Consider the following 114,436-nt stretch of genomic DNA (forward strand, 5'->3'; position numbering starts at 1 on the left):
ATTTCAAGATAGTGCCCCTGCTCTTGGCAAAAATCGCATAGACTCTTTGCGCTTTCAAAAGCATCGCTAAATTGATAGACTCTTACCCCCGGTAGTTTTGGAATAATGACAAAAAGCTCTTCCATCTACTCCTCCATCCATATAATTGAAGCAAATCTGCCAGTACGCCTCTCCCTACGATAGGAGTAGTAGCGATGATCGCAGCAGGTACAAATGTTTAAATCTTCAATAGATGATACCCCTTTTTTATGGAGCTGCTCATAAATCATAGCTTTAATATCAAGAAATCTGTCTTTTTTAATAAAACGAGAAGGTGTCTTTTGCAATATCTCCTCCCCTACTTCATAGCAGCAGCTATGAATTCCAGGACTTATAATGGCTCTTATCTCTTGTGCACCAAGCTGATACATTATTTCGATTGCATTTATTACTATCCCCTGCTGGGCTCCGGCACGTCCAGCGTGAACTGCTCCTATAATGAAATTAATCGGATCATAGAGGAGCACACCAAAGCAGTCTGCACTCATAATGGCTAAAGCAAGATTTGATTTTGTAGTGATAAAACCATCACACTGGGGGGGATTGTTATACTTATCAAGAATAATGACTTTATTGCTGTGGATTTGGTCTGCAAACTGAGCTTTTTTAATACCGGCTTTTTGAAACAAAATTTTACGGTTTTGTATTACATCTTCTGGGTCATCTCCAGTATGCAAAGCGATATTGAGCTCACTATAGGGAGGCTTACTTACACCTCCAAAGCGATCACTTATGAAGTACTTTATCAGCATACAAAAAGACCTTTGCTTGTGGGAGATAGCGATTTTCAAAATTATAATATATTGGTTTTAGCGCAAATGCTGTCCATCCGTCTTTGGCTTGAAGAGAAATTTGTTCTTTTACATCTATAAGACCAGAAACTTTGATGCGCAGATAGAGAGGCTTTGTGAGAGAGGGAGCTACAATAACAAACCCATTTTGAAAAAGGCGCCAGTATATGCCATCTCTTTGCTGCATTTTTTCCAAAGGTTTACCAAGATCTATAAAGTAGAGAGGATCCTTTTCCAACTCATGATTAAAGGGAACCTCAGTATAGCTATAAAATCCTCCAAGTTTTGCAAGAGCGTAGTTGTAGTAGATAATATCGCGAGGTTTTTTAGCTACAAGTAGATCCCCTTTTGCTTCAAAAATCGGAGCTGCATAGTTTAAATAGATCATCTGTTTAAAATGGTACTTTTTCTTCAGTTGAGAAAATGTCTTAAAATAATCAAAAACCTCATCCAAAGGGACAAATATGGTGGTAGGAATAAGACTCAAAGTGTCCTCAATATTTGCCATGGCTGATGTATTGTCAACTTGCGTCATATAGCTTTCACACATATCATAATCTACTGATTCTAAGAGATTTTCATTACGGTAAGCTTGGTTGGTGATGATAAGCAAGCCAGCATTACGGAGTTTTTGAAAAAATCTTTGCAAGCACTTTGCATAAGATCCATGCGGATGTTTTTTCTTGAATCGCTCTTGATACTTAGCAAACGCCTTCTCATGTAAAAACTCCTCATTTGCCCAGTCAAAAAAGTACCCTACTATGCCTAGTTTGTGCTTTTGTGCAAGAAGATAAGAAAAACGCTTTTGCACCAGATCTTCATTGCACATGTCGTAAAAGTATGCTCCCTCTTTGTTTGGTTTATTGTAAAGAAGGGTTTGAGGATGCTTTTTTACCCAAGTGATAAGAGGATTTATCTCATCTTTGTAAAATCCTGCACTCCATTCATATGCAACAATTTTATTAAAGTCATGCAAGTCCTTTCCTAAAAGATCGGCAATTCCTCCCAGCTCTACAATCTCAAAGGGCTCTACAAAAGCAAGATCCCTATCCCATATACGTGCAGTAGCATAGAGAGGAGTAGCAGAGGGTAGAGATGAAGATTGTAGCTGCTTTGGCCTATAGCTTACTGGAGTTGCAGGCTCGAAATCTGCGCCAAACAGTATCCATGCTATGAGAAGTATGAAATATTTCATAATTTTTTAGAATCAGCAATAATTGTAACAGGTCCATCATTGATGATACCAACCTCCATCATAGCACCAAACTCTCCCTTTTGTACAGGCACCTTCTTCGCAAGCTCTTTACAAAACAGCTCATAAAGCTTCTTGGCTCTTTTAGGCTCCATTGCCGCACTAAAATCGGGACGATTGCCTCGTTTGATATTGCCAGCGAGTGTAAATTGGCTCACTACTAATATTTCACCCTCAACTTGCAAAATATTTTTGTCAAATCGCATATTCTCATCAGGGAAAATACGAAGATTACATATCTTCTTTACAAGCTTTTGGATATCTTCTGGAGTGTCATCTTGCATTACTCCAAGCAAAATATTGTATCCTTTCCCGATGCGAGCAATCTCTTTGTCCTCAATTTTAACCCATGAAACTGTTACTCGCTGAATGAGTGCAATCATTATATCCCCTTTGCTATAATGGTAAAGAAGTAATTTAAAATTATGGTAAAATATATTAAATAATAATTAAAATAATATATTATTCAGGAGATTGCAGATGGTGTTTAGTGATCGATTTGAAGCAGGAGAACTACTAGCAAAAGAGTTGCAAGAGTATAGAGAAGATCCTAATACAGTAGTTATAGCCTTGCCAAGAGGAGGTGTGCCAGTTGCATATGTGATTGCAAAGCAGTTGGATCTGCCTCTTGATATCTTTTTTGTTAAAAAGATCCCCTCTCCTTACAATCCTGAAGCAGCTATTGGGGCTATTAGCGAAAATGGAGAGGAGTTTGTCAATGAAAGAGCAGTCATTATGCTCAATGTGGCACGTCACTATATAGATGAGCAAGAGGCACAGATCTTAGAGAAAATTCGCCAAAAAAGAGCGCTCTACAATAAGCCGCGTATCGATATCAAAGGCAAAAGGGTTATTTTGGTTGATGATGGGGTTGCTACGGGTGCTAGTATGTACTTAGCAGCCAAAGCGCTCAAAAACGAAGGGGCAAAGGAGGTTGTCATAGCCGTCCCTGTTGCGCCACCAGATAGCATAGCTTTGCTCAAAGAGGCTGCTGATAAGGTTATAGTGCTCGATGCTCCGGCAGATTTTATGGCAGTAGGGCAGTTTTATAGAGATTTTCATCAGCTCAGTGATGATGAAGTGATGGAACTACTGAGCGAATTCTAAATGCCTCGCGCTATAAGGCTTAATAGCCCGACATATTCATGGAATGCTGCATAGGATGCATCAAAATAGTCCATTTTTGGAAAAAGTGCTGAGAGTTCAAGTGCGGGTTTTGTTCTAAAATCTGTTTTTACAGGTGTTATTCTAAAACCAAAATGGGTAAAGAGACGGTAAGCTCTTGGCATGTGGACTGCAGAGGTAACAAGATAGATCTCTTTTTTTGGAAGAATCTTTGCGCAAAAAGCAGCGTTTTGATAGGTATCAAGGCTTCTATCTTCATAAAGAACAGGAAGGGTAAGATCTAAACTTTTTTGTAAAAAGGCTATCTCTTTTTTTGCATATTTTGCTTCATATCCAGTATAGACTAAAGTAGCGTTATGCTCCTTTGCAATAGCCAATCCCATTATAAGGCGCTCTGTGGCATGGGCATTGAGGGGGAGCGCTCCTTTGTCATATCCTCCTCCAAGGACTACTACATAGTGTGGATTAACTGCTTTCTTTGGCAGGTGCATATTTTCTAAAGGCTCCAAAAGTAGATGTGCACCAATTTGTGTTGAGAGAAACCAAAAGAGTAGTGCCAAAAGAAACATCACTCTTTTGAGATAGCCAAAAGAGGCTAAAAGAAGAGCCCAAATAAAGAGGGCTGGCGGCATGAGGGTATATGTAAAAAGTTTAGAAAGAGCGTAGATCAAACGAGTTTTACTCCCTTTTGCCCTTTTTGCAGCTCTCCAATAATATAACCGTCACTTTGTGCCAAGACATTTTCTACATTTTTAGGAGCAACCACCAAAATCATTCCTACACCCATATTAAAGGTTTTATACATCTCGCTCTCTTCTACATACTGCGCAATAAAATCAAAAATGGGCAGTGTCTTGATCTTTTCTTTTTCTACTACTGCTTGGAGATCTTGTGGTAAAACGCGAGGGAGGTTTTCTACTATACCGCCACCTGTGATATGTGCAAGAGCTTTGATAGAGTTTTTGAGTTTTTTATATGTTTTGACATAGATGCGAGTAGGGCGAAGGAGCACATTTTTAAGCTTTTCACCTTCAAACTCATCTTCTAAACTCATTCCAAGCTTTTCAAAAAAGAGTTTGCGCACGAGACTATAGCCGTTGGAATGGATTCCAGAAGAGGGGAGGGCGATGAGCGCATCTCCAGCATGAAGAGGAGGCCTATTTTCAAGCTCTTTACGCTCTGCAATCCCTACGGCAAAGCCAGCAAGATCAAAATCACCCTCGCGATACATTCCAGGCATCTCTGCAGTCTCACCACCGATGAGTGCACACTCACTCTCTTTGCACCCTTGTGCAATCCCTTTTATCACCTCTTTTGCTTCTTCTACCTCAAGTTTTGCGGTAGCGTAGTAGTCAAGAAAAAAGAGAGGCTCTGCAAAACTACATATGAGATCATTGACGCACATAGCTACTAAATCAATGCCTACAGTATCAAACTTTTTTGCCTCAATTGCAAGCTTGAGTTTCGTACCTACGCCATCAGTTGCTCCAAAGAGCACAGGCTCACTATATCCTTTTGGAAGAGCGAAGCCCCCAGCAAAACCTCCGATATTGCCAAGAACATTTTCATTAAATGTCTCTTTGACAAACGGCTTTATCTCTTCAACCAGCTTTGCTCCAGCATCTATATCGACTCCACTCTCTTTATAGCTGATACTCATTTTTCATCCCAGTTACACTTGCCAAAGATCTTATTGAAAAACCAAAGACTTGGACAAAAATTTGTAAAAGCAAAAATGAGTAGCATAATAATGATAAATGTCTGCAGCACAACCGCAATTTGAAACATAGTTTGGTCACTTCGTCCCATTGCAAAAAGATACATTGTAAATCCAAGCATTATAGCCATTAAAATTCTTTGCGCTTTGTCACCACACATCACACCCTCCTCATTTTTTTGTTTAATTATAGCATTTATGGTTAAATTGATAAATTTTTGCTAAAATCAGACAAATTTTATCTTAAATGGAGTGAAGATGTGGTTTGAAGAGATACATAATGACTTTTTCAAGCAGGGCGTCAAAGTAAAAGAGAAACTCTTTGAAACAAAGAGCAGATATCAACATATAGAAGTATATGAGAGTGATGAGTTTGGAAAGATTTTAGTTATTGATGGACACGGAATGTTGTGTGATAAAGATGAATTTATCTACCATGAGATGATGGTGCATGTGCCAGCTTGCACCCATAAAGATCCCAAAAGAGCGCTTGTTATTGGTGGAGGAGATGGTGGGGTAGCAAAAGAGCTTCTGCGCCATCCACAAATGCAAGTAGATTTAGTTGAGATTGATGAAGAAGTAGTCAATGTGAGTAAGAAGTATTTTCCACAAATAGGAGATTGGGATAATCCTCGCCTCAATCTCATCATAGGTGATGGCATTGAGTATGTAAAAAATGTAGCGGCTGGTACATATGATCTAGTACTCATTGACTCAACCGATCCAGAAGGTCCTGCAGAGGGACTCTTTAACCGCAACTTCTATGCCCATGTTTTTAAGATTCTCAAAGATGATGGTTTAGTTGTAGCTCAAGGTGAGAGCTGGTGGATCGATATGCCGCTTCACAAAGAGATTATGGGCGTTATTGGGGAGTTTTTCAAAATTGTTATGCCTTACCGGTTTGAGATGTATATGTATCCAGGATGTAATTGGAATTTTATTTTGGGAAGCAAACACTACCATCCAACAGCAGATATGATTTTACAAAGAGCAGATCTGCTTGATGGATTACGCTACTACAATGCGGATATCCATAAAGCAAGCTTTGTCCTTCCAAACTATGTCAAAAAAGAGCTAGGAGAACTCTATAAGTGGTAACTCCTTTTGCTCATGCTATTGCGCTTACTGGTGGGATTGCAACAGGGAAAAGCACTGTTTGTAATCTCTTGAAACTCTATGGATTTCATATCATTGATGCTGATGCAGTTGCGCATGAACTTCTTGATGAGAATAGCGACAATATTGCAAAGCTTTTTGGTAATCAATATGTAAAAGATGGCAAGGTATTACGTAAGGAGCTAGGCAAACTCATCTTTGGTAACAAAGAGGAGCGTCTTAAACTTGAAAAGCTCCTCCATCCTCAAATAAAAAAACGTATAGAAAAACTTGCCCAAAAAGAGGAGAAATTTAAAGTCCCTTACTTTATTGATATTCCTCTCTTTTTTGAAAAGAGAAACTATCCTATCAAAAAGGTAGTTGTAGTTTATGCGCCAAAAGAGTTGCAGGTAGAGAGGCTATGCAAAAGAGAGAGACTAAGCTTAGAAGAAGCAAGACAACGGATAAAATTGCAAATCGATATTGAAGAAAAGCGAAAAATGGCCGATTATATTATAGATAATTCTCAAGATCTCAAACATCTGCAAAAAGAGGTGGAAAGATTTATAGAGCAAATAAAGGTTGAGTATGCAATTGGTTAAGTATAGTGCCAGTGGAAACGATTTTATTCTCTACCATGCATTTACCAAGCGAGATCGCAGCCAGATTGCACGAGAGCTTTGCAATCGCCATGAAGGTATTGGAGCCGACGGCCTCATAGTTCTCTTGCCTCATGATGAGTATGATTTTGTATGGGATTTTTATAACGCTGATGGAAGCGTGGCCGCTATGTGTGGTAATGGTAGCCGTGCTGCTGCACACTATGCATATAGCTTTGGACTCGCTGGAAAAAAGATGCGTTTTTTGACACTTGCTGGTGCGATAGAAGCAAGTGTAGAGGATGATATTGTAGAGAGCCAACTTACCCCATATACGATCTTGCAAAGAGATATTGAGGAGTTTGGAAGAGAGTGGTGGCTCATCGATACTGGAGTACCGCACTTAGTGACTATTGTGGATGATTTGAAACATTTTGATAAAGATATTGCAAGAAAATTGAGAGAAAAATACAATGCTAACGTAAATTATGCTATAATCCACAGCCCAAAAAAAATAGGGGTACGTACATATGAGCGGGGTGTTGAAGATGAGACACTCGCATGTGGTACCGGTATGGCAGCTTGCTATGTAAAAGCGCAAGAAGAGGGGAGAGTTGATAAGAGTGTCAATCTTTATCCAAAAAGCGGCGAAGAGCTCGCCATTCGCCAAGAAGATAAAAACCTCTTCTTTAAAGGGAGAGTGAAAAAAATTTTTGAAACCTTTAAGGAGGGAATTGTTTGAGAAGAGTTTTAAGTCTATTGGTAATGTTGACGCTGTTTGTTTATGCAGCAGATGGATTACCAAACTGGTATTACTCTATTAAGGATGTGAAATTACAAAAACAGAAATTTTTCGAGATATTGCGTCCATTGGTAGAAAGAGAGAATAAAAAGATTTTGCAACAAAGAGCATTTGTGAAGAGATTTTTCCAAGAGTACAGAAAAAATCCTCTTGTGGATGATGTATTGCTGCAAAAACTAGCTCGTTTGGCAAAAAAGTACCGTATAAAAGAGCTCTATAATGAGCAGGAGTATCTCAAAAAGATTGATACTATTCCAGTATCTTTAGTGCTTGCGCAAGCAGCTCTTGAGAGCGGATGGGGTAAGAGTAGATTTGCCAAAGAGGCCAACAATCTTTTTGGAGAGTGGACATATGGCAAACATGGCCTTGTACCAAAACAGAGAACTCCAGGGAAAAAACATAAAATTCGTATTTTTAAAACTGTAGAAGACTCCATAGCTTCCTATATGCTCAATCTCAACCGTCATGCTGCTTATAAAGAGTTTCGTATGGCACGCTATCTTGCAAAAAAAGAGGGCAAAAAGTTTGATGGACTACAAGCTGCCATGACTATGCAGCGCTACAGTGAGCTTGGAAGACGCTACAATCATCTTGTAACCACTATCATCAAAAAGAATCGTCTTCATGAATTTGAGGGGTAAAATTTTTTATCCTTCTTCTTCAATTATAATAATTAATTAAGAAAAACTACTTTTTTGCTAAAGTATGAGAGTGCGAAGATGGGTTATAGCCCAGCTTCTTGTATTTTTTGCGCTTGGTAGTGGGCAATGAGAGGCTCTATGATTTGATCAAGATCGCCACTTTGCATAATCTCTTCTAGCTTGTAAAGTGTAAGACCTATGCGGTGATCTGTAATGCGGTTTTGAGGATAGTTGTAGGTACGAATTCTCTCACTTCTATCGCCGCTTCCAACTTGCTCTTTTCTATCTTTTGCAAGAGTCTCTTGCTGCTCACGCATCATCTTTTCATAGACACGCGCTTTAAGCACCTTGAGAGCCTTCTCTTTATTTTTGTGTTGGCTCTTTTCATCTTGCATTGCTACAACGATTCCTGTAGGAATATGGGTGATGCGTACAGCACTGTCTGTCGTATTGACTGATTGACCTCCACATCCACTTGAGCGGTATACATCGATTTTGAGATCGTTTGGGTTGATCTCTACATCCACATCATCCACTTCTGGCATAATTGCTACAGTAACAGCTGAGGTATGGATACGCCCTTGCGATTCAGTTTCTGGTACACGTTGTACGCGGTGCGTTCCTGCTTCATATTTGAGACGGCTGTAGACACCTTCTCCTTTGATTTTGGCAATAATCTCTTTATATCCCCCCGTATCGCTCTCACTTGAGCTTACAATCTCTACTTTCCAGCCTTTCTTTTCAGCATAGCGTACGTAGGCTTTAAAAAGATCAGCAGCAAAGAGTGCAGCCTCTTCTCCACCAGTACCAGCGCGGATTTCGAGATAGATATCTTTTTCATCATTAGGATCTTTAGGAATGAGGAGTACTTTTATTTCTTCTTCTAGCTGCTCTTTTTTTGGCTCAAGCTCTTTGAGCTCCTCTTTTGCAAGCTCTCCTAGCTCTTCATCTTCTATAAGTGCTTTGTTTTCCTCTATAGCTTCAAGAGTTTGAAAATATTCTTTGGCTTTTTCTACAATAGGCTCTATATCTGCTTGCTCTTTTGAGAGCATGGTCATTTTTTTTATATCTTGCGTTATTTCTGGAGAGCTGAGAAGCTTATTTATCTCGTTGTAGCGTTCAATGAAGGGTTGGAGTTTCTCTTTTAACATATCTGCCTTGCAGGGCTGCTTATGCAGCCTCGCTCATTGAATTTACTAATTTATGAAGTTTTGATACTTTTCGTGCTGCATTGTTTTTCTTAATGATGCCTTTGCTGACATACTCGTGGATTCTTTTATTTGCAACTTTTAAAGCCTCAACAGCCTTCTCTTTATCACCTGCTTCTACTGCCTCTTTTACCGATTTAATAATATTTTTCATTCTTGTGCGGTAAAATCTGTTTCTCTCTGTTCTCTTTTTTGTTTGGCGTACTCTTTTAAGAGCGGATTTATGATTTGCCATTTCCTTTAATCCTTTTTAAATTAATTTTAGGCTAAAATACTACCCAAAAAAAGTTTAAAATAACTTTAAATTAATAAACTTTTAAGTTTAGAGGAAGAGAAAAATGCAACTTTTTGGAACGGATGGAGTACGTGGTAAAGCTGGTGAAAAGCTGACAGCAATGTTAAGTATGCGCCTTGCAATGGCAGCAGGGATCTACTTTCGCAAAAATAGCAAAACAAATAAAATTCTTGTAGGAAAAGATACAAGACGTAGCGGTTATATGATAGAAAATGCGCTTGTAAGCGGATTAACAGCTGTTGGATATAACGTGATTCAAATAGGTCCTATGCCTACACCTGCAATTGCCTTTTTAACTGCAGATATGCGCTGTGATGCGGGAATTATGATAAGTGCCAGCCACAATCCCTACTATGATAATGGTATTAAGTTTTTTAACCATAATGGTGATAAGCTCCAGGAGTGTGACGAAGAGGCGATTGAGCAGATCTATTTTAATGAGGAGATTATTGAAGAGAATCAAAAGACAGATCAAGATATTGGAGCCTCTAAAAGGATAGATGATGTTATTGGGCGCTATATTGTGCATCTGAAAAACTCTTTTCCAAAAGATCTCACACTCAATAATCTTCGCATCGTTATTGATACTGCTAATGGTGCTGCTTATAAAGTGGCTCCTACTGTGTTTAGCGAGCTGGGTGCTGAAGTAATTGTCATCAATGATAAACCAAACGGCTTTAATATCAATTACAAATGTGGAGCAATGCATCCAGAGGAGTTAGCAGCAAATGTCAAAAAATATCGTGCAGATGTGGGATTTGCACTCGATGGGGATGCGGATAGGCTTGTAGTAGTTGATGAAAAGGGTGAGATTGTAGATGGAGATCATCTACTGGGTGCTCTTGCTACTTTTTTGGATTCTCAAGAAAAATTGCAAAAGCGTACAATGGTAGCAACTGTTATGAGTAACAAAGGGCTTGAGGATTATCTGCAAAGTTGTGATATTTCACTTGTACGCTGCAGTGTAGGGGACAAGTATGTATTAGATGAGATGAAAAAGCGAGGACTCAATTTTGGTGGAGAGCAGAGTGGCCATGTGGTTTTTGGAGATTATGCGAAAACAGGCGATGGAATAGCTACTGCACTGCAAATTACTGCTTTGATGCTCAAAAGCAACAAAAAAGCAAGTGAAATTTTACGCCCCTTTACGCTCTATCCAAGTAGGCTCGAAAATATCTCTATTAAGCGTAAAATACCTCTTGAAGAGATTGAAGGATATGAAAAGCTTCAAGAAGAGCTGAAGCAAAAAGGGTTGCGTCCTCTCATTCGCTACTCTGGTACAGAAAATAAATTGCGCATTCTTCTTGAAGGAAAAGATCGTAAACTTCTTGACAAAGCGATGGAGGAGCTTATCGCATTTTTTCAGCAAGAGCTTGCCTGATGCGTTTCATGTTTGCTTTCATATTAATGGTTGTAGGTGTTTTTTTTATCGATAGAGCTATTAAAGATCTCTTCTTGCAAGGCTTTTATTGGGAGAGCAGATGTATTACGCTAGGTTATGTGCTCAATAAGGGCGTGGCTTTTAGTATGTTTGCCTTTTTGGGCACATCTCTCAAGTGGATTTTGTTAGTTTTGGTGATTGGGGCATTTATTTATGTGTGGCGCGAGAGGATGCTGCAGTCTCATCCTCTGCTTTTTGGTATACTCTTTGGCGCTGCATTGGGCAATCTCTACGATAGATTTGTCTATGGCGGTGTTATTGATTATGTGTACTGGCACTGCTGGTTCGATTTTGCAATATTTAACTTCGCAGATGTTATGATCGATGTTGCAGTGGGGCTGCTTGTTTATTTACATTTTCGTAAAAAATAGGTAAAATAACGCTTGCGGTCGCGTAGCTCAGGGGTAGAGCACTACGTTGACATCGTAGTGGTCAGAGGTTCGAATCCTCTCGCGACCACCATAATTTGGTATATTTGTGTGTTAGTTTTAGCGCATTGATATACCAAATTGCTTAAAGGAATTGATTGGAGCCAATCGCTATAAAAGTTAATGACGAAGTAGTAGATCTACAAACTGCAAAAGATAAAAATATCGATATCGAATCCGCTGAAAAAATCTATCCCGAAAACTCTCCAGAAGCTTTAGAAGTACTTCGCCACTCAACTGCACACTTAATGGCACAAGCTATTAAAGAACTCTATCCCGATGCGAAGTTTTTTGTAGGACCAGTAGTAGATGAGGGGTTTTACTACGACTTTCGCACTTCTCAAAAGATTAGCGAAGAGGATCTTCCAAAGATTGAACAGAAGATGCAAGAGATTGCTAAACGCAAGCTCGATATTACGCGCTATGAGATCCCAAAATCTGAAGCGATTGAGAAGTTTAAAGCTGACGATCTCAAGCAAGAAGTACTCAAGTCTATTCCGAGTGATGTAGTCTCAATCTATAAGCAAGGAGACTTTGAGGATCTCTGTCGTGGGCCTCATGTGCCAAATACCAAATATCTCAAACACTTCAAGCTTACTCGGGTAGCTGGAGCGTATCTGGGTGGAGATGAGACAAAAGAGATGCTTACACGCATCTATGGAGTGGCTTTTGCAGATAAGAAATCTCTCAAAGATTATTTAACGATGATTGAAGAGGCTAAGAAGCGCGATCATAGAAAGCTTGGAAGTGAATTAGAGCTTTTTATGTTCAGTGAGGAGGTGGGTGCTGGTCTTCCACTTTGGCTTCCAAAGGGTGCGAGGCTAAGAAGTAAGCTCGAATCACTTCTGTTTGCTGCTCATAGAAAAAGAGGATATGAGCCAGTGCGTGGCCCAGAGATCTTAAAGAGTGAACTATGGAAAAAGAGTGGTCACTACCAAAACTACAAAGAAAATATGTATTTTACAGAGATCTGTGATGATGAGACAAAAAAAGAAACCTGCGTAGAGTATGGCATCAAGCCAATGAACTGCGTTGGCCACATTATGATCTATAAATCAAAAAAGAGAAGTTATAGAGAGCTTCCACTCAAATTTTTTGAATATGGCGTTGTGCACAGGCACGAAAAGAGTGGAGTACTCCATGGTCTCTTTCGCGTAAGAGAATTTACCCAAGATGATGCGCACATCTTTTGTAAACCGGAGCAGATTAAAGATATCGTTCTTGAGGTATTAGGTTTTGTGGATGAAATAATGAAAAGTTTTGACTTCTCTTATGAAATGGAGATATCCACTAAGCCTAAAAAAGCAATAGGTGACGATGCAATTTGGGAGATTGCTACAAATGCGCTCAAAGAGGCTCTTGATGAAAATGGTCATAAATATGGTATAGATGAAGGTGGTGGTGCATTTTATGGGCCAAAAATCGATATAAAAATTACCGATGCTATTGGACGAAAATGGCAGTGTGGAACAATTCAGGTAGATTTTAATTTGCCTGAGCGATTCGAGCTTGAATTTACTGATAGTGATAATAGTGCGAAGCGCCCCGTAATGATTCATAGAGCGATTTTGGGATCTTTTGAGCGTTTTATTGGTATTTTGATAGAGCACTATGCGGGAGAGTTTCCGTTTTTCATTGCTCCAACGCAAGTAATCTTTGTTCCAATTGCAGATCCCCATAGGGCATATGCGCAAGAGTTGCAGCAAAAACTACTATCAATGGGAATTGATAGTGAAATTTATGATTCTAAAGATAGTCTTAACAAGCGTATTCGCAACGCAGAAAAACAGAAAGTTCCTATGGTTGTGGTACTAGGAGATAAAGAAGTGGAGCAAAAAAGTGTTGCTGTAAGGGACAGAAGAGAAAAAATTCAGTATAATTTATCAGAAGAAGATTTTATTCTTAAAGTAAAGGAGAAATTAAGTGAGGTACGCTTTTGAGTAAGAAAAAAGATGAAGTGCTCTTGAATGAGCAGATACGAGCACGTGAAGTTCGCTGCATAGGAGATGACGGTACACAGTATGGAATTATAAGCCGCGATGAAGCTCTCGCATTGGCTGAAGAGAAAGGCCTTGATCTTGTGCTCATAGCCCCTAATGCCAATCCTCCAGTTTGTAAAATAATGGACTATGGCAAGTTTAAATACCAGCAAGAGAAGAAAAAGAAAGAGGCTAAAAAGAAGCAGACGAAGATAGAAGTAAAAGAGATCAAACTCTCAGTCAAAATTGCACAAAACGATATAGACTACAAAGTCAAACATGCGCGAGAGTTTCTTGAAAAAGGGAAACATGTAAAGTTCCGTGTATTTTTGCGAGGACGTGAAATGGCAAACCCAGAGGCTGGTATAGAAGTGCTCAATAAGATTATTCCTCTCATAGAAGATATTGGCGTTGTAGAAAAAAAGCCTCACCAGGAGGGACGCTATATCAATATGCTTGTTGTTCCAAAAAAAGAGGAGAAGAAAAAGTAAATACTGCTTTGTCGGCATCGAGCCTCTCGATTGCCGATACTCTAACTACTCTTTTGTCTTAAACTCCCATTCAGCCCTTTTTGCTATAATACTTGCCTTAAATTCTACAAAGGGAGTAGCCATGCCAAAGATGAAGACGCATAGAGGGGCTGCAAAACGGTTCAAAAAAACCAAAAACAAAATTAAAAGAGGAAGCGCTTTTAGAAGCCATATCCTTACAAAAAAGAGCCCCAAAACAAAAAGACACCTCAGAGCTCCACACTATGTAAGCAAAGTGGATGAGCCAAGAGTACGAGAGTTAATATCTACATATTAAGATAGTAACTCCACCCATATCGGGTCAAGTCCGCAAAAGCGGCACCTAAAAAAATCTAAAAGGTAAAGGGAGAAAACAATGAGAGTAAAAACAGGTGTTGTTAGAAGAAGAAGACACAAAAAGATTTTAAAGCTTGCAAAGGGTTTCTATAGCGGTAGAAGAAAACATTTTAGAAAAGCAAAAGAGCAGCTTGAGAGAAGTCTTGTCTATGCATATCGTGATAGAAAGCAGAAAAAAAGAGATTTTAGAAAACTTTGGATCACAAGAATCAATGCAGCATGCAGACTCAATGATATAAGTTATTCACGATTTATTCATGGTCTCAAGCAGGCAAATATTGAGCTTGATAGGAAGATCTTGGCAGATATGGCTATGAATGAACCAGAAGCTTTTGCAAAAGTTGTAGAAAAAGCAAAGGCTGCCCTCTCTTAAATATACACTAGGAGCGAAAGCTCCAGTGTTTGTTACTCTTTTTTATAGTTCTCTTCAGTATGAACAAGATCTACTTTCCTACTATTTTCATAAATTGCAAAATCTCTCATAAAAGAGGTATTGAATTTTTTGGCACTTAAAATACCCAGAGGACTTGATTGTTTTTGGCCAGTAGCTGTACACTCTTGGAGCTCGTTATAGTACCAAGCAGGGCAGGTAGTGCGCAAAAAGTTTTCATCACAAGGTCCATCTGTTCCCCACTCTTCCATTATATTTTCAATCTCGTTAGGATTATTGTTATGCAATGTAAGAGGCACTATTTTGCGATAGTATTCATAGCAATTAAATGCTTTGTTGTCATAACTTCCAACAATATGGACACTTCCAGATTTATAGTTGTATGTAGCAGTGCCTTGAAGATGGTGCCTATCATATTGCATATCGTAATTTTCTGTTCTTATAATATTGTCAACAGCAAGAGTTTGAACAGCTAAAGACCATGGATTGAGTGCATTTAATTTGCAATTATATTTCACGTTTCCCTGGTACCAAGAGGATCGCACCATTGATACTTGACTGCCTTGATAGCTTTTTTCAATTCTCTCTTCACATGTATGTTTTTGCTCAGCACTACTGCTTTGTTGTGATTCTGTGGTATTGAAATGCACTTGCATTGAGGTATCTATTGAAGCAGAGAGGTTTGGTAAAGGATCTGGATTACCGTCACCATTAATATCGAGATAATCAAAATCGTGATTTGACTTTGCTCCCATAAGTTTATACACTTTACTATTGACAATGTATACCCATGAAAATGCACTAGCATGTTTTTGTCCATAGAGTTCATAATCTTTAGGAAAATCTATTTTGACAAAGTATCCTGAAGGGTTGTTGAGATTAAGATCTTTGGGTATTGTAGTTAGTAACAACCACCCAAAGGTGTCTTGATCGGTTGGTGCTTTTCCCATAAGACGATAAGGAGTTTTTTGCGCATTATTGGCAATATAAAGCCAATCGCTGCGATCGATTTTTCCATCTTTTTCAAAATCGTACTGATAAAATGTGCCATTTACAGGCACACTTTTACTCTTTAAATAATCGATAAGAGAGCCCAGATAATCAGCGCTTGGAGCGTCCATGGCAAAAGAGAGTGTAACGCTTATTACAAACAAAGAGATTTTTTTCATCTGTTTACCTCTTTTTTGCCAAAATTATAGCGCAAACTACATATTTTGCTCTTTACACTTTTGGGCAGCTGCATAGATACGTTTTAAAAAGGCTTCCATCCCTTGTAGTCTTGTAGGACTTAAAATTTTATCAAATCCTAGGGCATAGAGTTTTTGGGGATCAAAAGAGAGAATCTCATCAGGAGAGCGGTCGTTAAAGATTTTGAGCATCAATGGGATCATCCCTTTTGCTAATTCACTGCTTCCTTCTACGGTGAAATGCAATTTACCATCTTTACACTCTTCAATCATCCACGCATCACTTGCACAACCGTGAATCTTTGTTTCATCATTTTTGAGTTCTGGCGGGAGATGCATTTCATTTTGCTCACCCATCTCCAAAATATACTCAATAATAGCGTTGGGATCGCCAAGAAGCTCGAAATCCTCTTTAATCTGGTTGATTGTCTCTTCCATTGTCATTTTGTATCCTTTTTAAGATTTTCCTTAATATAACTTAAATAAGATAAAATTACTCTTAATTTATTTAGGGTATAATTTTGTAAAAAAGGAGCATATATGCCACATCATAAACATCATGAAAAGCTTGAACGTCTCAAAGATGCTATTAAAAAAAGTGAGAATCTAAGCGAAGAAGAGAAATCAAATGCACTCAAGCATATTGAAGAGTGGTATATTGAGGATCAAGCTGACCAGTATGTGTGGAGTAAGCTTAAAGAGAAACTCCTTGAAATCAGTGCAAAGATAGAGCCTATTTTGGCTGAACTTGGCTTTTTGTAGGAGTATGCAAGAGTCGAAGAAGCTCTTGCTCTAACCTTTTTTGCGAACCTATTGCAATCTCTTTGCCTTCTAGATTATTTTTTACTACCGCATAGTTTTTCTGTTTCTCTATTTTTATAATGTTTGCTTCTACTATCTGCAGCTTACCATTTTTGACAAGCAAATAGTTTTTATTGCCATATGTTATAAGCGCATCCAAAGGTATGATATATGCAGACTTTTTCTTGTATAGGAGTTTTACAGGTACATGTTTTTGCCTTATAGGTGTTTTTATAATAGGAGTCGCAAGGAGAATGAAGTTTTTTTCTTCTTTTACTTTATGAAGTGGATAGCTATGGTTGTTATAGATGAGTTTTTGGGGTAAAGCATTTTTTGGTACCTTTACTACTAAGTAGTTTGATGCAAAGAGAGCAATTTTTGTTTTTGTATCACCATTTTGTATAGTATTGCGATCTTTTTTATGTGCAAAACTATCTACAGATGGCGTCACACTTATTTTTTGGGGCTTTATAAATTGCAACTCCTCTTTTTTAGCAAGCTTGATGGCTCCGAAGATAACAGCAATGCCAATAATCAAAATTGTGAGATATTTTGCAATTTTGTTCATAACTCAATTATAATATATTTATGAAAATATATCTTTTAAGTGGAGCAGGCCTCAGTGCTCCAAGTGGTATTCCAACATACAGAGATGATGGGCTATGGGATGAGGTAGCGATTGAGGAGGTAGCTACGCATGATGCATGGCTTCGCAACCCACAAAAAGTTATCGCATTTTTTGATAAAAAACGTCAAGAGCTAGCTTATTGTAAGCCAAATGCTGCCCATTTCTACTTTACAAAACTTCAAAACTGTGTGCATTTGACACAAAATGTTGATGACTTATGTGAAAGAGCAGGGCAGGAGCCTGTGCATTTGCATGGTAAGCTCACAGAGGTGCGGTGTGATAAATGTAAAAGTATTTGGGACATTGGATATACTCCGCAACCTCACCTTTGCCACTTTTGTGGCAGCAAAAGCGTACGGCCAAATGTTATACTATTTGGTGAAGTTGCACCAAACTATAGGTATCTCTATACAACAAAAGCGGATGTTTTCATCGCTGTAGGTACAAGTGGAGCAGTTATTGATATAGCTGACATTGCACAACAGTTTCCAGTATCAATTCTTATAGATCCAAAGCGTCGTAAACGCACAACAATGTTTGGAGAGTTTGATATGTATATAGATGAATACTTTAGCTATTTTATTCAAGAAGATATAGTAACTGCAATTGATACATTGGATATTTTATTAAAGGAGATTGATGGAGGCACTCAAACAGCAACAAAATGAAATTAATGAGTTTTTTATCTATATGGAGTTGAGCAAACTCCAAAGAGATCCCCACAATAAAAAGATTCTCCAAGAGATTGCATTGCAAGAGAAAGAGCATTATACATTTTGGAAAAACATCACAGGAAAAGATCTCAAACCGCAAAAGTTTGTAGTGCTTTGGTATGTTTTTTTAGCTAGACTTTTTGGACTCAGTTTTGCTTTAAAGTTGATGGAGAGAGGAGAGGAGAGAGCACAAGCATTCTATAGACGCCTCATTATGAAATATCCTGAAGCAAAAAAGATATTTGATGAAGAGAATATGCATGAAGCTAAACTCCTCTCGCTCCTTAATGATAGTAAATTACGTTATGCTGGTGCAGTAGTTTTAGGGATGAACGATGCGCTCGTAGAGCTAACTGGAACGCTTACAGGTATTGCGTTAGCTTTTAATAATGCTCAATATGTTGGTATAACTGGAATAATAATGGGAGTTGCAGCATCTCTTTCTATGGCTGGTAGTGCCTATTTGGAAGCGAGAGAAAATCAAGATAGTGGAATAGAGCCTCCAAAATATGCCCTCTACACGGGATTTGCATATATTCTTACAACAGTTTTTCTCGTAACGCCTTTTTTCTTTGTAGCAAAGGCAAAAGTAGGGCTTGCATTTATGTTTTTGTCTGCAGCTCTTGCGATAATTATCTATAATTTCTACATTGCAGTTGCAAAAGATGAGGATTTTAGTAAGCGATTACGAGAGATGTTTGTTATTACATTTGGTGTAGCGCTCATATCATTTGTAATTGGATATGTTGTCAATAGATATTTCGGGATAGAGATTTGATAGAGCATATTATTCAACTCCTTGTAAATTTTGCTGATAGTTTAGGATATGTCGGAGTCTATTTTTATATGTTGCTTGTAGGAACTTTTATTCCTGTTCCAAGTGAGATAGTTCTCATTCCTACAGGATATCTTGCTTCCATTGGTAAAAAGAGTTTTTTTCTGCTGCTTTTTAGTGGAGCATTGGGATCTCTTAGTGGCGCGCTCATAAACTACTTTTTGGCTAAATGGCTTGTGAAGAAGCATCGACAAAAAGCACTTTTTCAAAAAGTGATCAAATTTTTTGCGCGCCATGGAAAAATATCGGTTTTTTTAGCGCCTTTAACTCCGGGACTTGGGCAATACATTTCGATCCCAGCAGGAATTTCTCAAATGCCTTTGCGTTACTTTATCCCTTTTACATTGAGTGCCAACATTATTTGGGTAGGTTTTATGCTTCTTGTGGGCTATATTTTTGGAGAGGGAAGTAGAGCAAAGAGTGCTGCAACTCTTGGATCGCTTTTCTTGTTGGGATTTGTTATTATTGTAGCTACCATTTACGTATGGAGAGAGGTGAAAAAAGAGGATCTTCCCGCATATAGGTAATGGTGTAAGAAAAAATTGAGAAGAGCTATCTACATTTTTTTATCCCCAACGGATAGGCAAAAAGGAACTTTTCAATACAACAACTTGAGTATCAATTATTTGTGAAACATCTCATCAAACATAGATTCTTTACCCATATTTTGAGTGTTGGAATCATCTTCTTTTGGGGTAGATATTTTTTTAAGTATTGCACCTTTTCTTGCTTTTCCTTCAACTACTTTTGCATAGGAGATTTTTGGAAGTACTTTTGTGATTTTCACTGTTCCAATTTTTTTCTCTTCTCTTCCAAGTGACTCTTTTGTATAGGGATCGTATAGTCTTGTACCAAGTTTATATACTTCATATTTTTCCCCCGTATGTATAAAATTTCCACCCATGTTGACCACTACTCTATCTCTACTAACGCTTACTATTTTAGGGGGATAGATATTAAAAATGATCTGCTCGACTAAAACCTGGGCAATTTTATCTCCTGCTTTTACTACGATACTTTCTGCTCTTCTTGCAGGAGGAAGTTCAAACTCAATGTCAATAGTATCAGACCATTTAATCTGTTGGGTTGGGATATTTAATATCCTATATGCTATGGTAGCGTAGGCTTCATTTTTTGAACTACTTTCTCCTGTATAGTAGTTGTTTTCTATATTTTTATTTACCCCAAAATCCAATATCTGGCCAATGACAAAATAGTCAGCTCCAAGTCTTTTACCAAGTCTTGCAAGCTCAACTGGATCGCTATCCCCACTTGTAAGTAACTCTTTTTCTACTTGGTAATATTTGCTATTTTGTCTATCAAGCACTGTAAATTTTCTTGTTTGTGTGATCTTATTGACAATAGATTGTGTGATGCGATCAGACAATGCTTTACCGTTGATTGAAACACCATAGAGGGTGTAATTTTTTTTGTATTCAAAAGGAAGCACTGCTAAGGAGCGGCGATTGCGAGGATTGAGTCCAGGGGATCTATATTTTGCAAAGTAGGCTTTGACTTTTGCTTTATACTCTTTAGGAGAGATTTTTTTAACGTAAATGATTTTATAGCTATTGATAAATCCTCCAGTTGCACTAAAAATGCTATTGGATGTCCTATCAGTAACTTTAATTGATGCCTTATACGAATCATTGACAAATATGTGAGCTTCATGAATTTTTCGCTGCAATCTTTTTTGTGCTGAAATTGCTATTCCTTTGACTTGTCCAACTGCATTAATCAAAGCATTTTTAACAGCTTCATCATATGTAGTGCCGTAGCCCTGGGCTACGATAGAGATAGTTTTTATACCTGCAAGAAGAGAAAGTGAAAAAAGAATTATTAGTAGTATCTTTTTCATTTATAGCCTTTAGAAATCATTTATATCATTTACAATTTGGCTTTCTCCAAATCCACTTTTACCACTTTTGTTTGTTGTATGTTTACTTGTTTGTTTGTACCCTTTTTTAAATTGATTAATTTTTTGTAGAGTCGCATATCTCCAGACTCTCACAGCACCTACCAATTTTTGTCCTGTTGGAAGAGTATATCTCCATGTTTTTACTGTACTGACTCCTTGTAAATTCATGGATGCATGAGCTTGAGCTTGTTTATTTGTAATGTCGATTATATTTTTAATTGTTTTTTCAATCGTATCGCTGTCTGGTTTAAGTTCTCGTTCTACATATTTTCTAATCTCTTCACCTGTTTGTCTTGATGTTTTTGTACTTAGATAACCATTTACTAGCATTGCAATTTGTGCATCAGCATTTGATATTGCACCCTCTTTTGCATTTTGTTTGAGTCTAACATTGATATAGTGATCTTTATTTGGAATATAGCTTTGTATTCCGTAAGAAATTATTGCTGGAGTTCCATCGATATCATATACAAGACGTGTACCTAGTGTTTTTGATAGATCTTGTGGAGAGTCTGGAATTAAAGATCGTATATCTCTCCCTTTGCCTTTAATGAGAGATTTTCTATGGTATTTAATATCTTTTGCAATCTGTTTAGTTTTAGGGCTGACGACAGCGATAACACCTACTACATAATTACCATTTTTATCTGATGCCCATGCTGATTGAATGGTAAAAATACCAGAAACATCGCCGCTTGCTTTGGTAATTACATTTTTTATAAATTTATCTTTGAAGAGATCTTTTTTCTGTTTTGGAGACATGTGTTGCAATTCTTTAGGATCTACTCCAAGTCCAATGAGCTTTTTATCGAGAGTTTTATCAATTACATCTAGATTTTTATCCAAAATTGTTAGAATTTTCCCCCAAAAGCCTCTTGTGTAATTGTTTGGTAACTCAATTTTCGCTGCATTTGTCGAAGAGTCCGAAAAAAAATGTCTTATCTCATCAACTGTTTCTCTACCATACATATCTTTTGCATACTGTTCCATAATAGCAAAGAAAGCTTTATCATATGCATTGACTAAAGCATTTCCAAACTGGGGATCTGTTGCAGGAATTGATACTGCTTCTTGTGCATAATAGAAAAATTTTCCATTTACTTCCCCAAAAGAAGGAATTCCTACTTTTTGTAAAAATGCATCAGCCCAGTCGTCTATTTTCTCTGAGGCTGTTGGAACTATAGGTTGAGATAAGCTGTTTTGCTCTTGTATATCTTGCTGATTGATACTATTTTGTGATGCATTGGCTGAAGATATTGATACAAGAAGTGAACTAGTTATTAAAGAATGTAATAGAATTTTATATATTTTCAAGGTATTCCCCTTTCTTACCATGGTGCAGATTTAGAGCTGCCAGCTTTACTAATAACCTCTTCACCTTCCCAAAAAGCCAAGCCACTTGTTACATCTGTAAGACTCATTTGTATATAGTAATCAACTCTTTGTTCTCCATTTGCTAACTTTGAAACCCGCTGAATGATTTTTCCAGACAGACTCAAGTCTGGAGCAACAACTGTTCCTTTTTTTGCAATTGTTTTTTGATTAAACTCTTTGTTTTTTCTAAGCTTTCTTAGCTCCAATGTCGCTCTATCTTCCGGACCTCCAGCTCTAAGAGCAGTTGTTACGATAAATTTGCCACTATTAAGAAGCGCTATACGTATTTTTTTGACTATCTGGTCAATATCGAGGCGCTGTGTGGTATCATTTGTAAAATCACTAATCATCATAATAAGAGGTTTTCCCTCTTTTTTCATTTTTGTCTCATACATTTTGTTGAGGTAGGGAGAGCGTAGCATAGAATCTACAAGTTTCAGTGAAGCTCTTTCAATATCTTCATAATCAAGACCGAGAGTTGTCGGTGTAGATGTGCCTAATTTTTCTTTATCAATATAGTGGGGTTGACTACTTACTGCACATCCAGAAACAAATATGCTTGCTATTATAAGAGATATATAAATGGTTTTTCTTTTCATCATCTGCTCCTTTACTGTTTTACTCTTATATAAAATTTGAAAGACTCGACTTGAGGGCTATGAGCAATTCCTTGAATTGTTTTATACTCCATAGCATTGAGTGTAAGAGGCAGCCAAGGCGTTGCATCAACTTCAAATCCGGTATCATCAAACCATCTAAATCGATACTCTAGCTCATATTGCTCCTGTTTATGGTTTTTGATATCAACAGAGACATGCAAAAGGTCATTAGTATACTTGGAGTTATAGCTGACAATAGAGACTTTATAATCTAATGGAATATTGTTGATAATATACTCGTTGCTTATACTTTTTAAAACGTTGCTTGCACTTTTGTGTGCAGGGTATGTAGAGGGGGCACATCCGGTTGAAAGAATGAGCACTGCAATAATACTCCATATTTTCAAAGTCTTTATGTTCACTTTTTCTCCTTTTTTATGATGTGTAAATCACCATTTATAGATTTTATTAATGTAAAATGTTCATCTTCTGGTTTTATAATCACATCTCCTGTTCCTTTTAAAATTAAGGTTTCAATCTTTTCTATTTCCAAAAACAGATCACCACTGTAGTTAATAGTAGCTTTTTGAACATCTTGCAATTTGATTTGAGCATCTCCAATTATATCTAAAGAAATGGTATTAACTGCATTTTTAAACTCAATGTCTGCATCACCTTGAACTGTAAGATTGAGTGTATCGATTTTTTTATCAATTTTTAAAAATGTATCACCAATAAGAAAAATGGTATGAATATTGTGAATATATAAATCTATTGGCGCACCATAAGCAATCTCTTTTGAGTCTTTCAACTCCAAAGTTTTCTTTGCTATTTTGAGTTCGTTTTTTAGTATTTGAGGAAATATAATTTTGCACTCTTTGTCTCTATTTTGTATATGAAGAGTCATTCCATCTATCTTGAATACTCCTTTGTCAAAACTGCATTGAATATTTTTTGCGATCCTTTTTTTTAAGTCTTGTTTATGAGGAGCCGATACTTTTTTCCCGTTAATAATGATTCCTGTATTGCCATGCACAACGCTACCAGGAGATATTATTGTCTTGTTTGAGATGATATTGCTATCAGCAAAGAGGAGTGTATTTCCGATGAATAACAAAAAAATTGCAAGTAAATTTATCTTTTTTGTACAAAGATACATTTTTCAAAACTTCCTTTCATACATTTTTTCCCATTGGGCCAAATAGCTGAAGATAAATCGCTTTTTATAAATCTGCAATTATGTAATGTTGCTTGTACAAAACTGGTTCCTGGTAACTTTGAATAGATAAAGTCTATAAAATGTAATTTTGCATTATTGAAATAGGAAAACTTTATTTCACTTTTTATAAATTTGCTAAATTTTATGAGAGTCAATCTAAAGTCACTATTGTAAATGGTGCAGTTTTTAAAAACTACTTTGTTGAATTTACTATTGCGAAAATTGGTTGCATTAAAATTACAATGAATAAACTCTACATTTTCAAATTTGTAATTTTTAAAATCCTTTTTATTAAATACCTGATCACGGAATATTTTGTTAGAGATAGTTCTTGTACCTAAGAGCTGTTTTTTGAATTGATCTATTTTATTATTAATAGGATTCGTTTCAAAAACATACCCAAAGAGAGACGACGATATGAGAAAAAAGAGTATAAAAGTATTTGTAAACATCGTTATAACTGTTTAAATGTTATGGTTGTGCTGTAAAAACAGTTGTCATTACATGGAACAGGTAAAACCTTGTTAATAATATATTTTCTTTTAATGTGGGCCTTTTTGAAATATCTGTTAATAAGTTTTGCATGCTCAATAGCTTCAACTTCATTGCCTTTGCTAATAATGACGATTTTGCAAGATGGCTCCTCTTTAATCTCTTTTTTTATGAGTTTTATAGCATTGTCCAATTTGGTTTTTTCGACAATATAACTTGTGCCATAATTGTCAAAATTTTTGTTTTTTAATGCTATAGGATAAATTGTAATATCTTCTATATCATCGTAATAGAGTTTTTTTGCTATTTTCTTTTTATGTTTAGCATGAGTGATACTAGGAGATTTTTGTTGTAGTGTAATATGTTCAGCACAGACAAAATAGATGTAATCTTCAAGCTGCACTGGAGTATTTCTTGTAAAACCACAAAGATATTCTCTCTCTCCTTTTACTAAAAGTGTGGCAAGGAGTTTATGGAGATCTGTTTTTGGAAGTCTCTTTTCTTTCTGTGTAGTTGAGAGTAAAAATTTATCTAGATATGCAGTTCTTATGCTATTGTTATTATCAATATCGAAAAAGCCCAGCTTATAATTGCTATCTACTACAGGAATAAAATTGTAAAAAGGGTAGAGATAAGCAATATCTTTGATGTTGCCTATATAGAAAAAGGCATCGGCTTTGCTTCGTTTTAAATATTTTATAGCTTCATTCTTCTTGATATTAAAAATTTCTGGCGTTAGGGTATATTTTTCTTGGAGATTGAGGAAGGTATAAAAATCTCCACTCCCTTCACTATCAACTATCACTCTTCTATTGGAGAGGTCTTTGAGATTTTTTATTTCACTATTTTTTGGAGTAATTATAAGTATAGCTGCTCTGTAAAGAGGAAAGATAATTTTTAATCTTTCTTTAAGCGCAAAATCTTCTCTTATTAGATCTTTGATAATATCTTCTTGGACAACTGCTAATGAAGTAGAGGGATTTTTTAGAAGAGAGCGTAAACTCTGAATATCGCCTTTTGTCTCTTCGATAGTGAAATATGTATTGAGAATGCTGTTACTAATGACATTATAATCAGATGTACCTTGGTAACTCGTAGCGATTTTATCTGCAAAAAGAATAGCTGATAATAGCAATATATAAAGGAGTATTCTCATGCTTTACTCCAAAATTGATTTTAAAAGTTTTTTTCGTTTATACTCTATTTTTCTTTTTACCTGTGTATTTGGTAAATTGATCAAGAGTTTTACAAAAAGCTCCGGTGTGATTGTATCATCTGGCGGGTATATGCCATACTCTTTTTTAAATCTAATTATGTAGTTGTAAAAATTGTTTTCATTCATATCTGGATAAAATTTTCCTAGTAAATAGTAGACGTATATAGCCTTTTTTTCCGGTGGAAGTGAACGAAATTTTCTTTTATAATTGTTGATTACCTGATATTCTGGCATTGCTCCTGGAATTGCCAACCAATATGGAAGGAGTCGTAGTTTTCCTAATAACTCTACGCTGCTTGCTTCTGCTAAAAGTCGGAGGGATTCATGCACACCATTTTGTACACTTGCGCTTCCTGTTAGAGCATAACCACTTCCGGCTATATTGAAGCCTACTTCATTTGAGTCGGTAAGTCGTTTTATAATAACTTTGTTTTTTGCGAAAGCAAAAGGTACATACTCTAGTGTATTTAAATTTATAGCTCGTAAATCGACCCCCAGTTTAATTTCTTGGTATCCATAATCAGCTTGTTTGCTTATGTCCGTTTCCCCTTGTCCTTTTCCAAAGTAGAGTCCAAGATTGTAATTTGCATTTTCGCTTTTGATTGCATCAAACTCACTAATTTCACCTTCAATAACAAAAGCTTCTGCTCCTTTTGGGATAAAGTCTGGATTGGAGACAACATGCACTTTGTATCCCATATTCATAAAAGAACTTTTGAGCATACCGGCAATATCCTCGGGAACTTTTCCTATTCCTGTTGTTTTATTCGTTATAGGCTGAATATAGATGTAGATATCTGGATCTTCTATCTCATAGAGCATGTCGCCTATTGTCTGCAGGGAGACACTATATTTAGTTTCATTAGTTGTTACCTCTTGCTTCGGCTTTTCAAGTTTTGGAATTCTTTTTTTAGCAGCTGCAATTCCACAGCCACTTAGTAACATTACTGTTAAACCCAGACTGAGATACCATGCTAGTTTTTTCACTGTTTACTCTCCAATTTTGCTATTTTTTATTTGAACACTATTTATAATTTTTGATGGAAGTTTTTTTGATTTAATTTCAACACCGCTATTTAATTTCTCATTTGTATGAACATTTTTAATATCGACAATATTAACAACTTTTCTCACTTTTGCTTTTTTATCAATAACAACACCAATGTTTTTTTCCTTATTGTCATGTAAAGATGTAGAAGTGATATTTTTGATTTCAGTATAGTTATAGACTTCTCTCACTCTCTTTTTATCTTTTACTTCTACTCCTGCTTTTTGTAGATCACTTCTTTTTCTAATAATTTTAAATTTATATTTTTTAGGATTCCTCTTTGCTCTTTGCTTTATCATATTTCTATAATAGAGCTTATTGATTTTTTTATCTTTTCCAAAATTTTCAAATTCATCGTTAAAGTTTTTGCCATATTGAACTTGGGGATGGGAAGATGCTTCTGCTCCCATTTGTTTTATAATTTCTGAAGGTTTATTGTTTGTGTTATAAGATGTAGGATTTTGTTGTGAAATTGTTGCTTCACTAAAAGCAAAACAAAAAAAGGAAAAACCTGATATTATTAAAAGATTGAGTTTTTTCATTTTTTCCTTTCTTCATAGAGGTGGAAGAATCCACCTTCTATTTTAGTCTCCTAATTTGACTCCTGCATTCCCACGATTTTTTGAGTTGATTAATGTTGTATCATTTTTTATTGTGGAATTTTTTATATTTACATTTCTTCCTTTTGCTGAGATGCCGGCATTCCCACGATTTTCTGAATTAATCATCAATGTTTTATTTAAAAGTTTTGATTTTGTTATACCAACATTTCCACCCTTAGCTGAGATACCTGCATTCCCACCATAATTTTGAGAATTGACCATTGTAGTTTTATTTTTAATTGTGGAATTTTTTATCTTAATATTTCTTCCTTTTACAGAAATACCCGCATTTCCAGTGTTTGTTGAGTGAGTCATTTTTGTTTTATTTAATAGTTTTGATTTGTTCGTTATTTTTACATTTCCTCTCCCTTTCACTTCAATGCCTGCATTTCCTTTATTTGTCGATCCACTTCTCAATGTAGTTTCATTTTTGATTGTGGAATCTTTTATCTTAACATTTCTTCCTTTTACTGAAATACCTGCATTTCCGGTGTTTATTGATCTGTCTCTTATTATTGTTTTATTTTTTATTGTAGAGTCTTGTATCTTGACATTTTTCCCTTTTACTTCAATACCTGCATTTCCACTATTTTTTGAATTAAGAATTTCAGTTTTATTCAAAATTTTAGAGTCTTTTACCTCAACTTTATTGCTTAAAGCCAATAGCGAAGATGTAATTAAACTTACACTTACTATTCCAACAACTAACTTTTTCATCTTTCTATCCTTTTGTTTTATTGGCACTTCATAAATATTATAGAACATTTTATGTTAATTAAAGATTAAATGAATAAAATTTTATAAGGGATGTAATATTTCTGAAATAAATATTATTTTTTTATAGAAAGTTCTAAGATGAAATATAAATGCTATTTGCTTTTAATGATACTGTTATCAACACACCTCTATGCTTTCAGTGATAATATAGATGTGAATATTAATAGTGATCAAAATACCTCTATTTTTTATAGAGTAAGATATGACAATGAAAATAGTATATTGCAGTATGTAAAAAGTCACCTTTTTGTTTTAGATAAATATGATATCAATAGAAAAAATCTTTTGCACTATGCAGTTTTATATAAAAAATATAGATTATTGAGATTTTTAATCGATCAAAAAAAGAGTATCGCAATACAAGATGGAGCGGGCAATACACCTCTACATTTTGCAGTTATGAATAGAGATACTTATGCGATAAAACTTTTAATGCTTTCTCCATCTTTTGCGATAGCATTAAAATTAAAAAATGGAGACAATCTCACGCCCTTAGAAATTGCTGCGAAAAGGAACGATAAAAATATTGTGGATCTCTTACGATCATTTGGTACAGAAAATAATCAAGAGTGGATAGATTATGATAGTTTTAATGAGGATTTTGAAAAACAGAAGCAAAAACATAAAAAATTTTTTGAAAAGCTTCGAGAGAAGATCAAAAAAAAACATAATTCTCATATAGAGAGTTCACATGTTATAAAGGGCAGTAAAAATACAGGAAATATTGATATTCATTTAGGAGAGAGAAAGTAATTTCTCTCAAAAAGCTTGATAAGATACTATTGGTTCGCTCGATTTAGAAGGAATTGTGACAAATACAATATAATTTTTTGCACTATTTGTAAAAATTGAAGCAATGTGTTTTTTATCTGGAGTAAAAATATCAAGTTTTTCAGGAGTGTAGAGTCTTGCTACTTGAAACTCTTTTGGTAGTCGTTCCCACATTCTTGTATCTGCTTTATTCATGATGCCTTGATAAGCTGCACCTACTAGCCCGCCGAAGAAACCATATTTATCATGAAGCTGTTTTTGAATGACAGTTTGAACAATTGTTCTTGTTAGTGCCCGTGTCATGATAACAGGAAAGCGTTTTTTAAATTCTAGTTTGATAACTCTATCCATTGTTGCTATTTCTTTTGTCTTTTTTGTCCCATGGGGTGTTGTGACTTCAAGATATCTATATGCTTTTGGTCTCATCTTTAATGTTGGCAGAGCAATACCTGTATACAGTACCTTTTTTGATACTAGAAAAACAGGGACATCGATTTTCCACTCCTCTTTTTTTGGAGCAAGTCCGTTCAAAAAGATAACCCATGTATAATGTTTAGCTCTTTGCGTCAAAGAACCTTTCATTTTATCAGCTAATTCAAAATCTGCTTTGACATAGTCAGCACCTGCGTCTAGACCTTTTATCATTCCATAACACTCTTTTAGAAGGTCTGTAGCTTTGTCATAGTCTCCAATACTAAGGAAGTATATACCTGCAAGATAGCTGGTGAATGGATTGGTAAAATCTCTATAAGGTTTAAAGGCAAAAAGATTGGAGTATTTTTTTTCAATTGGACTAGTTGTTTCCTTTTTGATTTTAACATTTTGAAGCTTTTTCTTTTGTTCTTGCTGGAGTTTTTCTTTCTCTTTTCCGATCTCTTTGGCAAAAAACTCTTTTGCTCTATCTTCTCTTACTAAAGCTCTATTAAACTCTATTCTGGCATTTTGAAAATCTCTCATATTAATAAAATTGATAGCTTTATAGGTATTAACCATGATTTTTTCATAAATCTTTGGACGATAATCCATAAAGGTATCATTTGTGAGAGCTGCTCCTACACTACTTAGTACTTTTGAAGCTAAGATCTCTTCATCATATTTTTTTATTAAATCCTCTGCTTTATCGAAGTAAAAAACACTATCTTTGTACTCTTTAACATAATATCCTACTGTGCCAGCTTCATAATCCCAAAGAAGATCATCTGTTTTATTTTCATCGAGATATTTATCAAAAAGCTTTTTATATTCTAATTGAGTTGTAACGTGCTTTGTCTCTTGCATATGGGCAGAAGATTTTCCAAGATTTTTTACACTAGGAGCACATCCTGTAAAAAGGATTAAGATTATAATAGTAGGGAGCAAAACTGCTTTTTTATGAAACATGCAATTCCTTTTGAGTGCTATTATTGAAGGCTTGTTATCTTAAATTATAGTATACAAAAATAATATTATACTAACTTAAAAAATTTATACAGTTGTTTAATAGCAAAGCAGAAAGTGATAAATTTTGTAGCATCCATATCATTTCTTAGCACTGAATAAAATTTGAGCCTGTAAAATGTGTAACGAAAAACATTGAAGTGTTAATAAATAAATTATAATTTAATTTATTCATTATATAAATATAAATAAGTATGGAAAGTTAAAAAGGAGTATTATCAAAAGCAATGTTAAAAGATCTTTGGCAAAAAAGGATGAGAAGGGATAAATAGCTATATTTACAATCTATTCGCTCAAGCAAAGGTGTTCTACCACTTAAATGATGCTAAGACCTTTTTTATCTTTTTAGATGCTTTCTTTGTAAAATGTAATAAAATGTAAAACTTATAATGATAAGCCCATATATCATTGCAATATCAAAAAGCGTTTTTGGCTCATTTTCAAAAAGATAATAAATCATGAGACTTACTGTAATACTCATCAGAGCAATGGAAAGCAAAATGATTATTAAAGAAGAGTTTGTTTGTCTATAGAGCTTTGCATTCGCGATTGCTACAGCCAGAGAAACTAGTAAAAAAGTCATACTTGAAAATGCAATGATGCTATCCAAACTCCCATAGAGCACAAAGAGTGTAGCTAAAACGTACATAGACAAAAGAGCATGGGATGGAATTGTTTTAGCATTTTTATATGAGAGAATTGAGGGGAAGATCCCATCTTTTGCGATATCTGCCATCATACGACTAGCTCCAAAAAGTGTACCATTGATAGCACTGCTGGTTGCCAGCATCGCTGCAATGGAAGCCAGGACAAATCCCCATTCGCCAAGAATTGGTTTAAGTGCTTCAGCTATCGCGTACTCTTTTGCAGCTTTTATCTCCTGTGGTGTTAAGATTCCAATAACGGCAATAGCTAAAACCACATAGATGAGAGTGACAATAGTGATAGAAAGATAGATAGAAAGTGGTGTATTGCGATCGGGATTTTCGGTCTCAGCCACAGAATTGGTAATAAGCTGAAAACCTTCAAATGCCACAAAAACCAAAGCTGCACTCAAAAGGACTCCACTAAAGCTTTTATCAAATAAGGGTTGGAAATGGGAAGGATTGAGATAAAAAAGGCCAATTATTCCCATTGTCATCATAATGGCCACTTTAAAAAAGACGATAACATCTTCGCTCTCTCCCATCTCTTTGATACCTAAAAGATTGATCCACAAAAAAAGCGTCAAGATTCCAAAAGCAAGAAGTGAGCGTACAAGATAGTTGTCAGCATATCCAAGCATTGCAGCTCCATATGATCCGAAAGTATAAGCATAAAGTGCTAGTGTACCAATATATCCTACTATCACACTCCAACCTGTAATTGCTGCAATAGCTAGAGTTTTCGGAAAAGCGTATTTCAAATAGATGTAGCTTGCACCGTCAACTTTGTACGCAAGTGCCAATTTTGCATAGTTGTATCCTGCAAAAAGAGCGATGATACCTCCAATTACAAAGACTAAAACTGTTGCATGCCCTGCAATCTCATCGGCAACACCCATAACTGAAAAGATTCCGCCACCGATCATGCTCCCTATGCCGATGGCTACAAGCTCCTTGAGACCAAGCTTATCTCTCATCTTCTATAAGCCTTTCAAAAATCTGTGTCAGCTCCTCTGCACTCACAAGCCCTTCAGCCAAGATTTTGCCTTGCCACTCTAACGTTGGATCTTTTGCCACACCCTTTTCGATCGATTTTCTAGCATCCTTTTCATAGTGAATCTTTAATCGAAGCGGCAGATGTTTGACAGAGCAAACGAGCCTTTTGGCAAGTTTGAGCCGCTCCGTATCACTTCCATGGATTGTTACATCAAACAAAGGCCACTCTTTGTGCTCTGCATGAAGCATTTCCCCTTCTTTAAGGGGATAGCAATATTCTAAACTCATTTCATTCCTTGCTTTTGATATAGAGTGTCAACTTCATAGCTTCTGCCAACAGATCGATTGCCTCAATAACATAGAGTTTATTTACAACATCTCTTACTTTGATACAAAGAAAAAAGACATTCTCTTTAAAACTTATATATTTAACAATATCATAGCCTTCTTCCGGTTCACTCTCTAAAAACTCCAATGCTTCTATTGCCCATCCATAATTTTGGCTTAATAGCTTATATATATTGAGCTGGACAGTCTTTATCGTTAATGCTTTATCATTGGTAATACTTCTTGTATAAACAATATCGGTCATTGCCCGCATTGTAGCAAGAGAGCTTGTCAAAGAAAGATATGCTGTGACATTGATGTTATTGAGTGGCTTGATAATAGTGTTTTTCAGTGCCTGTAAATTCTTCTCATTTGGCTCATTGGAAAACTGTGTACAAAATCTTTTGATAGTTGATAGATGAAAACCAGCTTCTTCTAAAACATCTTTATACTCTTTGAGTTCTTCCAAACTCTTTTCAAAAAGCTCTTTTGCTTTTTTGTCTACTTTCAACTCTTCAAAAGAGCTTTTGCATCGAATATAGGCCATATGAAGGCTATTAACTGCAATAAAAAGATCATTTGCCCTGTAAGGAGACTCTGCTAACGTTTTTTGCGAAAAGTATTCTTCTTTCATGATCTCTTCTGATACTTTTAAATACTTGATTATGAGCTTGAGATAGGGCAAGATAGTAGGCTCTTTTTGTGAAAGCTCTAAAATGAGTTCACTCAGTATATGATAACCGTAAGAGAGCAAAATCGGATCGAGTCTGATGTGATAATGTGCAATGGCCACTTTTGCAATTTTGTTATAAAGCTCCTCATCAAAAGGTTTAGAGAGTAACTGAGCAACAAATTTGATCTGTTTTCTTTTGAGCTCGGGGATTCTCTCAACCGGAATGAATTTCGTAAATTCCTCTTTTTGCAAGAGCTTTTCGTAAAATTTGTCCATTATCTCATTCACATAAGGCTCTATCTTTTGTAACGCCTCTTTTCGCTTCTTTAGATCATCATCTTGCAGTTGGTATATCTCTTTAATAAGTTCAATTTTTGCATTCATCACAGCACCTCTTCTAGTGTTTTGTACATCTGAACAATTTTCTCATCGCTATTTCTTAAAAATTTAGCAAGAAGCAACGTTGCATTTTTCAAAACCTTTACACCAATTTCTGGATTTTTTTGACAAAAGGCAAAAAAATCCTTTTGAGAAACTTCCAAAATCACTGAATCTTTTTTAGCCTCTACAGTCGTTAAACTGTTACTTCTATCCACAAGGCAGGTCAGTGAAAAAAAGACACTGCTGTCACTGATCGTTGCAACCTCCATCTCTCCATCACTGGAGTGCTTTTTTACCAAAAGCTCGCCACTTTCTAACAAAAACCCTTTTTTTAAATGCTCACCTTCTTTTTTGATCGCCTGCCCTTTTGAAATCTCTTTTTTTGTAAAAATGGACAAAAAGCTTTGTTCCTCCTCTTCATTCAAACCTTCAAACAGCGGATTTTTCATGTTTTCTCTCCATTACGATTAATGCTGCAAACTCAGGAATAACAAGATTATCGTCAGGATTGATAACCACTTCCATCTCGACCTGATTTTTTTTGATTTTTGTGAGAAGCTTTTTATATTTTTCCACATCCCCTCCAAACTGCAGCTTTTTTAAGACAATTTTTTTCAGTTCACTCTCTGTTATATAGTTTTTTACGATGCCTATGAGTATCTCCCCTTTTTGCAAGCTATCCTCAAAAGCCTCTTTATAAGAGACTCCCTCATAGGAGTGTTTCGTTTGGATATGGATATTTTGTGTTCTAAGTAGCTTTCTGATAACCTTGGACATCCCAGGCTCTGTGACAGATTTTGAGAGTAAAAAGCGGTTATACTCTTCGCTCATAATAATTTCGTTGCATTTGCTTTTTATGAGATAGTTTTCATACTTTGGATCGATGATTTCTGCTGTAATATAGACATGTGGATTTAAGGAGCGAATCAAAATGACCGTCTCAAGCACCCTTGCATCGGCAAACTCATCATGCATATTGAGTATCATAACTTTATCGGCTCTTTCGATATGCGCCTCTTTCAAAACCGCTTCATCGTTGTATTCCCCTTGCGCCCATTTGAGATGATGCTCTTCAAGAAGATTTTTTAGTTCTGGTACAAGTTCAGGATAAACGATTACGATATTCTCCCCATAATGGGCTTTAAAACTTTGTAAAACCTCTATGCGAGGCGTTTTAAACCCGCAGATCACAAGGTGCTTGTTCAGTGAATCCAACATCTCATATTCCTTTTTTGAAGAGATTGTCAGGGCTACAAGTTTGCTCGTCATTGTCGCTGTAAATGCAGCAACTGCAATGACACCACCTACAATAATGATAATCGCTACAATTTTTCCAGCTGTACTATGGGGCACCACATCACCATATCCAACGGTAGTCGCCGTAACAATAGACCACCATAAACCATCAAAAAAATTTTTATAGGTTTGAGGCTCAAGCAACTCCATCAAAAAAGATGCAATAAATAAAAAGATGGTATAAAGAAGGATATAGAGCGTCGACAAATTAAGTTCTATTTTTAATCTTCTCAAAACCATCCTTTCAATAGCCACTTTAATAAACTATAACAAAGAAGATCTTTTGAATAGATAATTTTTAAGGCAATACTACAAGCTCCTTTGTATCATTTCTACGGTATTCTGGCTGCAGTGTCACATGGAAAATATGATATTTTTCTTTTAAAACTTTTTCTATTTTTTCCATCTTTTTCATCACCTCTTTTAGTTTAAGATCACTGCTAAAATCCACATGTGCCTCAAAAAAGAGATCATGGTCATTGAGTCTCCAGATGTGAATATGATGGATATTTTCGATTCCAGCTATTTGTGAAACGTCTTCGGCAATCTTTTGCAAATCTATCTCTTTGGGGGCAAACTGCATTAAGATAAAGACAGACTCTTTGATAATATCAAAAGAAGCCCAAATAAGATAAAAAGCTATGAAAATAGAGATAACTGGATCGATCCAGTAGATGTGCCACCACTGCATGAGTAACCCACCCACAACAACAGCCACTGAAGTAGCCACATCTGTTAAAAGATGCAAATAGGCTGCTTTTATGTTCATATTCTCATGGGCATCCTCTTTGACAAGAAAAACACTTAGACTATTTAAAACGATACTCAAACCCCCAAGCCATATAACCCACATGGAATCGATAGCTTCTGGGTGCAAAAATTTCCGCACCGCCTCAATAATCAAAAAAATGGCTATTGCCATCAATAAAGAGGCATTAAAAAGCGCTGCTATAATTTCAGCCCGTTTATAACCAAACGTTTTTGAGCTATCAGCCTCTCTTGCTGCCAAACGATTGGCTATCCATGCAACTACAAGGGAGAGCACATCGCTGAAGTTATGCATCGCATCGCTTAAAAGCGCCAAAGAACCAGAAAGAAATCCGCCAATGATTTGCGACAAAGTGATGATAATATTTAAAATGATCGTAATAAAAAGATTTTTACCACTTACTTCGTGATGGTGGTGCCCCATTTGCTTCCTTTGTGATTGCACTTTTTTGCTCGTATCACTTGAATCTCTTTAACTCTTTTTTCTAAATCGCTAAGCATCTCATATTGAGCCGAATCGGTATGCCCCAGTTTTTCCATCTGCTTTTTTCTCTCTTCAATCGTCTCAAGCCACTCATCGATCACCTCATCAGGAACGGTGCAATCCGTCGCCTCGTCCTTTTCATGCTCGACGATCCAGTCAGCAATTTTTTTCAATATATGTAACATACTCTATCCTTAAAAAGTGATATGCAGCAGTTTTGCTATCATCTTGGCTGCTACAATCAAAAGCAAAACACCAATAAGCTTTTTGACCTGTCCTGCTGTTAAATTATAGTGCATGATTCTATCACCTAAATACCCTCCCATAATCGCTGCAACGGTTACATCGGCTAAAAGGAGCCAATCCATCTTGACAAAACTAAGATATGTAGCAAAGGCGCCAAGAGTGGAAAAAGGAATCACAAAACTGATGGCATAGGCTGCTTTTTTTGCATCAAATCCCAGCAATATAAGCAGCGGCATGATAAGCGATCCACCGCCAACGCCTATCATCCCTGAAACAATCCCGACACTTCCTCCAATCACATAGAGTATCCACGCTTTATCATAAACTACTTTTGTTTCTCTATGACTAAAGAGCAATAAAAAAGCGCTGACAATCAAAAAGGCTACCAGCATCCATTCGATGATATCTTTTGGAACATATTGAGACAACCATGCCCCAATTGGAGTAGCGATCATAATGGATATCACCAAAGGAAGGGCGAATTTTATATCCAAAACACCTCGAAAAAAGTTCATGATTGAAGCTGTAATGGTAGAAGCTGAGTTGATAAAGAGCCCTATCGCCTTGGCAAGATTGAAAGGAAGTCCCATCATTGTAAAGGTTGGCACCAGTGCAATGGCAGAGCCCACGCCACCCATGGCAAAGAGGGTGGAAAGAGCAAAAGTAAGTAAAAAATATAGACCATAATGGATAAGCTCTGGGCTCATAATTTATCCATTTACCAAAACTGTCGTTTTATAAAAAGGCTCTATCGGTCCTTCTACGATATATGGCAATATTGAAAGCACATGATGGCAAAATTTTAGAGAATTTTTATAGTCATACATACCCTCCCCTATCCCAGGGAAAAGTTTGAGATTGGCTAGGTAATTGTGCCCCATCGTAGAATCCCCTACCATGTTTTTGAGTGAAAGTGACAAAAAGCCTCTTTTAACTTCTGCCATTGCAGAAGCCAAAGTCCGTCCACCCACCGCCAAAGCCGCATTTTTCATAAAATCTCGTCGTTTCATTGTTTTCCTTCTAACATTTGGTGCTTATGCATCTCATACAAGAGATCATGCATATCAAAATAGCCTATCATTGCTTCAAAGATCATCCGTCAGAAAAGCTCGGCACATAAAAAGAACCCCACAAACATCAAAATTGTCACAAACTTGCCTCTTTTGGAAAGCGAAGCATAGAGTGTGTGAAGTATATCGTTTAATGTTTTAGCAATTGAGATATTTTGGACAATCCAATGCCTTGCAATCCAAAGTACAAATGGCATAACAATTGCACCAATATAGTAAATGACTATCAATACATATTGAGTAATAAAGTGATTAAAAGATAAAACATCATACATCTTGTATACTTTCTATTATCTCTTTTGCTTTGTCACCTCTTAAAAATTCGACCACTTTGAGCAGTCCGTCCGTAAGATATCGTGCATTAAAGCCTTTGAGTGTAAGATAGAGCCTTGCAATTTCGGCTCTGTCATAGTGGGGACACATAGTCACAATTGTTTTGCTACTATCTAGCTCATTGAGTCTGTCTGGCAGCTCATTGAGTGGAATATGCAATCCAAATCCTACATGCCATGCCTCATACTCCTCCCTAAATCTGATATCAACAACTTGTGCTTCGTCTTTTTGTAAAAGCTCAAACATCTCTTCAAGCCCGATTTTCATAGCCTTTCGCTCATCATAATCAAAACTTTTCAGATATTCATCAAAATCCACTGCTTTCTCCTACTAATAAATTTTGTAACAAAGTCAAACAGACATATCTTGAAACACTGTTTGTTATATGATGCATTGCATCCATAAACTCTTGCCACTCTCTTCTTACTTAAAATACAGTATAAGCTTAGCCACAACACCGATTAAAAAGATCCATACAATATTTATTTTCCAGTATCGTACTGCCAAAAAAGCCCCAACCGCCCATATATAGGTTGCAGGATTTATGAGAGCAACTTTGCCCAGGCTTAATAGAACAAAAACAAGCATACCTGTAAACGCAGCCAATATCCCTTTTAAAGCACTACGAATCAGAGCCAACTTTTTGATCTTCTCATACACTTCACTCATAACAAGAGTATAAAAAAAAGAGGGATAAAACATGCCAACGGTAGCCAAAACGCTTCCCAAAACCCCACTGACTTTATAACCGATGAAAGTGGCGGTAATGAGGAAGGGTCCTGGCGTAATCTGACCAAAAGCTATTGCGTCTGCAAACTCTTTCAATGTCAGCCAGTGATGCGAAACTACCACTTCTTGCTGCAGTAGCGGCATTATGGTCATTCCGTTGCCAAAAGCCACTGCTCCCACTTTGAACATAGAAAAGAGCAGCTCTCCAGACTCGGTATGCCATATATATCCTGCTGCAAAAAGCAGTACAAAAATGGAACCTGCAAGAAAAATAGCTACCATACGCCACTGCCATTTGCCAGGAAATACCACTTCATACTCTTTTATGTTTTCATAATCCTTTTGAGAAGTTTTTAAAGAAAAAAAGAATAGTCCAAGTACTGCGGCAACTATGATAATCCAAAAGGCATTCATACCATACAGCATCAATATAAGCGCGATACCGGCTATCAGTGCAGTTTTGCCTCCATCAATATATCGGCTGGAAAAATCGATCGTTACTTGTAAAACAATCCCTACTACCATCGCCTCTATGGCAATAAAGATGGGATGAACCCATTCGATATGACCATATCGAAAATAGAGCCACGATAAGAGCAACATCAATAGATAAGATGGCAAAATAAAAAGAAAAGTAGCTAAAACAGCGCCAAAAAATCCTTTAATTCGATAGGCTGAATAGGTAGCCAGATTGACAAAAATGGGTCCAGGATAGAGCTGCACCATAGCCAGCCCCTCATCTATCTCTTCTTGACTCAGCCATCCTTTTCTTACGATAAGGTCTTTTAACTGCTGCAGCATCGCCATACTGTATGCAGTCAAACCCAAAAGAAAATATGCCCAACAAAGCTGCCAAAGGGTCGGAGTCTCTTTTTGGTTTACTGTTTTATCACTCATTTTCTATTCTTTCAACAATCATCCCTTGCAATAGGGCTCCTATGATTATGTATATATTCAACACTATTGTAAATGTTAGTCCAAAATAGTGCACCATCAATGGAAGCAGTGGCAGTTTCACAGCTCTTGCATAAAAAAAGAGGGCTATTAAAGAATCCCTTAGCCCTTTTTTCTTTAAATCATCTATCAAAGGATACCATGCATACATGGGACCGTGACTTAAAATCCCGGCAAACAGTGCTATGGTCCATGCTTTTATCCCGCCTTCACGGCTTAGATGTTTTGCCAATGTTTTCGGGTCGATAAAAAAGTTGATAAGGGCATTGATTAAAACGACAACGGCTAAAATAGGTGCGATTTTGATCAAAAGATGAAAAAACTCCTGCAAAGCCAAAATAGCTTTTTGAGGGAAAAAGAGAAAAAGCAACATATAGCTTGCAACGACGATGAGCAAAAACCATTTTCCCCTCATCCCAAAAGCTCCAGCGTCCAAACGGTAGCGATGGTAATCAAGAAGGTAAAAATAAAAGCCAAAATGTTTCTAAGAAGCATAAATCGAATGCCAAGTACGCTTGCTTCCAGTGGCAGCTGCACAATTCCAAGCGTAACCCATGCCAAAAGAAACGCCGTCACTCCATACATCGACACGCCACTTTCTAAAAGTTCCCCACCTAATATATAACTTATAATTGCCTGCCCAACGGCAATGGCTCCGGCAAAAAGACCAATGAAGGTATCATAAAATGGATTTTTAGTAAACAAAGATGCAAGCAGATCGGGAGTGATGAAAACTTTGAAAATGCCGACAACTCCGATAACCCCTAATAGCATCGGTAATATCTTGAAAAAACTTTTTAAAGATTGAGAGAGTGCTCTTTTCATCTATATCTCTGTATGTATTTTACTCTCGTCCACTCCATTTTTCATAAGCACTTTTTTAAACGTATCCAATGCTCCAAAAGGTCCTGCTATATAGTAATCCCTATCGGTATCAAAAATCTCTTCTAAAAAAGCCTCCAGTGCTCTTTTTTTGAAAAATTGTCCATGTTTTGGCAGTTTAAATGCAACATCATACTCTTTCGCCACCAAAATGGGTTTGAAATTTTTATATGTTTGGGCAAGCTCGTTAATCTCATCCAAATAGTAGAAATCTTTTGATCGGCTCACTCCCCAAAACAGTTTGATATCTCTATCTTGATCTTTTAAGAGTACTTCTCGTATCATTCCGATAAGCGGTGCAAGCCCTACACCAAGAGCCACGAAATAGAGTCTGTTTTGCGAATCACACAAACTTTCCGTACGGCCCTTTTGCAATGAGGGATTCCTCTCTTTTCAAGTCATTATAGGCATATTCGCTAAATCTTCCTCCTGGAACCCTTTTGACATGAAACTCGACATATCCGTCAGAGAAAGGAACATTTGCAACAGAATAGCTCCTTCCAAGCCAATTCTTACCCGGAATTTCAAGCTCCATATAACGCCCGGCTCGTATATTTTGCACATTTTCAAGATCACATCTTAAAATTGTCACATCACCTCTGATCTCTTTATCAACAATTTTTGCTTGCTCTTTTGGTGCTGGTTTTGCATCTTTGTATTCCAAAATATCTCTTCGAGTAAATAGATCATCTTCAACTGCGTGATGCTCATCGACTCTTTTTTCAAGATCTAAAACGACATCAAATGGCGGAAAAGATATGGCATCTACCGGGCAAGTATTATGGCAGGTGGTACATCCTACAAGACAGTTCAACGGATCATAGACAATCGATTTTTCGTTTTCAAAATCATATCTATACACAAGCCTGTTGCATCCTGTCACACATGTTGCACACCCTATACATCTCTCATGATCGACAGTGGGATGCCAATCTATCTCTTCTCTTGGTATTCCATGCCACGGTTTTAAAAATCTTGGATCTGGCATCTTTGACTCCTTTGTTTGTTTTCATATCTTCTCTTTTCAAAAAAGATCCTCAAATTTGTAATTTAAAAACAAAATGATTCCAATACCGCCTACAATACTTACAAGAGCACTCAACAGATCGTTATTTGGAAAAAGATACTTATCCATAAGCATCCAGCTTCCTCTCCAAAATGCCACTACACCAAAAGCTGCAGCTAATGCTGCTATACCTCTGAAGTGGAGATTAGTGTTTTTTCCTTTTTCATCATTTTGTTGACATATTCTTTTTTTCGATCGCATGCATAACCTTCTAAGCTATTATTTCAAAAGTTCTATAATCTCTTTTTTGGAAAGCACTCCGATATGACGATAGACCTCTTTTTTCTTTTCGTACAAAATCTGTGTTGGAATGAGCATAATTTGTAACTTTTTTGCTGCCTCTCGATTTTGTTCGATATTTAAAAAAAATATTTGAAAATCTGGATGCTCTTACTTAATGGTATAAAGCAGTTTTCCCATTTTTTGACAACTCAAGCAGTGGTCTGATCCAACTTCAACCAAAACCCGTTTTCCAGAAGCAATCGCTTTTTGAATTTCATTAAAAGGCGTAGATGGAAGCATTTTTGCATCTGCAAAAAGCGATAATGTAAAAAGAAGCACAAACAGTAGCTGTTTCATTATTACCCTTTCATAATTGCTGAAAACCTCTATAAAAAAAATAGCATCCAAACCCAATCAAAACAAGAGCAAAACTTTTATTCAAAAGAGTAGAGAGCTTTGCTACTGTTTTGTTTGAGACAACTCTTTGTGCAAATCCCACTGAAACTCCTGCAATTAAAAGCAGCAGTGAATGTCCAAGAGCAAAACTAAAAACAAGCATATATGCATACATATAGTGGCTGTTTGCTGCTAAAGTGATAATTGCTACCAAAGGAGCCGATGCGCAAGGGGTGCTTATGAGTCCAAAAACAATACCTATCAAAAAACCTCCAAAAAGGCGGAATCCAACAAGCTTTTCGATTATTTTGTTTTTTTCAATCTCACCAAAAAGACCCCATGCATACAGCCCAATCAATATGCTCACTCCTCCTGCAATACAATATGCCCACATAGGAGCGATTGAAAAAAAATAGCCAAATTTGGCAACCAAAAAGGCTAAAATGGAAAAACTAACAACCACTCCCAAAGCAAAAAAGAGAGAAAAAAGATAGGTAAAGAGGATCTTTTTACGACCTGATAAATCTTTATTAAGCGCTAAAACGGTTCCAACCAGCAAAGGGACGGAAATGAGTGAGCATGGAGCTGCTGCGGTAAGGCTTCCCGCAGCAAACGCTCCGAAAAATGCCAAAAAAGAGTGCGATGCCAAAAGGCTATCCAGCCAATGAGGCATCTTTACTCTTGTAGATTTTTTAGTGCCGCTTCAGCCACTCCTACCACACTGCTTGCGGCTGCATGGCGCACTATACGAATGACTGAAAGAATCTCTTCATTGCTTGCTCCCATCTTTTTGGCAGCTTTTGTATTGAGTTCCACACACTCTTCATTGCCCAAAGCCAAAGCTGCAGCTAAAAACACTAATGTGCTTGTTTTTGGATCAAGAGCGTTTTTCTCACTTTGCATACTAAGCTTTGAGCTAATTGCTTGCTCTACAATCAAACTTGGATCAACTTCGCTTGCTATTTCAATCGATTTTGGAAGAGATCCGAATCGATCTTTCATCATATTCATCACTTGCTCTGGTGTTGGTGTTTGCATCTTTTCTCCTTATTCAGTAATTTTTTCTATCGGATTAGTTTTTTTATTTCTAGGATCTGTGATATAGGCATACATTGGTACATAAATAAGTGTCAAAAGCGTTCCTACCAAAAGCCCGCCGATTGCCACATCTGCCAAAGGACTGAGTCGCTCTAACCCCACCGCTTGCTCTAAAGCGATTGGAATCATCCCGGCAATCGTTCCAAACGCTGTCATCATAACAGGGCGAAATCGCACCTTAACACTCTCAATCGCCGCTTCAAATGGGCTTTTTCCCTCTTTTTCATACTCTTTGTAAAAGTCAATTAAAAGGACTGCATTTTTAATGATAATTCCAAATAGAAGGAGTAGCCCTACCATACTCGGCATACAGCTTGGTTTATGGAAAATGAGCATTCCCCAAGCTGCTCCAATCATAGAAAGCGGCAACACCAAAATCATAATGATCGCAAGCCGAACCGATTCATAAATGGCTACAAGAGTCATAATAAGAATAATCACCCCAATGGCGATCGCTTTTATCATTCGCTTGAAGCTGTCATGGAGCTGAGCGATATCTCCTTCTTGCGTTACGACAAAGCCGGTTGTATCAACTTTTTGCAACGCTTTATTGGCATCATCTGTAATGTGTGTAACCGGTCTTTTTGCTCTGTATCCATTCACATCAATGCTATAGAGCAGTTTATCTCTTTCAATTTTTGCCGGAGTCAATTGATACGAAATTTTTGCAAATTCGTTTAAAGGAATTTCGCCAAATTTTGTTTTGATTGGCAAAAGCTTGAGGTTTTGGATATTTTCATTGAATTTGCCTTTGAGATACATCCTCACAAACTGCGTATTCATCGTAGCCATATCGGCTGCAAGTGAGACAATTTGACCCTTGATTGGTATTTGCATAGCAATCTGATATGGTGTGACACCATAAGAAAGTGCTTTGTTTTTGTCGATATTGATGACCACTTCTTGAAAATCTTTATCCCAGCTTTGACTAATGGAAGTGAGCCCTTTGACATTTCGTATCGCATCAATGACCTCTTTTGCCTTATCAGGGAGTTTCTCATAATCAGCGGCTTTGATACGAATATCAAGAGGCGCTTTAATGGTTGAAAGGGCAGTCGCTCCAAAATCAAAGACATCGTTTTTCTTCACACCCGGAAGCTGGGCGATTTTATCTCGAATAATGCTTTCAAGTTCCCAAATCGTTTTTTTCCTATGGAATCGATCCACTGCATTAATCGTAATCGTTGCTTCACTAGGCAAATTTCCGCTTCCAAGACTCAATACCCCGGACTCGCTCCCAAAGGCAACGGAGCTTGATTTTACCCAAGGCTGTTTATGAAGCCATACCAAAAATTTGTGCAGTTTTTTCTCAGCACTATCGACAGTCTCATTGGCACTAAAAGCAACTTGCGCTTTAATAATCCCCGTATCCATTGGAGGCATCACATCTTTTCCAATCAAAGGCATAACATTTTTGAGGCTCAAGACAAATGTAAGCATAACAGCAGCTGTGAGCATCATTCGCCTCAGTGCCCACCACTTTCCATTGGAAAACTTCAAAACACTCACATAGGGACCAATCAGTCGTCCTATAGTATATTTATAGACATCCTCAAACCATCGCTCAACCTTTGTTTTGCCTGTTCCATTTTTGTAAAGCACCGCTGAAAAGCGTGGGATAAAAGTAATGGATAAAAAGTAGCTCACAAGCAGTGCAATAATAAGCGTTGAAATAAGGGGTCTAAAGATATGCTCTGGAAAGTCTCCTACGAACATCAATGGAAAAATAATTGCAATCGTACCTGCGGTTCCAGCAAAGACCGGTCCTAAAACCTCTTTGGTACCATTGATGATTGCGGTTTGCATATCTTCATTGAGTTCCAGGTGTCTTTCGATATTTTCCAGCACAACAACAGCATCGTCAACCAGCATCCCGAGAGCCAAAATAATAGCGGTATAGATTACGATATTGAGCTCTCCTCCACCCAGCCAAATAATTGCAATCGTTCCAAAAAAGACAAGCGGAATCGAAATACCGGCAGCCAAAATCGCTCGAAAATTTCCAAGAAAGAAAAGCAGCACCAAAAGGGTATAGACAATTGCATCTCTTAGGGCTTCAAGCATATTTTCATTGGCTGTTTCAATGAGTGTTCGTTGCGTATCGGCAATCTCAAAATCGATATTTGGATAGAGTTTTTTGAGTTTTTCAATCTCTGCTCTTGCAGCATCACTTACATCCAACACACTTCCGCCTGGCGCTCGCTGAATAGACAGAGCAATCGCATTTTTACCGTTTCCAAGATAACCACTTGTTCGTTTTTTATAGCTCCAAGATACCTTTGCAATATCGCTTAGTTTGACATTTGGCAAGATATGAAGATTTTTGAGCTTTTCAATATTGTCTTTTTCACCATAATAGGTAATGGTATAAAAGCTCTCTTTGCTTTTGGTAAATCCTATTGGAATATCTTTATTGAGAGCGAACAACGCTTTTGCCAATGTGTCAAAATCGACTCCATACTTTTTGGCTTTAAATGGATCGACTTCGATATTGATGGCACTTTGATACCCTCCAAAAACCTCAACATTTCCAATATGAGGATTGGCTAAAAGGTATGGCTTGATATGCGACTCGGCGATTTTTCGAATCTCAGCTAAGCTGATATTGCCATTTTTAGGACTCAGTGCCACAACTTCGACAGGAAGCGTAAAATCCCCTACTGTATAGATAGAAGGATTGGCGTTTTTGGGAAGTTTCCCTCTAGCAATGGATAAAGCGTTTGCCACATCCACAGCTGCAGCTTCAAGTCCCTTTTCATACTCAAACTCAGCCTTTACAATGGAAAAGTTTGCCACATTCACACTGCTGACATCGCGAACCAGACTGATTCGGCTAATCTCTTCTTCTATTGGCTTGCTTACTGTGTTTGCTGCAACCTCGGCCGTTGCTCCAGGCACTGATGTAATGACCACGACTTGAGGTCTGTTGGCATCTGGGAAAAGATTTTTTGGAAGTGCTTTCAATCCAATAATCCCCATCGCAAAAAAGCCAACAATTAAACTAAAGAGCAGATAGGGCCGTTTATAAAAATATTCAAACATACGCTATCCTTTTATCTCTTTAAGCTTTATTCCACTTAAGAGTTTAAGCATGATATCCGGTTTTGCAACAACGATTTTTTTGCCATTAAGACTCTCTTTTACAACGACACCTTGGTTGGCATTTTCTATGATATGTACCTCTTTTGCCTCCGCGCTATTGCCCTTTACAACCAGAACATAGCTTTTCCCATTGCGATTTAAGATTGCATCATGCGGTAAAAGCTCTGCATCACCCTGAAAAGTTACTACTTCGATATTGACTCGCTCTCCTGCAATCAAACTGCTGTCTTCAACATCTACTCTATATTCAGCCAAAGAGTGGAATGTTGATTGTAACGGCGTAACCGGATAGACCTTTTTATTGTAAACAACACCAAAAACAGGCATATCTTTTGGCAGTCTCACTGTCAAATAACTATCTGTGTTGGTATTGATTGCAATAATTGGCTTCCCTGGCATCGCCATATCACCTTCATTCACAAATCGTTTTGCAACAACACCGTCAACGCTTGAGCGTAAAGTTGTATAGGTAAGCTCATTTTGAATCTCTTTAATACTCTCTTTTAAAGAAGCCAATTTCGCTCTTAGACTTGCAAGTTGTGCTTTTGTAGCGCTAATTTGATTTTGCTCTTTTTCATACTGCTCAATAGAAGCACCCTTAACAGCTAAAAGCTTTTTGGTTCTTGCATGAATCTTTTTGAGATTGCTTAAAACCACTTTTGTAGAAGCAATGCTTTGCGCTACAGCCTCTTTTTGCGCTTTGAGACTTGTCAGTTTTGATTGCAAAGGAGTATCATCAAGCCTGGCAACAATATCCCCTTTTTTAACCTTTACTCCAACTTTTGCTAACGCAATAATTCGGCCTGGATATTTTGAAGCTATCTTCATGTTTGCATCATTTTGTACTACCGCTATCGCATCAGCTGTTAGAGTCACATGCTTCGTTTTTGGCTGCAGTGTATGTACCAATACCGCATACTCTTTTGCAATAGGAATCGCAGATTCTAGGGCTTTTCTCTTTTTTACAAGCTTTACAGCACCTATAATGAGTAACACTACAATCAGTAAGAAGATAAGGAGTTTAATCCACTTTTTCATTTGACAATCCTTTCTAGATCATTTCCGTAAAGTACGGCAAGTTTTCCAACAATCTGCCATTTTTTTGCTTTGAGCGAAGCTAGATTTGCTTCAGCATCTAATAGCGCCTCTTCATATCTTAAGTACTCCTCTTGGGTAAGTCTTCCCACATCATATGCCGTTTTTGCATAGCGCAAAAGCTCTTCTTGATGGCGGACTTTTTTTTGTGCAAGTTTTTGTGCTCTTTCATTGAAAGTAAGCTGTTTTTGGAGTGATTTTGCTTGGGCCTGAAGCTCAAGTTTTGTTTTGGCTTTTTGTTTTTGCTCCTTTAAAAGAGCAGATTTTGCAATTTCGATTTGCGTAAGATTCGCTTTTGAAAGCGGTATAATAAGCTTGAGTGCTAAACTTGCATAATCGGTATCGATACTTTTATCAAACATCACATCATCTTGAGCATAATCTTTCGTATAACTTCCTTGCAAAATCAGCTTTGGAACAAACTCATCTTTGCTAGCTTCTACATCTTTTCTTTGTGCTTTGATCTTTTGATCAAAAAGCTTCAATACAAAAAGTTCATTTTTTTCAATTGCATTTTTTTGCACTACAGGCTCAATCTGTGATACTGCAACTCCGGTAAGGCTTTCAATTGCTTCTTTTGCTTTGGCTTCATTTGCTTTGACATTTTCCAAAGCAATGTCTAAACTATCAAGTACAGACTCGATCTTGTCCAAAGCAATTGGAGCAGCTCTGCCACTTTCAACCTTTATTTTCACATCTTCATAGGTTTTAAGAAGCGATGCTTTTCTGGCTTTGAGCGCTCTTTTGAGATCTTTCAAATAGTTTAGATTTGCATAACTTGCAAGCAGAATCGCTTCGTTTTTATAAATATCTAAATCTTTTTTGAGTTTTGCAGCCTCTATCAAAAAATCGAGCTTTTTTTGGAGTGTAAAAAGCTTTTTAACAAACAGGGGCATTGAAAACGTCCCACCAATTCGCTGGATATTTTTGGCAAAGGGAAGAGGCTTTTTTTTGGCTATGTGCCTGCTGGCTTCCGGAGGAGGAACGGGTCTTAGGTTTGTATCACGGTTGTAGTATTCATAACTGGCAAAGAGGTTGAACTCCGGATAGAGACTATCCTTTATTTTTTGTTTTTGCAGTCTTGCAATATCTATGGCGATCCTGTCCACTTCAGTAACAGGCTTCGTTTTTAGAGCTTTAAAAAGCTCTTGCAGCTGGGATGCCTGCAGAGTGACAAATGCAGCTACCGATAAGATAAACATTTTTTTCATGGAACTTTCCTTACTAGTTTTATCATTTTTCTAGCTAACAGTTTTGCAAAATCCTCTATATTTGGTTCAGGCATTACCTCATACCCTTCTACAAAACTCGCCACACGCTTACGAAGTTCTTTGGTCGTTTGATGCATAATGAGTGAGCTCACGATCATCATCTGCACCACCATGGGATTTTCTATCGCAAACTCCTCTTTTTCGATTCCTTCATTGAGAATCGATGTCAGTAAATTGAGAGTTTTTGAAAGATATCGTGCAGCAGTATCACTCATATGCTTCCCGTTATCAGCGAATTCATGAGCCAAAATCGCTGCAAAACAGGGGTTTTGTTGCAAAAACTCTCCAAAACCTTCAATATATTGCACTAATTTTTCTACCGGTTTTTTTGCTACAACTTTATCATTCAAATGACTCAAAAGCCTATCAAATCGAAAAAGTAGTACCGCCTCATAGAGTTCATCTTTGTTGGTGAAATGGTAATAGATTGCTGGCTTTGTAATACCAGCCTCTTTGGCGATTTTATCCAAAGAGATTCCTGTATAGCCATAGGTAGCAAAATGCTTTGCAGCAATTGTAAGAATCTCCTCTTTTTTGCTCATTTATTGTCCTTACTGATTGTTAAGTAAATAGTAACAAAATATAACTTAATCGAATCTTACTTTTTCTTTTTTTTGTATAAAACCTGTTGAAAAAAACAGTTTTTATTAAGGAAAGAAAACAGAAAAATCTCTGATAAAGAACAAGTTGCTTTATATCAATGCAACATAATAAGAGGATAGGATATACTTTTTAAAAAAAGGAGATATATGCAATTTACGCAGCAAAAGCTCTCTAGACGTGACTACTTTTTTTCCCAGCCCCATCAGCCTTTTTTTGTTTTAGGAATAGTAAATGCAATTATTTTTATGGGACTTTTTGTCCTTGCATATAGAGGTGTCTTTGATATTGATGCTAAGTTTTTTCATAGTTACTCCATGATTTTTTTAGTATTTACCAATTTCTTTTATGGGTTTTTATATACCACTTTTCCGCGATTTTCTGGAACTATGCCAATAGATGCAAGAATTTATTTAACTGTTTTTCTCCTGCAGTTAATAGCAACTCTCAGTTTTTTGGTATCAATATGGCTTCCTTTTGCCCTCTTTGCAGCAGCTCTTTTTGTCGCAGCTGGATTTGCTCTTACTTTACGTACATTTTATAGGATTTATAAATCCTGCCAGCTTCCTAAAAAGGATCAATATTGGATAATTGTAGCTTTGGGTGTAGGAGCTATAAGTGATATTCTCTTTTTGCTTTCACAAATATCGTGTCGTTGTAATACCCAAGTTTTTTTCGATACTGCAGTCAATTTTGGTGTCTATCTTTATATGATATTTTTAGCTTTTGTGGTAGCTCTGCGTATGGTGCCGTTTTTTAGCCATGTTATGGATTGGAAAAGGAATAGATTTTTGCATTTAGAGATTTTTGTGCTCTTTTTGCTCCATTCGTTCTTGCATGGTCTCTATCCTGCTGGAGTTTTTGTAGTAGATCTTCTCGCTGGTCTTTTGATAGCATGGGAACTCAAAAAGATTGCCCTTCCTTTTCCAAACAAAGAGCCTCTACTTTGGATTTTGCATATAGCCTTTTTTTGGCTAGCTGGTGGGTTAATACTTGGTTCACTGATAGAGGCGTATGAGCGTTTTTCGGGAGTCTACAGTTTTGCACTCCCTTTGCATCTTTTGCTCTTAGGATTTTTGACTACTATCCTTATAGGATTTGGTACACGGGTGACATTGGGACATAGTGGTAATATGCTGCGAGTAGATAGGGTGACAGTATGGATCTTCTATTTTACGCAAATTGTTGTGTTAGGAAGAGTTCTATTTAGCCTTTTTGCCGCACAAGGAAAAGTTTTTCCATTTTTTGATATAAGTGCTGCACTTTTTTTAGTACTTTTTATTTGGTGGTTGGGGAAATATTTTAAGATTTTAGCTTTTGGAGAGAAACTTGGTACAATGAAGTAGAGGAGTACTTCATGGGAGCACTTGAAAATCTAGAACATTATACATATGAAGATTATAAGCTGTGGGAAGGTGATTGGGAGCTGATTGATGGAGTGGCCTATACGATGGCTCCATCTCCAGTAAAGCGTCATCAGAGTTTGAGTGTAAAAATTTCTACGCAATTGGAAGAGTGGTTTGAAGATTGTGGTGAGTGTGAAGTATTGGTAGAAGAAGATTATAAGATTGCTGAAGATACAGTTGTACGTCCAGATATTGCAGTAGTATGTGATGATGAGAATGAAAATTACATAGCAAAAGCTCCACTCATAATTGTAGAGATAATCTCTCCCAAAACTGCAAGACGTGATGAGGTAGTAAAATTTTCTCTCTATGAAAAAGAGGGAGTAAAATACTATGTACTTATATATATGGATGATTTGCGTGCAAAAATATTTAAGCATAATGGCGAGCGATTTATTAAAGAGGGTGACTTTTCCCATGAAACTTATGAGTTTACTGAGAGCAAATGTCCTGCAAAAATAGATTTTGAAAGGGTTTTTAGAAAGTATAGAAAAAATAAGTAATGCAAACTGTAACTTTTGTCAATCAAAAAATAGTTCCTTGTAAAATAGTATGTATTGGAAGAAACTATGTAGAGCATATAAAAGAGTTCAATAATGAAATCCCCGATGAACCGGTCTATTTAATCAAGCCAAACTCTTCAATTGGAGATAAGCTTATAGCAAGAGATGGGATTCATTATGAAGCAGAGATTTGCTTTTTGATACAAAACAGACAAATAGCTGGCGTTGGATTTGGATTTGATTTGACTTTAAGAAATATCCAATCAAAACTAAAAGCAAAAGGTCTTCCTTGGGAGAGGGCAAAAGCTTTTAAAAATTCTGCTCTTTTTAGTAAATTTGTAGCGATTAAAGATTGGCATGGAATGGAAGTAGTACTGCATAAAAATGGTGAACTTGTTCAAAAGGGCGGGGTAGAACTCATGATTTATAAACCAGATTTTTTGGTAAAAGATATTGATACTATTTTTGGTCTTGATGATGGTGATATCATTATGAGTGGTACTCCAAAAGGTGTAGGAAGCGTAGAAAGAGGAGATATTTTTGTAGGGGAGATTCGCCAAAGGGATAGACAGCTAGTTGAAGTTATTTTTAAAGCAGATGCTTAAGATATAAATCCACCTCTTTAATATTTTCTTCAATATCGCAGATGTATTTGAGAGCAGTGTTCATAGATGGAGCTATCTCTTCTAGGGTCTTATTAGTATTTTCAACCAGATTTTGTACCTGCTGAAAAATAATAGTAAATTTTATATCTTCAAGCTTAGATGCTTCTATCAAACCATTTATTTGAATATAGTGAAGCTCTTTAATAAGGCGCTCTATTTTGTTGATAAAAAGAAGAGTCTCTTCAATATGATTTTTAAGAATGTTAGACTCCTTTGTCACTTCCATAGTTGAAGATTGCAAAACTTTTACAAAATCTTCCAATTTGTCTATGCACTCACCTTCATTGCAACTGTCATATTCAATGGTCTCTTTGAGGTAGTATAGAATCGCAAATATCTCGATATTGAGTGAAAGAAGATGTAAAATGGTGTTTTGGATTAGGCCATAGAGCTTTTGTGTGTTTTTGCGCAAGACAACAATATGTTTGCCTATACGTTCAGCATCTTTCTTGATCTCATTGGAAACTACAGCAAAAGATGCACCGATTGAACCTATTTTATGGCTTTCTACTGATGAGTTGAGGGCAATAAGAGAGAGTTCATCAGTGATTTCAAAAATATCACGAAACTTTTTTTCTAGTTCATTTCCCAAATCAATAAAAAAATAGAGTCTATTTTTCAAAGCACTATAAATATGCTCTATAACTTTTGCCATTTCGTAAATATGTTTGAGGCGAGGAATATCAGCAAGTTTATCTGGATCGATTGAGAGTTGAAAATAGTGCTCTTTAGAACGAAACTCTTCTAAAAGAGCAGTGATCATGAACTCTTCATAACTAGTAAAGCCTAAATCTTTAATCTTTTGTAAAAGAACCTTTTTTGAGATCTCCATACCCTCTTGTTGTTCAATGGTTTGAAGTTCATGGTAGAGCTCTCGTGCTATTGGAAAAAATTTGGTGGTAGGTTTGATACGTACAGAGAGATAGCCACTTTTTTTACCATGTTCTATAATTGGAAAAACGATTGCAAAAACCCAATAGTAGCTACCATCTTTTGCCATATTTTTTACATATCCTGCAAAAGGTTTGTTATGTTTTATGAAGTCCCAGAGATAATAAAATACAGCCCGGGGTATATCGGGATGGCGAATTATATTGTGAGGTTTTCCTCTAAGTTCTTTGGGTGAGTATTTTGCAATATTGTAAAATACTCTATTTCCGTAAATGATTTTACCGTGAGCATCGGTTTTAGAAAAAAAGACATCTTCAATATTAAATGGTGATTCAATATTTTTAGGTGAGGGACGCATCTTTTTCCTTCTTTATTTACATATAGTATCGAATTCTTTCCAAAAAAATTGCATAATTTTTAAATAATTTTTGAATCGACTGCAACTAATTTCACCCTTTTTCACAGCCTCTTTCACTGCACATCCAGGCTCATTAGTATGGGTGCAGTCAGGAAATTTACAGTGGTAGCACAAAAACTCTCTAAAGTAGCGGTGTACTTCTCTTTTGTCCATAAAGTATGTAGCTTCTACTTTACTAAATCCAGGAGTATCTGCAATAAAGGAGTTATGATTAAATGGATAGAGTGTTACAGCAGTTGTCGTGTGGCGCCCTCGTCCCAGCTTATGGTTGACCTCGCCTGTTTTAAGATCTATTTCAAGAAGTTTAGAGAGAAGTGTCGATTTTCCAGCACCACTTGGGCCGGCTACAATAGTGATATCATCTTGAATATATTTTTTTATCTTTTGTATCCCATCCTCTTGCATAGCACTAAGAGCAACTACTTCATAGCCAATGTTTTGGTAGAGATCTATCCATGTTTCAAGCTCGCTCTTATCTTCCAAAAGATCTATTTTATTGAAAATGATGATAGGCTCAATCTTTTTATATTCATAAACTGCTAAAAAATTATCTAAAAGATAGCTATCAAAATCGGGGCTCCTCATAGCCATTACTATAAGAACATTATCTACATTGGCGACAGGGGGACGAACTAAGAGATTTTTGCGAGGTTCAATCTTTTCGATAACAAATTGATCACCCATAATTTCGCCTTCAACAAAGTCTCCTGCATAGAGTTTTTGTTTTTTAATTTTTTTTCGCAATATGGAAGGATAGGTTTTAAGAGAATCGAGAAGTGTAACCCTGCTCGCAGCGGCGCTGCGATAGGTTATAAGAGCCTTAGCACTCATCTTTTAAAATAGCCCCATGGGCTGCATTTGTAACAAGAGATCTATATTGGCGTAACCAGCGTCCCGGAACATCTTTAACTTTTGGTTTGAAGTTTTTACGGCGCTCTTCAAGCTCTTCATCACTGAGTTTGACTTCAAGTGTATAGGTATCTACGTTGATATAGATCTCATCTCCATCTTGCAAGAGTCCTATAACGCCTCCTTCTGCAGCTTCTGGACTTACATGTCCAATACTAGCTCCTCTTGTAGCTCCACTAAAGCGTCCATCAGTGATGAGAGCAACTTTATCACCAAGATTCATACCGGCTATAAGACTTGTGGGAGCTAGCATCTCTTGCATACCAGGCCCTCCTTTAGGACCTTCATAGCGAATTACTACTACATGTCCAGGTTTGACTTTACCTCCAATAATACCATCAATAGCCTCTTGCTGACTATCAAAGCAAATAGCTTTCCCAGTAAACTCTCGCATATTAGGATCTATGCCTGCTGTTTTAACTACTGCTCCTTCCTGCGCAAGATTTCCAAAAAGAATTGCAAGACCTCCCACTTCGCTGTAAGGGTTTTCAACAGGGTGAATAATAGAGGTATCAAGAACTTTAGCATCTTTGATTCTATCAGCTACAGTGCCTCCTTCAATAACGGGATTATCGAGGTAGAGTACTGTATCGCTGCGTTTGCTTGCTTCCTTCATCACTGCGCTCACGCCACCAGCTTTGTGAATATCTTCCATATGGACTGTCTGCAAGCTCGGGGAGATCTTAGCAATGTGAGCAACATGCTTGCTAATTTCATTGAGTTTTGCGAGATCAAAATCGACTCCCGCCTCTTTGGCAATTGCCATCATGTGTAGCACAGTATTCGTACTGCCACCCATGGCCATATCGACAACAAAAGCGTTGTGTACAGCCTTTTCATTAATGATATTGCGGATGCGATACTGCTCTGTTAGTTTCTTATCTTTTGCTATTTCGCAGATGCATCTTGCAGCTTGACGCAAAAGCTCTTCTCGCTCAGGTGTGAGAGCAAGGATGGTACCGTTTCCTTTAAGAGCAATTCCCATCGCTTCCATGAGTGTATTCATTGAGTTTGCTGTAAACATTCCTGAGCAACTTCCTCCACTTGGACACGCTTCACACTCGATCTCATAAAGCTGTTCTTCGCTCATCTCTCCTTGTGCTACTTTGCCTACCGCTTCAAATGCGGTTGCCAGATCTATTGGGGTGCCATCGCTGAGGTGTCCTGCTTGCATAGGACCGCCACTTACAAAAATAGTAGGGACATTGACCCTCAAAGCCCCCATTATCATCCCAGGAGTAATCTTGTCACAATTTGGAATTGCAATCATCGCATCAAGCTTATGGGCATTCATAACTGTTTCAATAGAGTTAGCGATAATTTCACGACTAGGAAGAGAGTAGAGCATGCCATCATGCCCCATGGCAATCCCATCATCTACACCGATAGTATTAAACTCAAAAGGAACACATCCATTCTTGCGGATCTCATCTTTAATAATCTGAGCATATTTATTGAGAAAAAAGTGGCCTGGAATTATTTCTATAAAGGAGTTGGCAACACCGATAAAGGGTTTGTCAAAATCTTCATCTTTGAGACCAACAGCACGTAAAAGACTTCTGTGTGGAGCACGTTGATACCCCTTTTTTATCTCATCACTTCGCATAACTTCTCCTAACTTTTTGTTTTGATAATTATACTACACCCCCACATATTTACAAAGAGCACTTTTTTAGCTATAATTTCATTCCAACATTTGCGGGAGTAGCTCAGAGGCTAGAGCACCTCCTTGCCAAGGAGGGGGTCGCGGGTTCGAATCCCGTCTCCCGCTCCATAAACTCTCATGGATATAGCAAATCACGCCCTACATCCATTGTGAAGACCAATAGATGTTGTGGAGAGATTTATGCTGCCCGGGTGGCGGAATTGGTAGACGCAAGGGACTTAAAATCCCTCGGAGGTTTTCTCCGTGCCGGTTCAAGTCCGGCCTCGGGCACCATAATAGAAAATTAAATTTTTTTTGTGTATAATTTCTTCTGCAATTTTTGGCGCCATAGCCAAGTGGCTAAGGCAGGAGCCTGCAAAGCTCTGATCCCCGGTTCGAATCCGGGTGGCGCCTCCACTTATTGCTGCCTCTGGGGAGGTGGCGGAGCTGGTTGAACGCACCGGTCTTGAAAACCGGCGTAGGTGATGAGCCTACCGTGGGTTCGAATCCCACCCTCCCCGCCATGAATTAAAATCACGAGCTTACCATAAATTGATGGGGAGATGGCCGAGTGGTTGAAGGCGCACGCCTGGAACGCGTGTAGGGGTTAACAGCCCCTCGAGGGTTCGAATCCCTCTCTCTCCGCCATAGATTTATGGTATAATACCTCTTCCAAGCGGAGCGCTGAGAGTAGTCTGCTACTTTGAACGCTCCGCTCAGACCCGTGCGACGGACAGTTGCGGCAAAGCTTCAGGGCGGGAACGCAGCAGAGCACCGCAGCTGTCCGGGCGCCGCGGGTATCTGGGTGGGGTCTTTTGGTATAATGCTTCCTAAAAAGGAAGCAGCTATGCAACGTAGAGACTTTCTCAAAGCTACATTGACACTCCCTCTTGCATTTCCATTATTTGCAAAAGAAGATGAAAAGCTTCGCTTTCTTCACATTACCGATTCTCACATGGATCTGAGTATGCCTCATACTGTTAAGGCGATGGAGCATCTGGCTGATGTTGTTAATACCCGCTTTTCTCATATAGATTTTGTTCTCTTTGGTGGAGATAATTTTAATAATACGGCTCCTAGTGATAAAGATGCAAAAATATTTAAAGCTTTTCTAGAAAAGATGAAAGTACCATGCTACTGTGTAAGAGGCAATAAGGAATCCTCTCCAAAAGGTGATAATAGTATTGATGCTGGTGAATTTGCAAGACTCTTTTTTGATCAAAAAGGGATGAGAGTCTCTGGCAGGGACTGGATGGTGGAGCATAAAGGATATCTGATTTTAGGGCTTGATAGTACAATTGAGCATAGCGGAGCTGGTATCTATACAAAAGAGACGATTACTTTTGCTAAAAAGGCTTTAAGCAAAGGTAAGCCTACCATTATATTAAATCATCATCCATATCTTAACTATTGGCATGGAACTGATCCAAAAGATATTCATAAATACGTTTTGCAAAATACAAAAGAGGTGCAAGAGCAGCTTTTTAGATATCCGAATCTCATTTTGACTCTTTCAGGGCATAAACATATAGATAATGTGAGTCGCATAGGTCACGTGACAGCAATTGCTTCACGTGCTTTCAAAGCTGCTCAGATCCTCTACCAAAACCCAATGCGTTATATCGAGATTGGTAGAGGAGGCATAAAAGAAAAACTAATTACAACTTAAAAACTCCTCTATGTTTTTGATAATAGAAGCAAAGAGTCTCTGCCTTGCTTCTATACTTGTCCAGGCGATATGGGGTGTGATGAGGAGTCGATCTTTATTTTCTATTTGCAGTAGAGGCGAATCTTTTGAGAGCGGCTCTTTTTGGGTTACATCGAGTCCCACATAGATCTCTTTTTGATCAATTATATCGGCGAGTGCTTTTTCATTGATAATACCACCTCTACCGAGATTGAGTAAAATGACTCTGTTTTTGAGTTTTTGTAGCTGCTCTTTTTGGATGAGATTTTTTGTCTTTTCATTCAAAGGAGTATGGATAGAGATAATATCGCTTGTAGCTAGAAGCGTATCGAGATCGAGATGTGTGTATGGGTTATTGAGATTTTGCCCGCTTGTTGAGTGATAGACCACCTCGCATCTAAAACTTTGTGCTACTTCGGCTACTCTTTTACCAATTGCTCCCATCCCAATAATTCCCCATCGCTTATTGAAAATTTCAAGAAAGGGCTTATTCAGGCAAGTAAAAATCCCAGATTGACTCCATTTACCACTTTTTACATACTCATCATAATAGGGTAGATGCTCTATTAAGTAGAAGGCCATAGCAAATGTGTGCTGTACAACACTCTCAGTTGAGTAGCCAACTACGTTTTTAACTGCTATGCCTTTTTGTCTGGCGAAACCAAGATCTACGTTGTTCATTCCTGTAGCAGCGATGCAGATGAGTTGTAGATTTTTCGCAATATTGATAGCTTCTTTATCGATAACTACTTTATTGGTAATGATAATATTGGCATCTTTGATTCTTTGTAGTTTCTCTTGGTCTGAGGTCGTAGGATATACTGCGACTTCGCCAAAGCGATTGAGCAAAGAAAAGTCAACCTCTCCAAGTGTTTTAGCATCTAAAACCACGATTTTCATCTACTCTCCCATCAATGTAACATAGATTTTTCTATTACCTGCAAAGTCACGATGCTCACCAAGGTAGATCCCCTGCCAGGTTCCTAGGACAAAGCGTCCAGTATTGATAGGAATAACGAGGAAGTTACCATAGAGGCTGCTTTTGATGTGTGCAGGCATATCTTCACTTCCCTCTAATGTATGAGTGTAGTAGGGTTCATTTTCTGGTACGAGTTTTTGAGTAAATGCAAAAAAATCGTTGCGAACGTTTGGATCGGCGTTTTCATTAATAGTAAGGCTTGCACTTGTGTGCATTAAAAATAGATGCGCAATACCAGCATGATAATCGGAAAGTTCGGGCAAGTGCTCTAGTACCTCATGTGTAATGAGATGAAAGCCTCTTGGGCGGGCTTTGAGGGTAATGAGTTTTTGTATTATTTTCATGCATCACTCACTTTCTCGATAAGTTCTTTTGCTTTTTGTAAGGCATTATTACTTGTATTATCCATTGTAAGTACTACAGCCATGCGGCGCCCTTGGTGAGACTCTGGCTTACCAAATATGCGCAAAAAACTCTTCTCATTAAAAAGGCTCTCATCTACTTCAAACACTGGAGCAAAGCTCTCATTTTTGGCTTTGTATGCTGCACTTGCTCCTGGAGTGTAAAAATGAAAATTTAGAGGAAGTCCCAGGACTGCACGTACATGCAAAGCAAACTCGCTTTGGCTTTGTGTAATCATTGTTACCATTCCTGTATCGTGTGGGCGAGGGGAGACTTCACTAAAGAAGACCTCATCTCCTTGAATAAAGAGCTCCACTCCAAAAATTCCTCTACCACCCAATCCATCAGTTATTTTTTTAGCTATGTTTTGTGCTTTTTGGAGCGCAACTTCACTCATCTCCATAGGTTGCCAGCTAAAGATATAATCCCCATCTTTTTGAATATGGCCAATAGGTGGGCAAAAAACAGTGCCAGTTTCGTTTCTTGCTGTAAGTAGTGTGATTTCATAATCAAAGTGAATAAACTCCTCTATAATGAGCTCACTCGCATCCCCTCGTGCCTCTTTGGCAATCTCCCACGATTTTGCAAGATCGGCTTCGCTTCTAGCGATGCTTTGTCCATGTCCTGAAGAGCTCATGACAGGTTTGATGACGCATGGAAAGCCAAGTTCTTTTGCTGCAGCTTCGAGCTCTTCAAAACTTTTAACAAACCGATATGCGCTGGTTTTTAGCCCAAGCTCTTCAGCTGCAAATTTACGGATATTTTTGCGATTCATAGTTTTATTCACAGCTTCAGCATTTGGAATAACTCTAAAGCCCAGTTTTTCAGCTTCAAAGAGAGCATCGATATTGATAGCTTCGATTTCTGGGAGGATATATGTTGGTTTTTCCCGTAAAATTACTTCTAAAACTTGCGCTTTGTCTTTCATATCGATAATGTAACTGCGATGAGCTACCTGGTGTGCTGGAGCATCTGCATAGCGATCTACTGCTACCACTTCAATGCCTAGCCGCTGCGCTTCGATAGCAACCTCTTTGCCAAGCTCACCACTGCCAAGAAGCAAGAATTTTATGGAGTTGTGTTTAAGGGGGGTTGTGAGTTGCATAAGACTCCTTTTTTTGACAAATTATAACTTTTTTTACATTATGTTGAGATAGGGGGATTTGTATTTGTAGATAGTTTTTGTTTTTTCTATCTTCTAAAAGGTCTTGTAACGATATTTTGAGGGGAAAAGAGGTTATAATTTTTGCATTGTCAAAAAAAATTACTACCCATCCTTTTTGTATAAAAAGAACTTTATCTTTTATAGATGGATTTTTTCCTTTAAGATAGTAAATAGTATCAGGACTGCAAATGGTTTGCAAAGTCTTTTGAAAATAGTCTTTGCGATTTTTGATATCTTTGTGCTTGAGGCGCTTTTTGAGATGTTTGAAGTAATCTTTTTGGCTAATCCAGAGGCGTACAAAGCTATTTTGATTAATTTTGCTGAGGTTTTGCACAATCTTCTTATCAAGAAGTGTAAAATGGCGAAAAATTTGAACGTAGTTTTTTACTTCCATTTTTTTGCTTTGAGGAGTCTTACATATCCACCAAAAGAGAAACTCTCTTCAAAATCACCAAATCCAAAAGATTCTAGCATCTTTTTCGTATCACGCTCTATAAAGTCTTGGGCTAGGGGACACTCTACTTTTTGAATTGGAAAACGCACATACCAAGGGGCTTTGTCCACATCAAAATTGGCATAATCGAGTATAGCAAAAGTCCCATGAGGTTTGAGAGCATTGTAGGCGTTTTGTATGATGATATCTCTTTTGTCTTGGATAAATCCATGGAGTACAAAAGAGATAAAGACGACATCAAACTCCTCTTTGAATGGTAAAGGGGAGTCTATGCGAAGATTTTCGAGCTTAATATTTTGATAAGCATTGCAGTTACGCAAAAACTGCTCTTGCATCTCCTTGCCAATTTCAAGTCCTACTATCTCTCCCTCATCTCCTACATATCGATACATGAGCAGAGCATTTCTCCCTGTACCTGCTCCAAAATCAAGTATCCTCTGTCCCTTTTGAAGGTTGAGATTTTTTATGGCTTTGCGTATAAAGAAGGGGTAGTAACCAAAGGTAATAATATCCATGAACCTATCGTAAAACTTTGCTTCAAATCCTTTGACCTCTACTTTGCTCATCTCTTGTGTGAGATTCATAACTTCTTCCTTGCAAGTAGACTCAAAAATGCACCTCCTTTTTTACAGCCATCATATATTTCAAAACTTAAATGCTCAAGATCTGATCCAAAGAGGGTTTCAGTACACTTTTTTACAATAAATCCATGCTTTTTGAGAAGCTTAAATATCTCTTTTTTGCTAAAAAATGTTGCCTCTTTATAAAAACGGCTCTTATCTTTGTTTTTTTCATACATTTTGCCTAGTTCTGAATCGCGATCTACAAAAGCGATGAGCAGATATCCATCATCTGTGAGGATACGTTTAGCCTCTTGGAGGGTTTTGTCGATATCATCTACAAAGCAGATAGTTGTTACCATGAGCACAAGATCAAAGCTCTTATCTGCAAAAGGGAGGTCTTCAGCTTGCGCTTCTATGACTTCGATACCTCTTTGCTTGGCAATGTGCGCCATATTATGTGATGGCTCTACGCCCAGCGTAATACCAAGTGGCGCTGCAAAACGTCCTGTTCCTACACCAATTTCAATTGCTTTTTTAAAAGGAGGAAGAATTTTTTTGATTGCTTTGAGTTCTGTTTGATAAATCTTATCATGTTCATCAAACCATCTGTCATAATACTCGAAATTTTTTTCAAAAAGCTTCTCTTTTGGCATTGCAACTCCTTTTGCTTTTATTATTATACGCTTTTAAGCTTCAAAGGGTGATAATAGAGAAAAAGCTATAAGGATTATTTATGAAAAAGCTTTTGGCTTTTGCCATTGTAAGCGTGCTTGGCTGGGCAAATAACTGTCTTGAGTGCCACAAAGGAATCGAAGATATTCGTGACCCTCATAGCGGTATGGCAAAGGCTATCGCCAAGAAGGCAGCGGAGGCTGGCTTTGATGGTAATAGCTGTATTGTCTGTCATGGTGGGAATCCTCAGGCAATTACAAAAGAGGAGGCACACAAGGGGACTATTGCTTACTTTTTAAAGCATGAAGGTCCCAAAGAGTTCTATCCCGATCCTGGAAGCGCATGGATCAATAAAAACACCTGCGGGATGTGCCACAAAGAGCAAGTAAGTACCCAGATGAATAACCTCATGAACACCGAACAAGGAAAGATCCAGGGGGCATTGTGGGGATTTGGATGGAATATAAGAGAGCATAAATACGCTAACTATAATCTTACAAATCTGCATAAAAGATTAGGTTCCAAAACATATCAAAACTATATGAAGCGCCTTTCTCAAAAAGAGCCGCAAGTCTATATGAAAAAAACAATAGAGCTTCCGCCCGCACCAACTATTGAAGAAGTTGAAAAGAATCCAAAACTAGCTGCCATCACATATCTGCGCCAAGAGTGCTTACGTTGCCATACTGCGAGCAAAGGGCGTAGCCGTAGAGGCGATTATCGTGGGATGGGGTGTAGTAGCTGCCATATACCATACTCCAATGATGGATACTATGAAGGAGGTGATCCTACGATCCCTAAAAATGAGCCAGGACACATGCTGGTACATCAAATTCAAGGTACGAGAGATGCCAAAGTCCATATACATGGTCTTACATATAGCGGTATTCCAGTAGAGACTTGTACTACCTGTCACAATCGTGGTAAACGCATAGGGGTAAGCTACCAAGGACTCATGGAGACAGCTTACAATCCTACATTTGATAAGCATGGCAAAGGACAGCCAAAACTCCATACAAAGCACTATCTGCATATGAGTGAGGATGTACACTACAAAAAGGGAATGCTCTGCCAAGATTGCCATACATCAATCGATATGCATGGAGATGGGAAAATTGCAGGAAGTACCTTAGCTCCAGTGGAGATAGAGTGTCAAGACTGCCACGGTACACCCTCAAAATATCCTTGGGAATTGCCTTTAGGATATGGGGATGAATTTGGACAAAAGCTAGATAATAAACCTCGTGGTGTGACAAAAACTCTAGCAGCATACCTCAAAAAAGGAACACACTATGAGCCAAAAGATGGATATCTGCTCAGTGCTAGGGGCAATCCACTGCCAAATGTTGTGAAAGTTGGCAATGAGGTTGTGGTGCATCTTGCAAGCGGTAAGGATCTTACTTTGCAGCCACTTAAAAAATTAGCTAAAGAGCATAAGCTCTCCCAAGCGGGCGAAGTTGCAATGGTGCAGATTGGCAAGCATATAGAGGAGATGGAGTGCTATGCATGCCATGACACCTGGGCGCCTCAGTGCTATGGATGCCATGTGAAGGTGGACTATAGTAAAGGTAAGAAAAATGTGGACTGGCTCGCAGTCGCACATGCACATGATATTCACGGAACAGATGCAGCCAAGCGCAAAAATCTCAAAGATTATCTCATTGATGGTGAGGTAACAGAGACGAGAAGTTATTTGCGATGGGAAGATCCAATCTTGGTGCGTAATGGTGAGGGACGCATCGCTCCTGCAATCCCTGGATGCCAAGTGAGTGTGACGGTAATTGGAAAAGATGGAAAGGCAATTTTGCAAAACCATATTTTTAAAACAAAAGATAATAACCAAGAGGTACTAGCAATAGATATGGCACCAGTGCATTCGCACACAGTACAAAAAGAGGCAAGAAGCTGTGAGAGCTGCCATAATAATCCAAAATCTATGGGATTTGGCATTGATGATGGCAAAGTCTTTGGAGATCCGAGTAAACCACTCATTGTCGATCTCATGACTGCTGATGGCAAAGTGATACCTAAAAAGATTACTATCCAAAAACCGGGTATTAAAAATCTGCATTTTGATTGGAGCCGTATCATTGATGAGAATTACACCCAGCTTGTAACAGTGGGACATCATTGGGGTCTCTCACGTGCTTTGCATAAAGATGAGCTTGATAAACTGGATCGTCGAGGTGTTTGTATGAGCTGCCACCAGACAATTCCCGATAAAGATTTGGCAGTAAGCCTCATGGTACATGTAGCACAGACAGCAAATATAAATATCAATAACGATATGCATAAAAATATCTTGCATAAAAATTTATTGCTGAGTGCATGGGTGCAAGTTGGAGGAGGTGTATTAGTTCTTGTAGGGGTATTCTATTGGCTTATACGTAGAAAGAGGAGGTAAACTCCTCTAAACTCCAAACTTTTTCTCCTCTTTCCTTCCTTCATTCCACATATCTTGCACATTTTATCTCTATAATAGATGTAATATAAAGATAAAAAAGGACCGGGATCATGAATCATCTATCTAGAAGAGATTTTTTGAAAGGTGTTGCTGCTTCAGGATTGGCGTTGTCGAGTATCAATGTGCATGCGAAGAGCTATGGTGTCATTGAGAGAAAAGAGACTACTGAGCTAAGCGGTAATGTTTTTTATCTTACAATCAATAAAACTCTTGTAAATGTGACAGGTTCTCCTTCAATAGCAACTACAATCAATGGAATGCTACAAGGCCCAACTCTGCGATGGAGAGAGGGAGATGTAGTAACAATACATGTAACAAACTATCTCGATGAGCCCTCTTCGATTCACTGGCACGGCATAATCCTTCCTTATCAGATGGATGGAGTTCCAGGTATTAGTTTTGATGGGATTGCACCGGGTGAGACTTTTACCTATACTTTTAGAGTGCAACAGAGTGGGACATTTTGGTATCACTCTCATTCAGGATTCCAAGAGCAGACCGGGGTATATGGAGCCATAGTTATTGAGCCAAAAGAGAAAGAGCCTTTTACCTATGATAGGGAGTATATTGTCTTGCTTTCAGACTATTCAGACGAAAAACCTACCACAATCTATAGAAAACTCAAAATTGCATCAGATTACTACAACTTTAATCAAAGAACGGTGGGTGATTTTTTTGCAGAGGTGAAGGAGAAAGGATTTTGGGAAGCATGGCAAGCAAGAAAGATGTGGAATCAGATGCGTATGTCAGATAGAGATCTATCCGATGTTATGGGATATACCTACACTTTTTTGTTGAATGGGCATGATCCATCCAAGCCCCTTCAGGCATTGTATCGCGCTGGCGAGAGGGTGAGACTCCGCTTTATCAATGCCTCTTCAATGACATTTTTTGATGTTCGCATACCTGGATTGAAAATGCGTGTAGTTGCAGCAGATGGAAATAATGTGCAGCCAGTTGAGGTTGATGAGATACGACTGGGTGTTGCTGAGACGTATGACGTGATTGTTGAGCCAAAAGATTCTCAGGCGTATGCAATCTTTGCTCAAGCAATGGATAGAAGTGGTTATGCTCTGGGCAATCTCACAACAAATCCAAAGATCTACGCAAAAGTGCCAAAACTTGATAAACCTCAGCCATTAACTATGGCAGATATGGGAATGGGTATGCATATGCCAGGTATGAAAAAGATGCCAATGAAACACAATAAATATGCTCTCAAAAAGCCTGTTCTTATTACAAAACTGCCAATGAGATGGGGTGTGGGGACAACTATGCGGGCAAAGAATCCCCAATATAGACTCAATGATCCAGGAGTCGGGCTGCGTAATATTGGTAGAAGAGTATTAACCTATGCAGATTTGCGCTCACTGCGCTCTACAAAAGATGACAAATATCCAGATAGAGAGATCATTTTGCATTTGACCGGAAATATGGAGCGCTACATGTGGTCGATAAATGGCATTCCGTATCATGAAGCGGAGCCTCTTAGGTTTCGCTATGGAGAGAGAATACGTATCACCTACATCAATGATACGATGATGAATCACCCAATGCATCTGCATGGAATGTGGAGTGATTTGGAGACGGGGGATGAGAATCATCTTGTGAGGAAACATACTATTATCTCACAGCCTGGATCAAAGATAAGCTTTCGTGTTACTGTAGATGCCAAAGGTGCATGGGCATATCACTGCCATCTTCTCTATCACATGAAGGATATGTTTAGGAAAGTAGTAGTTACATAAGGAGAAGATATGAAAAATCTATTTTTACAATTGCTGCTTTTTGCTACACTCATAAGCTCTGCATTGGCTGGTGGGGGAGGAGATATATTGCGAGCAACTTTTACAGCAGATAGTCTTGAGTACCAGGCAAATGATGAGAGAGCAATATATTGGGACACTTACGGATATATCGGCTATGATATTAATAAACTCTATTTTTACAGTGAAGGTGAAAAGCCTCATGGAGAAAGTGCCAATAGCGAAAACCAGCTTCTCTATTCTCGTGCAATCGCACCTTTTTGGGATCTGCAAATAGGAGTGGGTTTAGATAGAGCAAACGAAAAATATAAATCATGGGCTATTGTTGCCCTTGCGGGATTGGCACCTTACTTTTTTGAAACAAGAGCTGCACTTTTGGTTGGTGAGAATGGAAATATGGGACTTAGAATCGATCTTGAGTATGAAGCGCTTTTGACACAAAAATTGATATTAACTCCAAAAGTGAGTACTGAGGCATATATAAAAGATGAACCCCGCATGGGGTATGGTGCAGGGCTTTCTAACCTCACTATAGGAGCGAGGCTTAGATATGAGATCAAAAGGGAGTTCGCACCCTATATAGGAATAGAGTGGAGTAAAAATTTTGGAAATACAAGAAAGTATTCACCTTTAGATGAAGCCTATTTCGTAGGAGGAGTGAGGTTTTGGTTTTAGTACAATCATTTCATTACACATGAAAAGTATACAGAGCTTTTCTTAATATTTTAATGGATAAAGAATTATCTCATTGTAGAGTAAATTGTAATATTCTCCTAGCCCATAAATAAAAAAGAATCTATTGTATAGATACGAAGTGTGGGGATTTAGTATGGGGTTACTATAAAAAGTAAGGATTGTTATAAAAATATTAAAGATTTGATGTCAATGAAAATGTAGATATGGACAATTATATTTTGCTAAAAATATATACAATTTAGTTACAATTGTATAAGAATATTGCAAAGGATATATAATGGCTTTTTGGATTTTTCTAGCTATTGTAGCAGGTATTATTGTCTATTTCATCAGTGTTTACAATGGGCTTGTTGCGCTAAGAGAAAGGGCTGAGGCTGCTTGGAGCGATATCGATGTGCAGCTTAAAAGGCGTCACGATCTCATCCCTGCGCTTGTTGACACAGTCAAAGGGTATATGGATTATGAAAAATCGACGCTCAAAGAGGTGATTGAAGCGAGGAACCAAAGCCAAAAAGCAGCCTCACTCAAGGAAAAAGCCGATGCTGAAGAGCATCTCTCAAGCGCATTAGGGCATATCTTTGCATTAGCTGAGAGCTATCCCGAACTCAAAGCAAATACAACTTTTCTCCAACTCCAGCAAGAGCTCTCCAATATAGAAGAGGCGCTTCAAAATGCAAGGCGCTACTATAACGCGGTTGTGAGAGATTACAATGCCAAGATTGATAGTTTTCCAGATATGCTTATAGCCAAAAGATATGGTTTTACTCCAAAAGAGTACTTTGAGCTTGAAGATGCAAAAACAAAAGAGATGCCAAAAATAGAGTTATGAAAAAAATCCTCCTCTTTTTCATCGCTTTTGTTATTAGTTGGGCAGAGCATATAGAAAATTTTAAAGTCGATCTTACAATCTATCCCGATGGATCACTCCATGTACAAGAAGATATTGTTTACAATTTTGGTTCGCTCTATCGCCATGGTATCTATAGAGATATACCAAATACTATAAAAACAGACTTTTTACCAAAAGATATAGGACTATGGGATTTCAAAGTTTTGGTAGATGGACAAGAGAGTCCTTTTGAAATTATTCATATGCAACAAGCCATTAGAATAAAGATCGGCGATCCAAACAAAACAATTACTGGAAAACATCACTATACCATCAGCTACAATGTAGCAAAAGGTGTGCTCTATCAAGATGAGATGCATGATGCTGTACGTTGGAACGCCATTGGGACAGAGTGGAGAGTACCAATCAGTTACGCAAAAGTCACCGTACACCTTCCACCGATTCTTTCAAAAAGTAGTATTCAAATGCGTACCTTTTTGGGAAGATATGGTTCAACAAAAAGCACTGCCTCTTTGCAGTGGCTTGATGATTATACCTTTGAAGTAGAGGCTCAGAAATTCGATCCTCATGAAGGCTTAACTGTAGAAATAGCGTTTCCAAGAGGTCTGCTGGGTCAAAGCGGATTAGAAAATCAGCATATGGGATTATTAGATTATGCCAAAGCATTCATGCAGTATCCTCTATTGCTTTTATTTCTGCTCTATCTCTTCTTTTTTTATAAGGAGCATGCAACTTCATTTTCTTTTTCTATTCATCCAGTATATAAACCTCCCAAAGATATAGGTGTCTTGGAAGCGGGACTTCTTTATGATCGATTTGCTGAGACAAAAGATTTTCCAGCTTCAGTAATAGAACTTGCAGTAAAAGGATTTGTAAGTATTGAAGAAAAAGATCAAGAAGGATTTTTTGTAAACAGAGAGACTCTTATTAAAAAGACTGCAAAAAAACCGCGAAATCTCACCCCTGCGCAAAATATTCTCTATTTTCAGATTCTTTTTCCTTATGGCGATACATTTATTCTCAAAAAAGATGAGGATATTGCACAACGAATACGGAGTGGCTTTCAATCAATAAATCAGCTTCTTTATGATTGGAGTGTTAAAGAGGGCTATTTCCAAGAAAATCCACAAAAGCTTAGAATAAAATTTCTTGCCTTTTCCATTTTTTTGCTGCTTGTAATGTTTATTGTAATAGTTCTTGTGACACATCGCATGACGGATATCCCTCTTCTATTTTCTATTGGTATACCGTCTCTGTTTGTTGGCATAGGAGTATGGAGACTTTTTCGGGGGAGGGGATTAGAGCGCTTTTTGGGTCTTTGGTTTATCTTCATAGGTGGAGCTGTTATGATCGGTTTTATTGCATCTTTCTCATGGCAAGATATTTTGCTTTCTCCTATCCCTTTTATTCTCATAGGAGTGGGAGCTATTTTTTATATCTATCGTCATATTGGTCTTTATACGCCAAAAGGAGTAAAAGTTTATCGAGATTTACTAGGTCTTAAAGAGTTTATTCAAAGGGCAAAAGCAGCACAAATAAACTACTTTTTACAAGAAGATCCCTACTTTCTTGATAAATTGCTTCCTTTCGCAATGTTATTTGATCTGACAAAACACTGGCTCAAATTTTATGAGCAGTTTCATTCTACCCAACCCTCTTGGTATCACGGCAATTTTTATCATATGCATGAATTTAGTGAGAATACATCTGCAGTAGCTGCATATGCTCCATCGAACTCTGTAGGTGGTGGAGGGAGTTTTAGTGGTGGTGGATCTGGTGGAGGAGGCGGTGGATCTTGGTAAATCATTAGTAAATAGATTTTTGCTGAATATAATGTATATTCAAATAATTTTTTAAAATAATTTTAAGACTTATCAATATTCGCTTCTTTTGCTGCTATATTAATGAAATGCGACAAATGTAAATCTTAGAAACTAGCCATTCCTATTTTCTTGGAATAAATAATTACCTTTTTGCATTTTAATCAAAAAATGTAATATAATTTATTTAATATAAAATATTAAAAAAAATATTAAAAAGGATTAAAAATGAAAAATATAGTAGTAGCTTTAAAGAAAGATCATAGTTTTAGGCAACTAAAAAGACTATTTTTACTACCTTATCTATTTTTTTTCTTTTTATTTGCCTTTACGGCTCAAGGTCAAGATTTTAGAAAAGGTATAGGACCATTAAGTAATGGGCCAAATTTCGGCATGGGATTTGGGTTATTTTCTCAGGGACAACTGCCTTCTTGGATAAAGCCTGGATTAGTAGTCTACTATAGAAGTGAAGGTGGAAATCGAGGTGGAGGTTCTGCTAGTTATCTAGTAAGGTCGACTGCATATGTGGTTTGTGCTGTGGAACCAAATAGAGTTCTTGGAATAGAAGTGCAGGCTAGCAAAATGGGTGTTTCGTTTATTCCTAAAGTTTTAGGTAAAAGAGGCGATGGTCTTTTTTGGGTAGATCCTCAAAGAATGGCAGCAATGCTTTCCCCTCAATCAATTGAGCAGGCAAGACGTCAAGGTATTGCCATTAGTGGACAGCCTGGACTTGTCATCTTTGAATATGCACCTCGTGGAAAAGGAGTGACGAAGCAAGTTATTAAATATGATGTGAGATCTGGTCTTGTGCTAGATTTTGAAACTGTTTCATGGAGTGGAGTTGAAACCGCCGGCTCAACTGTAACTAAAGTATCGTTTTTGCAAAAAGGTAGTGTGCAGCTTCCTTCATTGCCATCACTTCCAGCAGCTGCTAGGATGAGTGCTCTTTATCAATTACAGACAGTTGAGCAATATACAGGAATGGCAGTTCCAACTGGGCGCATTCAGGTACAACCTATGGGCAATGATGGAGAACTAGCCAGATTTAATATTACAACTATGGATAATAGTAGCGCACCGCTAAATTCCAAAGAAGCATGGGGGCTCCGTTTTATGGGCCCTCACTATTATCATCCTGTGCTTTTACATGGCTATACTCTTTCATTGCCTGGCATAGGTGTTACAATGGTAGCAAAAGGCAGTCAAGTATCAGTTTCTTGGAATGGTGTAATTTGGGGCGTTGCTACGGTTGATCCAAGAACTGGTTTGGTTTTTTCATTTCAAAACAAAATATTTGGAGGTATGACAACAGGTACTTTGATTCGTTAAAGATTTGAATATTTAATGAAAAATACGGAAAGATTATAAACATATTAAGTAGTAATGTTTTCTTTATACAAGATAAAGAAGAGTATACAAAATATAATTTATGCTTTGCGATATTAACTACTCTATGCGATGAAAGGAAATACTTTTTAATAGTAGTAAAAAAAATCTATACTTTTGCAAGTATAGATGAAATTACTTTTTAATATCTACCGTTTTTGACTTTTCTTTATAAAATAGTGCAATGAGCGCTAATACAAGAGCGATAAAAATCAAACCGATTCCTATATAAGTTACTATAGAAATTCGTTGAAAAATGGTTGGTTTAAGAAAGTACTCTAAAACTTTTTCGTCAAACTCATTAGTTGTTAAATGAGCTTTTTTTGCTCTTTTAGGAAGTTTTAATGAGATGTCATACTCTGCTGAAATATTTCCTTCGTTTTCTGTATCAGTAAAAAACCACTCGGTAGGCGAGATTTTTCTTGGGGTGAATTTCTTTTCATATTTGAAATGCCAAATACCATTGCCTTTATATTTTACAACTCCTTTTGCGTCGAATGAGAATATCATTGTCCTCTCGATATCATTGCGTTTGAATGAAAAATTGGTAAGTTCATATCCTGGCAGAGAGGCTATAATTTCTCTTTTAAGAAGTGCAGGGTTGTTTCCATACTTTTGAACGAGCATTTTCCATTGAAAAGCAGTCGCTTTTTGCGTCCATGTAATTTTTGCGTCTCCACATTCATTAACATTCACATCTAATTGAATAATAATCTTTTCAGCAAATAAAGAGAGTGTTAGAAGGATTAAAACAAATATCTTTTTCATTATCGCACCTTAAAACTATTTTTTATTAAAATCAACTCCGGAGTATTGAGCTGATTTGAAGTGGAGCTCAATACAAATCCAACTACTCCTTGACTTGAATGCGTAAAATATCCTACCCAATTCACTTGCATTTCCCTTGAACTTTTTATTCCAGCATAACGCTTATATACTTTTCCATTAATATTTACTTCTCCTGCTGGTTGATAGTTCATTTGTCCACCCATTTGTATCGTTAGATTGTAGAGCATAGAAAATGCCTGATCTATATTTTGGGTATTGTTAAATATATAGACTTCTGCATCTTGTATACCTTGAGGGTCTACTGCTAAAACTTTAAGATAAGGAACATAGGGATTTGGTGTAGGCAATATTTGCCAGTTAGAGGGATATTGAAAACTAAAAAGTCCAGAAGGATCCTGATATATTTGAGCTGAAGGTGCTGGCGTTGGTACCGGTGAAGGTGTCGGCATTGGCGCTGGTGAAGGCGATGGTGCTGGTGACGGTGACGGTGCTGGTCCCACCATTAATTTATTAAATATCTCATCTATCTTTTTTCGAAGTGTTGGATCATCTTGAAGATCAGGAGGTCTATATCCTTTTCTATGAAGGTCATTTATATGGAGCATTGAAATTGGACGTGCGCCGTTTATGGCATACCACTCATAAAATTTTGTACATTTTTCATTCCAACTTCAACAGCTTGTTGAAAACTCAAGCTTCCTCCAAGTCCCGCTCCCCCAACACCTGTAGCTTCGATAGCGATGATTTGGTTTCCAACAATTACACCAGGAAAGGCATGATTTTCTGTTGTAAATATTACTGTGTCTAATCCGGCAGATTCTGCAACACTACAAAAAAGTGTACTAAGTTCTATACATAGTCCTGCTCCCCCAGTTAATACTTCTCTTGGAAGACGAACATGTTGTACTATTGTAATCTTATCGCCTATCTTCTCTGGCAGTCCAAGTGTACCCCCATACACAATGCCTGCAGCTCTTTCAAAGTTATAAAGAGCTTCCATAAAACGTAGAACCTCTTGTGTTCCTGCACCTGCGCCAGCAGTAGAACCTTGCAATACATTTTTTTGCAGTTGTTGTGTAAAATATTTAATGACGGGATCTTCTGGTGTAACGAAACAGCTAATGAGTTTGTCATTTGTATAAAGATCATATACAGAAGAGATCTCTTCAGGAGGAGTATCTGTATAAATGAGCTCATTTCTTCCTCTAATTTGGAAATTTTTCCTTTTGACAAATTCATAATTTTTTACCCCGTCATTATAACTATATTTGATTTCTAATTTTGCTGGAGTAGCATTTAAAATATTGAGTATCTTTTCTGGAAATTGGGGATAGAAAAGATCCACTACCGTTTGACCAGGTAGAACTTCCCCATACTCCATTGGAGTTGTCCACTCTATAAATTTAGGTACACGGTAAGAGATTTTTAAATTTTTGATATATCCTTTTCCACTATTATGAAAAACCACTTTTGCAAGATAATATTTTCCATTTTCTACTTCAGGATTTCCATATACCTTGTAAGCCATAGGCATAATTGCATCTCTTACATATATTTTCGATTCAAGTTCTCCACGATTTTTGAAATAGGTAAAGCCTAAAATAAGTAAGATAATACCTAATAATGCTAATGCTCCACTAGCAATAAGTAATTTCTTTTTCATTTATTTCCTTTATTACTCGATTTTATTGTCTTTTTACATCTATATGCTCTGACGGATTCCCGATAAAGTTTTCCATTATCAATAATAATATGTTTAAAAGGCGTAATTTGTGCGTTGAGCGTCTTTTTTAGATAAGGATCATATACCTTTACAAAACGGCTGTGAGATGTGTCGAAATAGGAGTTTATATAACGTATTCCATGTGAGGCAGCCTTTTTTTTCAGTGCTGTCATCTCCCTTTTTTTTGTTTCATATATCTCTTTAAAAATGATGCTCTTAACATTAAGTCCTTTAGGGAAAAGAACACTTATCCATCCTATTGGTTTGCACTCTTTGGGAACAATAGGAGTATTAAGATCAATAACTGACTTTTTTGGTATTGGTCTTCCCAAGTAAACAGTTTTTGGAAAATATTTTTTAAAATTTATCAGATAAGGATTTTTTTTCGCTTTTTTGCTTGTGAAAATATTTTTGATATTTGTTTTAAATTCTGTAAAAGATTTTTGAGAACATCCCTCAAATGCAAGAAAAAGTATAATTGAAAAAAGAAATGCTAACTTTTTCATTTTTCTCCCTTCCTTTATTGTCTTGATTATAATTGATCTAAACTTAAAAATAAGACAACTTTCTTCTTTTTTTATGCTGACTTTTTTATAAAATAAATGATCTTTTTAAGAAAAATATAGAGTAGCATTTTGTTTTTAAGGAGATTTATAAATACAGGAATTTTTTGTATCTCAAACATTAAGAAGAGATTTTTTTGCCAAATTGAGAAGTAATTACCATTGAAGTAGTTTCGGCCAGAAGGCCGAAGTGCTACAGACGAGATTCGTATCGTCTGAGCATGTAGAGTCGTTTGAGCATTTTCTTGCGTGCCGCAATCTTCTCTTTTTTTCGTCTTTCGGTCGGCTTTTCGTAAAATCTACGAGCACGAGCTTCTGTGACGATCAAGTTTCTATCAACTTGCTTTTTGAAAAGGCGGTACGCTTCCTCAAACGACTGATCAGGTCTAACGAGGATGCCAGGCATACTGACATCACCCCCTTTCAGGTTAAGATTGGGCAATATTATACCACAAAATTAGAGCCATTTTTTGAAGTTAATGTTGTTAAGATATGAGATATAGACCTTTTTGGTTCTTTCAAATATCTCTTCACTTCTTTTTTGGTCATAAATATGTGAACTAAGATTCCTATTTTCCACCATATTGAGTATGATTTCATCATCACCAATAAGGTGAGCTCTATAAGCCTCTTTAATGCAGTTTCTAGGCGAAAAATACTCAATTCCTTGATACGCAAGAACTGCTTTAAGCTTTCCAAAGCATCTCTACAGTAAACTCAAATCGCTGCAATATCCCATCTTTATCAAGTTCATCTTGTGCTATATCGATAGCTTCTTGGAGCCTCTGTCTAGCCATCTCAAAATTTTTTATTTTAATAAGTACATCACTTTTTCATAAAGAACTTTTCCCTCTTTTTCTATTTTTTTTTGGAAATTTTTATCAACTTCATTCAAAAAAACAATTCCACACTCAGTAACCTACTTAACTTTTCAACTTCCTCTTTGAGTTTTCTTTTTGAGCGAAAATCGATTGGTAAATCAATAGCAATGTCTATATCAGACTGTTTGGTAGCATATCCTTTTGCACGAGAACCAAAAAGTATTATCTTTTTAGGATGGTATTTTTTGAGATAATTGATGATTGCTTGAATTTTTACTTGCGGATTTATCTTTTTTTCATCATTATAACCTTTATCTCATTCAAAAAATTATAGCACACAGAGTAAAAGGAAAAAAATTATTAATGAAAATTTAATATTAATAATGATAAAATTATGCCAAAATATAAAATAAGGAGGAGCTATGAAGATAGCAAAAAGTGTAGTATTAGCAACTGCATTAATAAGTGTTAGTGCTTTTGCAAAAGATGCTTTGATTGAAAAGGCAAAACAGGCTGGTTTGCAGCCAATTCCACAAGAGGTGAGCAAACTTTTCAAGTTAATTGATAATCCTCAGAACCCTATTACAAAAGCAAAAGTTGAGCTTGGTAAAAAGCTCTATTTTGACCCACGTCTTTCTCGCAGCGGTCTTATTAGCTGTAATACATGTCATAACCTTTCTACCGGCGGAGATGACAATGTACCGGTAGCAACTGGGCACAAATGGAGACACAATCCACACCACCTCAACTCTCCTACAGTCTATAACGCTGTTTTTAACCAAAAGCAGTTTTGGGATGGTAGAAGTCCAGATCTTGAAGACCAAGCGACTGGACCAATTCAAGCAGACGTAGAGATGAATATGCCAAAAAATTTGGCAGTAAAAGTTGTTAAAAGCATTCCAGAATACAAAGAAGCGTTTGCAAAAGTCTATCCTGGAGAAGAGATTACAATTAAAACAATCGGTAAAGCGATTGGAGCATTTGAGCGAACTCTTGTGACTCCTAGCCGCTATGATGACTATCTTAATGGGGATGAAAAAGCTCTCACAGAAGCAGAAAAAGAGGGTCTTAAAACATTCATCGAGGTTGGATGTGCAAGCTGTCATAACGGTGTAGGACTTGGTGGTGGTATGGCACCATTTCCGGCAATTGGAAAATATAAGTATGCGAATATTGGCGATTTCAAAGGCGATAAGAATGGTATGGTGAAGGTGCCAACACTAAGAAATATACTTGAGACTGCACCATATTTCCATAATGGTGCAACCTACGATATCAAAGAGTCAATTGAGATTATGGCTGAAACACAGCTAGGTAAAAAACTTACTAAAAAACAGATTGACTCAATTGCCACATTTTTTAAAGCACTTACTGGTAAAAAGCCATATGTGCGCCTTCCAATGCTTCCAAACAGCACTCCATCAACTCCAAAACCTGATCTGAACTAATCTTGGGGCTTTTGCCCCAAAAGCTAACCTTTTTGCTACAATAAAGCAAAAAGGTTTTACATGGAATATCGCTATATCGGCAGATCCGGCCTTCGTGTAACTTCTATCTGTCTTGGCACCATGACCTTTGGTTCCACGACATCAAAAGAAGAAGCTTTCAAGATTTTAGACAAAGCCTACGATTTTGGAATCAACTTTTATGATACGGCGGAGCTTTATCCTGTGCCTCCTGATAGCAAATGGACTGGCAAGACAGAAAAGATCGTAGGTGAGTGGCTTAAAACCAAGCCAAGAGATTCTATTATTCTTGCTACAAAAGTAGCAGGAGCTGCAAGTGGATGGTTTGTACCGCCTATTCGCCATGGTCTTACAGCAATGGATCGCTTTCATATAAAAAGGGCAATTGAAGGATCATTAAATAGGCTCCAAACCGATTATATCGATCTGTATCAGATGCACTGGCCAGATACGGTAGTGCCGATAGAAGAGACGATGCGAGCTTTTGATGAGCTGGTACAAGAGGGAAAAGTACGATACATCGGGACTTCTAACGATACTGCTTATGGTCTTACGAAAGCAAACATGGTAGCCAAGTACGAGGGACTTGCACGGTTTGAATCGATTCAGAACAATTTTAGTCTGCTCAATCCCAGATTCTTCGATGAACTTGAGACGGTTTGCAGAAGGGAAAAAGTAAGTCTGTTGCCATACTCACCTATTGGCGGTGGTATCTTAAGTGGAAAATACAACAAAAAGTTTATTCCTGAAGATGCTAGATTTTCGCTTTATCTCAAGCATCCTGTAAAAAGAGTACGAGAGCATGCGAAGCGATTTTTCAATGATAAAACCCTTGGCTTTACTGCTGAATATCTTGAAATTGCAAAAAAATATGAGATACATCCTGTTACTTTAGCTGTTGCTTATAGCAAACATTTTGATTTTGTAGCTTCTACAATAATAGGGGCAAGAAAGCTTGATCAACTTGATGCAAGCCTCGCTGCTATGGATCTAAAACTCTCCCGAGAAATCCTCAAAGAGCTGACTGCTTTGCAAAAAAAGTACTGCTATCCTATGGGATAGCAGGAATAGTAAAAAATTTTTTTCCTAAAAACTGACGAAAAAAATAATAAAAATACTTGACTTTTTTCGCCAATAGTTTTATAATAACTTCCATTAATTAAAATCATAACTAAATTGGATGGTTTGCTATGAACTATATCTATATGCGCTCTAAAAATGATCGCTACTCTATAGCCATGCAAGAAAAATCTATACAAGATTTCTTGCATAGTCATAATATTACAGAGTTTGCGGAGTATATCGAAGTTGCCCCAGTTTCTTTAAAACTGGATGAGCGAATGGAACTCAAAGAGTTTATTCACTCTTTAAAAAAAGGGGATCATATTATTCTCTATGATCTTCGTGTAATTTCTCCAAGGGTAGGGGAAGTTGTGCAGTTTCTTAATTGTATTTTTAGTCATGATTTAAAGCTAACCATAACAAAATATGCGATAACAATAGAAAAAGATACCCCGGCACATATAGTAATTTCACTTTTGAATCAACTAAGAGAGGAAAACAGAAGTGAACCTATTCACAAAGGGCGACCAAAAGGGAGTATTTCAAGATCTAAATATGATGTATATAGAGATAAAATCATTCAGATGTTAAAGGAGGGAAAAAGTGTGAGTCATATAGCGAAAAGTTTAGGAGTAAGCAGAAGCTCCATACGAGATTATATAGCAAGCAGAGAGCTGGATAAAATTGTGATGGGTGAGATATCTAGCCCTAACATTCCAAAAATATCATGCAAAATCAATAATAAAGGATAAAAATGGCAACTGCAACAGCAAAACCGAACCGAGCCAAAGAGTACCTCAAGAACTGGATACCATACAGATATAAGAGGTATATAGTATTTGGGCTCGTAACAGTAATCAGTTTGGTGCTGCCGTGGATACGTATAAACGGTAATCACTTCTTTTTGTTAAACTTTGATCATAAACAGCTGCACCTCTTTTTCGTGCGCTTTGATATGCAAGAGCTCTACTTGATGCCGTTTTTGCTGTGGATTCTCTTTTTTGGGATCTTCTTTATTACCACTCTAGGTGGGCGTGTCTGGTGTGGATGGAGCTGTCCACAGACAATCTTTCGTGTGATTTATAGAGACTTGATAGAGACAAAACTGCTGCATCTGAGAAAAAGAATTAGTAATAAGCAAATTGAGCCAGATATGAGTAAACCAGAGAATAAGGTGAAAAAGCTTATAGCAATCTTGCTCTGGTCAGTGCTAGCTTTCATCGCAGCAGCAGATTTCATCTGGTACTTCGTACCACCAGAGGACTTTTTCCAATATATTCAAGATCCAGCAAACCATACCATTTTGATGGGGTTTTGGATTGGAACTGCCCTCTTTTTAATCGCAGATGTAGTATTTATTAAAGAGAATTTCTGTATCTATATCTGCCCTTACGCAAGAGTGCAGTCGGTGCTCTATGATGAAGATACATTCCAAACAGTCTATGACTATAAAAGAGGTGGACGTATCTATGATGAGCATGGAAACCTCATAGTGCATAATAAAAAAGAGCTCAAAGCCCAAAAAGAGGAAGCTGAGTGTACCTTGTGTGAATCGTGCGTAAAAGTGTGTCCTACCCATATCGATATACGTAAAGGGATGCAGCTAGAATGCATTAACTGCTTAGAGTGCGCAGATGCATGTACAAAAGTGATGGGAGCTTTAGGAAAAGAGAGCTTGGTGCGCTGGACAAGTTACCATGCATTAGAGACTGGTGAGAAGACAAGAGTCTTTCGCTTTAGAATCATTGCATATATTGTTATGCTCACTATTGCATTTGTAGCACTCTTTTGGATGGGAAGTAAAAAAGAGCATATGCTGCTCAATATCAATAGAACAAGCCAGCTCTATAAAATAGAGCCAGATGGGAGAGTAAAAAATACATACGTATTCCTCTTCCAAAATACAGAGAATAAAAAGCATAAATACTACTTTGAAGTAGTAAACAATAAAGATATTAAGATTGCAAGACCAAGTAAACCATTTAGTGTAATACCTGGTAAAAAAGTAAAAAAAGTTGTCATACTCTATACAGATAAAGTATTGGTGAAAAACACCCAAAAAGATACACCAATACCAATCAAGATCAAAGCCTATGCGGTTGATGATCCGAAAAAGATTGTAGTCTATAGAGATACGATCTTTGTCTTCCCTCGTTGGGATATTTATCAAAAACATATTAAAAAGTAGGACAAGAGTATGAGAATCGCAGTTCCTGTGAAATTTAATAGGGATAATCCACCTCTGTCGCCTCTTTTTGGGCATGCAAAATGGTTTGCATTTATAGATGATGGAAAAATAACAATTGAAGCCAATCCTCATGATGGAGGATTGGCTGTTGTTGAATGGCTGCTACATAGGGGAGTTGATGCAGTTATTACACAGCATATCGGTGTAAAACCTTTTGCTCTTTTATCGCAAAATGGGGTTGCGATTTTTTATCCTGGAGAGGGTAGAATTTTACTTAGTGATGCATTTGAAGGTTTCCAAAAAGGAAACCTCCAAGCAATTGATCAAAATAATATAGAAAACTTTGTACGGCATCAGGGGCATGCATGAAAAAAGAGGGTTTTAACGAACAGGGAGAACCAACACTTCGAGAATTAGAGGATTATGAAGGAAAAGCTTCACCTGAAAAGCGTAAAGCTATCATGTGGGTGATAATTACAGGGTTATTGCTTGGTGTTTTTTACACTTTGGCCAAACACTACTTTAAAGATGTGGGGTATGAAGAGGTAAAAATTCCGCAAGCAGAGAGAATTTTACACTACTAGGAGTCTGCTATGAAAAAGGTGATTGTATTAGGGGGTGGATTTGCCGGAGTTGAAGCGGCAATCTTTTTGAGAAAAGAGGGGTTTGCAGTTGATCTCATCTCACCAAGACCCTATATGTATATCTATCCTACTTCTATATGGGTTCCTGTATATGAGGCAGAGTTTGCAGATGTCTGTTTACCACTAGAAGATTTGCAAAAGGTGCACGGGTTTACTTGGATCGAAGATGAGATAGTACAGATTGAGGCCAAGAATAAAAAAGCAATTGGCAAAAAGGGTGAATATCAAGGCGATTTTTTGGTAATCGCTATGGGAGCTGGTAAAGTCAAGCATGAGGGAAGTGAAAACTATCTCTCAATCTGTGGTGAACCAGAGGATGCTATAAAGATGCGTGATCGTATAGATGAGCTAGTAGCAGCAAAACGAAGTGGTAAGATAGCTATGGGATTTGGAGGCAATCCAAAAGATAGCTCGGCCGTGCGTGGAGGACCAGCATTTGAGATGATGTTTAATCTCCATAATTATCTTAAGAAAAAAGGTCTTCGCGATCGCTTTGAGCTCACATTCTTTGCTACCATGGCAGAGCCTGGTAAGAGACTTGGACCGCAAGCGTTAAAAATGATGGATCTCTTTTTCAATAAATTACATATCAAAAAACATTTTGGCAAAAAGATTAAAAGATTTGAGCCAAATGGCATAGTTTTTGAAGATGATAGCTTCTTAGAGAGCGATTTTACAATGTTTATACCAGCAAATGCTGGTCATCCAGTGTTTCAAGATTCTGATTTACCACTCAGTGATGCTGGATTTATTTTAGTGGATGAGTATTGTGAAGTAAAAGATAGGCCCGGAGTCTATGCAGTGGGAGATAGTGCTTACATTGAAGGACCGCAGTGGAGAGCAAAACAGGGACACATTGCTGAAGTAATGGCACGCAACAGTGCAAACAACATTGCAATAGATGCAGGTGTAAAAGTAGGGAAGAAAGAGAGCTACATTCATCATCTCAATATTATCTGTGTTATGGATAGTGGTGATGGTGCAGCTTTTGTCTACCGTGATGATAAGCGGGGCTTTATGCTTCCTCTGCCTATTGTTGGACATTGGCTCAAAAAGGGTTGGGGCTGGTACTGCCGCAACTCAAAACTAGAAAAGATTCCAAGATTGCCAGGGCTTTGATCCTGGCACAAAATTCATAAAAAACTTTTAAAAAGTGCGTGGCAACATTTTCCGCTAGGATTGCGTATTCCACATGCGCAACCTTTGGCTTTTTTCTCTTTATATGCAGTATAGCTATGTGTATTGATATCTTTGATACGATAATCAAAGCAGTAGCAAACAGTAGCTTCAAGATCTCTTGATTTTGCGGCAGTGGGGCGTATGAGATCTGCATTATGCCATGTTTGCAAACCACAAAAATAGACAACGTCGCATGCAGGGTTTTTACAGTAGAAATACTCTTTACTTTGATCTAGATTTTCAATAGTTCGAAGATTTGCCAATATATTTTCATATTTTATTTTTTTGCCTTCATTTTTGCATGATGGGCATCTATTTGGGAGAAAAAACTGCATCTTTTTCCTTTAAAGAGTCTTTTTTATTATAACATCTTAAAAGGAGACTATGTATCAAAGATTGTCACGTTATAAAAAGCAACTAAAGTAGCATAATAGTTCTTATCGTTGCGTTATAATTGAATAAATAAAAAGCAAGGAGGCTAAAATGGCAAAACTCACAGAATTTGAACAAAACATAGCACAAAGAATTAAAGAGCAGATCGAACTTAATAAAGATAAGCCAGAGCTTGGTAATGTTGATATGCAAAAAGCAATGGAGCTTTTAAAAGAGGCAGGAGCGATTTTGCTTGATGTACGTCCACCAGCGAAAGTAAATGGCGAAAATGCTGAAGAGGCTGATATTCCAGATAGTTACTATACTCCATATCCAGAGTTTACAAACTATCTTGATATTTTGCCAGAAGATAAGACTACACCAATTGTAACAGCTTGCCTCAAAGGACTCTTTGCAAGCCGTGTCAAAGCGTATCTTGAAATATTGGGGTATGAAAATGTCTACGTCTTTACAGGTAATATAGAAGATTGGATAGCAGCTCATAAAGCGCATAAAGGTGAGATATAAGATTCTCGTAGGGCTTCTTGCCCTATTGCTATTTGCTGGATGTAATCAAAAAATCTATGAAAAAAAGTATGCAAAGGCTTCAAAACCGATTACTTGTTTGCAACTCCAAGTAAAAAATCCACTTACAAAACTCTATTTAGCGCAAGAGTATAAATTTAGCGCTCAATGTCCTTTTATACTTCGTACAACTTCCCATTTTGTAACCACTTGTACATCTGCTTATGCAAAAGCATTGGGAAGCGATTTTGATGGGTTTTTGCGTTTGGAGCTCTACGAAAACAAAAAGCTGCTCTACCGCAATCAGATCGATTTCAAAGGGTGTTTACAGCTTTCAACTACGCATAAACTTTTTCAAGCTATGCGTCAAGCAATGCATTTTTAAATAAAACCTTTCAAAAAAAGAAATCCTAAGCTTTTTGGTTATATAATTTTGGATATAACGAAAAGGGATAAGCTTGGAGATAGGGACAAAACTCTTTTTTAATGAGAAAGATCGTGGATTTTTGGGAAAAGGGCGCATAGAGCTTCTTAAAGCTATAGAGAAATATGGCTCAATCAATAAAGCAGCAAAAGCGCTTGGAATAAGTTACAAAAAAGCGTGGGAGAGTGTAAGTGCTATGAATGCACTCTCTCCCCAACCTCTCATCCTTTCACAAACGGGAGGTAAAAGGGGAGGAGGCTCAGAGCTCACACCTTATGCAAAAGAGCTGATAGAGCGTTATGAAGAAGCGGATAAAACGATACAAAAAATAGCTAAAAATCCTGTAGTTCCAAAAATTTCTGCACGCAATAAAATTTATGTAACAGTAAAAAAAATAAAGCAAAAAAAGGATGAAGTCATTGTAATAGGAAGTTTTGGCAAAGAAAAAATTAAAGCAATTATCACGCCTGAAGCTTTAAAAGAGTTGGATCTTCATCTAGGAGAAGAGATCTGGTTTGTTTTTAAAGCCAGTGCTGTGAATGCAAAAGATGAGAATTGCTTTAAAGGGAGTTTGATAGAGAAAATTAGTGAAAATAGAGTTAAAGTCGAAGTAGAAGATCAGATTTTTTTTCTCAATGGGAAGTTTAAAATTAAAGGATTTGCAATATATTTTTGTATTGATCCTCATGAAATTATGATTTTTAAAGGTTTAATATGAAAAAGCTTCTTTCTTTTTTATTCTTTGCAATAATGCTTTATGCTGGCAAAATTCATGTTGCAGTGGCAGCGAATGTGAGTTTTGTGATGCCAGAACTTTTAAAGGCTTTTAAAAATGTATCTCCTCAAACAGATGTAAAAGTCTCGATTGGCAGTAGCGGAAAACTCGCTGCGCAAATCAAAAAGGGTGCTCCTTTTGCTCTATTTCTCTCAGCAGATATGTACTATCCCAAAACACTCTACAAAGAGGGATATGCAATTACAAGACCTCTTGTGTATGCAAAAGGTGCACTTGTTATTTTTAGTAAACGATACAAAAGTATCGCAGATATTGCCAACGCATCACGTATTGCAATTGCTAATCCAAAAACTGCTCCCTACGGCAAAGCTGCGCTAGAAGTTCTTCAGCATCTTGGTCTATATGACAGATTAAAAGATAAATTGATTTATGGTGATTCCGTAGCGCAGACTACTTCATATGCACTGCGTGTAGCGGATGCTGGGTTTATTGCAAAATCAGCTATACATACAAAAACATTGCAAAATCTTCAAGACCATTTTATTGCAGTCGATCCAAAGCTCTATTCTCCAATCAAACAGGGGGTTGTTATGTTAAAAAGAAGTGATGATGCGAATGCCTTTTTTACCTTTTTGTTTTCCAAAGAGGCAGCACAAATTTTTCAAAAGTATGGGTATATTGTAGATGATTGATTGGATACCTTTTATTCTCTCATTTAAGTTGGCTACTATCACTACCACTATGCTTTTTGCAATAGGTTTACCGATTGCCTGGTGGTTAGCTTCTACGAAAAATCGCTTTAAACCAATTATAGAAGCTTTTGTCTCTATGCCTATTGTTCTACCCCCTACAGTTCTTGGGTTTTATATATTATGGGCTTTTTCACCTGGAACTTTTTTGGGGAAGTTTTTCTCCTCAATTGGTATTGAACCACTCTTTAGTTTTCCAGGATTAGTGATTGCAAGTCTTCTTTATAGTTTTCCTTTTATGGTGCAACCCTTGCAAAGCGGTTTTGAAGGTGTGCCAAAATCACTCATAGAAGCCAGCTTTATAGCTGGCAAAAATAGGATGCAAACATTAATGCATGTGATATTGCCAAATATGAAACCATCTATACTTACAGCGCTTATTATAACTTTTGCGCATACAATTGGAGAATTTGGTGTAGTTTTGATGGTGGGGGGATCTATTCCTGGCAAGACAAAAGTAGCAAGTATCGCCATATATGAATATGTAGAGATTCTTGATTACAAAAGTGCACATATTTACAGTGCAATTATGGTAGCGCTGAGTTTTACAGTGCTGCTTGCGGTATATATATTCAATCAAAAATCAAAAAAAGTACAGCTATGATTGCCATTGGCATCTATAAAGAGCTAAGAGATTTTTCTTTAGAGATCTCATTACGCGTAAAAGATGGTGAGTTTGTTGCTATAACGGGAGCTAGTGGCAGTGGGAAGACAACTTTTTTGAGGGTACTTGCTGGTCTTGAAGGAGCAAAGGGAGCAATAAAAATAGGAGATGTTGAGTGGCTTGGTAATAAAAGCCTTCCTCCTCAAAAAAGAGCTGTAGGTTTTGTTTTTCAAGATTATGCTCTTTTTCCAAATATGAGTGTACTGCAAAATCTCCTTTTTGTACGTAAAGATGTTGTACTGGCTATGCATCTACTCAAAATAACAGATATGCTTGATCTCAAAGATCGCTACCCTTCGCAACTCAGTGGTGGACAAAAACAACGTGTAGCGTTAGCAAGAGCTTATATGAAAAAGCCAAAAATTATGCTTCTTGATGAGCCATTGGCTGCACTCGATCCTGCTATACGCAGTTTTTTACAAGGAAAAATAAGGGAACTCCATGAAGAGTTTGGTACAACAACCTTTATGGTAAGTCATGATATAGCCGAGATATATAGACTCAGTACCAGAGTTATAGAGATTGAACGAGGGAAAATTTTGCGCGATTTTACCAAAGAGCATATTGGAAAAAATAAAAGAAGCTATAAAGCTGAAATCGTAGATGTTTTGCAAGATGAAATTGTTGTGGCTTTTATGGGAGATCTCTTTCGGTTATCCAAAAAGAAAGCATTTAAAGTGGGAGATATTGTGGAAGTAACTGTTGAGGAGTTACAGCTATTGTGAGATATAAGGTTGTACGAGAGAGAAGAAAAAGTATACGAGGTTTTGTAAAGGATGGAGAGATTATTATCAAAGCTCCACTGTTTGTGCCAAGTTCTGTTATTGAGTCCTTTTTCCAAAAGCACAAAGACTATTTTGCTAGAAAGCTTCAAAGAGACTACGTTTACTATCTTGGGATTCGTCACAAAATAGTAAAGCAAGAGAAAGGGTATATATTAAAAGGAGATGCTTTTTATAGCGACGAAAATATAGAGCAAAATATTGAAAGCTTTTTGATACAAAAAGCTAGGGAGTATCTTCTTCCTCGCACGCAAAAAATGGTTGAAAATTTTGGTGAAAAGGTAAATCTTATTAAGATCTCTAAGGCAAAAACGCGATGGGGAAGCTGCTCGAGTAAAAGAAATATAAATCTCTCCTATAGACTTATGATGCTGCCACCAAGAGTTATTGACTATATCATAATACATGAGATTTGCCATCTTCGCCATATGCATCATGGAAAAGAGTTTTGGAAGCTTGTAGCGAGTCGCTGCCCTCTGTACAAAGAGAGGGAAAAAGAGTTGAAAGATTTTTGCCTCTATTTATAAGATTATGTATAATTTTTCATTAACTTTTGGTTATAATTCATGGTTTGGAAAATTTATACATAAAATTATGATTATGTGGTAAAGCTTTTGTGTAATATATTGCGTATAGTTAAGTAAAATAGTTATATTGAGAAAGTGAATAATGTCTAGCAGACTACGTGATGAATTAGCTATAAGAATCTTTTCTGTAATACCTCGTAATGTAGCTGCAAACTTTTTTGCAGCAATTATGACACTATATCCACTCTACCCCAATTTGCACTTTTCGCATTTTGTATGGTTTATAGCAGTAATGGTGGTTATGCTTTACCGATTTATGCTCTACTTCTTTTTTAAAAAAAGAAAATATAATTTACATCATCTGTGTATCTTTCATTATATTGGCATAGTACTTACTGCTGGAGTATGGGCTGGAGGGATTTGGACAATATTTTATGATACAGATCTCCTTTACAAAATTTATATTGCATTTGTTATAGCGGGATTGAGTGCGGGTGCTGTTGTCTCTTTTGCTTCTGATAAGAAATCAGGAATTATTTATACAACTTCAATGCTTGTGCCAACCATTGTATGGCTTTTTACCGCATCTGATAGATTTGGTATTGCAATGGGAATATTGGCCATTGTTTACTATCTCTTTTTGCTCCACGCTTCTTCACAGATTTTTACAACATTGCTCCATTCAATCCGCCTCTCTATTGAGAGAGAGAAACTTTTACATCAGTTTAAGAAAAGTACCAAAGAGTTGCAAATGGTTTTTGAGTCAGCACCTTTGGGAATACTTTTTTATGATAAAAATCTTCATTTATTAGATGCGAATAATACTGCATTAGAGATTTTAGGTATGCAAAAAAAACAAACAATCGGTTTTGATCTCTATAAACTCCAGAACAACTCTCTTGAAAAAATTTTACGTGATGTTTTACAATTTAATGAAAAAGTAGTATATGAAGGAGAACTGCAATTAGTTGGAGATAGAAAAAAGCTTCATATGCGTCTTATTGCCAACCCCGTCAAAGATGCTTCTGGAGAGGTGATAGGTGGATTGGCAATAATGGAAGATATCGGCAAAGAGGTTCAAACAAAAGAGCAGCTAGAACGTTTTGCACAGTTTTATCTTAAAAATCCCCACCCTGTAATGCAGATAGATTGCAATAAAAAGACTATCACTATAGAGAATGAGAGTGCAAAGAGACTGCGTGCTAATATTATTCACTGGGAACATATAGTAGATGAAATATGTACACATAAAAATAGTTCCATCGAGGAACAGGTAGGCTCAAAATATTTTCGTTTTGATATTGTCGATTTGGAGAACGGATTTGTCAATGTGTACGTTAAAGATATTACTGCTGAAAAAAGAGCAATTGAGGAAGCAGAGTTTTTTGCCTATTATGATGAGTTGACAAAGCTACCTCGCAAAAAAGTCTTTACAGAATTTATATATAAAGCTATCAAACATGCAATACGCTATGATAAAAATAATGCTTTGCTCTTTATAGATGTGGATGATTTTAAAAAAATAAACGACTCTTATGGACATAGTATAGGGGATGCTTTTTTAGTCAAAATAGCCCAAAAAATTCAATCAAATCTTCGTGGCGTAGATGTTGTTACAAGATTAGGTGGGGATGAATTTGCGATTTTACTGACAGATCTTCCTCATGACAAAGTGCAAGCTCAGGAAAAAACAAGTGTAGTTATTCGCAAAATTTTTCAAACTTTACAAGAACCTCTCTATATTGATGGAATAAAACTGCAAGTTACTTTGAGTGTAGGTGCCGTTATTTTTAGAGAGGGTGATATTGAAGAGCTTTTTAAAAATGCGGATATCGCTATGTATGAAGCAAAAAGAGAGGGGAAAAATAGATATGTTTTTTATGAAGATAAGATAAAGTTGCAATTTTTACAAAAGAGTATTTTGCTTCATGAGTTAGAAGAAGCTTTGGCTCATAATGACTTAGCGCTCTACCTTCAGCCAATATATGATCTACAAACGAGATATTGTAGTCATGCTGAAGCATTAGTACGATGGAATTATAATAGAGGAAATTCCATACTCTTTCCACAAGATTTTCTGCCCTTGATGGAAGAGGGCAATATGTTATCGCAACTTACATTTTGGGTACTTAAAGAGGTCTCTCAAATTGCCAGCAAAATAGAGACTCTTGATTATATCTCTATTAACATGAGTCTGAGAGATTTTGAAAGAGAGGATTTTATACCACTCATAAAAAAACTCTACGAGAGTGGCGAGGTGATGCCTCAAAAGATTGAACTAGAGTTAACTGGAAATGCACAAATAAGAAATCTTAATGACTTTCAAAAGCAGTTACAAGCACTTAAAGATCTTGGATTTCGTTTCGCAATTGACGATTTTGGGATATGCTACTCCTCTTTATACTACCTCAAACACTTCATCATTGATACTCTGAAGATCGACAAAAATTTTATCAAAGAGATAGATAGAAAAGAGAATGATAAGATATTGACAAAGTTTATTATAGATGTTGCAAAACTTTATAATATGCACATAGTTGCTGAAGGTGTAGAAAGAACATCTCAACTTAAACTTCTTGAAGAGATGGGATGTGAAAAGGTACAGGGATATTTACTTGCACGTCCTATGCCTGTAAAAGATTTTGAAGAGTTTATCAAAAATTATAAACAATTGCCGCTTTAGTAACTGTATCTGTGTTCTTTTTTCCAGCAGGAGGGAGATTATCATATTTGAGTTCGAACGAGATTTTGAAACTCAATCTCTTAATAATATGAAGCCGCAGTGATGTTTCAAGGTTGCTCTCAAAATCCTCTCTCTCTTGCAAATTTTCAATAAATGAGAGTTTTGTTTTGATGCTATTTTTTTTTGTAAGTCTATAGTGTTGCTGAATTTCTCCTTTTATATAATGAAAAAAATCACTTGGTTGATTTGTATAGTTATTGCGTCGCAGTTCATATCCTGCAAGAATATCGAGTTTTTGTTTCTTTGTTTTTAATATGAGAAAACCAAATCCTGGATTGAAACTATATTGTTGGTTATACCCTTCAAATGTATTGCGCAAGAAACCTAACTCTAAAAAAGAGTAGAGGTGTTTGCGATAGTAGTGATAGAGAGTAAACTCACTTCTATAGCGTTCATTATTTGTTTGTCCGTTGCGATTGGAGTAGAGAATATCTGCGAAGAACTTGCACCTACTCTTTTTATTAAACTTATATGAAAACCGATAAGCAGCAGTAATGGAGTTGGTATTGCTATTTCCTGTTGTACCAAAATATCCGAACTCTACTTTTTGACGAAGTTTTGTTTGCGGTGCAGCAAGAGCAATGAAAGGTACTACGAAAATGAGTAGCACTTTTTTCATTTACAAACCTTTTTGACAAGATTGCGCAGAAATTTGTCCGAGCTGTGGAGGATCCTTTTTGGCAAATGGTAATATTGCAAAAGCTCTATCGGTCTTCTATAGAGAAGAAACGTTTCTCCTTTTTTTTCAAAAATCAATATCCTTAAGGGAAGATCAAGTCCTGCTCGCATATCGTATCCCAGTAACTTTGCTTCGGTTATTGGACTTCCAAATATAATAACTTTTGCGTGATTACGCCTTTTTCCAAATTTTTGAATATTTTTTCCATGATCTATAATTGCGAATATCTTGAGTTTATGTTTTTTGATCTCTTTGAGGAGTTTTTGGTAGGTTTGAGAAAAGCTTTTCTTGCTTTTATATGCTACTAAGTGTGGTGTTGCCAAAAGTGATGAGAGAAAAAAGATGGTAAGGAAAAAGAGTCTCACAGCTACTCCTTTGGAAATTTTATATATTTTATCTAAATAGAGTGAAGTGTAGATTGAGTGTTTGCGTACTTTTTAAGAATAGATTGGATAAAATCTACCTTAAAAAACAGGGTCTGCGATGACGAAGTACATTTTCGTAACAGGTGGGGTGCTCAGTTCTTTAGGGAAAGGGATTTCAAGTGCAAGTATAGGGGCGCTACTGAAAAATAGCGGTTTAGATGTCTCCATTCTTAAAATAGATCCATATATCAATGTAGATCCCGGTACAATGAGCCCTCTTGAGCATGGTGAGGTGTTTGTAACGGCAGATGGCGCTGAGACCGATCTCGATCTTGGACACTATGAGCGCTTTTTGGATGTGAAGCTCTCTCGTCTCAATAACTTTACAACAGGCCAAGTCTATCTCTCAGTCATTCAGCGAGAGCGAAAGGGGGACTATCTTGGAAAAACCATTCAAGTGGTACCCCACATCGTAGATGAGATTAAAAACCGCATCAAAAAAGCGGGTAAAGGCAAAGATGTACTCATTGTTGAACTTGGTGGAACTGTAGGTGATATTGAAGGACTCCCTTTTTTAGAAGCAATCCGTGAACTCACACATGATCTGGGTATGCATAAAGCCTACAATATCCATGTGACACTTGTTCCATATATTGCAGCAGCTGGCGAGCTCAAAACAAAACCTACGCAACATAGCGTACAGGAGCTACGTAGAATTGGTATCAGTCCTGATATGATTATTGCGCGGTGTGAACGACCGCTTCCTAAAGATGTGAAAGAGAAAATTGCACGTAGTTGTGGTATTCCTACAAATAGCGTTATTGAAGCAAAAGATGCAGAAACCATCTATAAAGTGCCTCTCAATTTTCAGCGGCAAAATATTTTAGGCCCAATCTCGCATCAGCTTCATTTAGGAAATCTCCACCCAAATATGGATGAGTGGGATCTTTTAGTCAAAAAGATAATCGCTCCAAAAGATGAGGTAACAATTGCTTTTGTAGGGAAATATTTAGGACTCAAAGAGTCATATAAATCCCTCACTGAAGCACTTGTACACTCTGGTGCAGCACTTGATGCGAGAGTTAATATTAAATGGGTTGATAGTGAACTCATTGAAGCTGAAGGTGCTGAGCAGTTTTTCAAAGATGTTGATGGAATTCTTGTGGCTGGTGGATTTGGAGAGAGAGGGGTACTTGGTAAAATAGAAGCTATACGGTATGCAAGAGAGCATACAATTCCCTATCTTGGGATCTGTCTTGGAATGCAGTTAAGTATCATTGAATATGCTCGCAATGTATTAGGAATAGAGGATGCAAACTCTATGGAGTTTGATCCAAATACGAAAAATCCTGTTATATATCTTATTGATGAATTTATCGATGTGAGTGGGCAAAAGCAGATTAGAACCCATACCTCTCCTATGGGTGGGACTATGAGGCTTGGAGAGTATGCTTGCAAAGTCAAGCCAAATACAAAGCTTTGGGAAGCTTATAATCATCAAGAGACTATCTATGAGCGCCATCGTCACCGCTATGAAGCAAACCCTGCATACCGCTCAATGCTTGAAGAAGCAGGAATGGTAGTGAGTGGAGAGAGTGAAGAGGGACTTATTGAAGCTGTGGAGATAACTACTCATCCTTGGTTTGTTGGTGTACAGTTTCATCCAGAATTTACATCTCATCTACAAAAACCAAATCCTCTCATTACTGCATTTATCAAAAACTCTCTTGAGCATAAATGAGAAAACTTACAAAAGATGCGATAGCAAGAATTTTAGAAGAACGCTTTCAAGAGGGCTTTGTAAAGCTCTCTGCTATTCCCAAACCTAACACTTTCAAAGATATGGAAAAAGCTGCCAAACGTATTAGGCAAGCTATTGAAAAGAGAGAAAAAATTGCTGTTGTGGGAGACTATGATGTAGATGGAGTAGTCTCTACTGCATTGATGGAGGAGTTTTTTTCATATATAGAGTATCCTATTACTACAATTATTCCAAACAGATTTCGCCATGGTTATGGACTAAGTGCCAAAGTGATTGATGAGCTAGGAGATGTTGATCTTATTATTACTGTTGATAATGGGATAAGTGCATATGATGCTGCAGCGATATGTAAAGAAAGAGACATAGATCTCATTATTACAGATCACCATACAACTGGTGAAAAGCTCCCTGAAGCTTTTGCAATAGTCAACCCCAAGCAAGCTTCTTGTACTTTTCCCTATGAGGAGATTTGTGGTGCGCAAGTTGCATGGTTTTTAATTGGGCAGCTAAAACAAGAACTTGGCCTTGATCTTGATATGCGCCGCTTTCTTGATATTCTTAGTATCGCTATTGTTGCTGATGTTATGCCGCTGCGTCATATCAATAGAGCACTACTGCAAGCTGGTTTACAAGCCTTTGCACGATCGAAACGTCCTGCTATACAGTTTTTGCGTAGTGTTCTCAAAAAACATGAGTTTAGTAGTGAAGATTTGGGATTTAGTGTTGCACCTGTTATTAATAGTGCTGGGCGTATGGAGGATGCACGCTTAGCACTAGAGTTTTTACGATCTGCTGATTTTTTTACTGCTAGTGTTTACTATGCGAGGCTTTTAGCCTGTAACTCTCAAAGAAAGGCTGAAGAGCGAAGAGTTTTTAAGGCCTCTTTAGAGTTTGTTGATGAGAGTAAAAATGTGATTGTTTCAGTCGGGGAGGATTGGAATGAGGGTGTTTTGGGTATTGTTGCAGCAAGACTAACGACAAAATTTCAAAAGCCCTCTATTGTTTTAACAAAAAAAGAAAATTTCTATAAAGGGAGCGGTAGAAGCCTTGGAGAGGTAGATCTCTTTGCGCTTTTGCAAAAGAATGCTCACTTTTTGGAGAAGTTTGGAGGACACAAAAAAGCAGCTGGGCTCTCTTTGCACGAAGAGAATCTACAAGAGTTTCAAAGAGGCATAGAAGATGCAACTGCCAAACTTCCAAAAGATGCCTTTGTAGATGAATCAAATATAATGGGTGAATTACCATTTAGTGAGATAGATTGGGAACTTATAGATATTTTAGAAAGATTTGCTCCTTATGGGGAGAGCAATCCTATGCCACGCTTTGCTACAATGGATGTAGAGGTAGTAGAAGCAAGAGAGGTGGGAGAAAATGGAGATCATCTTCTCATGACGCTGAGAAAAGATGGGAGAATCTTTAAAGCAATAAAATTTAAACATGATACAAAACTCACCAAGTCATCTATCGATATAGTTTATTATCCTGTCAAAAATATTTTTAACAACTCCCAATATATCCAACTCTTTGTTACAAAACTGCTATAGCGATCTCACTCAGAACCTTTATCCAAATAAATTAAGATTATTATTACTATAAATTTTATAGAATATTTTGATAGCTACATTTTGACAGAGGAGAGAGTATGAAGCCAGAAGATATAAAAAGACTCAAAGAAGTGCAAGAAGTGATTGAAGAGACGCTCAAAAGTGAAGGACTCTCAAGACGTGATGCACTCAAACTCATGGGTCTAGGAACTGCCGGAGTTTTTGTAGGAGGCGGCACTGCTCATGCCCAGGAGCCAACAAAAACTTCTAATGCAAAAGCACATATTGTCATCGTTGGTGGTGGTGCAGGTGGAATTATGGCAGCTGCGAGACTACGCAGAGCTGCAAGCAATGCAAAAATTACTATCATTGCTCCAAACGAGATACACCTCTATCAGCCAGGACAGGTTTTTATGGCAGCTGGGCTCTACACTGCAGATGAGATTAAAAAACCCAATGCAGATCTCATGCCAAGTGGTGTAGAGTGGATTAAAGATAAAGTAATGGAGTTTGATCCAGACAATAATCAAGTAATCACTGCAAAAAATGGCAAAATAAAATATGACTTCTTGGTAGTTGGTGTTGGTATATCGTATCAGTATGAGCAAATAGAAGGGCTTACCAAAGATATGCTTGGTAAAAACGGCGTAGCAAGTGTCTATCTCAACAATCCTGAGACAGGTAGTGTCAAAGGTGGCGAGATAACTTGGGAGTGGTTTAAGCAGATGCGTGCTGCTGCCGAAAAAGCTTCACAAAACAACCCAATCAATGTTATCTGTACTCAACCTGCAACTCCAATTAAGTGTGGTGGTGCACCACAGAAAATCCTTTACTTAAGTGATGACTTTTTGCGTGGAAATGGGCCTGTTGGTGGTAAAGATGTGCATATGAACGCAAAATTCTATTTTACAAAAGGTAAAGGTAGCAAACTTTTTGGTATCAAAGAATACAACGCTACTCTTACAAATGAAGTGCAGCCAATGTATGGCAACATTACCAACAAGTGGAATCACAATCTTGTAAAAATAGATACTGCTAAAAAAGTAGCAACTTTTCATCATACCTATCAAGTAAAAGGGGAGTGGGATCCTGATCTTGAAGATTATGAATATATAACAAAAGAAGAGATGGTAGAGATGCCATACGATTTTATCCATATTGTACCGCCGATGACAGCTGCGAATGAGTTTAGAAACTCTCCGCTTGCATGGCAAAAAGGTTCAGCAAAAGGTTGGATGCAAGCTGATCGCTATACATTGCAGCATATGAAATATAAAAATGTTTTTGGTATCGGTGATGTGCTTGGTATTCCTAAAGGAAAAACTGGTGGAAGTGCAAGACATCATGGTCCAATCGTACAAGAAAACCTTGTAGCTGTTATGGAAGGCAAAGAACCGAAAGCAAAATTTGATGGATATACAGTCTGTCCTCTTAAAACCCAATATGGAAAAATTATGCTTGCTGAATTTAATTACGGCAGCTCTCCTGCACCATCATTTCCGTTCCTCGATCCTGCTAAGCCACGATGGATTTGGTGGGCGTTTGACCTCTATATGCTTAAACCTATGTACTGGCATCTCATGATGAGAGGATTGATGTAAGCGAGGCTTTTTTGCTTCGCTTGCCAGAGGAGCAGAATGAAAAAGCTTGTAGTACGAGAAATAGCTATTTATCTCTTTTTGCTCATTTTTTTGGCTATTTGGATGCACTATAAAGCATGGATAGACCATCCTTTAGAGCATCTCAAAGCCCTACCAACATCTCCTTTTGGCATGTTGCATCCTCTCATCTTTACATTTTTTGTCTATATCATTATTTTGATTGTGAGAGTATTTATACATCTGGTACGAAGATTTAGTGCCAAAAGGCGCTTTTAATCTCTCTCTTCCCAGTGAGGTTCTATTTCAAGTGGTGGAAAGCCATCAAGTAATTGGTATGGTTTGAAACTCTTTTTGTATGCAAAGGATGTGCATCCATCTACCCAATACCCAAGATAGATCCACTGTAAACCTAAATTGCGTGCTAGATTTATCTGAATAAGAAGAGAATAGATCCCCAAAGAGAGCTTTTCATAGGCTGGATCATAGAAGAAATAGATTGAGCTAATTCCATCATTTAAAATATCGATTAAATCTACTGCAATGAGTCTATTATCTACAAAATAGAGTACCTCTTTGCCAAAATCGTGAGCTCCTACGACAAACTCTTCATAATATGTTTGCAGATCTATTTCATTATATTTCCATCCACTCTTTTGCTCTTTAAATTTATGGTAGCGATTATAGAGCTCTACATGCTCATATGTAAGCGATGGTTTTTGAATATAGATATTGGTATTGCGATTCTTTTTAATGGCACGTTTTTGCGAGCGACTTGGTTTGAAGTTGAATGTATCTATACGGATATTTTTGCATTCATTACAGCCTTTGCAAATTGGATGAAAATAGGAGTTGCCAAATCTACGCCACCCTCTTTTAATAAGCTCGCTTGCAAGCTCCTTTGTAGCGTTTGGAATATATCGATAGTACATCCTCGTTGTTTTATCGGGCAGATATGCACATTCATAATCGAGTGTGCAAAAATCGACGGAGAAAAGATCCTCAAATTTTTTCATCAAATCTCTTACTTTTTTAGAAGTATTATACTATAGCAATGTGATAAAAGTTTCTATACAAAACTATAAGTAGGTATAAACGCGTACTCAGATAGTTTATAAAAGTTTAGTGATAGAAAATTATATAGGTAAAACCCGGATATTTTGATAATTGAGTCGCTCTCTTAAAGTGTGCTCGATTCCAAAAAGTGTACCTGTCGTAGCGCTTGCGCACCCCACACATGCACCCATATAGCGAATATATACATCAATAAAATCACCATTTTCTTTGATATCTATGATCTCAAGATTTCCTCCATCCATTACAAGAAACTGGCGAATTCCTTCATCTATAGCTTTTTCTATAGCGTTCCACTTCTCTTCAAATGGTAACTCTTGAAAATTTACTGTTTGATTTTCCATACAAGACTCCTAAATAAGATAAATTTTATCCTAATTATATTCCGATAACCTTAAAGTAAATCAAATAAATCAAGTTAATATATGTTATACTTCATATTAGTGAAGGAGTTAACAAATGTTTTGGAATGAAAAAATTTCCAAACAACAACTTGATAATCTTTTTGAGCGAGCAAAAACCTCTCTTGTTGCTATAGTGATCCTAGCTCTGACATTAACTTATTTTATATTTTTTCATGAGCATATTGGTATTGTTTTTGTATGGTTAGGGATTGTTGTTTTTATAGCAGTTGCAAGACTCTTTCTCTATTTTATCTATATTAAAGAGAAAAACCCTAATATTCATAAATACTATAATCTCTTTCTCGTTTTGGCTCTCTTTCATGCTATTAGCTTTTCTTTTGTTTCTTTTTTGATTTCTCCACAAAATATTTTTGTTCAAAGTTTTTATATATTTGTTATTGCAGGTATGAGTGCAGGTGCAGTCTCGAGTTTTCTTTTTTCCAAGAGAGTATTAATTTTTTATGAAATATTATTAATAGTTCCTATTGCTCTAAGATTTCTTTTTTTGGGAAAAGATTATTACATTTTTATGGGAGTTCTATTTCTTGTATATCTTGGATTCATTTTACATCTCTCACTCCAATCATATAATATGTACCAAAATTTAATGCATTTACGTAAAGAATATGAGCAGAAACGAAAAGATTTCAGTATCCAATCCCAACGTTTTTTCTATCTTTTCAATAATATTCCAATTGGAATCTTTTTCTATGATGCAACATTAAAAATAACCTATTGTAATGATTTTTTTGCAAAACTATTACATGTATCTAAAGATAAACTTATCGGTATGAATTTGAATCAAATTCCAGATAAAAGTGTATTACCTGTTTTAAAAAAGCCTTTTTTAAAGCAAAATGGCCATTATATAGGAAGCTATAAATCCGCACTAGCTCAAACAGAATATTTTATTGAGCTATATACTACATATATCGAAATAGAGAGCAAGATTATTGAAGGCCTTGGTGTAGTCATAGATCTCACAGAGCTCAAAGCCTATCAAGAGAAAATTGAACATATGGCCTACTATGACGAGCTTACCGGACTTGCTAAAAGAAACATCTTGTTTGAAAGTGTTGATGCAGCAATTAAAAAAATTAAAAGAAGTAAAACTTATAGTGTTTTAATCTATATGGATATAGATGATTTTAAAGAGATTAACGACTCTTTAGGACATAATATTGGTGATCTTTTTTTACAAAAGGTTGCTAAGAGAATTCGCCACGTTGTAAGAGATATAGATATTGCAGCTAGAATGGGAGGAGATGAATTTGCTATTTTGCTGCTTGAAGTATCTCATGATAAAAACAGAGCACTAATTGAAGGTATGAAAGTAGCTCATCGATTGGCAAAAGCAATCAGTGAACCTGCTGTGATAGAGGGGTATACTATTCAAACAAGTGTTAGCATAGGGATAGCTTTGATTGATGAGAGTAGCCAGGATGCATTTGAGATGATCAAATTTGCAGATAGCGCTATGTACAAAATCAAGCGTACTCATAAAAACTCTATTCAGATATTTGATGAGACTATAAAAAAAGAGATTGAATACCTCTATGCGATGAAAGCAGATCTTGAGTATGCATTACAGAACCATGAATTTGTTTTGCATATTCAACCACAATTTGACCATAGTAATAATATTGTAGGTGCAGAAGCTCTTTTAAGATGGATGCATCCTCAAAAAGGTATTCTCTATCCAGGCGATTTTCTCCCTATAGTTGAAGAGTTTGGAATGATGCCGCAGCTCACTGAAGAGGTACTTTATCTAGCTAAACAGATTATTCAAAAGTTACCTAAGAAAGTGCGTATTGCAGTCAATATTAGTGGTAGTGATATATATAGTGAGCGATTTGAGAAATTTTTATCATCACATTTTGATAGAGAGTCTATATGTTGGCTTGATTTAGAAATTACCGAGCAGGTGCTCATACAGGATGCAAACAAAGCGATTGATATCATAACACGCATCAAAAAAGAACTTGCTGTAGCAGTGAGTATCGATGATTTTGGGACAGGATACTCCTCTTTGCAGTATCTCAAGCGCTTGCCAGTAGATTTTTTGAAAATTGATCGCAGTTTTGTACAGGATCTGTTTAAGGATAAAAACGATTATGTAATAGTTGCAACAATTGTCAATATGGCCAAAAGTCTTGGACTCAAAACTATTGCTGAGGGTGTAGAAACTAAAGAGCAGTTTGAGGAGCTAAAAAAATTTGGAGTGGACTTTTTTCAAGGCTACTATTTAGCAAAACCGATGCCAGAAGATTCTTTCATAGAGTTACTTCAAACCTCTGGTTCTGTGGTGCATTTATAAGACTAAAAAGTTTTCACTGGTTTTAATGTTTTTTTTGAAAACACTGCGAAGTGCAGAGCTTACTATGGTTGAGTATATTTTCAAGACTTTTTATATAAAATTGCAAAGATTACTCCATTTACTTATTGCTACTTAAATATACTTAAAATATATAATTAAAATAAAATATGTGAAAATCTCATTTTTAAGTTTATTTTGAATTATTCGGTATACAATAAAAATATAGGCTTCCATATTCTGTCTCTCTACATCTGCAAAAAAGTGTAGAGTATCTCACCTTGTGTTTTACATAAGGCACTTTCAAAGGATCTATCATGTGGCATATCTCTTGGATCTTCTTTTTTCTCTATGCAATGGTGTATGCTTACGATTTTACCTATAGTTCTGAGTATACCTATGTGTCTCATTATCAAAAGCTCTCTTCAATTCCTGGTCTTTATAACACTATGGTAAAAAAGGGTGATACTCTTTTCCTTTCTTCTGACTCTGTAGGATTAACGGCAATAAATGTACATGATAAAAGAAATCCAACCATCGTCGATACATATCAATGGAAAGGACGAGGACTCTATGCAGAGCAAAACAAGCTCTATCTCGCTGGAAGAGAAAATGGAGTTTATGTGCTTGATATTGCAAATGTCTCACAAGTGCAACAAAGAGATAACTATAGCTCTTCACAGCAAAATTTCGATGTGCAAAATGTTTGGGAGAAAAATGGCTATCTCTTTATCAGCACTGCTATTGGCACTTTCGCAGCCATTGGTCATGTATGCTGGAGTGGTAACTGTCATTATTTAAAAGTTGATAAAAAGAGTATCCCAAATGGATCTATATCTACAATTACTGGAAATAGAGATTTTATTTATGTTACTGCGTATAATCACGGAGTAATTGTCTATAAATTTGCACAAAACAAACTTCTTGAAGTGGCTTCTTTGCCTGCCTCTGCTGCTATGGATACGGTCGTTGATGGAGACTATACGTTTATAGCAAGTACTAATGGCGAGGTATCGGTTTATTCCATGGTAAATAGAACAAGAGCCATTGGCTATACAACAAAAAAAGAGGCACAATACAAATTTTTAGATGGTGTGAGAAGTTTGACCAAAAATGGTGAGAGCCTCTTTGTTGGAGTGGATAATATAGGAGTAATTGAGCTTAATGTTACTGACATTCATCATCCTACATCTCTTGCAAAGATAGATATACCTGGAGCTTTAGTGACGAAAATCATAGCTGAAGGTGATTATCTCTATGTTCTTAGCAATGGTGATCTATTTATTTATAAATATGTACGTCCCTCTGTATGCAGTACCTATGGATTTATTTATAGTCTACAAAACCACTCCTTTCCAGTTGCTGGCTACTTTTACCATTTTGGAGAAGGTGCATTTGATTGGCTCTTTGTAACTGCTACAGGTAATACGGTTGTGAAACTTGAAGGCATGGATGCACAAGGATATCTAAAGTGGAGTAACAATCTTAAAAACTATTTCACTTCTGTCGAAATAAAAAGAGAAAATGTGCAGTTCTCTGGAACAGGAGAGCATGAAGTAGAAATAAATTTTGGCAATGTATTAAATAAGGTAGCGCCTGGATATGTCAAATCCTTTTCCAATACAAGTATCTATCCTCACGGTTACTTCTACCACTATGGTAGTGGAGCATATGATTGGATTTATGCCACATCGTCACTCTCACTAGTTGCAAAACTTGATGGTATGGATAGATTGGGATATTTTCAGTGGAGGCAGATTAAAAAATGTTTTGTTGATATCTCTTTGGAAGGTGGAACACAGAAGATAATCTTTGGTAATGTAAAATAGGGGATTTTAAAATCTCCTATTTTGCGGAGCATTGATAAGACTAAAAAATTCCTCGCGGGTTTTGATGTTTTCTTTGAAAATACCGCGTAAAGCAGAACTTACAGTAGTTGAACATATTTTTTCAACGCCTCGCATCTCCATACACATATGACGTGCTTGAACTACTACGCCTACACCTTTGGGTTTAACAGTTTCCATGAGTGCATCGGCTATCTGCTCTGTCATTTGCTCTTGGATTTGGAGTCTTCTTGCATAAACATTGACCATGCGAGGAATTTTTGATAGACCCACCACTTTACCATCTGGAATATATGCTACATGTGCACGTCCAATGATTGGCAAAAGGTGGTGCTCGCATAATGAGTAAAACTCAATATCGCGCACGAGAACCATCTCATCATTGGTAGAGGTAAAGAGGGCTTCACCCAATACCTCTTTGGGATCTTTGTGATAGCCTTCGGTAAGATGCAAAAAGGCTTTGTAGACCCGTTCAGGCGTCTTTATCAAACCCTCTCTTTGTGGATCTTCGCCAATAATTTCTAAAATTGTTTTGACTGCTTTAACAAACTCCTCTTTACGATCCATACCTGCTCCGTTAATGTTTTTTAGATTTTATCACAATATTTTGATAAAATAAGAGTTAAAATTTTTTCAAAAGGACATAGATGGAGCTACAAGCTACAAAAGTTGACAATGCCAATGCGAAAGTAGAAGCAAAAATCGCAAGAGAAGAGATAGAGAAAAAATCAAATAAAATTGCGAATCAACTAGCAAAAACGATGGATATTCCCGGATTTAGAAAAGGGAAGGTTCCTGTTGCTATCGTAAAGAAGAGATATGGTGAGAAGATTGAGCAAGATGCTGAAACTGAACTGGTTCGAGAAGCTCTTGATAAAGCGTTAGAAGATCTTGAAATTGCAAAAGAGAGTATGTTAGGTGAGCCTCGATTTACGAAGTTTGAGAAGAAAGATGAATTTATCGAAATGGAGTTAGAGATAGGTTTTAGACCTGAAATTGCGCTTGAAAACTATGAAGAGCTTATTCCCGAGTTTGAAGAGCCTCAAGTAACTGATGAAGAGGTTGAGACAAGACTCAAAGAGCTTGCAGAAGCGATGGCGCAGTTTGTAGAAAATCCAAAAAGAAAAGTGGCCAAAGAGGGCGATATGGTGGTAATCGACTTCAAAGGTACTTTGGAAGATGGCACAGAAATTGAGGGAGGCAGTGCCCAAAACTTTGAACTACGCCTTGGCAGTGGACAGTTTATTCCTGGATTTGAAGAGCAAGTTGTTGGAATGAAAAAGGGAGAGACAAAAACAATTGAAGTTACATTCCCAGAGGATTATCCTAACAAAGAGCTTGCTGGGAAAAAAGCAAAGTTTGAAGTAACTCTCCATACTATTAAAGAGAAAGAGCCAGTAGAAATTAATGATGAGCTTGCTAAGAAGATGCTTCCACAAAATCCTGATGCCACAGTAGAGGTACTCAAAGAGGAGATTAAAAAGCAGATAAAAAGTGAAAAACTCTCAAAACTCTACAATGAAGAGCTCAAACCAAAGCTTATGGAAGCATTGGTAGAGAAATATGCTTTCGATCTCCCTCGAAATATTGTTGACCAAGAGATAGATGTGCAGCTCAATAATAAAGCTGCTTCTATGAATGAAGAGGAGATTAAAGAGCTGCGTGAAAACAAAGAAAAAGTTGAAGCACTCCGTGAAGAGTTGCGCCCTGAGGCTGAAAAGAGTGTAAAAGCTACTTTCATAGTGGATGCTTTGGCAAAAAAAGAGGGCGTAAGCGTGGATGATCAAGAGGTAGTGCAGACAATTTACTATGAAGCTTTACAAATGGGAAAAAATCCTCAAGAGATACTTGAAGCGTATCAAAAACAGGGATTGTTGCCAGCAATTAAGATGGCGATGATTGAAGATAGACTATTGACACATCTTCTCAATAAAAAGATGAAAAAAGAGGAAGCTGCATGAGTTACTACATTCCTTACGTCATAGAACGTACAGGGCGTGGTGAGAGAAGTTACGATATCTATTCACGGCTTCTCAAAGACCGCATTATAATGCTCAGCGGAGAGATTAATGATGCTGTAGCTTCATCTATTGTTGCGCAGCTACTTTTTTTGGAAGCAGAAGATCCAGACAAAGATATCTATCTCTATATCAACTCTCCTGGGGGTGTGATTACAAGTGGGATGAGTATTTATGATACTATGAACTATATCAAACCAGATGTAGCAACTATCTGTATTGGACAGGCTGCAAGCATGGGAGCCTTTTTGCTGAGTTCTGGTGCAAAAGGTAAACGCTATGCTCTGCCACATGCAAGAATCATGATTCATCAGCCTCTTGGAGGTGCCCAAGGACAGGCTACTGATATTGAGATCCAAGCAAAAGAAATTTTACGCCTCAAAAAGATTCTCAATGAAATCTTAGCGCAAAATACTGGGCAAAGTGTGAAAAAGATTGCTAAAGATACAGAACGAGACTTTTTCATGAGTTCCGAAGAAGCAAAAGAGTATGGACTCATAGATCAGGTTTTAGAAAAAAGTGCACGATGATAAGAGAGATTATCACATATCCCGATAGACGTCTTTTCATGCGTTCAAATGAGGTGGAGAGCTTTGATAGTGAGCTCCACAAACTTCTTGATGATATGTATGAGACGATGATAGCCAAAAACGGCATAGGTCTTGCTGCTATACAGGTAGCGGTACCTTTGCGTGCTCTCATAATAAATCTGCCTGACGAAGAGGGAAAGCAACACAAAGAAGATCTGCTTGAGCTCATCAATCCTGTGATAATAGAGAGTAAGGGAACGCAAATCTATACTGAAGGGTGCTTGAGCGTTCCAGAGTATTATGAAGATGTAGAAAGAGCTGAGTGGGTGAGGGTAGAGTATCAAGATAGATTTGGAAACAAAAAGAGCCTTGAAACTGATGGGCTTCTTGCAGTTGCAGTGCAGCATGAGATGGATCATCTTGATGGACATCTCTTTATTGAAAAACTCCCTTATCTAAAAAGAAAGAAGTTTGAAAAGGAGTGGAAAAAGAAGAGAACTGCTAAAAAAAGTGGTGTGAAGGTATAATTTTGAAAAAGTTTCTTTGCGCCACACTTGATGGTGTGGAGGCAAGAAGAGTAGAAGTAGAGAGTAGTTTCACACGTGCACTTCCATCATTTAGCATAGTAGGACTTGCGAGCAACTCTATACAAGAAGCAAAAGAGAGAGTCAAAGCTGCACTCCTTGCTAACGATTTTACATTTCCTCCACTCAAAATCACTATCAATCTCTCCCCTAGCGATCTTAAAAAGAGCGGTAGCCATTTTGATCTTGCTATAGCTTTGAGTGTTGCGTTGCAAAAAGAAAAAATTGCACTTGATGAAATGTATGTTTTTGGAGAGTTGGGACTTGATGGAACAGTTAAAGATACTTTCCAACTCTTTCCTCTTCTACTTTCTCTTTCTCAAAAACCCTGCAAAGCTATTGTGCCACAAGAGAGTGTAAGTAAACTCATAAATATTCCTAATCTCACTCTCTATCCAGTTGCTTCACTTCAAGAGGCAATTACAATGCTTCGCAGTGGAGAGTTGCAGCCAGCAAAGAGTGAAAAGTATAACTACCCCTATATACGATATAAACAAGAAAAATTTTACTATATAGATGCATATCCATATGATTTTGTCGAAGTTCGAGGACAAGAGATCGCTAAAAGAGCAGCTCTTATAGCAGCAGTAGGCATGCATAATATATTGCTAGAAGGGAGTCCTGGCTGCGGTAAGAGTATGATTGCAAAGAGACTGCGCTATATCTTGCCACCTATGCAGATGAGTGAGATTTTAGATGTTGCAAAAAGTGAGGCTTTAGAAGGAAAAGAACCAGATTTTTTGCCTGTGCGCCCCATGCGCTCTCCCCATCACAGCAGTACAAAGGCTAGTATATTTGGTGGGGGAAGTAGTGGTGCTAAGCCTGGAGAGGTTGCATTAGCAAACAAGGGAGTTCTCTTTTTTGATGAATTTCCCCACTTTGCAAAATCTGTGCTTGAAGCGTTGCGTGAGCCATTACAGGATGGAAAACTCCTCATTTCTCGCGTTAATATGAAAGTTGAATATCCGACGGAGTTTATGTTTGTTGCAGCGCAAAATCCTTGCCCCTGTGGTAATCTCCTTAGTAAACACCACTCTTGTAGATGTACTGATCTGGAGTTGCAACGCTATAGAAATAGACTCTCCGCACCACTTTTGGATCGCATTGAGATCTATGTACAGATGCAAGAGGTAGATCCCAAAGATACCTCTTCCATAACATCAAAGCAGATGCATGAAATTGTTAAAAAAGCTTTTATATTTCAAAAGAGTAGAGGGCAAGAGAAGTTTAATGCAAAATTGGATGAAGGTGATTTGGAACGTTATTGCCTCCTTGAAGAGGATGCAGAAATTTTATTACAAAAAGCTGCTCAAAATTTTTCTCTCTCTTTCCGTGCAATCAATAATATCAAGAAAGTAGCAAGGTCTATAGCAGATATTGAAGAGCGACCATTTATTGGCAAAAAAGATATCCTTGAAGCTCTTAGTTTTAGAAAACGAACATGAAAAATAGATATATAATTACAATTACTACCGTTAATGGTACCAAGCACTATAATGTACGACATATAATCAAATATATTCTTGCAGCACTACTCTTTTTAATTGTGACTGTTATTACTGCTGGATATTTTTATATCGATTTTCTTAAAAGCAAAATTGTAAAAATTGAAAATGAAAAAGTAACTCTTATAAAAGATAAAAAGAGATTGCAAAAGGATATTGTCAAACTCAATAGTAATATTGCACAGCTTAATCTCGAATTAGTAGATAAAAAACATAATCTAGAAGAGCTAGGCTCGAAGATTAACGATCTTGAAGAGCAGTTGGGCCTTGTTAATGAGGAGTTTTTTGGAAAAGTAGATTTGAAAGCCCTAAGTATGAGAGATAAAACAAAGATTTTACAGCTCATTCCTTCAGGCAGACCGGTAAAAGATTTTAGAATTACCGCAGGTTTTGGTTGGCGTAGGCATCCAATTCTTAAAAAAAGAGAGTTTCATCCAGGTATAGACCTTGCTGCAAAAGGGAAAGTACCAATTTATGCTACTGCAGATGGAGTTGTCACAGATGCAGCTTATAATAGATATGGCTATGGAAACATTATCAAAGTAGCGCATATTGATGGATTTTCTACTATTTATGCCCATCTGAAAAAACGGCTTGTTAAAAAGGGAGATTTCGTCCATAAAGGCGATATTATCGGATATATGGGAAGTACAGGGCTCACTACGGGGAAGCATCTTCATTATGAAGTACGATTTAACAAAAAACCGTTAAATCCGCTACAATTTATACGTTGGAATGTAGAAAAGTTTGATACTATATTTGAAAAAGAGAGGCGAGTACCATGGGAATCTTTGGCAAAAGCGGTAAAAGTGATGCTCTCTCAAAAGAGACAACACTCATCTCCAAAAGTACAAAAATAGTTGGAGAAATTATTCTCGAATCTAACCTCCATATAGATGGTGATGTGGAAGGAACTATCTCTTCTAGTGCTGTAGTCTCTATAGGAAAAACTGGGAAATTTAAAGGTGATATTAAAGCTGTAGATGTTGTTGTCAATGGGGTTGCTAATGGAAAAATTGAAGCAGCCTCTTTAGAGATTTTGAGTGGTGGAAGAGTTATTGGTGAAGTGTTCGTAGAAAATATTACTATTCAGAATATGGGAATTTTTAATGGCATCTGCCATCAAAAAGAGGAAAAACTGCAAGAACCGCAAAAAATCGAGCTTAAAAAGTAGCCAAGAGGTGCCTTCTTAGGCACCAAAGATTGCTACTACGCCTTTTGTTATAAAGTAACCACCAACCATAAGCCATACAGCCATGAGAAGTGCTAAGAGCACAGGTTTTGCACCGGCTTGTTTAAATTTTTCTACACTTGTTTCCATTCCAAGAGCTGTCATTGCCATAGTAAGCAAAAATGTATCAAATTGATTAATACTAGCAATAATAGGTTTAAGGCTCTCAATATTAACGAGAAAAGAGTTTATTCCAGCCATCACAATAAACCAAACAGCAAACCAAGGAATGGTGATATTGAATTTTTTCTCCCCTCCTGTAGCAGTCTGTGCTCCTTTTGAGATAAGAATGCCGAGGATAATGAGGAGTGGAGCAATCATCATAACACGAGTCATTTTAACAATGACAGCATCATTCATCGCTATTTCATTTACTGCTCCTCCTGCTGCAACTACTTGTGCAACCTCATGAACGGTACCGCCCACATAAATACCGTATGTGGCAGGATCCATATTGAAGAACCCTGCTTTATAGAGAGCTGGATAGGTAAACATTGCTATTGTCCCAAAAAGCACAACTGTTCCAACAGCTACAGCACTTTTATAGGGCTCAGCATTGAGTACTGGCTCAGTTGCAAGTACAGCGGCTGCTCCACATACACTTGAGCCAGATGCGGTGAGTACTGCAGTATCACGATCGAGTTTGAAGATTTTTACTCCTGCCCACCAACCAAGAATAAATGTAGTTGTAAGCATAATTGTAGAGACTGTGAGACCTGCAAGTCCCACTTCAGCAATTTGCTGGAAGGTAATGCGAAAACCATACAAAATAATAGCAAAGCGTAGAAGCTGCTTGGAGCTAAAAACAATACCTGGCACCCACTCTTTTGGAATATGCGTGCGCAAGGTATTTGCATAGAACATTCCTATGACAATACCAATAATAAGTGGACTAATAGCAAGAGCTTTGATGAAACTCACTTGTGAAATCTGTATAGCCGCTATGGTAAAGAGTGCTACAAAGAGGATACCGTTGAGCGTATATTTGATATTTTCTTTACTAAATGCCATCTCGCTCCTTTATAAAATTTGATGTTTATATTATAAACCCTTTGATTTAATAAGTAAAATAAATAAAATAATATATAATAATAAAAAATATTGAAAAGGCATCCTATGCGTTTTACATTGCGACAGATGGAACTCTTTTTAGAAGTTGCAAAAATTGGGCATCTTACGCAAGTAGCAAAAAAATTTGGCTTGAGCCAGTCAGCTGTTTCAATGTCTCTCAAAGAGCTCGAATCGATACTTGGCTGTAAGCTTTTTGAAAGAGTACAAAAAAAACTAGTACTCAATGAGAAAGGGCGAATATTTTATGAGGAGATAGAGCCCCTCATATATAGACTGCGCGATATTGAGTCAGAATTCATGTCTATGGAAAATAAAGGAAAACTCATTATTGGGTGTAGTACTACAATTGCCGATTATATTATGCCCCATATTGTATGTGAATATATGCAAGAGTACCCAGAAGTCAAGATCTCTATGAAAATAGCTAATACTTCTGAAATTGCAAAAATGGTAGAAGATGGCTTGATAGATATTGGATATATTGAAGGTGAAATCATTTGTAGCCATTGTGTCTTTACCCCTATGGGCAAAGATGAACTGGTTGTTATTACTGGTGATAAATCTTTTATGAAAAAAAAGGAATATTTTATAGATAATCTCCTCAATAAAAAGTGGATTTTACGTGAAGAGGGGAGTGGAACGAGAAGTGAATTTATGAAACAGTTAGGAAAATTTGCAAATGAGCTCAATATATATCTTGAACTACGTCATACAGAGGCTATTATTAATGTCCTCAAAGAGGTTGATGAGAGTTTAAGCTGTGTGAGTAAGATAGCAGTGAAAAAGTATCTTGAAAATGGAGAGTTGTATGAGCTTAAAATTAAAGGTTTTGAATTTGGAAGAGATTTTTATCAGGTATACCATAAAAGCAAATATCAAAGCGAACTCTTCAAAAAATTTAGCCTCTATGCAAGAAGTAGATTTGCCCAAATATTAGGAGATAAATATGCGCAATCTGTATGAGAGTGTAACAAAACTTGATCATCGCTGCTATGATCTGTATCAGTTGCCAGAAGATATCTTGATGGAGCATGCTGCTTATGCAATTACTGATCAGATTAAGGAACGGTTTGAGCCAGGAGCAAAAGTACTTATTGTTGCAGGGCCTGGAAATAATGGCGGAGATGGTGTAGCGTGTGCTAGGCAGCTACTTGGTGAATATGATGTGCATCTTTTTATGCCTTATGGTGCGAAGAGTAGTATGTGTAAGCTACAGCTTGAGCGATTTTACGCGTGCGGAGGGGAACTTAGTGAGAATTTAACTGATGCAGATATAGTTGTGGATGCTCTCTTTGGAAGCGGTCTTTCAAAACCTCTTAATGAAGAGAGCCAACACATTATAACGAGGCTTAATGAGCTACAAGGCTTTAAAATTGCATGTGATATTCCAAGTGGGATAGATAGTAAGGGTAATCCTCTTCCGGTTGCTTTTGTGGCTGATCTCACTATCACGATGGGTGCTATGAAACTATCACTCTTTATGGATTTGGCAAAAGATTATATAGGTCAAGTAATCGTTGCAGATCTGGGAGTAAGTAGCAAGCTTTATGAGAGTGAGAGTGACTACAAGCTCTTAGAAGAGAGCGATCTTAAGCCTCCCTATCGCACACGATTCAACTCCAATAAAGGCACTTATGGTCACTTGGCACTTATTGCAGGAGAAAAAGAGGGTGCAGCAATCATGGCAGCTCTTGCAGCTTTACGCTATGGAGTAGGGCTAGTAACATTAGTCACTTGTGAAAAGATTCAAGTACCTTATGAGCTCATGCACTCATCACATCTACCGCCAAAGACTACAGCTCTTGCAGCTGGTATGGGGCTTGGGATGGAGTATAGTGATGAGGATCTTGAGGAGTTTTTGCATAAAGATCTTCCTATGGTAATAGATGCAGACCTCTTCTATAGCTTCAAAATCCAAGAGATAGTCAAGCGAGAAAAGGTAGTGCTTACTCCTCATCCAAAAGAGTTTGGTGTTCTTCTTAGAAATTTAAATCTAGCAGATCTGAGTGTAGAAGAGATTCAACGTGATCGTATAGGCGCAGCAAAGATTTTTACCAAGGCCTATCCAGAAGTGGTTCTCTTATTAAAAGGAGCTAATCCGATCATTGCACGAGGCGAACATTTTTTTATCAATCCGCTTGGTACAAACGCTTTGGCAAAAGGGGGAAGTGGGGATGTACTGACCGGTCTTATTGGTGCGCTTCTTGCACAAGGGTACGATCCACTAGAGGCTGCCATCCAAGGAAGCCTTGCCCATGCCATTGCAAGTAGAAAAATAGATAAAGCAAACTATGCTCTTGCTCCATCAGATCTTATAGAAGTGATTGGAAAATTATGAAGAAAATAGTTATACTCTTTAGTGGTAATGGCACTAATCTCGAGAACATTGCCAAGAAGCTGCATGACAAAGTGAAGATTGTGGCTGCAATTACCAATAACCCCCAAGCTTATGGCGTTCAAAGAGCTAAAAAACTGGGAATTCCTGTAGTCATTATTGATCATGAAAAATATGAGAGCCGTGAAGCTTTTGATGAGGTGTTAGTAAAAAAGATTAAAAAATATAAGCCAGACTTGGTAGTAATGGCAGGATTCATGCGCATCTTAAGCCCAGTTTTTACACAAAATGTCAAAAATGTTATCAATATACATCCGTCTCTCTTACCACTTTTCAAAGGTGCAAAAGCGATAGAGAGAAGCTATGCTTCAGATATGAAAGTAGCTGGAGTGACGGTACACTGGGTAAATGAAGAGCTTGATGGCGGCAAGATTATCGATCAAGCATGCTTTCACAGAGACAATGAGAGTTTGGAGGAGTTTGAAGCAAAGATTCATAAGCTAGAGTATGAACTCTACCCTAAAGTAATAGCAGATCTGCTAGATATATCCCTCCAAAAAGAGTCACTGTCACAAGGAGTGTGAATTTTGTCACACTCCAGCCAAGCTCTTTGCCTCCAAGCCAATAGGCAATAGCCAGTTTGACAAGTGTATTGGTGTAGCTAGCAAGAACTATTCCAGTAAGTGAAGCTTCAAGACTCAAGCGCTGCTCTTTTGCCATTTCACTCAAAGACAGTGTGATTGCATCTACATCAGTAATTCCTGAAATTATAGAGACCACATAAACACCAATATCTCCATATTTTGTCTCAACGAATGCTATAGCTCCATAGATGATACCAAACAAAATACCAAATTTGATAGCTTCAGAGAGTTGTAATGGGTTTTTTTCTAAAGATGGGTTGTGGAATTCTATATTTGTTACAGGAGCTTTACGATAGAGTCTGTAAACATACAAAGCTCCTGCCGATGCAGTTATAAGATATGGAATTGCTACAACAATTGCTAGTTTTGGATGAATAATGAGTGTTTCAATGAAGACACGGATAAACATAAATGTCCACGAAATACCAATACCAGCAGTATAGATGCCAAGAAGGAGACTATTTTTTGGATAGATATCACTAAGAGTAATTGTTACAGCAGTAGAGGAGATAAGACCTCCTGCAGCTCCTGTAATGAGTACACCGTGTCTGTGTCCCAATGTTTTAATAGCTACATATCCTACAAAACTAAGTCCAGCGATGATAATAGCCATAAGCCACGTTTTATAAGGATTAAAAAGATGATAAGGGCCTATCATCTTATTTGGCAGTAGCGGGAGGATGACAAAGGTCATCACAAGTAGCAGTACAACTGCATTGATATCGGTTGCTGAAATATTCTTTTCGATTTGTTGCAATTTTGGTTTGATTTCAAGCAGTACCACTATGATGACAGTTAAAAAAAGAGCATAATTCTCCAGTCTATACCAGACCATAAGTCCCAAAATGAAAGTAATAAGAGCTGCGATTTGTGTTGTAATGCCTATTTTGTTAAGAGTACGGACTTTAAAAATATAAGTAAGTGAAATGAAAAGAGTTATAGCTATGAAAGTAGCGAAAATAAATCCTAATACCTTCGTCTCCAGCCATCCACTTAAAAAGCCAGCTAATGAAATGAGGGCAAAGGTACGTGTGCCCATGAACACTTGTTCATCTTTAAGAATATAGGTAAGTGAGCGTTGCAATCCTATCATGATACCGATTGCAAGTGCATAGAAGAGGAGTTTTAGCAATTGATAATCCATTTAACTCCTTTTTTTAAGTACCCACCATTCAAACCATTTATACAATTCTACAATAATAAAAATTGGGACAGCAACTTCAAAGATAAGCAACCAATCTTTGAGTTGCAGTGGCACTGTATGAAGTGCGTTTTGTAAAAACGGTACATAGACTGCAGCTACTTGTGCTCCAACCGTGAGGGTCCAAGCAAGGAGTAGCCATGGATTGGAAAAAAAGCCAATAACCGGCATTGGTGCATGAAGGCTTCGGTAGTTGAAGACATTCATCTTTTCTAAAATAATAATACCTGTAAAGGCGACAGTTTGCGCTAACGGAATAGCTTCATTTTGTGGTAATCCCAAAGAGAGATAGTGGTGGAAGAGCCAAAGTGTGCCAAAACCGATATAGGATCCTAGCAAAAGAATCATTATAATACCACGCAGCTGCAAAAATGGAGCATTCACAGCCTGGGGTGGTCTTTTCATAATGCCGGCTTCTGCAGGTTCTACACCCAAAGCCACTGCAGTCATTCCGTCAGTCACAAGATTCATCCAAAGTATCTGCACAGGAAGCAAGATAAGTGGGCCTCCCAGTAAAATATTGACAAAAATGGCAATCACTTCACCGGTATTGGAAGAGAGCAGATATGTGACAAATTTTTTGATATTGTCATACTGGCGTCTTCCCTCTTTGACTGCTTTGATGATGGATGCAAAATTGTCATCGAGCAAAATAATATCTGCTGCTCCTTTTGCCACATCTGTTCCTCTAAGCCCCATGGCTATGCCTACGTCTGCTTTTTTGAGTGCTGGAGCATCATTGACTCCATCTCCTGTCATTGCGACAATGAGTCCCTCTTTTTGCAAGATATCGACGATGCGAAGTTTGTCCTGTGGTGCTACGCGAGCAAAAATCACATCCTCTTTGATGGCTTTATGTAAAGCATCATCATCCATTGTGGCTAATTCATTGCCGGTGATGGCTCTTGTTGCCTTGAGACCGATCTCTTTTGCAATAGCCAGAGCTGTCAAAGGGGCATCTCCGGTGATCATAATCACTTTGATGCCAGCTTCTTGAGCCGTTTTGATAGCTTCTGGAACTTCAGGACGAGGAGGATCGATAATGCCTACAATACCAAGAAGTACGATATCTTTTTCTGCATCGTCTGGATCAAGCTTTATAGAATCTGGAACAATTCTATATCCGAGCGCAAGGGTCCGGAGCCCACTTTTTGCATATTGGATATAAGCCTCTTCAAACTGTTTTTTCATCTTTTCATCAAGCGGCTTGATGCCAGAGCCATCATCATAATATGCAGCTCTTTGCAAGAGTACTTCCGGGGCACCTTTGATATAGGCAACTCTTTTGCCGTTCTCATCGACAATCACCGTCATTCGTTTTCGCTCACTATTAAATGAAAACTCACTGATGATTTTTTCATCTTTTGGTGCTAACCAAGCTTTATATGCTGCAACTATCAATGAAACCTCTGTGGGATCTCCTATGGCATGCCACCCTTTTGTATCTTTTTGCAAGGAAGCATGATTGCAAACAAGTCCTGTGCGGAGAAGTTTTAAAAGAGCACTATCTTTTTTATAATCAATTTTTTCTCCATTTTTCTCAAAATGCCCTGCTGGATCATATCCACTTCCAGTAACTTCAAGCTCTTCATTAAAGAGCCATATTTTTTTGACTGTCATCTGATTTTGTGTGAGTGTACCTGTTTTATCAGTACAAATAACATTAGCACTTCCAAGATTTTCTGCTGCTTGCAGTCTTCTTAGCAGTGCATGGCGTTTGACCATCGCTTTGACTCCAAGAGCCAGTGTAATGGTGACAACTGCAGGCAAACCCTCGGGCACTACGGCTACAGCCAAAGAGATGCCTGTCATGAACATCTCAAAAAGATCTTTTCCAAAAAGATATCCAATTATGGCAACAAGAACGGAAATTGCGATGGAGATGATGCCAAGTTTTTTGCCTAGAACCGCTAGTTTTCGTTGCAGTGGCGTAGGAGCTTGCTCCACTTCGCTTGTGAGTTTGGCGATTTTGCCAAATTCTGTAGCCATACCCGTTGCTACAACGACCCCTTTACCATATCCATTGGTTACATTCGTTCCCATATAGGCCATATCTTTTCGCTCTGCCAAAGGGGCTTGTTGAGGAACGGGATCTATCCATTTATTGACCGGTACCGATTCGCCTGTGAGTGTAGATTCGTCTATTTTGAGATTGACAGATTCAATAAGACGAAGATCTGCCGGGACTTTGTCGCCTATTTGAAGTATGACAACATCACCAGGCACAAGGTATTTGGTCTCTATCTCTTTTTGCTCACTATTACGAAGTACTTTGCAGTGTGGTGAGAGCATTTTTTGCAATGCTTCGATCGCTTTTTCAGCTTTGAACTCTTGAATAAAACCCAAGATGCCGTTGAGGATAACAATAGCCATAATAGTCCAGCCATCACCCACTTCACCTATAGCGAAACTGATTCCAGCAGCTACAAGAAGGATAAGGATAAGCACATCAGTAAACTGCCGAAACAAGATAACATACCAAGGGATCTTTTTTGCAGAAACTATCTTGTTGGGGCCATAAACTTGCAGCCGTTTTTGCGCTTCTTCATCACTGAGTCCTTTTTTAGGATCGGTATGCAAAAGCTGTATAATTTCTTCAATCTTTTTCGCATGCCAAGGTATTGGAGCCTCTTTGATGGCTGCACGCTCTTTTGGTGTAATAGCAGGTGCAGATACAAACTCATCTTTCCATCTTGAAGCTAGCAAAGAGAATGTGAGTGGCACGATAATTGTAGAGACACTTGAAGCGGCTACTAAAGCTGTGAAGAGCTCGGTATCTATAATTTTTGCATCTAAAAGCAATTTGGCGACAATGATTTCAGTAGTAAGTCTTGCATTGAGTCCTATGCCTATCGTAATAGCCTCTTTGAGTGTAAGCTTTTTCATAGGTACCATGAGGAGGATACCTATGAGTTTTCCTACAAAGGCAGCCAAAAAGAGTAGGATTGCGAGTTCCGGAGCTTTGATAAGACCTTCAAGGTCCACACTCATTCCAATCCAAAGGAAGAAGAGAATACCAAAAAAACCGTAGCTTACAGCTTTGACTGCCTTTGTTGCATTTTCGCCAATTTCACCTGCTTTATTAAAAACAGGACGGATGATAATACCAGCTACGATTGCACCTACTACAAGACCTAGATTACTATATTCAGCAAATCCTCCAAAGATGAAAAGTGTGAGGATCATCAAGACGATGAGGTTGACTACTGTCGTTTTTGTCCATTTAGATAGAGGTACTAATATAAATTTTCTAGCAATAAAGGCTGCAGCGATGAAGATAGTTGCGTTTATTAAAATATCAGTAATCTCTTGCGACTCACTCTGAACTACTCCACTCTTCATCCCTATCCAGACAGAGACAAATGCTATGAGAAATACCTCTATGACATCATCAAGAACCCCGGCACCGACAATATAGTTACCTACTTTTGTACGAATAATATTAAATTCATCCAAAATTGGTACGATGACAGCTTCGGCTGTTGGCATACGGGTAAGGCCTATGACAAAAGC

At 37.4% G+C, this 114,436-nt stretch carries 128 protein-coding genes, 6 tRNA genes, 1 other RNA gene and 1 pseudogene (2 of these 136 only partly in view); 63 read left to right on the plus strand and 73 right to left on the minus strand.

All coding sequences use genetic code 11. The features are described 5' to 3' along the window. The 4 genes in view from JG738_RS00315 to dtd are tightly spaced (each overlapping or abutting the next) and all read right to left on the minus strand, a layout consistent with a single transcriptional unit that may run on beyond the window. Positions 1-125 carry the 5' end (the start) of a methyltransferase domain-containing protein gene (locus JG738_RS00315; RefSeq protein ID WP_201337827.1) on the minus strand. It extends 343 nt beyond the left edge of the window, so only the first 125 of its 468 coding nucleotides appear in the window; its start codon is at positions 123-125; the stop codon falls past the left edge of the window. Further along, positions 126-791, minus strand: coding sequence for a peptidoglycan editing factor PgeF (pgeF, locus tag JG738_RS00320; protein ID WP_201337828.1), 666 nt, complete (start codon positions 789-791; stop codon positions 126-128). It lies immediately after the preceding gene. After that, positions 766-2,025, minus strand: coding sequence for a hypothetical protein (locus tag JG738_RS00325; RefSeq protein WP_201337829.1), 1,260 nt, complete (start codon positions 2,023-2,025; stop codon positions 766-768). The genes pgeF and JG738_RS00325 overlap by 26 nt, the downstream gene beginning before the upstream one ends. Further along, positions 2,022-2,465 carry a D-aminoacyl-tRNA deacylase gene (dtd, locus tag JG738_RS00330; RefSeq protein ID WP_201337830.1) on the minus strand — a complete coding sequence of 148 codons (444 nt, stop codon included), beginning with the start codon at positions 2,463-2,465 and terminating at the stop codon, positions 2,022-2,024. Before dtd ends, JG738_RS00325 begins: the two co-directional genes overlap by 4 nt. 97 nt (positions 2,466-2,562) lie before the next feature. On the opposite strand from dtd, the gene JG738_RS00335 reads away from it, so the two are divergent. Next, positions 2,563-3,189 carry a phosphoribosyltransferase gene (locus tag JG738_RS00335; protein WP_201337831.1) on the plus strand — a complete coding sequence of 209 codons (627 nt, stop codon included), beginning with the start codon at positions 2,563-2,565 and terminating at the stop codon, positions 3,187-3,189. On the opposite strand, the gene JG738_RS00340 is transcribed toward JG738_RS00335, so the two are convergent. From JG738_RS00340 to JG738_RS00350, 3 genes are read right to left on the minus strand one after another with little or no spacing between them, the layout of a single operon-like run. Further along, a complete protein-coding gene (locus JG738_RS00340) occupies positions 3,186-3,878 on the minus strand; it encodes a YdcF family protein (RefSeq protein WP_201337832.1) in 693 nt (230 codons plus the stop codon). The two genes, JG738_RS00335 and JG738_RS00340, sit on opposite strands and share 4 nt — an antisense overlap. Continuing rightward, on the minus strand, positions 3,875-4,867 hold the full coding sequence (gene purM, locus JG738_RS00345; RefSeq protein WP_201337833.1) for a phosphoribosylformylglycinamidine cyclo-ligase: 993 nt from the start codon (positions 4,865-4,867) through the stop codon (positions 3,875-3,877). Before purM ends, JG738_RS00340 begins: the two co-directional genes overlap by 4 nt. Next, complete coding sequence (locus tag JG738_RS00350; RefSeq protein WP_084275015.1) at positions 4,864-5,085, minus strand: hypothetical protein; 222 nt, start codon at positions 5,083-5,085, stop codon at positions 4,864-4,866. Before JG738_RS00350 ends, purM begins: the two co-directional genes overlap by 4 nt. A gap of 97 nt (positions 5,086-5,182) precedes the next feature. On the opposite strand from JG738_RS00350, the gene speE reads away from it, so the two are divergent. From speE to JG738_RS10565, 4 genes are read left to right on the plus strand one after another with little or no spacing between them, the layout of a single operon-like run. After that, positions 5,183-6,022, plus strand: a complete 840-nt coding sequence (gene speE / locus JG738_RS00355) for a polyamine aminopropyltransferase (protein WP_201337834.1) — start codon at positions 5,183-5,185, stop codon at positions 6,020-6,022. Beyond that, positions 6,016-6,621: a dephospho-CoA kinase gene (coaE, locus tag JG738_RS00360; protein WP_084275017.1), complete on the plus strand. Its 606-nt coding sequence runs from the start codon at positions 6,016-6,018 to the stop codon at positions 6,619-6,621. The genes speE and coaE overlap by 7 nt, the downstream gene beginning before the upstream one ends. Next, positions 6,608-7,360, plus strand: coding sequence for a diaminopimelate epimerase (gene dapF / locus JG738_RS00365; protein ID WP_201337835.1), 753 nt, complete (start codon positions 6,608-6,610; stop codon positions 7,358-7,360). The genes coaE and dapF overlap by 14 nt, the downstream gene beginning before the upstream one ends. Continuing rightward, a complete protein-coding gene (locus JG738_RS10565) occupies positions 7,357-8,061 on the plus strand; it encodes a glucosaminidase domain-containing protein (protein WP_305080196.1) in 705 nt (234 codons plus the stop codon). Before dapF ends, JG738_RS10565 begins: the two co-directional genes overlap by 4 nt. Before the next feature lie 83 nt (positions 8,062-8,144). Here JG738_RS10565 and prfA read toward each other — a convergent pair whose 3' ends face one another. Both prfA and rpsT read right to left on the minus strand, forming a co-directional pair. Further along, the gene (prfA, locus tag JG738_RS00375) at positions 8,145-9,212 is read right to left on the minus strand and encodes a peptide chain release factor 1 (RefSeq protein WP_084275019.1); all 1,068 of its coding nucleotides are present in this window, start codon (positions 9,210-9,212) and stop codon (positions 8,145-8,147) included. Between the two features lie 19 nt (positions 9,213-9,231). Continuing rightward, positions 9,232-9,504, minus strand: a complete 273-nt coding sequence (gene rpsT, locus JG738_RS00380) for a 30S ribosomal protein S20 (protein WP_084275020.1) — start codon at positions 9,502-9,504, stop codon at positions 9,232-9,234. A 103-nt stretch (positions 9,505-9,607) separates the two neighbouring features. On the opposite strand from rpsT, the gene glmM reads away from it, so the two are divergent. From glmM to rplT, 7 genes are all read left to right on the plus strand, one after another. Next, on the plus strand, positions 9,608-10,945 hold the full coding sequence (glmM, locus tag JG738_RS00385; protein WP_201337836.1) for a phosphoglucosamine mutase: 1,338 nt from the start codon (positions 9,608-9,610) through the stop codon (positions 10,943-10,945). 8 nt (positions 10,946-10,953) lie between these two features. Continuing rightward, on the plus strand, positions 10,954-11,376 hold the full coding sequence (gene lspA / locus JG738_RS00390; RefSeq protein ID WP_236593250.1) for a signal peptidase II: 423 nt from the start codon (positions 10,954-10,956) through the stop codon (positions 11,374-11,376). Positions 11,377-11,392: 16 nt separating this feature from the next. Beyond that, positions 11,393-11,467, plus strand: a tRNA-Val gene (locus JG738_RS00395). A 64-nt stretch (positions 11,468-11,531) separates the two neighbouring features. Continuing rightward, positions 11,532-13,373 (plus strand): threonine--tRNA ligase, encoded by a 1,842-nt coding sequence (gene thrS, locus JG738_RS00400; RefSeq protein ID WP_201337838.1) that lies wholly within the window; start codon positions 11,532-11,534, stop codon positions 13,371-13,373. Then, complete coding sequence (gene infC / locus JG738_RS00405) at positions 13,370-13,903, plus strand: translation initiation factor IF-3 (RefSeq protein WP_201337839.1); 534 nt, start codon at positions 13,370-13,372, stop codon at positions 13,901-13,903. The genes thrS and infC overlap by 4 nt, the downstream gene beginning before the upstream one ends. A 121-nt stretch (positions 13,904-14,024) precedes the next feature. Next, positions 14,025-14,219, plus strand: a complete 195-nt coding sequence (gene rpmI, locus JG738_RS00410; RefSeq protein WP_084275025.1) for a 50S ribosomal protein L35 — start codon at positions 14,025-14,027, stop codon at positions 14,217-14,219. A gap of 78 nt (positions 14,220-14,297) precedes the next feature. Continuing rightward, a complete protein-coding gene (gene rplT, locus JG738_RS00415) occupies positions 14,298-14,651 on the plus strand; it encodes a 50S ribosomal protein L20 (RefSeq protein WP_084275026.1) in 354 nt (117 codons plus the stop codon). Between the two features lie 32 nt (positions 14,652-14,683). On the opposite strand, the gene JG738_RS00420 is transcribed toward rplT, so the two are convergent. Beyond that, positions 14,684-15,838, minus strand: a complete 1,155-nt coding sequence (locus tag JG738_RS00420) for a hypothetical protein (RefSeq protein WP_201337840.1) — start codon at positions 15,836-15,838, stop codon at positions 14,684-14,686. A 36-nt stretch (positions 15,839-15,874) separates the two neighbouring features. After that, positions 15,875-16,300, minus strand: a complete 426-nt coding sequence (locus tag JG738_RS00425) for a SufE family protein (protein WP_201337841.1) — start codon at positions 16,298-16,300, stop codon at positions 15,875-15,877. A 96-nt stretch (positions 16,301-16,396) separates the two neighbouring features. On the opposite strand from JG738_RS00425, the gene JG738_RS00430 reads away from it, so the two are divergent. After that, on the plus strand, positions 16,397-16,618 hold the full coding sequence (locus JG738_RS00430) for a hypothetical protein (RefSeq protein WP_084275029.1): 222 nt from the start codon (positions 16,397-16,399) through the stop codon (positions 16,616-16,618). On the opposite strand, the gene JG738_RS00435 is transcribed toward JG738_RS00430, so the two are convergent. Beyond that, entirely contained in the window at positions 16,590-17,225 is a 636-nt protein-coding gene (locus JG738_RS00435; protein WP_201337842.1) for a hypothetical protein, read from the minus strand. The two genes, JG738_RS00430 and JG738_RS00435, sit on opposite strands and share 29 nt — an antisense overlap. Before the next feature lie 20 nt (positions 17,226-17,245). On the opposite strand from JG738_RS00435, the gene JG738_RS00440 reads away from it, so the two are divergent. From JG738_RS00440 to JG738_RS00450, 3 genes are read left to right on the plus strand one after another with little or no spacing between them, the layout of a single operon-like run. After that, entirely contained in the window at positions 17,246-17,953 is a 708-nt protein-coding gene (locus JG738_RS00440) for a Sir2 family NAD-dependent protein deacetylase (protein ID WP_201337843.1), read from the plus strand. Next, positions 17,925-18,776, plus strand: a complete 852-nt coding sequence (locus JG738_RS00445) for a VIT1/CCC1 family protein (RefSeq protein ID WP_201337844.1) — start codon at positions 17,925-17,927, stop codon at positions 18,774-18,776. The genes JG738_RS00440 and JG738_RS00445 overlap by 29 nt, the downstream gene beginning before the upstream one ends. Beyond that, positions 18,773-19,360, plus strand: coding sequence for a DedA family protein (locus JG738_RS00450; RefSeq protein WP_201337845.1), 588 nt, complete (start codon positions 18,773-18,775; stop codon positions 19,358-19,360). The genes JG738_RS00445 and JG738_RS00450 overlap by 4 nt, the downstream gene beginning before the upstream one ends. A gap of 95 nt (positions 19,361-19,455) precedes the next feature. Here JG738_RS00450 and JG738_RS00455 read toward each other — a convergent pair whose 3' ends face one another. From JG738_RS00455 to JG738_RS00500, 10 genes are read right to left on the minus strand one after another with little or no spacing between them, the layout of a single operon-like run. Continuing rightward, a complete protein-coding gene (locus JG738_RS00455) occupies positions 19,456-20,691 on the minus strand; it encodes a CsgG/HfaB family protein (protein ID WP_201337846.1) in 1,236 nt (411 codons plus the stop codon). A gap of 9 nt (positions 20,692-20,700) precedes the next feature. Continuing rightward, positions 20,701-22,065 carry a DUF6844 domain-containing protein gene (locus JG738_RS00460; protein ID WP_201337847.1) on the minus strand — a complete coding sequence of 455 codons (1,365 nt, stop codon included), beginning with the start codon at positions 22,063-22,065 and terminating at the stop codon, positions 20,701-20,703. Between the two features lie 14 nt (positions 22,066-22,079). Further along, complete coding sequence (gene lpoB, locus JG738_RS00465; RefSeq protein WP_201337848.1) at positions 22,080-22,724, minus strand: penicillin-binding protein activator LpoB; 645 nt, start codon at positions 22,722-22,724, stop codon at positions 22,080-22,082. Between the two features lie 11 nt (positions 22,725-22,735). After that, on the minus strand, positions 22,736-23,146 hold the full coding sequence (locus JG738_RS00470) for a YcfL family protein (RefSeq protein ID WP_084275037.1): 411 nt from the start codon (positions 23,144-23,146) through the stop codon (positions 22,736-22,738). Continuing rightward, positions 23,143-23,883, minus strand: a complete 741-nt coding sequence (locus JG738_RS00475; RefSeq protein ID WP_201337849.1) for a GIN domain-containing protein — start codon at positions 23,881-23,883, stop codon at positions 23,143-23,145. The genes JG738_RS00470 and JG738_RS00475 overlap by 4 nt, the downstream gene beginning before the upstream one ends. Continuing rightward, positions 23,859-24,395: a pentapeptide repeat-containing protein gene (locus tag JG738_RS10600; RefSeq protein WP_201337850.1), complete on the minus strand. Its 537-nt coding sequence runs from the start codon at positions 24,393-24,395 to the stop codon at positions 23,859-23,861. Before JG738_RS10600 ends, JG738_RS00475 begins: the two co-directional genes overlap by 25 nt. A 2-nt stretch (positions 24,396-24,397) precedes the next feature. After that, positions 24,398-25,591 carry a TAXI family TRAP transporter solute-binding subunit gene (locus JG738_RS00485; protein ID WP_201337851.1) on the minus strand — a complete coding sequence of 398 codons (1,194 nt, stop codon included), beginning with the start codon at positions 25,589-25,591 and terminating at the stop codon, positions 24,398-24,400. 3 nt (positions 25,592-25,594) lie between these two features. Further along, on the minus strand, positions 25,595-26,638 hold the full coding sequence (locus JG738_RS00490) for a hypothetical protein (protein ID WP_201337852.1): 1,044 nt from the start codon (positions 26,636-26,638) through the stop codon (positions 25,595-25,597). A gap of 3 nt (positions 26,639-26,641) precedes the next feature. Further along, the gene (locus JG738_RS00495; protein ID WP_201337853.1) at positions 26,642-27,241 is read right to left on the minus strand and encodes a hypothetical protein; all 600 of its coding nucleotides are present in this window, start codon (positions 27,239-27,241) and stop codon (positions 26,642-26,644) included. A gap of 42 nt (positions 27,242-27,283) precedes the next feature. After that, the gene (locus JG738_RS00500) at positions 27,284-28,018 is read right to left on the minus strand and encodes a hypothetical protein (RefSeq protein WP_201337854.1); all 735 of its coding nucleotides are present in this window, start codon (positions 28,016-28,018) and stop codon (positions 27,284-27,286) included. A gap of 165 nt (positions 28,019-28,183) precedes the next feature. On the opposite strand from JG738_RS00500, the gene JG738_RS00505 reads away from it, so the two are divergent. Continuing rightward, complete coding sequence (locus tag JG738_RS00505) at positions 28,184-28,831, plus strand: ankyrin repeat domain-containing protein (protein WP_201337855.1); 648 nt, start codon at positions 28,184-28,186, stop codon at positions 28,829-28,831. Positions 28,832-28,837: 6 nt separating this feature from the next. Here the strand turns inward: JG738_RS00505 and JG738_RS00510 are convergent, their stop codons facing one another. The 25 genes from JG738_RS00510 to JG738_RS00630 form a co-directional block, all read right to left on the minus strand. Next, a complete protein-coding gene (locus tag JG738_RS00510) occupies positions 28,838-30,229 on the minus strand; it encodes a COG3014 family protein (RefSeq protein WP_201337856.1) in 1,392 nt (463 codons plus the stop codon). A 394-nt stretch (positions 30,230-30,623) separates the two neighbouring features. Next, on the minus strand, positions 30,624-31,907 hold the full coding sequence (locus JG738_RS00515) for an APC family permease (RefSeq protein ID WP_201337857.1): 1,284 nt from the start codon (positions 31,905-31,907) through the stop codon (positions 30,624-30,626). Further along, on the minus strand, positions 31,897-32,214 hold the full coding sequence (locus tag JG738_RS00520; RefSeq protein ID WP_201337858.1) for a hypothetical protein: 318 nt from the start codon (positions 32,212-32,214) through the stop codon (positions 31,897-31,899). The genes JG738_RS00515 and JG738_RS00520 overlap by 11 nt, the downstream gene beginning before the upstream one ends. A 1-nt stretch (position 32,215) precedes the next feature. Then, positions 32,216-33,310, minus strand: a complete 1,095-nt coding sequence (locus JG738_RS00525) for a protoglobin domain-containing protein (protein ID WP_201337859.1) — start codon at positions 33,308-33,310, stop codon at positions 32,216-32,218. Continuing rightward, positions 33,310-33,756, minus strand: coding sequence for a Crp/Fnr family transcriptional regulator (locus JG738_RS00530; protein WP_201337860.1), 447 nt, complete (start codon positions 33,754-33,756; stop codon positions 33,310-33,312). The genes JG738_RS00525 and JG738_RS00530 overlap by 1 nt, the downstream gene beginning before the upstream one ends. Beyond that, positions 33,737-34,837, minus strand: a complete 1,101-nt coding sequence (locus tag JG738_RS00535; protein WP_201337861.1) for a potassium channel family protein — start codon at positions 34,835-34,837, stop codon at positions 33,737-33,739. The genes JG738_RS00530 and JG738_RS00535 overlap by 20 nt, the downstream gene beginning before the upstream one ends. Positions 34,838-34,901: 64 nt before the next feature. Next, complete coding sequence (locus JG738_RS00540; protein ID WP_201337862.1) at positions 34,902-35,795, minus strand: cation diffusion facilitator family transporter; 894 nt, start codon at positions 35,793-35,795, stop codon at positions 34,902-34,904. Next, positions 35,771-36,040, minus strand: coding sequence for a hypothetical protein (locus JG738_RS00545; protein ID WP_201337863.1), 270 nt, complete (start codon positions 36,038-36,040; stop codon positions 35,771-35,773). The genes JG738_RS00540 and JG738_RS00545 overlap by 25 nt, the downstream gene beginning before the upstream one ends. 9 nt (positions 36,041-36,049) lie before the next feature. After that, on the minus strand, positions 36,050-36,808 hold the full coding sequence (locus tag JG738_RS00550) for a sulfite exporter TauE/SafE family protein (protein WP_201337864.1): 759 nt from the start codon (positions 36,806-36,808) through the stop codon (positions 36,050-36,052). 3 nt (positions 36,809-36,811) lie between these two features. Then, positions 36,812-37,111 (minus strand): hypothetical protein, encoded by a 300-nt coding sequence (locus JG738_RS00555; RefSeq protein ID WP_201337865.1) that lies wholly within the window; start codon positions 37,109-37,111, stop codon positions 36,812-36,814. Positions 37,112-37,200: 89 nt separating this feature from the next. Then, positions 37,201-37,446 (minus strand): DUF4282 domain-containing protein, encoded by a 246-nt coding sequence (locus tag JG738_RS00560; protein ID WP_201337866.1) that lies wholly within the window; start codon positions 37,444-37,446, stop codon positions 37,201-37,203. Next, positions 37,439-37,822 carry a rhodanese-like domain-containing protein gene (locus tag JG738_RS00565; RefSeq protein ID WP_201337867.1) on the minus strand — a complete coding sequence of 128 codons (384 nt, stop codon included), beginning with the start codon at positions 37,820-37,822 and terminating at the stop codon, positions 37,439-37,441. The genes JG738_RS00560 and JG738_RS00565 overlap by 8 nt, the downstream gene beginning before the upstream one ends. Positions 37,823-37,927: 105 nt before the next feature. After that, positions 37,928-39,130: a chromate efflux transporter gene (gene chrA / locus JG738_RS00570; RefSeq protein WP_201337868.1), complete on the minus strand. Its 1,203-nt coding sequence runs from the start codon at positions 39,128-39,130 to the stop codon at positions 37,928-37,930. Further along, a complete protein-coding gene (locus JG738_RS00575; RefSeq protein WP_201337869.1) occupies positions 39,123-39,602 on the minus strand; it encodes a permease in 480 nt (159 codons plus the stop codon). The genes chrA and JG738_RS00575 overlap by 8 nt, the downstream gene beginning before the upstream one ends. Continuing rightward, positions 39,599-40,012 (minus strand): permease, encoded by a 414-nt coding sequence (locus JG738_RS00580; protein WP_201337870.1) that lies wholly within the window; start codon positions 40,010-40,012, stop codon positions 39,599-39,601. Before JG738_RS00580 ends, JG738_RS00575 begins: the two co-directional genes overlap by 4 nt. Further along, positions 40,013-40,444 (minus strand): FAD-dependent oxidoreductase, encoded by a 432-nt coding sequence (locus JG738_RS00585; protein ID WP_201337871.1) that lies wholly within the window; start codon positions 40,442-40,444, stop codon positions 40,013-40,015. Next, the gene (locus JG738_RS00590) at positions 40,413-41,057 is read right to left on the minus strand and encodes an FAD-binding oxidoreductase (protein ID WP_201337872.1); all 645 of its coding nucleotides are present in this window, start codon (positions 41,055-41,057) and stop codon (positions 40,413-40,415) included. The genes JG738_RS00585 and JG738_RS00590 overlap by 32 nt, the downstream gene beginning before the upstream one ends. 36 nt (positions 41,058-41,093) lie before the next feature. After that, positions 41,094-41,336, minus strand: a complete 243-nt coding sequence (locus JG738_RS00595; RefSeq protein WP_201337873.1) for a hypothetical protein — start codon at positions 41,334-41,336, stop codon at positions 41,094-41,096. A gap of 189 nt (positions 41,337-41,525) precedes the next feature. Continuing rightward, positions 41,526-41,714 carry a hypothetical protein gene (locus JG738_RS00600; protein ID WP_201337874.1) on the minus strand — a complete coding sequence of 63 codons (189 nt, stop codon included), beginning with the start codon at positions 41,712-41,714 and terminating at the stop codon, positions 41,526-41,528. A 10-nt stretch (positions 41,715-41,724) separates the two neighbouring features. Beyond that, the gene (locus JG738_RS00605; RefSeq protein ID WP_201337875.1) at positions 41,725-42,426 is read right to left on the minus strand and encodes a cytochrome c biogenesis CcdA family protein; all 702 of its coding nucleotides are present in this window, start codon (positions 42,424-42,426) and stop codon (positions 41,725-41,727) included. Positions 42,427-42,428: 2 nt separating this feature from the next. Further along, positions 42,429-42,791: a carboxymuconolactone decarboxylase family protein gene (locus JG738_RS00610; RefSeq protein WP_201337876.1), complete on the minus strand. Its 363-nt coding sequence runs from the start codon at positions 42,789-42,791 to the stop codon at positions 42,429-42,431. A gap of 9 nt (positions 42,792-42,800) precedes the next feature. Then, positions 42,801-45,893: an efflux RND transporter permease subunit gene (locus JG738_RS00615; protein ID WP_201337877.1), complete on the minus strand. Its 3,093-nt coding sequence runs from the start codon at positions 45,891-45,893 to the stop codon at positions 42,801-42,803. A gap of 3 nt (positions 45,894-45,896) precedes the next feature. Then, positions 45,897-46,991, minus strand: coding sequence for an efflux RND transporter periplasmic adaptor subunit (locus tag JG738_RS00620; RefSeq protein WP_201337878.1), 1,095 nt, complete (start codon positions 46,989-46,991; stop codon positions 45,897-45,899). After that, positions 46,988-48,259 carry a TolC family protein gene (locus JG738_RS00625; RefSeq protein WP_201337879.1) on the minus strand — a complete coding sequence of 424 codons (1,272 nt, stop codon included), beginning with the start codon at positions 48,257-48,259 and terminating at the stop codon, positions 46,988-46,990. Before JG738_RS00625 ends, JG738_RS00620 begins: the two co-directional genes overlap by 4 nt. Further along, a complete protein-coding gene (locus tag JG738_RS00630; RefSeq protein WP_201337880.1) occupies positions 48,256-48,861 on the minus strand; it encodes a TetR/AcrR family transcriptional regulator in 606 nt (201 codons plus the stop codon). Before JG738_RS00630 ends, JG738_RS00625 begins: the two co-directional genes overlap by 4 nt. Before the next feature lie 207 nt (positions 48,862-49,068). On the opposite strand from JG738_RS00630, the gene JG738_RS00635 reads away from it, so the two are divergent. The 3 genes from JG738_RS00635 to JG738_RS00645 are packed head-to-tail and all read left to right on the plus strand — an operon-like array spanning position 49,069 to position 51,433. Continuing rightward, on the plus strand, positions 49,069-50,265 hold the full coding sequence (locus JG738_RS00635; protein WP_201337881.1) for an NnrS family protein: 1,197 nt from the start codon (positions 49,069-49,071) through the stop codon (positions 50,263-50,265). Positions 50,266-50,276: 11 nt separating this feature from the next. Further along, positions 50,277-50,828 (plus strand): Uma2 family endonuclease, encoded by a 552-nt coding sequence (locus JG738_RS00640; protein WP_201337882.1) that lies wholly within the window; start codon positions 50,277-50,279, stop codon positions 50,826-50,828. Next, entirely contained in the window at positions 50,828-51,433 is a 606-nt protein-coding gene (locus JG738_RS00645) for a fumarylacetoacetate hydrolase family protein (RefSeq protein ID WP_201337883.1), read from the plus strand. The genes JG738_RS00640 and JG738_RS00645 overlap by 1 nt, the downstream gene beginning before the upstream one ends. Here the strand turns inward: JG738_RS00645 and JG738_RS00650 are convergent. The 3 genes from JG738_RS00650 to ilvD are packed head-to-tail and all read right to left on the minus strand — an operon-like array spanning position 51,417 to position 55,317. Further along, on the minus strand, positions 51,417-52,742 hold the full coding sequence (locus tag JG738_RS00650; RefSeq protein WP_201337884.1) for a PAS domain-containing methyl-accepting chemotaxis protein: 1,326 nt from the start codon (positions 52,740-52,742) through the stop codon (positions 51,417-51,419). The two genes, JG738_RS00645 and JG738_RS00650, sit on opposite strands and share 17 nt — an antisense overlap. A 12-nt stretch (positions 52,743-52,754) precedes the next feature. Beyond that, positions 52,755-53,633, minus strand: coding sequence for a ribosome small subunit-dependent GTPase A (gene rsgA / locus JG738_RS00655; RefSeq protein WP_201337885.1), 879 nt, complete (start codon positions 53,631-53,633; stop codon positions 52,755-52,757). Beyond that, the gene (ilvD, locus tag JG738_RS00660; protein ID WP_201337886.1) at positions 53,623-55,317 is read right to left on the minus strand and encodes a dihydroxy-acid dehydratase; all 1,695 of its coding nucleotides are present in this window, start codon (positions 55,315-55,317) and stop codon (positions 53,623-53,625) included. Before ilvD ends, rsgA begins: the two co-directional genes overlap by 11 nt. A gap of 92 nt (positions 55,318-55,409) precedes the next feature. Here ilvD and JG738_RS00665 point away from each other — a divergent pair. From JG738_RS00665 to JG738_RS00695, 7 genes are all read left to right on the plus strand, one after another. Next, a tRNA-Gly gene (locus tag JG738_RS00665) sits at positions 55,410-55,485 on the plus strand. A 77-nt stretch (positions 55,486-55,562) separates the two neighbouring features. Next, a tRNA-Leu gene (locus JG738_RS00670) sits at positions 55,563-55,650 on the plus strand. A 48-nt stretch (positions 55,651-55,698) separates the two neighbouring features. Next, positions 55,699-55,773 (plus strand) — tRNA-Cys (locus JG738_RS00675). Between the two features lie 15 nt (positions 55,774-55,788). After that, a tRNA-Ser gene (locus JG738_RS00680) sits at positions 55,789-55,880 on the plus strand. A gap of 33 nt (positions 55,881-55,913) precedes the next feature. Next, positions 55,914-56,004: transfer RNA gene (locus tag JG738_RS00685), tRNA-Ser, on the plus strand. Between the two features lie 65 nt (positions 56,005-56,069). Further along, an RNA gene (ffs, locus tag JG738_RS00690) (signal recognition particle sRNA small type) lies at positions 56,070-56,167 on the plus strand. Positions 56,168-56,203: 36 nt separating this feature from the next. Further along, positions 56,204-57,025 carry a metallophosphoesterase gene (locus JG738_RS00695; RefSeq protein ID WP_201337887.1) on the plus strand — a complete coding sequence of 274 codons (822 nt, stop codon included), beginning with the start codon at positions 56,204-56,206 and terminating at the stop codon, positions 57,023-57,025. On the opposite strand, the gene JG738_RS00700 is transcribed toward JG738_RS00695, so the two are convergent. Genes JG738_RS00700 through JG738_RS00725 form a run of 6 tightly spaced genes read right to left on the minus strand, consistent with a single transcriptional unit; the run spans position 57,011 to position 61,259 of the window. After that, positions 57,011-57,943, minus strand: coding sequence for a D-2-hydroxyacid dehydrogenase (locus JG738_RS00700; RefSeq protein WP_201337888.1), 933 nt, complete (start codon positions 57,941-57,943; stop codon positions 57,011-57,013). The genes JG738_RS00695 and JG738_RS00700 overlap by 15 nt on opposite strands. Next, positions 57,944-58,366, minus strand: a complete 423-nt coding sequence (locus JG738_RS00705) for a secondary thiamine-phosphate synthase enzyme YjbQ (protein WP_201337889.1) — start codon at positions 58,364-58,366, stop codon at positions 57,944-57,946. It lies immediately after the preceding gene. Next, positions 58,363-59,529: a formate-dependent phosphoribosylglycinamide formyltransferase gene (gene purT, locus JG738_RS00710; RefSeq protein WP_201337890.1), complete on the minus strand. Its 1,167-nt coding sequence runs from the start codon at positions 59,527-59,529 to the stop codon at positions 58,363-58,365. The genes JG738_RS00705 and purT overlap by 4 nt, the downstream gene beginning before the upstream one ends. Then, positions 59,507-59,983, minus strand: a complete 477-nt coding sequence (locus JG738_RS00715; RefSeq protein WP_201337891.1) for a hypothetical protein — start codon at positions 59,981-59,983, stop codon at positions 59,507-59,509. Before JG738_RS00715 ends, purT begins: the two co-directional genes overlap by 23 nt. Further along, positions 59,974-60,627 carry a class I SAM-dependent methyltransferase gene (locus JG738_RS00720; protein ID WP_201337892.1) on the minus strand — a complete coding sequence of 218 codons (654 nt, stop codon included), beginning with the start codon at positions 60,625-60,627 and terminating at the stop codon, positions 59,974-59,976. Before JG738_RS00720 ends, JG738_RS00715 begins: the two co-directional genes overlap by 10 nt. Continuing rightward, on the minus strand, positions 60,624-61,259 hold the full coding sequence (locus tag JG738_RS00725; protein WP_201337893.1) for a class I SAM-dependent methyltransferase: 636 nt from the start codon (positions 61,257-61,259) through the stop codon (positions 60,624-60,626). Before JG738_RS00725 ends, JG738_RS00720 begins: the two co-directional genes overlap by 4 nt. Before the next feature lie 80 nt (positions 61,260-61,339). On the opposite strand from JG738_RS00725, the gene JG738_RS00730 reads away from it, so the two are divergent. The 6 genes from JG738_RS00730 to JG738_RS00755 all read left to right on the plus strand — a co-directional run bounded on the left by JG738_RS00730 (position 61,340) and on the right by JG738_RS00755 (position 70,203). Continuing rightward, positions 61,340-63,682, plus strand: coding sequence for a cytochrome C (locus JG738_RS00730; RefSeq protein WP_201337894.1), 2,343 nt, complete (start codon positions 61,340-61,342; stop codon positions 63,680-63,682). 110 nt (positions 63,683-63,792) lie between these two features. Continuing rightward, positions 63,793-65,490 (plus strand): copper resistance system multicopper oxidase, encoded by a 1,698-nt coding sequence (locus tag JG738_RS00735; protein WP_255536053.1) that lies wholly within the window; start codon positions 63,793-63,795, stop codon positions 65,488-65,490. A 9-nt stretch (positions 65,491-65,499) separates the two neighbouring features. Beyond that, complete coding sequence (locus JG738_RS00740; RefSeq protein WP_201337895.1) at positions 65,500-66,183, plus strand: copper resistance protein B; 684 nt, start codon at positions 65,500-65,502, stop codon at positions 66,181-66,183. Positions 66,184-66,481: 298 nt separating this feature from the next. Next, positions 66,482-67,033: a LemA family protein gene (locus JG738_RS00745; RefSeq protein WP_201337896.1), complete on the plus strand. Its 552-nt coding sequence runs from the start codon at positions 66,482-66,484 to the stop codon at positions 67,031-67,033. Next, positions 67,030-68,856, plus strand: a complete 1,827-nt coding sequence (locus JG738_RS00750; RefSeq protein ID WP_201337897.1) for a DUF2207 domain-containing protein — start codon at positions 67,030-67,032, stop codon at positions 68,854-68,856. The genes JG738_RS00745 and JG738_RS00750 overlap by 4 nt, the downstream gene beginning before the upstream one ends. Positions 68,857-69,102: 246 nt before the next feature. After that, on the plus strand, positions 69,103-70,203 hold the full coding sequence (locus JG738_RS00755; RefSeq protein WP_201337898.1) for a hypothetical protein: 1,101 nt from the start codon (positions 69,103-69,105) through the stop codon (positions 70,201-70,203). A gap of 192 nt (positions 70,204-70,395) precedes the next feature. Here JG738_RS00755 and JG738_RS00760 read toward each other — a convergent pair whose 3' ends face one another. From JG738_RS00760 to JG738_RS10375, 8 genes are all read right to left on the minus strand, one after another. Further along, on the minus strand, positions 70,396-71,028 hold the full coding sequence (locus JG738_RS00760) for a hypothetical protein (protein WP_201337899.1): 633 nt from the start codon (positions 71,026-71,028) through the stop codon (positions 70,396-70,398). Further along, positions 71,028-71,654 (minus strand): hypothetical protein, encoded by a 627-nt coding sequence (locus tag JG738_RS00765; RefSeq protein WP_201337900.1) that lies wholly within the window; start codon positions 71,652-71,654, stop codon positions 71,028-71,030. Before JG738_RS00765 ends, JG738_RS00760 begins: the two co-directional genes overlap by 1 nt. Positions 71,655-71,674: 20 nt before the next feature. After that, positions 71,675-72,712 (minus strand): hypothetical protein, encoded by a 1,038-nt coding sequence (locus tag JG738_RS00770; RefSeq protein WP_201337901.1) that lies wholly within the window; start codon positions 72,710-72,712, stop codon positions 71,675-71,677. Then, positions 72,709-73,278, minus strand: a complete 570-nt coding sequence (locus JG738_RS00775) for a hypothetical protein (protein ID WP_201337902.1) — start codon at positions 73,276-73,278, stop codon at positions 72,709-72,711. Before JG738_RS00775 ends, JG738_RS00770 begins: the two co-directional genes overlap by 4 nt. Positions 73,279-73,528: 250 nt before the next feature. Then, positions 73,529-73,741, minus strand: coding sequence for a 30S ribosomal protein S21 (gene rpsU / locus JG738_RS00780; protein ID WP_011979679.1), 213 nt, complete (start codon positions 73,739-73,741; stop codon positions 73,529-73,531). A gap of 51 nt (positions 73,742-73,792) precedes the next feature. Further along, entirely contained in the window at positions 73,793-73,999 is a 207-nt protein-coding gene (locus JG738_RS10365; protein WP_370583666.1) for a nucleotidyltransferase substrate binding protein, read from the minus strand. A gap of 22 nt (positions 74,000-74,021) precedes the next feature. Continuing rightward, positions 74,022-74,132 (minus strand): nucleotidyltransferase substrate binding protein, encoded by a 111-nt coding sequence (locus JG738_RS10370; protein WP_236583173.1) that lies wholly within the window; start codon positions 74,130-74,132, stop codon positions 74,022-74,024. A 94-nt stretch (positions 74,133-74,226) separates the two neighbouring features. Then, positions 74,227-74,445: a nucleotidyltransferase family protein gene (locus JG738_RS10375; RefSeq protein ID WP_370583667.1), complete on the minus strand. Its 219-nt coding sequence runs from the start codon at positions 74,443-74,445 to the stop codon at positions 74,227-74,229. A 133-nt stretch (positions 74,446-74,578) separates the two neighbouring features. Between JG738_RS10375 and JG738_RS00795 the strand changes: the two genes are divergently transcribed. The 7 genes from JG738_RS00795 to JG738_RS00825 all read left to right on the plus strand — a co-directional run bounded on the left by JG738_RS00795 (position 74,579) and on the right by JG738_RS00825 (position 80,635). Then, complete coding sequence (locus JG738_RS00795) at positions 74,579-75,604, plus strand: cytochrome-c peroxidase (protein ID WP_201337903.1); 1,026 nt, start codon at positions 74,579-74,581, stop codon at positions 75,602-75,604. Between the two features lie 60 nt (positions 75,605-75,664). Next, entirely contained in the window at positions 75,665-76,684 is a 1,020-nt protein-coding gene (locus JG738_RS00800; RefSeq protein WP_201337904.1) for an aldo/keto reductase, read from the plus strand. 128 nt (positions 76,685-76,812) lie between these two features. Continuing rightward, entirely contained in the window at positions 76,813-77,436 is a 624-nt protein-coding gene (locus JG738_RS00805) for a recombinase family protein (RefSeq protein ID WP_201337905.1), read from the plus strand. A gap of 2 nt (positions 77,437-77,438) precedes the next feature. Further along, the gene (ccoG, locus tag JG738_RS00810; RefSeq protein ID WP_201337906.1) at positions 77,439-78,872 is read left to right on the plus strand and encodes a cytochrome c oxidase accessory protein CcoG; all 1,434 of its coding nucleotides are present in this window, start codon (positions 77,439-77,441) and stop codon (positions 78,870-78,872) included. Between the two features lie 9 nt (positions 78,873-78,881). Further along, on the plus strand, positions 78,882-79,241 hold the full coding sequence (locus tag JG738_RS00815; RefSeq protein ID WP_201337907.1) for a NifB/NifX family molybdenum-iron cluster-binding protein: 360 nt from the start codon (positions 78,882-78,884) through the stop codon (positions 79,239-79,241). Beyond that, a complete protein-coding gene (locus tag JG738_RS00820) occupies positions 79,238-79,456 on the plus strand; it encodes a hypothetical protein (RefSeq protein WP_201337908.1) in 219 nt (72 codons plus the stop codon). Before JG738_RS00815 ends, JG738_RS00820 begins: the two co-directional genes overlap by 4 nt. A 9-nt stretch (positions 79,457-79,465) precedes the next feature. Next, positions 79,466-80,635, plus strand: a complete 1,170-nt coding sequence (locus JG738_RS00825) for an NAD(P)/FAD-dependent oxidoreductase (protein ID WP_201337909.1) — start codon at positions 79,466-79,468, stop codon at positions 80,633-80,635. A gap of 14 nt (positions 80,636-80,649) precedes the next feature. Here the strand turns inward: JG738_RS00825 and JG738_RS00830 are convergent, their stop codons facing one another. Then, positions 80,650-81,030, minus strand: coding sequence for a hypothetical protein (locus tag JG738_RS00830; RefSeq protein ID WP_201337910.1), 381 nt, complete (start codon positions 81,028-81,030; stop codon positions 80,650-80,652). Between the two features lie 148 nt (positions 81,031-81,178). Here JG738_RS00830 and JG738_RS00835 point away from each other — a divergent pair, with 148 nt between their 5' ends. The 8 genes from JG738_RS00835 (at position 81,179) to JG738_RS00870 (ending at position 88,157) form a co-directional block, all read left to right on the plus strand. Then, complete coding sequence (locus tag JG738_RS00835; RefSeq protein ID WP_201337911.1) at positions 81,179-81,595, plus strand: rhodanese-like domain-containing protein; 417 nt, start codon at positions 81,179-81,181, stop codon at positions 81,593-81,595. Next, complete coding sequence (locus JG738_RS00840) at positions 81,585-81,977, plus strand: hypothetical protein (protein ID WP_201337912.1); 393 nt, start codon at positions 81,585-81,587, stop codon at positions 81,975-81,977. Before JG738_RS00835 ends, JG738_RS00840 begins: the two co-directional genes overlap by 11 nt. Before the next feature lie 73 nt (positions 81,978-82,050). Then, entirely contained in the window at positions 82,051-82,734 is a 684-nt protein-coding gene (locus JG738_RS00845; protein ID WP_201337913.1) for a molybdenum-dependent transcriptional regulator, read from the plus strand. Continuing rightward, a complete protein-coding gene (gene modA / locus JG738_RS00850) occupies positions 82,731-83,444 on the plus strand; it encodes a molybdate ABC transporter substrate-binding protein (RefSeq protein ID WP_201337914.1) in 714 nt (237 codons plus the stop codon). The genes JG738_RS00845 and modA overlap by 4 nt, the downstream gene beginning before the upstream one ends. After that, positions 83,437-84,105 carry a molybdate ABC transporter permease subunit gene (gene modB / locus JG738_RS00855; protein WP_084275095.1) on the plus strand — a complete coding sequence of 223 codons (669 nt, stop codon included), beginning with the start codon at positions 83,437-83,439 and terminating at the stop codon, positions 84,103-84,105. The genes modA and modB overlap by 8 nt, the downstream gene beginning before the upstream one ends. After that, on the plus strand, positions 84,102-84,890 hold the full coding sequence (locus JG738_RS00860; RefSeq protein WP_201337915.1) for an ATP-binding cassette domain-containing protein: 789 nt from the start codon (positions 84,102-84,104) through the stop codon (positions 84,888-84,890). Before modB ends, JG738_RS00860 begins: the two co-directional genes overlap by 4 nt. Continuing rightward, positions 84,887-85,474 (plus strand): M48 family metallopeptidase, encoded by a 588-nt coding sequence (locus tag JG738_RS00865; RefSeq protein WP_201337916.1) that lies wholly within the window; start codon positions 84,887-84,889, stop codon positions 85,472-85,474. Before JG738_RS00860 ends, JG738_RS00865 begins: the two co-directional genes overlap by 4 nt. 142 nt (positions 85,475-85,616) lie before the next feature. Then, positions 85,617-88,157, plus strand: a complete 2,541-nt coding sequence (locus JG738_RS00870; protein WP_201337917.1) for an EAL domain-containing protein — start codon at positions 85,617-85,619, stop codon at positions 88,155-88,157. On the opposite strand, the gene JG738_RS00875 is transcribed toward JG738_RS00870, so the two are convergent. Both JG738_RS00875 and JG738_RS00880 read right to left on the minus strand, forming a co-directional pair. Then, positions 88,129-88,836, minus strand: coding sequence for a DUF481 domain-containing protein (locus JG738_RS00875; protein WP_201337918.1), 708 nt, complete (start codon positions 88,834-88,836; stop codon positions 88,129-88,131). The two genes, JG738_RS00870 and JG738_RS00875, sit on opposite strands and share 29 nt — an antisense overlap. Further along, on the minus strand, positions 88,833-89,261 hold the full coding sequence (locus tag JG738_RS00880; RefSeq protein ID WP_201337919.1) for a DUF302 domain-containing protein: 429 nt from the start codon (positions 89,259-89,261) through the stop codon (positions 88,833-88,835). Before JG738_RS00880 ends, JG738_RS00875 begins: the two co-directional genes overlap by 4 nt. 118 nt (positions 89,262-89,379) lie before the next feature. Between JG738_RS00880 and JG738_RS00885 the strand changes: the two genes are divergently transcribed. From JG738_RS00885 to JG738_RS00900, 4 genes are all read left to right on the plus strand, one after another. Further along, positions 89,380-91,002 carry a CTP synthase gene (locus JG738_RS00885; protein WP_201337920.1) on the plus strand — a complete coding sequence of 541 codons (1,623 nt, stop codon included), beginning with the start codon at positions 89,380-89,382 and terminating at the stop codon, positions 91,000-91,002. Next, positions 90,999-92,567 carry a single-stranded-DNA-specific exonuclease RecJ gene (gene recJ, locus JG738_RS00890; RefSeq protein WP_201337921.1) on the plus strand — a complete coding sequence of 523 codons (1,569 nt, stop codon included), beginning with the start codon at positions 90,999-91,001 and terminating at the stop codon, positions 92,565-92,567. Before JG738_RS00885 ends, recJ begins: the two co-directional genes overlap by 4 nt. Positions 92,568-92,665: 98 nt before the next feature. Continuing rightward, the gene (locus tag JG738_RS00895; RefSeq protein WP_201337922.1) at positions 92,666-94,168 is read left to right on the plus strand and encodes an FAD/NAD(P)-binding oxidoreductase; all 1,503 of its coding nucleotides are present in this window, start codon (positions 92,666-92,668) and stop codon (positions 94,166-94,168) included. Positions 94,169-94,204: 36 nt separating this feature from the next. Further along, positions 94,205-94,444, plus strand: coding sequence for a hypothetical protein (locus JG738_RS00900; protein WP_084275104.1), 240 nt, complete (start codon positions 94,205-94,207; stop codon positions 94,442-94,444). Here JG738_RS00900 and JG738_RS00905 read toward each other — a convergent pair. Together JG738_RS00905 and JG738_RS00910 are read right to left on the minus strand one after the other, a co-directional pair. Next, a complete protein-coding gene (locus JG738_RS00905; protein ID WP_201337923.1) occupies positions 94,441-95,181 on the minus strand; it encodes an arginyltransferase in 741 nt (246 codons plus the stop codon). The genes JG738_RS00900 and JG738_RS00905 overlap by 4 nt on opposite strands. Positions 95,182-95,301: 120 nt before the next feature. After that, positions 95,302-95,523: pseudogene (locus tag JG738_RS00910) on the minus strand (NifU family protein); the annotation flags it as partial. Between the two features lie 175 nt (positions 95,524-95,698). Here JG738_RS00910 and JG738_RS00915 point away from each other — a divergent pair. Beyond that, positions 95,699-97,960: an EAL domain-containing protein gene (locus JG738_RS00915; RefSeq protein ID WP_201337925.1), complete on the plus strand. Its 2,262-nt coding sequence runs from the start codon at positions 95,699-95,701 to the stop codon at positions 97,958-97,960. Between the two features lie 314 nt (positions 97,961-98,274). Next, entirely contained in the window at positions 98,275-99,786 is a 1,512-nt protein-coding gene (locus JG738_RS00920) for a hypothetical protein (RefSeq protein WP_201337926.1), read from the plus strand. Between the two features lie 6 nt (positions 99,787-99,792). On the opposite strand, the gene folE is transcribed toward JG738_RS00920, so the two are convergent. Beyond that, complete coding sequence (folE, locus tag JG738_RS00925; RefSeq protein WP_201337927.1) at positions 99,793-100,371, minus strand: GTP cyclohydrolase I FolE; 579 nt, start codon at positions 100,369-100,371, stop codon at positions 99,793-99,795. 80 nt (positions 100,372-100,451) lie between these two features. On the opposite strand from folE, the gene tig reads away from it, so the two are divergent. From tig to JG738_RS00955, 6 genes are read left to right on the plus strand one after another with little or no spacing between them, the layout of a single operon-like run. Then, positions 100,452-101,765, plus strand: coding sequence for a trigger factor (gene tig, locus JG738_RS00930; RefSeq protein ID WP_201337928.1), 1,314 nt, complete (start codon positions 100,452-100,454; stop codon positions 101,763-101,765). Then, positions 101,762-102,352, plus strand: a complete 591-nt coding sequence (gene clpP / locus JG738_RS00935; RefSeq protein ID WP_084275111.1) for an ATP-dependent Clp endopeptidase proteolytic subunit ClpP — start codon at positions 101,762-101,764, stop codon at positions 102,350-102,352. Before tig ends, clpP begins: the two co-directional genes overlap by 4 nt. Continuing rightward, entirely contained in the window at positions 102,349-102,879 is a 531-nt protein-coding gene (gene def / locus JG738_RS00940) for a peptide deformylase (RefSeq protein ID WP_084275112.1), read from the plus strand. The genes clpP and def overlap by 4 nt, the downstream gene beginning before the upstream one ends. Before the next feature lie 2 nt (positions 102,880-102,881). After that, complete coding sequence (locus tag JG738_RS00945) at positions 102,882-104,381, plus strand: YifB family Mg chelatase-like AAA ATPase (protein ID WP_236583174.1); 1,500 nt, start codon at positions 102,882-102,884, stop codon at positions 104,379-104,381. After that, positions 104,378-105,301, plus strand: coding sequence for a peptidoglycan DD-metalloendopeptidase family protein (locus tag JG738_RS00950; RefSeq protein WP_201337929.1), 924 nt, complete (start codon positions 104,378-104,380; stop codon positions 105,299-105,301). Before JG738_RS00945 ends, JG738_RS00950 begins: the two co-directional genes overlap by 4 nt. Continuing rightward, the gene (locus JG738_RS00955) at positions 105,223-105,615 is read left to right on the plus strand and encodes a polymer-forming cytoskeletal protein (RefSeq protein WP_084275115.1); all 393 of its coding nucleotides are present in this window, start codon (positions 105,223-105,225) and stop codon (positions 105,613-105,615) included. The genes JG738_RS00950 and JG738_RS00955 overlap by 79 nt, the downstream gene beginning before the upstream one ends. 15 nt (positions 105,616-105,630) lie before the next feature. On the opposite strand, the gene JG738_RS00960 is transcribed toward JG738_RS00955, so the two are convergent. Continuing rightward, the gene (locus tag JG738_RS00960) at positions 105,631-106,683 is read right to left on the minus strand and encodes a YeiH family protein (RefSeq protein WP_201337930.1); all 1,053 of its coding nucleotides are present in this window, start codon (positions 106,681-106,683) and stop codon (positions 105,631-105,633) included. Positions 106,684-106,788: 105 nt separating this feature from the next. Between JG738_RS00960 and JG738_RS00965 the strand changes: the two genes are divergently transcribed. From JG738_RS00965 to purN, 3 genes are read left to right on the plus strand one after another with little or no spacing between them, the layout of a single operon-like run. Further along, entirely contained in the window at positions 106,789-107,706 is a 918-nt protein-coding gene (locus JG738_RS00965; RefSeq protein WP_201337931.1) for a LysR substrate-binding domain-containing protein, read from the plus strand. Further along, positions 107,690-109,081 carry an NAD(P)H-hydrate dehydratase gene (locus JG738_RS00970; protein ID WP_201337932.1) on the plus strand — a complete coding sequence of 464 codons (1,392 nt, stop codon included), beginning with the start codon at positions 107,690-107,692 and terminating at the stop codon, positions 109,079-109,081. Before JG738_RS00965 ends, JG738_RS00970 begins: the two co-directional genes overlap by 17 nt. Further along, positions 109,075-109,662 (plus strand): phosphoribosylglycinamide formyltransferase, encoded by a 588-nt coding sequence (purN, locus tag JG738_RS00975; RefSeq protein ID WP_370583668.1) that lies wholly within the window; start codon positions 109,075-109,077, stop codon positions 109,660-109,662. Before JG738_RS00970 ends, purN begins: the two co-directional genes overlap by 7 nt. Here purN and JG738_RS00980 read toward each other — a convergent pair. Together JG738_RS00980 and JG738_RS00985 are read right to left on the minus strand one after the other, a co-directional pair. Beyond that, positions 109,598-110,866: an MgtC/SapB family protein gene (locus tag JG738_RS00980; protein ID WP_201337934.1), complete on the minus strand. Its 1,269-nt coding sequence runs from the start codon at positions 110,864-110,866 to the stop codon at positions 109,598-109,600. The genes purN and JG738_RS00980 overlap by 65 nt on opposite strands. Further along, positions 110,867-114,436 carry the 3' portion of an HAD-IC family P-type ATPase gene (locus JG738_RS00985; protein WP_201337935.1) on the minus strand. 366 nt of this gene lie beyond the right edge of the window, so 3,570 of the gene's 3,936 nt are visible here — the last part of the coding sequence; its start codon lies beyond the right edge, outside the window; it ends in the stop codon at positions 110,867-110,869.

The sequence above is a fragment of the Nitratiruptor sp. YY08-26 genome, assembly GCF_016593215.1.
Lineage (GTDB): Bacteria > Campylobacterota > Campylobacteria > Campylobacterales > Nitratiruptoraceae > Nitratiruptor > Nitratiruptor tergarcus.

Coding starts and splice junctions, on each gene's coding strand:
- JG738_RS00615 (WP_201337877.1), bottom strand. CDS start 45,893: ATGTTTGAATATTTTTATAAACGGCCCTATCTGCTCTTTAGTTTAATT.
- JG738_RS00625 (WP_201337879.1), bottom strand. CDS start 48,259: ATGAAAAAAATGTTTATCTTATCGGTAGCTGCATTTGTCACTCTGCAG.
- JG738_RS00610 (WP_201337876.1), bottom strand. CDS start 42,791: ATGCAAACACCAACACCAGAGCAAGTGATGAATATGATGAAAGATCGA.
- JG738_RS00970 (WP_201337932.1), top strand. CDS start 107,690: ATGCGCAATCTGTATGAGAGTGTAACAAAACTTGATCATCGCTGCTAT.
- chrA (WP_201337868.1), bottom strand. CDS start 39,130: ATGAGTGATAAAACAGTAAACCAAAAAGAGACTCCGACCCTTTGGCAG.
- JG738_RS00750 (WP_201337897.1), top strand. CDS start 67,030: ATGAAAAAAATCCTCCTCTTTTTCATCGCTTTTGTTATTAGTTGGGCA.
- JG738_RS00875 (WP_201337918.1), bottom strand. CDS start 88,836: ATGAAAAAAGTGCTACTCATTTTCGTAGTACCTTTCATTGCTCTTGCT.
- JG738_RS00860 (WP_201337915.1), top strand. CDS start 84,102: ATGATTGCCATTGGCATCTATAAAGAGCTAAGAGATTTTTCTTTAGAG.
- JG738_RS00430 (WP_084275029.1), top strand. CDS start 16,397: ATGCCACATCATAAACATCATGAAAAGCTTGAACGTCTCAAAGATGCT.
- glmM (WP_201337836.1), top strand. CDS start 9,608: ATGCAACTTTTTGGAACGGATGGAGTACGTGGTAAAGCTGGTGAAAAG.
- JG738_RS00515 (WP_201337857.1), bottom strand. CDS start 31,907: ATGAGAGATAAGCTTGGTCTCAAGGAGCTTGTAGCCATCGGCATAGGG.
- JG738_RS00605 (WP_201337875.1), bottom strand. CDS start 42,426: ATGCCTCATTGGCTGGATAGCCTTTTGGCATCGCACTCTTTTTTGGCA.
- JG738_RS00640 (WP_201337882.1), top strand. CDS start 50,277: ATGGGAGCACTTGAAAATCTAGAACATTATACATATGAAGATTATAAG.
- JG738_RS00475 (WP_201337849.1), bottom strand. CDS start 23,883: ATGTATCTTTGTACAAAAAAGATAAATTTACTTGCAATTTTTTTGTTA.
- JG738_RS00620 (WP_201337878.1), bottom strand. CDS start 46,991: ATGAAAAAGTGGATTAAACTCCTTATCTTCTTACTGATTGTAGTGTTA.
- JG738_RS00550 (WP_201337864.1), bottom strand. CDS start 36,808: ATGAGCCCAGAGCTTATCCATTATGGTCTATATTTTTTACTTACTTTT.
- JG738_RS00825 (WP_201337909.1), top strand. CDS start 79,466: ATGAAAAAGGTGATTGTATTAGGGGGTGGATTTGCCGGAGTTGAAGCG.
- JG738_RS00455 (WP_201337846.1), bottom strand. CDS start 20,691: ATGAAAAAGATACTACTAATAATTCTTTTTTCACTTTCTCTTCTTGCA.
- JG738_RS00715 (WP_201337891.1), bottom strand. CDS start 59,983: ATGGAAGTAAAAAACTACGTTCAAATTTTTCGCCATTTTACACTTCTT.
- JG738_RS00540 (WP_201337862.1), bottom strand. CDS start 35,795: ATGGGGCACCACCATCACGAAGTAAGTGGTAAAAATCTTTTTATTACG.
- JG738_RS00580 (WP_201337870.1), bottom strand. CDS start 40,012: ATGAAAAGAGCACTCTCTCAATCTTTAAAAAGTTTTTTCAAGATATTA.
- JG738_RS00820 (WP_201337908.1), top strand. CDS start 79,238: ATGAAAAAAGAGGGTTTTAACGAACAGGGAGAACCAACACTTCGAGAA.
- rpsT (WP_084275020.1), bottom strand. CDS start 9,504: ATGGCAAATCATAAATCCGCTCTTAAAAGAGTACGCCAAACAAAAAAG.
- speE (WP_201337834.1), top strand. CDS start 5,183: ATGTGGTTTGAAGAGATACATAATGACTTTTTCAAGCAGGGCGTCAAA.
- JG738_RS00545 (WP_201337863.1), bottom strand. CDS start 36,040: ATGTTACATATATTGAAAAAAATTGCTGACTGGATCGTCGAGCATGAA.
- JG738_RS00335 (WP_201337831.1), top strand. CDS start 2,563: ATGGTGTTTAGTGATCGATTTGAAGCAGGAGAACTACTAGCAAAAGAG.
- JG738_RS00745 (WP_201337896.1), top strand. CDS start 66,482: ATGGCTTTTTGGATTTTTCTAGCTATTGTAGCAGGTATTATTGTCTAT.
- JG738_RS00955 (WP_084275115.1), top strand. CDS start 105,223: ATGGGAATCTTTGGCAAAAGCGGTAAAAGTGATGCTCTCTCAAAAGAG.
- JG738_RS00885 (WP_201337920.1), top strand. CDS start 89,380: ATGACGAAGTACATTTTCGTAACAGGTGGGGTGCTCAGTTCTTTAGGG.
- JG738_RS00440 (WP_201337843.1), top strand. CDS start 17,246: ATGAAAATATATCTTTTAAGTGGAGCAGGCCTCAGTGCTCCAAGTGGT.
- JG738_RS00805 (WP_201337905.1), top strand. CDS start 76,813: ATGAACTATATCTATATGCGCTCTAAAAATGATCGCTACTCTATAGCC.
- JG738_RS00520 (WP_201337858.1), bottom strand. CDS start 32,214: ATGAGTTTAGAATATTGCTATCCCCTTAAAGAAGGGGAAATGCTTCAT.
- JG738_RS00720 (WP_201337892.1), bottom strand. CDS start 60,627: ATGAATCTCACACAAGAGATGAGCAAAGTAGAGGTCAAAGGATTTGAA.
- JG738_RS00900 (WP_084275104.1), top strand. CDS start 94,205: ATGAAAAAGCTTGTAGTACGAGAAATAGCTATTTATCTCTTTTTGCTC.
- JG738_RS00960 (WP_201337930.1), bottom strand. CDS start 106,683: ATGGCATTTAGTAAAGAAAATATCAAATATACGCTCAACGGTATCCTC.
- JG738_RS00795 (WP_201337903.1), top strand. CDS start 74,579: ATGAAGATAGCAAAAAGTGTAGTATTAGCAACTGCATTAATAAGTGTT.
- JG738_RS00735 (WP_255536053.1), top strand. CDS start 63,793: ATGAATCATCTATCTAGAAGAGATTTTTTGAAAGGTGTTGCTGCTTCA.
- prfA (WP_084275019.1), bottom strand. CDS start 9,212: ATGTTAAAAGAGAAACTCCAACCCTTCATTGAACGCTACAACGAGATA.
- JG738_RS00965 (WP_201337931.1), top strand. CDS start 106,789: ATGCGTTTTACATTGCGACAGATGGAACTCTTTTTAGAAGTTGCAAAA.
- JG738_RS00725 (WP_201337893.1), bottom strand. CDS start 61,259: ATGCCAAAAGAGAAGCTTTTTGAAAAAAATTTCGAGTATTATGACAGA.
- JG738_RS00905 (WP_201337923.1), bottom strand. CDS start 95,181: ATGAAAAAATTTGAGGATCTTTTCTCCGTCGATTTTTGCACACTCGAT.
- JG738_RS00775 (WP_201337902.1), bottom strand. CDS start 73,278: ATGAAAAAGTTAGCATTTCTTTTTTCAATTATACTTTTTCTTGCATTT.
- JG738_RS00630 (WP_201337880.1), bottom strand. CDS start 48,861: ATGAGCAAAAAAGAGGAGATTCTTACAATTGCTGCAAAGCATTTTGCT.
- modA (WP_201337914.1), top strand. CDS start 82,731: ATGAAAAAGCTTCTTTCTTTTTTATTCTTTGCAATAATGCTTTATGCT.
- JG738_RS00525 (WP_201337859.1), bottom strand. CDS start 33,310: ATGAATGCAAAAATTGAACTTATTAAAGAGATATACCAACTGCAAGAT.
- JG738_RS00485 (WP_201337851.1), bottom strand. CDS start 25,591: ATGAGAATACTCCTTTATATATTGCTATTATCAGCTATTCTTTTTGCA.
- JG738_RS00555 (WP_201337865.1), bottom strand. CDS start 37,111: ATGAAACGACGAGATTTTATGAAAAATGCGGCTTTGGCGGTGGGTGGA.
- JG738_RS00325 (WP_201337829.1), bottom strand. CDS start 2,025: ATGAAATATTTCATACTTCTCATAGCATGGATACTGTTTGGCGCAGAT.
- recJ (WP_201337921.1), top strand. CDS start 90,999: ATGAGAAAACTTACAAAAGATGCGATAGCAAGAATTTTAGAAGAACGC.
- JG738_RS00835 (WP_201337911.1), top strand. CDS start 81,179: ATGGCAAAACTCACAGAATTTGAACAAAACATAGCACAAAGAATTAAA.
- JG738_RS00800 (WP_201337904.1), top strand. CDS start 75,665: ATGGAATATCGCTATATCGGCAGATCCGGCCTTCGTGTAACTTCTATC.
- rpmI (WP_084275025.1), top strand. CDS start 14,025: ATGCCAAAGATGAAGACGCATAGAGGGGCTGCAAAACGGTTCAAAAAA.
- JG738_RS00730 (WP_201337894.1), top strand. CDS start 61,340: ATGAAAAAGCTTTTGGCTTTTGCCATTGTAAGCGTGCTTGGCTGGGCA.
- JG738_RS00870 (WP_201337917.1), top strand. CDS start 85,617: ATGTCTAGCAGACTACGTGATGAATTAGCTATAAGAATCTTTTCTGTA.
- JG738_RS00505 (WP_201337855.1), top strand. CDS start 28,184: ATGATACTGTTATCAACACACCTCTATGCTTTCAGTGATAATATAGAT.
- clpP (WP_084275111.1), top strand. CDS start 101,762: ATGAGTTACTACATTCCTTACGTCATAGAACGTACAGGGCGTGGTGAG.
- JG738_RS00755 (WP_201337898.1), top strand. CDS start 69,103: ATGAAAAATATAGTAGTAGCTTTAAAGAAAGATCATAGTTTTAGGCAA.
- rpsU (WP_011979679.1), bottom strand. CDS start 73,741: ATGCCTGGCATCCTCGTTAGACCTGATCAGTCGTTTGAGGAAGCGTAC.
- rplT (WP_084275026.1), top strand. CDS start 14,298: ATGAGAGTAAAAACAGGTGTTGTTAGAAGAAGAAGACACAAAAAGATT.
- dtd (WP_201337830.1), bottom strand. CDS start 2,465: ATGATTGCACTCATTCAGCGAGTAACAGTTTCATGGGTTAAAATTGAG.
- lpoB (WP_201337848.1), bottom strand. CDS start 22,724: ATGAAAAGAAAAACCATTTATATATCTCTTATAATAGCAAGCATATTT.
- folE (WP_201337927.1), bottom strand. CDS start 100,371: ATGGATCGTAAAGAGGAGTTTGTTAAAGCAGTCAAAACAATTTTAGAA.
- modB (WP_084275095.1), top strand. CDS start 83,437: ATGATTGATTGGATACCTTTTATTCTCTCATTTAAGTTGGCTACTATC.
- JG738_RS00895 (WP_201337922.1), top strand. CDS start 92,666: ATGAAGCCAGAAGATATAAAAAGACTCAAAGAAGTGCAAGAAGTGATT.
- JG738_RS00575 (WP_201337869.1), bottom strand. CDS start 39,602: ATGAGGGGAAAATGGTTTTTGCTCATCGTCGTTGCAAGCTATATGTTG.
- JG738_RS00500 (WP_201337854.1), bottom strand. CDS start 28,018: ATGAAAAAGTTAGTTGTTGGAATAGTAAGTGTAAGTTTAATTACATCT.
- JG738_RS00760 (WP_201337899.1), bottom strand. CDS start 71,028: ATGAAAAAGATATTTGTTTTAATCCTTCTAACACTCTCTTTATTTGCT.
- JG738_RS00950 (WP_201337929.1), top strand. CDS start 104,378: ATGAAAAATAGATATATAATTACAATTACTACCGTTAATGGTACCAAG.
- JG738_RS00425 (WP_201337841.1), bottom strand. CDS start 16,300: ATGACAATGGAAGAGACAATCAACCAGATTAAAGAGGATTTCGAGCTT.
- def (WP_084275112.1), top strand. CDS start 102,349: ATGATAAGAGAGATTATCACATATCCCGATAGACGTCTTTTCATGCGT.
- JG738_RS00600 (WP_201337874.1), bottom strand. CDS start 41,714: ATGAAACAGCTACTGTTTGTGCTTCTTTTTACATTATCGCTTTTTGCA.
- dapF (WP_201337835.1), top strand. CDS start 6,608: ATGCAATTGGTTAAGTATAGTGCCAGTGGAAACGATTTTATTCTCTAC.
- JG738_RS00920 (WP_201337926.1), top strand. CDS start 98,275: ATGTGGCATATCTCTTGGATCTTCTTTTTTCTCTATGCAATGGTGTAT.
- lspA (WP_236593250.1), top strand. CDS start 10,954: ATGTTTGCTTTCATATTAATGGTTGTAGGTGTTTTTTTTATCGATAGA.
- JG738_RS00815 (WP_201337907.1), top strand. CDS start 78,882: ATGAGAATCGCAGTTCCTGTGAAATTTAATAGGGATAATCCACCTCTG.
- JG738_RS00530 (WP_201337860.1), bottom strand. CDS start 33,756: ATGAAAAATCCGCTGTTTGAAGGTTTGAATGAAGAGGAGGAACAAAGC.
- rsgA (WP_201337885.1), bottom strand. CDS start 53,633: ATGAGTGCTAAGGCTCTTATAACCTATCGCAGCGCCGCTGCGAGCAGG.
- JG738_RS00635 (WP_201337881.1), top strand. CDS start 49,069: ATGCAATTTACGCAGCAAAAGCTCTCTAGACGTGACTACTTTTTTTCC.
- JG738_RS00445 (WP_201337844.1), top strand. CDS start 17,925: ATGGAGGCACTCAAACAGCAACAAAATGAAATTAATGAGTTTTTTATC.
- ccoG (WP_201337906.1), top strand. CDS start 77,439: ATGGCAACTGCAACAGCAAAACCGAACCGAGCCAAAGAGTACCTCAAG.
- JG738_RS00495 (WP_201337853.1), bottom strand. CDS start 27,241: ATGAAAAAACTCAATCTTTTAATAATATCAGGTTTTTCCTTTTTTTGT.
- pgeF (WP_201337828.1), bottom strand. CDS start 791: ATGCTGATAAAGTACTTCATAAGTGATCGCTTTGGAGGTGTAAGTAAG.
- JG738_RS00590 (WP_201337872.1), bottom strand. CDS start 41,057: ATGCCAGATCCAAGATTTTTAAAACCGTGGCATGGAATACCAAGAGAA.
- JG738_RS00830 (WP_201337910.1), bottom strand. CDS start 81,030: ATGCAGTTTTTTCTCCCAAATAGATGCCCATCATGCAAAAATGAAGGC.
- JG738_RS00770 (WP_201337901.1), bottom strand. CDS start 72,712: ATGAAAAAGAAATTACTTATTGCTAGTGGAGCATTAGCATTATTAGGT.
- JG738_RS00740 (WP_201337895.1), top strand. CDS start 65,500: ATGAAAAATCTATTTTTACAATTGCTGCTTTTTGCTACACTCATAAGC.
- JG738_RS00705 (WP_201337889.1), bottom strand. CDS start 58,366: ATGAAAATAATACAAAAACTCATTACCCTCAAAGCCCGCCCAAGAGGC.
- JG738_RS00695 (WP_201337887.1), top strand. CDS start 56,204: ATGCAACGTAGAGACTTTCTCAAAGCTACATTGACACTCCCTCTTGCA.
- JG738_RS10370 (WP_236583173.1), bottom strand. CDS start 74,132: ATGGCTAGACAGAGGCTCCAAGAAGCTATCGATATAGCACAAGATGAA.
- JG738_RS00510 (WP_201337856.1), bottom strand. CDS start 30,229: ATGTTTCATAAAAAAGCAGTTTTGCTCCCTACTATTATAATCTTAATC.
- JG738_RS00700 (WP_201337888.1), bottom strand. CDS start 57,943: ATGAAAATCGTGGTTTTAGATGCTAAAACACTTGGAGAGGTTGACTTT.
- JG738_RS00435 (WP_201337842.1), bottom strand. CDS start 17,225: ATGAACAAAATTGCAAAATATCTCACAATTTTGATTATTGGCATTGCT.
- tig (WP_201337928.1), top strand. CDS start 100,452: ATGGAGCTACAAGCTACAAAAGTTGACAATGCCAATGCGAAAGTAGAA.
- JG738_RS00350 (WP_084275015.1), bottom strand. CDS start 5,085: ATGTGTGGTGACAAAGCGCAAAGAATTTTAATGGCTATAATGCTTGGA.
- JG738_RS00915 (WP_201337925.1), top strand. CDS start 95,699: ATGTTTTGGAATGAAAAAATTTCCAAACAACAACTTGATAATCTTTTT.
- JG738_RS00980 (WP_201337934.1), bottom strand. CDS start 110,866: ATGGATTATCAATTGCTAAAACTCCTCTTCTATGCACTTGCAATCGGT.
- ilvD (WP_201337886.1), bottom strand. CDS start 55,317: ATGCGAAGTGATGAGATAAAAAAGGGGTATCAACGTGCTCCACACAGA.
- JG738_RS00420 (WP_201337840.1), bottom strand. CDS start 15,838: ATGAAAAAAATCTCTTTGTTTGTAATAAGCGTTACACTCTCTTTTGCC.
- purT (WP_201337890.1), bottom strand. CDS start 59,529: ATGCAACTCACAACCCCCCTTAAACACAACTCCATAAAATTCTTGCTT.
- JG738_RS00560 (WP_201337866.1), bottom strand. CDS start 37,446: ATGTATGATGTTTTATCTTTTAATCACTTTATTACTCAATATGTATTG.
- JG738_RS00595 (WP_201337873.1), bottom strand. CDS start 41,336: ATGCGATCGAAAAAAAGAATATGTCAACAAAATGATGAAAAAGGAAAA.
- purM (WP_201337833.1), bottom strand. CDS start 4,867: ATGAGTATCAGCTATAAAGAGAGTGGAGTCGATATAGATGCTGGAGCA.
- JG738_RS00765 (WP_201337900.1), bottom strand. CDS start 71,654: ATGCTCCATATAAATGACCTTCATAGAAAAGGATATAGACCTCCTGAT.
- JG738_RS00645 (WP_201337883.1), top strand. CDS start 50,828: ATGCAAACTGTAACTTTTGTCAATCAAAAAATAGTTCCTTGTAAAATA.
- JG738_RS00650 (WP_201337884.1), bottom strand. CDS start 52,742: ATGCGTCCCTCACCTAAAAATATTGAATCACCATTTAATATTGAAGAT.
- JG738_RS10600 (WP_201337850.1), bottom strand. CDS start 24,395: ATGTTTACAAATACTTTTATACTCTTTTTTCTCATATCGTCGTCTCTC.